A 94,782-nucleotide genomic window follows, 5' to 3' on the forward strand; every position below is an offset into this window, starting at 1 on the left:
TATCGTCATGCCCCGCGTAACGATCGGCCCGGATTCGGTGGTAGCCGCTGGCGCCGTGGTACTGCGGGATGTTCCGCCCGGTGTGGTGGTCGGGGGTAATCCAGCCAGGGTTATCTGTACGATGGAAACGCTGTTGAAGAACATCGAAGAGCGTTGCGCCACTTATCCGTGGATTGACCTCATCCGCCAGCGTGAAGGCGTGTATGACCCGGAACTCGAACCGAAACTGACAGCAATGCGAGCGGCGTACTTTTTTGGTGAACAATCCAATGGTTAGTGCTCCTCTTGATGTGTTGGTCGTTAATTACAATACCGCAGGCCTGTTGCAACCGATGTTCAATGCGTTACGCCAACCCGACAGTGCGGCTCAAGCGCGCTATCTGGTGGTGGACAATGCCTCGGTCGATAATTCGCTGGAGTGCCTGGCGGCTGTCTGTCCCGAGGCACTGCTGCTGGCCAATCACGACAATGTGGGGTTTGGTCGCGCCAACAATCAACTGGTCGAACACCTGCAGGGCAAGTACGCACTGCTCCTCAATACCGATGCCTTCGTGGCCGCTGATACCCTGAACAAGACACTCGATTACATGGAGGCTCATCCCGATTGCGGCGTCCTCGGCGTGCGCCTGGTGGGGCGAGAGGGCGATCTGCAGCCTTCGTGCCGCTATTTCCCGACGCCGTTGAATGTCTTTCTCTCACGCACGGGGCTTGAACGCTTTTTCCCGATGGTGAAGCGAGTCGATGACATGGAGTGGGATCATGCCTCGGTCCGCGAGTGCGACTGGGTGCCGGGCTGCTATTACCTGATCCGCCGCGAAGTCATCGACCAGGTCGGCTTGTTCGACCCGCGCTACTTCCTTTATTACGAGGAGGTGGATCACTGCAAACGCGTCAAGCAGGCCGGCTGGAAAGTCATTTACTACCCGGACACCACGGTGGTGCATATCGGCGGTGAAAGTGCCAAGTCGATTGTCGAGCTCAATGCCGTCAGCCGGCAGATACCCAAACTGCAAATCGAAAGCGAGCTGTTGTACTTCCGCAAGCATCACGGCGTGTTGGGGTTGGCCTGGCATATGTCACTGGTGTTCCTGGGTGATCTGATCCTGGCACTCAAGGCCCTGCTGAAAGGCCGCGGCCGCGCCGCCATGAGTGCGTGCTGGGAACATGCCCGGGTGACCTGGGCGCTGCTGCGTGAGACCCAATTCGCGACCCAACCGACACGGTAGAAACCTTTATGTTCGAAAACATACGCGCGGACTTGCGTGCCTACGCGGGTGATTGGGGCGCCCAGGGATTCTGGGTGATGCTGGTATACCGTTTCGGACGCTGGCGCTACAGCGTGCGGCCGGCACTGCTGCGCAAGTTGTTCTCCTTTATCTACAAAGTACTTTTCAAACTGGTGCAGATCGTCACCGGGATCGAGCTGCCGTGTGAAGTGGTGGTCGGGCGTAACTTCGTCATCGACCACTTCGGCGGCATCGTCATCAGTGGTTACGCGCAGTTTGGCGATGATTGCCGCATCCGCAATGGCGTCGTCGTGGGCCTGAAGAACGTCAGCGAGCCCATTGCCCCGGTGATCGGCAACAACGTCGACATCGGCTCCGGGGCCAAGGTGCTGGGCAATATCCGCATCGGCAATAACGTCGTGATTGGTGCCAATGCCGTGGTGTTGATCGACGTGCCGGACGACTGTGTGGCCGTGGGCGTACCGGCAATCATCAAGAAACGACAACCTGCACAGGCAAAGGAAGGCTGATGGACTTTTTCGGTTGCGAGGCGCGGTGAACGCCTTGGTCAGTGGCATGGGCGTCGTGGTGATCGGGCGCAATGAAGGGCAGCGGCTCGAGCGTTGCCTGGCCTCGCTGGTCGATGCGGCGGACCAGGTGGTGTACGTCGACTCTGGATCGACCGATGGCTCGGTGCAGAGGGCGCAGGCGCTCGGGGTGGCGGTGGTCGAGCTGGACATGACGATTCCGTTTACGGCGGCCCGCGCGCGAAATGAAGGGTTTGCCCGCGTGCAAAGCCTGCTGCCGGACCTGCGTCATGTGCAGTTCGTCGACGGTGATTGTGAAGTGGTCGCGGGCTGGTTGTCCCGGGCCCAGGCCTTCCTCGACGCGCGGCCCGAGGTGGCGGTGGTCTGTGGTCGGCGCCGGGAACGCTTTCCTCAACGCTCGGTGTACAACCTGATGTGCGACATCGAATGGGACACGCCGATCGGCGAGGCCAGGGCCTGTGGCGGCGACGCGTTGATGCGCGCGGACGCCTTCGCCGCAGTGTCCGGGTTTCGCGCGGAGCTGATCGCCGGGGAAGAGCCGGAATTGTGCGTGCGCCTGCGGGCGAAGGGCTGGAAGGTCTGGCGCCTCGACGAGGAAATGACCTTGCACGATGCCGCCATGACCCGCTTCGGCCAATGGTGGCGGCGCACGTTGCGCGGTGGCCACGCGTTTGCCGAGGGCGCTTTTTTGCATGGGGCCACGGCGGAGCAGCATTGGCGACGTGAATCGCGCCGGGCCTGGTTCTGGGGCCTGGGTGTGCCGCTGGCGACGCTGGTCGCCTGTTGGCTGGTGGGCGCGGCGGGGCTGCTGTTGCTGCTGATCTATCCTTTGCAGGTGATGCGTCTGGCCCGTCGGGGTGACAGGTCGACAAGGGAAAACTGGTTGCTGGCTTTTTTCCTGGTGCTGGGGAAATTTCCCGAGATGCTCGGGCAGGTCAAGTTTCTTTTGAACAGATTCGGCGCCGGCAAGACGGCGTTGATCGAATACAAGTGAGACGTTCATGGATTGGCTGACCATCAAAGGCGTGTTGAGCCTGCATCCCGGGTACTCGTTGAGGGCGTTGAAAAACAAACTCAAGATGCTGATCCTGGTGGCGAAAAATCGCGCAGCGCTGCAGGTGTTCCGGTCGCGCATGTCGACGGCGCTGGGCACCAACGGTATTCAGAAACTGGGGGCCGATTGCCTGGGTGTCGTGCAATGGCCCTACGTCAGTAAAAACTGGGACGCTCCGGAACGACTGAACGCCATCGCCTCGCATTACGAAGTGGTCAGCAAACGCTGTCCGCACCTTTTATTGTCTGGCCGCGATGACAGCCTGGTTCTCGGTGATCTGGCCGAGTGGGCCGAGGGCTGCACGCTGGTGCTGGACCGCCCCGTATGGTTCATGCGCGAAGGGGAGTTGGTGCTGAACCTGTTTCAAGGCGATCTGCGCATCGCCTCACTGGGCTTCACGTTATGTCGTACGGATGCCGGGCTGTGCCTGTTTATCGGCGCGGTTCAAGGCATTCACAAGGGCGTGGAGAGCGACAGGTCCTTGAGCATCTACCGGGATTTGACCAAGGCGTTTGAGGGGCTGCGTCCAAGAAGCTTGTTGATTGAGGTCATCAAGCATATGGCGGTCAATCTCGGGGTCGGGAAGATCTACGCGGTAGGGGATCTGTATCGTCATCATCGCCATCCCTATTTCGGCGTAGAAAAAGCCCAGGAACTGGCGGCCAATTACGATGTGATCTGGCTGGAGCATGGGGCGATCCCGTCCGATCGAGAAGACTTCTTCGAGATCCCGATGGAGCCTTCGATCAAGCCACTTGAGACGATTGCGGCAAAAAAACGCGCGATGTACCGCCGGCGTTATGAGCTGCTGGACAGCACGTTCAAGAAAGTCGACAGCGTGTTGCCCGGCGACCACGCTGCGAACGCCGGCCTGCTGGTTGAAGCAGTCGATCATCGTGCGGCTGTGGGCATGCCTGCCGCCGTCACTACCCCTAACGATATTTAAGTCCGGTCCTTATGCGCATCGCTTATTTCATCAATCAATACCCCAAGGTCAGCCACAGTTTCATTCGTCGCGAGATCCTGGCGCTGGAGCGTCAGGGTTTTGAGGTGCAGCGCATCGCCCTGCGCGGCTGGGACGCCGAGCTGGTGGATGCCGAGGACGAGTCCGAACGCAATAAGACCCGCTATGTGTTGCAGGGCGGCGTCAAAGAGCTGGTCATGCCCGTGCTGCGGGTACTGCGCGAGCGGCCTCGGCGCTTTTTTTCGGCGCTGTGGCTGGCGCTGCGCATGGGCCGGCGAGCCGACCGCTCCTGGCCGTACCATTTGATCTACCTGGCGGAAGCCTGCCGGCTGCTGCCTTGGCTGCAGGCATTCGGCGCCGAACATGTGCATGCGCATTTCGGCACCAACTCCACCGAGGTGGTGATGCTGGCCAACGCACTTGGCGGGCCCGCGTACAGCTTTACCGTGCATGGTCCGGAAGAATTCGATAAACCGCAGTTCATTCATCTGGGCGAGAAAGTCCGGCGCTCGGCATTCGTCGCGGCCATCAGTTCCTATGGGCGCAGCCAGATGTTTCGCTGGGTCGATCATGCGCACTGGCCCAAGGTGAAGGTGGTGCACTGTGGCCTCGAGCGGGCGTTTCACGACGTGCCGACGGTGCCGGTTCCGTCTGCGCCGCGGCTGGTGTGCGTGGGTCGTTTGTGTGAGCAAAAAGGTCAGCTGTTTCTGCTTGAAGCCGCTCGCATTCTGGCGGCGAAGGGCGTGGCGTTCGAAATCGTGCTGGCGGGCGATGGTGAGTTGCGTGCGCCAATCGAAGCCTTGATTGCCCAGCATGGCTTGCAGGCGCATGTGCGGATTACCGGCTGGATCAGCAGCGAGCAGGTGCGCGCGGAGATTCTTGCGGCACGCGCGCTGGTATTGCCAAGCTTCGCCGAAGGTTTGCCGGTGGTCATCATGGAAGCCATGGCGTTGCGTCGCCCCGTCCTGACGACCTATGTGGCGGGCATTCCCGAACTGGTACGCGAGGGCGAGAATGGTTGGCTATTTCCCGCCGGTGCCGTGGAGGAACTGGCGGCGGCGCTGGAGGACTGCCTTGCGCAACCTGTCGAGGTGTTGCAGCGAATGGGCGAGGCCGCGCATCGGCGCGTGCTGGAGCGACACGATATCGATACCGAAGCGGCCAAGCTGGCCGACTTATTCAAGGCGCACGCATGATTTCATTACTGGGTTGGCTGTTCAGCGCACTGCTGGTACTCCTCGTACTGCCGGTGTTGGTGCTGTTTGTGCAGGTGCTGCTGGCCTGCCTGCCCGCGCGGTCGCGTCCGTCCCGGGGCGGACCGCGGCCTCGACTGGCGGTGCTGGTGCCAGCGCACAACGAATCCTCGGTAATCGTCGCGACGATACAAAGTATTCGGCAGCAGCTGCTGGAAGGCGATCGCCTGGTGGTGGTGGCCGACAACTGTTCTGACGACACCGCCGCGGTAGCCCGCGCGGCGGGCGCGGAAGTGGTCGAGCGCAGCAATGACCAGCAGCGTGGCAAGGGGTACGCGCTGGAGTTCGGCGTGCGGCATCTGGCGATGGGCGCGCCGCAGGTCATGATCGTCATCGATGCCGATTGCCAGTTGGGTGAGGGCACCCTTGAGCGGCTGGCAAGGTGCTGCGTCGATTCGGGACGGCCCGCGCAGGCCCTGGATTTGATGCATGCACCGGAAGGTGCGGGGTTGAAGGTGCGGCTGGCCGAGTTCGCCTGGTGCGTGAAGAACCGGGTGCGGCCGCGAGGCTGGGCGCGCCTGGGCTTGCCTTGCCCTTTGATGGGCACGGGCATGGCGTTTGTCTGGAAGGACCTGGCGCTGATCGAATTGGCCAGTGGTCACATCGTCGAAGACTTGAAGATGGGCCTGGATTTCTGCCGTAGCGGCAAGCCGCCGCTGTTTTGCCCCGAGGCGCTGGTGACCAGTTATTTCCCGCGCAGTGACGAAGGCCTGGCCACCCAGCGGACACGTTGGGAGCACGGTCACCTGGGTGTCATTCTTGGCGACGCGCCCAAGCTGTTCGTGGAGTCCATCAGCAAGCGCAACGGGAGCCTGCTGGCGATGACCCTGGATTTATGGGTGCCGCCATTGGCCCTGCTGACGCTGGTGTTGGTGGCGGGTTTCGGCCTTGCGTGGCTGGTGTTCTTGTTTGGCGGACCTTCGGCACCTGCAGTGATAGCGACCGTCGGTTTGGCCCTGTTGGCCGTGGCGATCCTGCTGGCGTGGAGCCAGTTCGGGCGCGGGATCATCTCCTTTTCTACCTTGATGTATGCGCCGTTCTACGCGTTGAAGAAAATTCCGCTGTACATAGGCTTTTTGCTTAAGCGCCAGGTGGAATGGGTGCGTTCGAAGCGGGATGACAACTGATGGCCTGGCAGCGTAACTGGCAAACGATCGTGCAGAAACTGCGGGTGGTCGGGGATTCTGCCGATGAGCAGGCATTGATCGAGGCGTTGTCGAGGCCGTCGGCAGCGACGGTGCTTGGATTCGTCAACGCGCACGCCATGAACCTGGTGGCGGGCAATCACGATTATTACCACGCATTGTCGTCCGCCGATGTGCTGCTGCGCGATGGATCTGGCATGGCGATCCTGTTTCGTCGACTCGGCCGGGAGCCGGGGCTCAATATGAATGGCACCGATTTGATCCCCAAGTTACTGGACGCTTTCAAGGGGCGGCGCGTGGCATTCTGGGGCACGGAAGAACCCTGGCTGGCGAACGCTGTGCAGCAGAGCGAGACGAGGTTCAACGTTAACGTCGTCTCGGCTCACCATGGTTTTTCGCCGGTAGAGACCTACATCGAACTCGCCCGAACGTTGCAGCCGGAGCTGGTGGTGCTGGGGATGGGCATGCCCAAGCAGGAAGCCGTCGCCGCCAGGCTGGCTGCCAGTGGCGAGCCTTGTCTTATCGTGTGCGGAGGGGCGATCCTCGACTTTCTGGGCGGTAAGGTCAGTCGCGCTCCGCAGTGGGTGCGTGGTCTCGGCTGTGAGTGGGTATTCAGGCTGGTCAGCGAGCCCAAGCGACTCTTCACGCGCTACGTGGTGGGCAATCCGATGTTCCTGCTCCGAACGCTGATCAGCAGTAAATCCTCAAGTTGAATGCGACCTGAAAACTCCGCTGAAATATCTTGCAAAACTCTCCCGCAGCATCTTTACTCTGCCTTGTAATCGCCGGATTCAAGGCGTCTTGCAGATAGTTTCTTCATCGACTCAGGACAACTAAATGGCGCCAGAAAAGCCTCGGCCCCACGAGGGAGTTGGGAGTTTTTCGCAAGAAGGAACGCTGGGCATGAATTCCATAGAGGGGCGGACCCAGGTGATGCAGTAGTAGGGTTTCCACAACTTTTGAACATGTGCGTAGTTGTCGACTTCTCATGTCGAGTATCTAGTTTATTAATTGTCAACCCCCAATGAACTTTACTTGGCTTGTGCTGATAACCAAATGAAAGAATCCATAGCAGAATTAATCCGCAAGCTCATATCTCCTTCCCAGCGTTTTGAGCTGAGAAAGGTGAGTGCCTGGCTGCGCGACATACTGGGCCGAGCATGTTTTTGGCGCTGGGAAATTGCCAGGTTCAAACTGCGTGAGGACAGCACTTTCGACATTCTCTATGTGGGCAGGAAAGCCCAGCGGGAATTCGCCAAAGTGCTGTTGGGTGCTCAGCCCCAGGTCGCTGATAGCCAATTGAAAGTGCAAAAATCAGAGCGCACGGTGCTGGTCAGCGAGGTGCCGACTCCGGGCGCGTTGTACGTGCCGCACTACTTGAGCGCTGTCGTACCGCTCAGCCGATCTCTTGATGAAATTACCGCGCGATACAACACCGAGTTGCGACGAAACTTGCGCAAGAACCGCCTGCGCTATCGCCTGAAGCAGGCTTTGAATGATGATGAAATCGAGAGTGCTGACCGGGAAATGCTCCAGCCTTATGCCAAGGCGCGGCATGGTTCGGCGGCTTCTCAAATTGCCACCCAGGAAGTTCATCGGGTCGCCAAAGTGGCTGGACGGCTCGATCTTGTTCTGCTCGAAGATCAGGTCGTCGCCTGTCACCTTGGGTGCGTCATCACCCGGGCAGGCAAGCGCTACTGGAGCACGGTGCGTTTCGGCTATCCGGACAGCGTGTTTACCGACACCAAGAAGTTGCGTGAGGTCAACTCGATCACCACGTTCATGGCGCTGGAATGGGCCATTGAAAATGGCTTCGATTATTACGATATCGGCACTTGCCTGGCACGCCCGGACGATGGACTTCTTGAATGGAAGAGAAGACGCGGCGGTGACGTTGATACACTTAATAATCATGGCTATTTGTTCGTTCGACTGCCAAAAGTGGGCGCCGCGCAATTTCTATGGGAAACGCCTTTGTTTGCCGTCGAGGGCAAACATCTGACACTTCATCTCGGCTTGCCTGACGGCCCAAGTGATGAAGAAGTTGCTAACCGCTATCGCGAAATGGGTTTTGGCGGACTGTATAAAATATATATTCATTACGCTAAGTTGCCAGGCGAAGAATTACTTGAAACTTTGCGTGGTCGCTACAGTCATTTGAAATCGCCGCCTGTTCTGGAATGTATTCAATCCACCTGAAGGGGTGGTGATTAAATAGGTTGTTTATCATCACTGCAGTAAGAGGGCGGGCGCATGTTGGAATTCAATGCATTGAGCAGTGGTAGCCCGGCCAAGTGGAGCCTTGCTGCGTATAAACATCTGTTCAACACACGGGTGTCGCGCAAACCACCGATCGCGCTGGAAAGCCTGGCGATAAAAACCTGGGAAATTGCACCAGGCTCGAGCGCCATTGCGCCGCCCGCTTTCTTCCTGCCCAACCAGCTGGAGCGCGTTACAGGGTGGGAAGAGGCCAATTTTTTTCCTTACGAACATCCCCGCCGCACGATGGAAGGCTTAGGTCCGGTCCAGCATGGTCCGACCCGAGGTTTCCTGCTGAAAGATGTCTGGATGATCGACGGCGCGCTTTACAAAGGCAATGCCAAATCATGGCTGACGCCTGGGTCGAGCAGGTTACCGGGCATTCGTGTAGAAAACGAAATCCAGCGCGGCGCGCTGTATTGCACGACCGGCGGAAATAAATGGTTCGGCACGTGGCTGATGGATGATTGTTTAACCTATCGGTTGGCTTGCGACGAAGGCGTTCCGGTGACCACGGCACCTTTTGCGACCAATGTTTCCGTGGCCAGGAACGGCATACTTCACGCCCCCGGTTATGAGAGCTGGCTGGGCATGAAGCCGGTTCGTTTACGTAATGCGTTTTTCCACGAGCTGGTTATCTTTGACGATCTCAGCCAGAACCAGAATAAACACCTGCGTTTTCGCGCGATGGGTGAGCAGTTGCTCTCGCATGTCAACGCCAGCGCTCATCCTGGTGTGTTCATTCTGCGTGGCGGTACGGGCGATTTACGCAAGTTACGCAACGAGATGGAGCTGGCCGAGCGCTTGCGTGATCGTAGGGGGTTCCGCATTCTCGATCCGGCAAAATCCGATGTGCCAACCATCGTGGCCGCCTGCGCCGGGGCGAGGACCGTGGTAGGCATCGAGGGGAGTCATCTGATCCATGGGGTGAACGTACTGCCACCCGGTGGCTCGCTGCTGGTGTTGCAGCCGCCTAATCGCTTCCTGTGCTTTTTCAAATACCTGACGGATCGCGATCGGCAGAACTTCGGTTTTGTGGTGGGTATACCCGAGGGCGATGGTTTCAGGATCGACCCGGATGAAGTGGAGCGTACACTCGATTTGTTCCCGTCAAACGGTTGACCCCTGTAGGAGCAAGCTCGCTCCTACAGGTTTCGGCATCTGGCTAGTACGCATGCTTGCCAGAGAACGCGAACACCGTCCGCAACAGAATCACGAAGTCGAGCCACAGCGACCAGTTGTTGATGTACTCGATATCAGAGTCAACCCGCCGAATCATCTGCTCGATGTCCTTGGTTTCGCCGCGCAGGCCGCGCACCTGGGCCAGGCCGGTGATGCCCGGTTTGATGTTGTGACGGGCAAAGTAGCCCGAGACATCCGGCGAGTACTGCACATCGTGTTGAATAGCGTGCGGCCGCGGCCCCACCAATGACATTTCGCCCACCAGCACGTTGAACAGCTGTGGCAGCTCATCCAGGCTGGTCTTGCGAATGAAGGCGCCCACGCGGGTTACCCGGGGATCATTCTTCTGTGCCTGCTGGACGGTGCCGTCCGACGGCTGATGGACCACCATGCTGCGGAATTTCCAGATACGGAAAACCTCACCACTCCAGCCCATTCGTTGCTGGCGGAAAAAGATCGGGCCGGGGCTGTCGAGCTTGATCGCCAGGGCGACCAGCGCCAGCACTGGCGCGGCAAACAGCAGGATCAGGAACGCGCCGACCTTGTCCTCGAGGTTCTTCAGGAACAGGCGCATGCCCATCAGCGGCGTTTCGGACAAGGTCAGCACGGGAATGCCGGCGATCTCGCGAACGCTGTGGTTGATCAGGCGCAACGAGAAAATGTCCGGCACCCAGTTCACCGAGATGTGTTTGTCGAACAACCTCAAATAAACGTCCTGGATCACTTCCGAGCCGCCCAGTGGGGTCACGAAGTAAACCGTCCGGATGGCGTGTTTAACCACCAGCTCATCAAGGTCGGAGATATCGCCGAGGATCGACAGGCGATGCTTGCTCTCCGGACCATGCTTGTTCCGATCATCATCCGCGCCAATCAACACGCAACCGACGATGCGCTCACCGAGCCAAGGGTTATTACTGATTTTCTTGTGCAGGTAGCTGGCCAGCTCGCCCGACCCGATGATCAATGAATTTTCCAGTTGTGTCGGATGGGCCAGAAACTTCTTTTGCATTTCCCGCGTGGCAAGGTGCAACAGCAGTTGGGCGAAATAGCCAAGCACAAACAGCTCACCCATCAACAGCCGCGAATACACCTCGCTCTGTTTGGTCAGGAAGGCCATGGCCACCAGGAAACCGAACGTGGCCGTCCAGGCTTTCAACAGCTTGAAGGCTTTGACGGTGAACCCGACGTTGCTGCGGTAAATAGCGTAGTGGTCGTAGACCACGGCCAATGCCCCGAGCAGCAGCAGGAGCATGATCACGTAATCTTGTGAAATGAAGCCGATATGATAATTGATCAAAAACCAGGCAACGCCGGTTACCGCAACGCAATCGAGACCGGCCTGAATGACGATACTGGTGCTGCTTCTTCGCTGGAGAACGGAACGGGTACTGTTTGGCTCAAAAATCATTTCTAGACCTCATTTGCTTTCCCTTGCGCTCGATGATGACGGGATTCAGGTCCAAACGCCCTCGCGTGAGAGTCTTGGCGTCAACGGCAAGCTGCTCTGGCTCGTCACAAGGCCTCCACCCTCGGGTGTGTAAAGCTGGTGAGACGAAGACGGGTGCTGTCACTTTAGCACCACTGCGTAATGATTCACTGAATCGCTGCGGTTTCATACAACATTCAAGGCAAAAAATGAAGTTCGTCACGTGCGAACGAGTAAACCTCTAGAGGTGCCGGCGGGGGTGAATGCAGGGTGGATTTTGTCAATAGTCGGAAATGCCGATTCGCGTCAGAAAACAGCGAATGGCTTGGCGCAAGCGGCGGGGCGGGAACCGAGGTTCCCGTTTGAACGGCTGGTTCAGTCAATCGTTTGTCAGTTGCTCATCCCGTCTTCAATCGCGATGCCTTGTGCACGCATTTGCTTGATCAGCTCGGCGCGGGTGCCGGGGAGGTTGAGCATGGTCTTGGCGCGCAGTGCCGTCACTTCTTCGGCGGTGTAAGGCTGATAATCCGTTGGCGTGCTTTTGCCGGCCATGCCGTCTGGACGCATCAGCCAGTTGAGCAGGTCGGCCAGTTGTGCATTGTTCAGCGCTGATTGCGACATGCCGGGCACCCGCACGAGAAACTCGCGACCACCCGGTACTTTCAGGAAGTTGCCGACAAACCCGGCCATTCGCGGCGTGTCATTGGCGGGGGAACCCATGCCGTTGCCCAAGTGGCAACCGGCGCATTGCAGCTGATAGTTCACCCCCACGCTGTAGCCGGCTTGGGCAATGGGCGTCTGGGGCGCTTCATTGCCCGGAGCATGACGCTGCTTCGGGTCGGGAATGGCCCTGGCATGAACGAGCGGGGCGGCTACGAGGCAGGCAAGGCCGAGGAATAGCAACTTACGCATGACAAACACCTTTTGCTGATTGCCGGTAACCAAAAATAAAAAACAGCCGTAAACCGAAAAAAAAACCGTCGATTGGGTGAGCAATCGACGGCAAATGCGCGTTAGACCGCCACGCCACGGATGATCGAAACGGTGCAGTGATAGATGTGCGATTTGGCGGCGAGGCACCAGTTCACATCGTTGTTGTTGAACGGGCGATAGGCCGGTTCTTCACTGTCGTTCCGGGTGCAGGCGCACTGGGCGCAGCTTTGTTTACCGCAGCAATCGTTGTACGAAATGATGTAATCCTTGCCGTCAGCCGGGTTGCGGCAGGTGCCGATCCAGGTGACTTGCGACGCTTCGGTGCCCGGTGGGCAGGACGTCACCGACCCCCCGCAGCAGCTGCACAAAAAGCCGTCGATCGAGCAGTAGCGCCAGTAGTCGCAGCTGTTCGGATCACCCGGGTCGCCGGCCTTCGGGTTGTCCGCGGCCAACGCTTTGCTGGTGCGGTCCAGCGGCAGCAGCAGCGGCAGGGCGGCACCCGCGACCATCAGCGAGCCCATGCGCGACAGCAATTTACGGCGCGAGGTGGTGTCGGCAACACGGCGCGTGGAGCGCTCGAATAACAGATCCAGCAGTTTCATGTAGGTCTCCCTGCCTTAATCAGTGGCTATGGCCGTGGCTGTGGTCATGGGCGTGGTCTTGAGGCTGAGCATTGAGGTACTGCTGCAGCGTGGCGTGCTTCAAGTGTTCAACTTCGAACAGGCTGTCCAGGTGCTCGCGGGAGTTCACCAGGCCTTTGGCGCGCAAGGTGCCGGTCTTGTCGATCAGGGCGGCGTACGGCAGTTTGCCGATCTGGTAGGTCATGCCCACTTCCGGCCCGACCACGTAGGTGGCGTCGTCCAGCTTGTGTTCGCGGATCAGCGCTTGCTGGGCGTCCATGTCGCCGTCGCTGATGAACACCACGTCGAGGCGATCGGCCTGTTCCCTGGCGATCGACTTGATCGCCGGCAGCAGCGATTTACAGATCGGGCAGGTTGGCGAGAGGAAGAACAGCAGTTGCGATTTTTCACCGGCATAGCCGAAGTTCACCGGGCGGCCGTGACGATCAGAGGCCGTGACTTGCGGCGCGGCTTCGTTCACCGCCACGCCCTTGTCGACCATCAGCGCGCCGGCCGGAGCCAGACGACCGTGCAGCACACCAATCTGCCGGACCAGGCCCATGACGACAAACGCCACGGCCACCAGCAGCACCCAGAGCAGAACGTTGGAAACGATTAAGCCTTCCATTGATCACCTACCAATCAGTTTGAGCAGAAGAGGGGAGTTCGCCAGCAAGCCATCGGCTGCGGCGTAAATCAGCAGCGCCACGGCGCTGGCGGCGACGGTGACGAAGCCGTCGAAAAAGCCCAGGTCACGCGCGACCGGCAGGACGCTGGCCAGCAGCGCCAGGCTCACCAGTGCGCTGTTGCGCAGCAGCAGGACCGGGCGCAATGGCTGCGCTTGATCCGGACCGGCACAGCCGCAATCGATGTCGCGACGACCGCGCCACAGGTTGATGCCGATGGCGGCGGCGTACAGCGCGATCAGGCCGGCGGCACTCAGCGCGGCCCATGACCGGCACGCCGGCACCAGCAGCGCAAAGGCGATCGCCAGTTCCACCACCGGGATCACCCGCGCGACGGGCCGCACGACCGCGTCGGGCAGCAGTTGGTAGTCCGCCAGTTGCCTGGCAAAACGTGCCGGCGCGCGCAACTTGTGGGTCGCGGCGCTGGCCAGCAACACCGCGATGGCGAGCGCGCTGGCGATGATGAAGATCGGATCTAAATGCATGGCCGAACCTCGATTAGTAGCTCATGACCTGGGTCGCGGTCTTCGCGACTTTCGGCATGCTGCCGGTGAGTGTGTTGGTCTTCAGGTCGAAAATCTGCAGTCCGCCTTCAACGTCGGCACCCAGCAGTAACGGCTTGTCGTCGCCGGTGGCCTGCATGCTCCACACCGGCACCGGTGCTTCCAGGGTCGCGACTTTCTTGTGGGTTTTCAGATCAAACGCCCAGATCAGCGGGCTTGGGTCTTCCCATTTCATGGGCTCGTGCGCGTCGTGCATCAGCACGTACAAACGATTCAGCTTTGGCGCCACCGCGATCAGCTGCCAGCCACCCGGTGCCCAGCCGGCTTTCTTTTCCTCTTCGCTGGTCAACGTCCAGGACGGCAGGATTTTCGGCGCGTCGGCGGAGAAATCCACCGGGCGCACGGTGCCCGTGGTCGTGGTGAAGTAGTAGGTGTCACCGACGTTTACCGCGCGCTCGACGAGTTTCTCGGCGTTCGGGTCGAAGAATGGGGTGCGGTTGCGCGCGACTTCCTGGCCCTGATCGTTCAGGGTTATGACCTGCAGGCTGCCGTCGCCACACAGCGAGGCGAAGCGGCGATTGCCGATCGGGTAGTTGAGCACGCAACCGGGGATCGCCAGTTCAGCGGTGACGGACTTGGCCTGGGTGTCGACCACGGTGACCGAGGTCGACGGGGTGAAGTTGTAGACGTAGACAAAGCGGTCATCGCCGCTGGTTTTCAGGCCATAGCGCTGGGTCAGCGACTCGGCGCGTTTGTTCGGGATCAGCACTTCCCAGGCCGGCGACAGGGTCGAGCTGTCCCACGCGGTCAACACGTCGGTGCGGGTGCCACGGGTGCCACGCGAGTACCAGATGTCGGCGCTGTACAGCGTTTTCTGGTCGTGGCTGAGCGTCGAAGGCGCTGCGAAACCGGTCGGCACCATGCCGAGCACGCGTTTTTTGTCGGGGTCGACCACGGTGACGCGGCCCGCCACGAAACTTTCGAATTCAACGTCGACGACAAAGGCCCGATGGGCTTCCGGCGGAAATGCCAGAACGGTCTGGCCGATCGTGTCAGCGGGCAGATCCGCGCTGGCATTGTTCAAACCCAGTACCAGCAGGCTGAGACTCAGCGCTGACTGTACGGTGATCCTGGTGGCTCGCATTAGGGGGAACTCCCTGAATTATTGTTCACGCAAATCGCGGGTGCATTGGCAGATTTTTGCAGTTCGATTCTGCCTCGCCGGCCGAGCGGGTGAATTGCTGTGGCTGCCAAGTGTTTGTGTGTCTGTGCCAGTCTTTGAAAACCGGTTCCACACCGCGCGATTACGGCGATTTTCGCCCGTTAAATGACGGACCTGTGGGAGCGGGCTTGCTCGCGAAAGGGGCGTGTCAGGCGACAATGAGGCCACTGATACATCGCTTTCGCGAGCAAGCCCGCTCCCACAGGTGTCACAAGGTCAGGCTTCAGGCGGGACTGGCGAGGGGAAGGGAAAAGGTGAAGACGGCGCCGCAGGGCTCCAGGTTTTGCGCCCAGATGTCGCCGCGATGGCGGCCGATGATGTTTTTGCACAGCGCCAGGCCGATTCCGTTGCCGCTGACCTTGGAGGAGAAGAAGCCGTCGAACAGCTTCTCCTGCGCTTCGGCCTGAATGCCGCGACCCCGGTCTTCAATGCGCACCAGTGCCTCGTCGCCGTCGGTGCTGGCCTGAATGCGCAACACGCGCCGTTCGAACGGCAAATCACTCATCTCTTCAATCGCGTTGAACGCCAGATTAAGGATGACCTGGCCGATCAGCACCTTCTCGCAACTCACCCACAACGGCGCGGGCAGGGTGACGATCTCGACGCGGACCACACTCGGGTCGGCGCGCAGGCTGATGAAATAGCGGGTTTCGCGCAGCAATTCATTGAGGTCGATCCGCTCTTCGCTCTGCTCCAGCTTGACCACGTAATCGCGCACACTCTTGATGATCAGTGATGCGTGCTCGATCTGCCGCACGGCGTTTTGCAAACCCCAGGCAACGCCCTGATCGGCGGTGGGCTCCTTGCCCAGGCGAATCACCGCGCCTTCGATGAAATTGCGCGTGGCCGCCAGCGGTTGACTCAGTTCATGGGCAATCGCCACGGCCATTTCGCCCATGGCGTTGTAGCGGGCCAGGTATTCGAGTTTCTGCTCGCTGACCCGCCGGGCTTCTTCGGCGCGCACCTGTTCGGTGACGTCGCGGAACAGCAGCAGATGGCCGACCAGATCGTCCTCGATTTCAATGAAGCGACACGTCGCCTCATGCCAGCGCCACTCCCCATCGCGACGTTGCACGTGGTAGTGCACGCTGAACGGTGCATGTTCCGGCGTCTCGCGGGCCAGCTGTTGCAGCAGACGCTGACGCGAATCGTCGTCGCACCAGGCCAGGAAGTTTTTGCCGATCAGCACGTGCTCTTCGCTGTGAAGCAGGTGCGCGCCAGAGTCGCTGATAAAGCGGATGTCACCGTCGGGACCCAGCACCGCCACACCCTCGGCCAAATCCTGCATGAACGCCTTGAGCCGACTTTCGAAGCGCTTGAGGTCGCGCTTGACCTTGTCCTCCCGGGAGATGTCGCGGAACTGCACCATCAGCACATCGCGGCCCTCCAGGTGCACCAGGGTAGCGACCGCCTCGGAGAGAATTTCCACCCCCTGCTTGGAGCGATAGCACCATTCGATGGCGCGCTGGCCCGTGCGCGCCGCGCCTTCCAGCCAGCGCAGGCCAACCGAACGGCGGTACTTCGGCGCGTCACGGGTCATGTCCGTAGCCTTCAGCGGCGTCAGTTCCTCCAGAGTAAAACCGAGCGCGTTCAGAGCGGCGGTGTTGGCCCAGAGAATTTCCTTGCTGTGGGCATCGTGAAGAATGATGCACAGCGGCATGGCTTCGATCAGTGCAAAAAAGTCGTTCGGTTTTGGCAAGTACATCGCACGGCCCTTGGCGGCAGAGGGTTGCAGTATGGCGCTTTATACCTGCTCGCACAGGTGGATGCGCTCAGAGGTAACCGGTGGGGTACTAGGGGTTTTCTTTAGCCGGGGGGCGGCACGCACCAATAGTTGCCGCTGATTGCCGTTTCTACACTGGCCTCCAATGCAAGGGGCACGCATCTCCCCTGTAGGAGCGAGCCTGCTCGCGATGAACCCGAGAGCGTTACGGGGTGCCAGGTTCCCCGCGTCATCGTTGACGACCATCGCGAGCATGCTCGCTCCTACAGGTCATGGTGCAGCCCACTAACAATAAGCAAAACGGAGAAAGCCCATGCTGCGCTCAGCTGTCGCGGAGAAAGACCCTCTGCCAGGCGTCGACGAGAAGGTTGTCGACAGCCCGCTATTTCAGCAGGTGCTGGATGAAGTGCGCGCACGTCGCGATGAATTCGACGCCGGCTCCCATGTGCCACGGGACATGATCGAGCGCTTCAAACAGGTGGGCATCTACCGCGCCGCCACGCCGAAACGCTTCGGTGGAGACGCCCTGGCACCGGCGCTGTTTCTGCACATGATCGAACGCATCTCCGAGGCCGACGGCTCCGCAGGCTGGGTCGCCAGCTTCGGCAGCGCTGGCGTCTACCTCGCCGCATTGCCACCGGAAACCCTCGCCGAAATCTACGCCAAAAGTCCCGATCTCGTGTTCGCCGGCGGCCTGTTTCCGTTGCAACCCGCCGAAGCCGTCGAGGGTGGCTGGCAGGTCAACGGCACCTGGAAATTCGCCAGTGGCTGCAAAGGCGCCGACCTGCTCGGCGTTGGCATCGGCGCTGCCGGCGGCAAGCCGCGCACCGCGGTGTTCCGGGCCGATCAGGTCGACATCGTGGAAAACTGGGACGTGGTCGGCCTCAAAGGCACCGGCAGCCACGACCTGCGTGTGACCGATAAAAAAGTCGACGAGCGCTGGACCTTCATCCGTGGCGGCGCTTCGACCATCGACGAACCGCTGTTCCGCTACCCGTCGATCGCTTACGCCGCGCAGGTGCTGGCCGTGGTCAACCTCGGCCTGGCCCGCGCGGCGCTCGATGAAGTCAGCCGCATGGCCGCGGGCAGCGGCATCACCGGCGCGCCGAAAATGGCCGACCGCGCTTATGTGCGCATCGAGATCGCCAAGGCCGAAGCCCGACTCGCCGCCGCCCGTAGCTTTTTCTACGGCTCGACCGAACAGGTGTGGCATTCGATTCTGGCCGGCAACCCGGTCACGGCCGAACAGACCAGCCTGTTGCGCCTGTCCGCGATCCATGTGTCCCAGGCCGGCGCAGCCGTGGTGCAGAGCGCCTACAGCCTCGCCGGAACCACCGCGATCTATCTGCGCCATCCGTTGCAGCGTTACCTGCGCGACTCGATGGTGGTGACCCAACACGCCTTCCTCAGCGAAGGCCTGTACGACGGCGCCGGCTCGGTGTTCCTCGGCGTGCCGCCATTCCCTGGCTACATCTGAACCCTCTCTTCAAGGATCGACACCCATGTCCCAAACCACTCAAGAACCGTTGCGCGTCGTCTTCTGCATCGGCATCACCCAGAATTTTTTCGACCTGCCGACCGGCGAAGGCCTGAGCGTGTGGAAGGGCTTCAGCCAGATGATGGGCTCGCTCGGCGCCATGCCCGGCATCACCGTGCTCGGCGCGATGGACGATGACCGGCTGATGGTCGGCCCCTCGACCACCTCGCCGTGGACCGTCTACATCATGGCCGACGTCGATTGCCACCAGTCGGTGATCGACGCCTGCAACCTGTTCCGTACCACGCCGGTGAACGAATACAGCCTGTGGCGCTACGCCAAGGTCGAAGCGCGCATCGGTCGCCCGCTGACCATCCCCGATGCGGCCAAGGTGTAAACCATGAACGAGGCCTTGTTGCAGCGTCTTGCGACGCTCGAAGGGGAGAGCCAGGTGCGCCGCCTGATGGCGCGCTACATGGACCTGTGCGACGTACCGCGGGCAGTCACCCACGTCAGCGAACTGGCCGAATTGTTCTGCAGCGATGCGATCTGGGAAGGCATCGGCAGCCAGACCGCGCAGACCTTCGGCCAGCACCGCGGACGTGACGCGGTGGCGGCGTTCGTCGGCAGCTACTTGCCGCCGTCGGAACACTTTCGCCTGAACCTGCATTACCTCACCAGCGAGTCGATCGTGGTCGACGGCAGCACGGCCCGGGGCCAATGGATCATGCAGCAGATCTCCACCTACGCCGATGGGCGCAGCGAGTTGTTCGGCACGCGCCTGAACATCGATTTTCGCTGTGTCGACGGTGCCTGGCTGATCGCGCATTTCCGTACGCAACGCTTGTTCAATACGGAGCTGGTCGCATGAGTACGTTTATCAGCGAATTTTTGCTCGGTGGCAGCGGCAAGCGCGTGGCGATCAAGGATTCGATCGACATCGCCGGGCACCCGACACGCTCGGGCAGCCGCGCTTTTGCCGAAGCCGAGCCAGCGGCGCGCAATGCCGACGTAGTGGATGCCATCCTCAAGGCCGGCTGGCAAATCGTCGGCAAGACCAACATGCACGAGCTGGCCTTCGGCGTCACCGGGATCAACGACTGGACCGGCACGCCGATCAACCCGCAGGCGCCTAACCGGGTTCCGGGCGGCTCTTCCAGCGGTTCGGCCGCGGCGGTCGCTGCCGGTCTGGCCGACATCGCCATCGGCACTGACACCGGCGGTTCGGTTCGCGTACCGGCGGCGTGCTGCGGGATCGCCGGGCTGAAACCGACGTACGGGCGAGTCAGCCGGGTCGGCGCGCATCCGGCCGAATCCAGTCTCGATTGCGTCGGCCCGTTTGCCGCCGACATGGCCGACCTGATCGCCGCGATGCAGGTGATCTGCCCCGGCTTTCAAGCGCAAGGTTTGCCGTCGAGCAACGCATTGGTGGGCTTCCTTGACGTCGATTGCGACGCGCATTTGCACGCCAGCCTCGGCGCCGCTGCCGACCGCGCAGGCTGGCGTCGCAGCAACCTGCGCCTGAGCGAATTCGAAGCTGCATTCGCCGCCGGCCTGACCGTGATCAACTTTGAAAACTGGGCCGCCTTCGGCCACCTCACCGGCAAAGGCCTGATCGGCGCGGATGTCGAGCAACGCCTGCTGGCCGCCAGCCGCACCAGCGCCGCTGACCTGGCGCAAGCCGAGAAAATTCGCACGCGCTTCAGCCAACAGGTGGATGCCGCGCTGGAAGACTTCGCGGTGCTGCTGTTGCCGACGATGCCCAGCCTGCCACCGACACTGATCGAGGCCCGCAGCGCGAGCAAAGCCGTGGCCGGCATGACCCCGCTGGTGCGGCCGTTCAACCTCAGCGGCCATCCGGCGCTGACGGTGCCGGTGGAACTGGATTGCGGCGGGCTGAAAGTCGGCCTGCAGATTGTCGGCCGCAAAGGTCAGGACGAACAGGTCTGCGCTTTCGGTGCACAACTGCAACAGAGCATGGCCGGTGAACCGTCCGGCTCTAAAAAGAAATCATAAAAAGAAGCCATGAGGAGAACCGCATGAGCACTCATGAATACCGGCTGATCGCATCGTCGAAAAGCCCGGAAGAACTGGTCAGTCACGACCGCGTCGACGTGTCGCTGTACAACGATCCGGCGCTGTTCGAAGCCGAGCTGGAAAAGATTTTCTACCGCACCTGGGTCTGGGTTGCGCACGAAAGCGAAGTGCGCAACAGCGGCGACTTCAAGACCGCGACCATCGGCCGTCGTCCGGTGATTGTGGTGCGCGACAAGAAGAACACCATCAACGTCCTGGAAAACCGCTGCCGCCACCGTGGCGCCACCGTGTGCGAGAAGCACAAGGGCAACGCCACCGGTTTCACCTGCCCGTACCACAGCTGGTCGTATGGCCTGGACGGCAAACTGCGTGCGCTGCCGTACCCGGATGGCTACGAAGGCATTCTCGAAAAGTCCGAACTGCCGCTCACCAGCCTGCGCGTCGAAAGCTACGCCGGCATGGTGTTCGCCAGCTACAACGACGAGATCGAGCCGTTGGAGGACTTCCTCGGCGGTGCGAAACACTGGATGGACCTGTTCATGAAGCAGGGCGCCGGTTACCCGATCAAGACCCAGGGCGAACACAAGTTCAGCTTCAAGGGCAACTGGAAGATCCAGCTGGAAAACACCACCGACGGTTATCACTTTCCGATCGTGCACAAGTCGTTCATGTCGTCGGTGGATGAAGAAACCTCGGAAATGCTTTCGTTCATGACCGACGAACAAGCGGTCACCCATTCATTGGGCAACGGCCACAGCGTGATGGTGATGGTGCCGGAACACGTCGATCTGGATCACGACGACGGCACCGAACAGTTGCAGGAGCGCTTCGCTCACGTGACGCAAGAGCTGTCGAAAACCATGCCGCCGGAACAGGTTCGCCGCATCGTGCGTTCGCTGCACGGCGCCGGTTTCAACCTGAACCTGTTCCCCAACGTCGCAATGTCGATGTCGTTTTTCCGCGTGCTGCGGCCAGTCTCGGTGACGGAAACCGAGATCCGCCATGTCGCCCTCGGCATGGACGGCGGCCCGGAAATCGCCAACCGCGAGCGGATGCGCATTCACGAGCACTTCCAGGGGCCATTCGGTTTCGGCAGCCCGGACGATGCCGAGGCCTGGGACCGTGTGCAGCGCGGCTCCTACGCCGGCGTCGATGCGCCGATCCTGGTCAACCGCGGCCTCAATCGCGAAATCATTGCCGAAAACGGCGACAAGGTGTCCCACGCCACCGACGAAGGCGGCATGCGCGGTGCCTATGACATGTGGAAAAGGATGATGAGCCAATGAGCAATCACGACTCCCTGAACGGTTTTTCCGGTCCGCTGGCCCAGGCCATCGAATTCATCTGGCGCGAAGCCGAACTGCTCGATCACAAGCAATACGCGGAATGGGCGACGTTGTGGAGCGACAACGGCAAGTACATCGTGCCGATCGACCCGGACACCGAAGACTTCGAAGCCACGCTCAACTACGCCTACGACGATGCACGCATGCGTGACTTGCGCATCGAACGCCTGACCGCCGGCTACTCGCCGTCGGCAGTGGACGCGGCGAAAACCATCCGCACCGTCTCGCGGTTCCGTTTGGTGGAAGCGGCCGGCGACATCGTCGAAGTCAATTCCGCGCAGTTGCTGTACGCCTATAAGCGCGGCGTGCACACGCCATTCGTGGCCGACTTGAACCACCGCATTCGCTTCACCGACGGCGTGCCGACGCTGGAGCGCAAGGTCGTGCGCCTGATCAACTCTACCGACAGCCTGAGCGCGCTCGGCTTCCTGCTGTGAGGGCCTTGACCATGAACCGAGTAGCCTTGGTGACCGGCGCTTCGCGCGGTCTTGGCGAATGCATCGCCCGTCGCTTGCATGCGGCGGGGTATCGCGTGGCGCTGGCGGATGTGCACCTCGATGGCGTGCAGCGTCTGGCGCAAGAACTGGATGGCAGCGGCGTGAGTGCCGTCGCCATCGAACTGGATGTGCGCAACAAAACCGACTTTGTCCGCGCCCGTGATCTGCTCGCCGAGCGTTGGGGCGGGACTGACATTCTGGTGAACAACGCCGGCGTGTCGAAAGTCGCGGCGCTGATGGACATCACCCCGGAGGAGTTCGACGAATCGATGGCGATCAACCTGCGTGGCACATTTGTCGCGTGCCAGGTGTTCGGCGCGCACTTTGCCGAGCGCGGGTTTGGTCGCATCGTCAACATCGCTTCGCTGGCCGGGCAGAACGGCGGTACGGCCACGGGGGCGCATTACGCGGCAGCCAAGGGCGGTGTGGCGACGCTGACCAAGGTCTTCGCCCGTGAACTGACGCCGAAGGGCGTGACGGTCAATAGCGTCTCGCCGGGGCCGCTGGATTTGCCGGTGGTGCGCGAGAGCGTGGCGCCGGAGCGTCTGGAGCAGATTCTGCAGATGATCCCGGCGGGCACGCTGGGTGATCCCGCGTTCATCGCTGACAGCGTCTTGCTGTTGATCGCCGATAACGCCACGTCGGTCACCGGCGCGTGCCTGGACATCAACGGCGGCCTGTTCATGCGCTAAATGCCGAACAACCCCTGTAGGAGCGGGCTTGCTGGCGATGTCACGCTCATCGGCGATGCAAGGCTCAAGGCCGCTATCGCCAGCAAGCTGGCTCCTACAGAGATCTGTCGCATAAACACAGGGCACCCACGGGTGTCGTGACAACAAAAACAACCGTATTTCGGGTGATGCAATGATGAAGGTGAAGATCGAAAGGATCGTCGACGAAGCGCTGGATATCCGTTCCTTTCGCCTCGTGCGCAGTGACGGCCAGCCGCTCGACACCTATGAGCCCGGTGCCCACGTCGACCTGACCGGGCCGACCGGAGTGACTCGCCAGTATTCGCTGTGCAGTCCGCCGCAGGACCGTCGCGCGTACCTGGTGGCGGTGAAGAAAGAAGCGCAGTCCCGTGGTGGTTCGGCGGCGCTGCATGAGGTGGAAGAGGGCATGGAGTTGGAAATGGGTGCACCGCGCAACCTGTTCCGCCTCGACCCGGCGGCCTCCGAGCACGTGCTGTGCGCCGCGGGGATCGGCGTTACGCCGCTGCTGAGCATGGCCTATCGGCTGACGGAAACCGGCCAGCCGTGGCGCTTGCATTATTTCGCCCGTTCGCCGCAATACGCCGCGTTTGCCGAGTTGCTGGCGAGCACCTTCGCCGGGCACGTGCAGTTTCACTACGGTGTCGAGCCGGGTGACATGGACGCCGCGTTGAGTGACTGCCTCGGCCAGGCAAGCAGTGCCGCCCACGTGTACACCTGCGGCCCGGCGCCGTTCATGAACAAAGTGGTGGAAGTGGCGGCGCGCAGTCGTTCCGACGAGGCCATCCACCTCGAACACTTCCAGGCGGATCCGGCAGCGAATGCCGGCCCGAGCGGCAGTTTCGAAGTGGAGCTGGCCAGCTCCGGCGTGGTGCTCCAGGTGCCGGCCGACACCCGTCTGGTCGACGTCTTGCAGGCCCACGGTTGTGACATCGACACCGAATGCCGCGAAGGCATCTGTGGTACCTGCATCGTCGACGTGCTGGACGGCGTGCCGGAGCACCGCGACAACTGCCTGTCGAACAAGGAGAAGGCGTCCAACAAACAGATTTGCGCCTGCGTCTCCCGTGCGGTTTCCGCTCGTCTGGTATTGGACATCTAACGCAAAGGAAGGCTGGCCAGCCAGCGCCGGAGCCTGTTGAATAGCGCTCCGGCGGCCGTCAAGGGAGGAGACAGCCAGGGATGTCTTATTTGCCGAACCGCTCGACGAAGCGGTCGAAAAATAACAATAAAACATGCGTGAGGCTTTGCAGTGATGATGACTTCTTCGGCGGTTCGCAACGAGGCGTTCGAAAGCTGGCTGAGCCAGGTCAACCAGGCCTGTGGGCGTTTCGATGCCCGGGCCCTGGATACGGATTTCTACGGGGAGCTCGCGGAATACCGCAGCGGCGCGATCAACCTCAGTGTCGTCGACATGGCGCACGTGCACCTTTACCGCACCAGCAAAGACGTCAGCGTCAGCAGCGACGGCCATTACTACGCGGTGTTCCAGATGCGCGGCAGTTCGCAGCTGGAGCAGGGCGACAATCGCGCGCAACTCGGCGCCGGTGACATCGCCTTGATCGACGCCTGTCGTCCTAGTGACATGACCTACAACGACGATTCCCGGCAGTTGTCGCTGATTTTGCCTCGCCAGGTGGTGGAGCGTGGCTCGCACTTCAACGCGGTCAACTGCGCCACGCGGATCGGCGCGAACTCGCCGCTGGCGGCGATGGCCAACAAACTGGTGCTGGACACCCGGCAGCAGGAAGGCCTGGACATGCAGGAAAGCGAGGCGGTGCTCGATGCGCTGGTCAGCCTGCTGTTGCCGGGGATCAGTGCTCGCGACAATGGGGGCGATGCCCACGAGCGGCAGTTTCGCAAGATCATCGCCTACATCGACGACCACATCAGCGCCGAAGAACTGTGCCCCGAGCTGATTGCCCGGGAAGTGGGGATTTCAGTGCGCGGCTTGTACCGGATGTTCTCCAAGCGGGGCTTGGTCGTGGCGCAATACATCAAGCACCGGCGTCTGGACTTCTGCGCGGAAAACCTGCGGCGCTCGCACGTGGAACAGAAACTGTCGGCGCTGTGTTACGCCTGGGGGTTCTCGGATTCCAGCTACTTCTCGTCGGCATTCAAATCGCGCTTCGGCGTTTCCCCGGGCGCCTACCGCAAGCGCTATAGCCAGATCTGATACCGCGTGTCAGCCACGCCGCCAGCCCTGCAGGAGCCAGCATGCTGGCGATGGCGGCCTCGGGCTCACCGAATGACTCTTCCAGGCCACAACCACCTCAATGCCGCGCCGGCTCTTCCATCGGCAAATGCAGCACCTCTCTCACCAGCATCGCGATGCTCGTCACGCCCATCTTTTCCTTGATCTTGGTCCGGTGCACATCGACGGTTTTCACGCTGATGTTCAGCTCCCGCGCGATGACTTTGCTCGCTTTGCCATCGATCACCAGCATCAACACTTCCCGCTCGCGGCTGGTGAGCAGGGCCAGTTTGCCCTGCAACTGCTGGCGCTGTTCCTGATCGGCCTGGGCATGCACGGCGGTTTTCAGTGCGGCCTGGATACGGTCGATCATCTGCTGCGGGTTGTACGGCTTTTCGACGAAATCCAGCGCGCCGTTCTTCATCGCCGTCACCGACATCGGAATGTCGCCATGCGCCGACACGAAGATCGTCGGCAGGGTGCTGCCGCGCTGGTTGAGGATTTCCTGCAGCTGAAAGCCGCTGGTCTCCGGCATGCGCACGTCCAGCACCAGGCACGCCGGCTGCCTGGGGTCGTATTGGCTCAGGAACTCTTCGGCGCCGGCAAAACACTGCGCCTGCACACTGACCGACTCCAGCAACCAGGCCAGCGAGGTGCGCAAGTCTTTGTCGTCATCAACGATATAAACAATCGGTTTGCGGGTTTCCATCAGGGACTGCCACGAGAATTTCTATTTATTGTTTTCGCACGCGTGCACGCTGCGGCGGACATCGGCGCCCAGGTGAGCGCCAATGAGCAGGATACCCACTGCAGCCAGCCCTGACGATAAAGAAACCACCTAGTCGACTAGCGGAAAGCCCACCTCGCCATGGGGATCGTCAGAATGGTTGCGCGCCATGCCGGGCCTTAGTCTTGTTCCATCACAGGGCCGCGCAACGACGGTCCTCCAGAAGGAAGGGGCACCGACATGGCCGACCTGAGCCAGCAGCAAATCGACTTTCGCAACGCCATGGCGCAGCTGCCGGCGGCGGTGAACATCATCACCACCAACGGCCCTGGCGGACGCTGCGGGATCACCGCCAGCGCGGTGTGTTCGGTGACGGACTCGCCGCCCACCGTGCTGGTCTGCGTCAACCGCAACAGCGCCACCCACGACGTGTTCCGCACCAACGGCCGACTGTGCGTCAACGTGCTGTGCGGCGAGCAGGAAGAGCTGGCCCGACACTTCGCCGGCATGACGAAAGTGTCGATGGAAGAACGGTTCGCCTGGGACCTGTGGGACGGTGGCGACACCGGCGTGCCGGTGCTGCGTAACGCGCTCGTTCAGCTGGAAGGACGGATCAGCGAGTGCAAGGAAGTGGGGTCGCACTCGGTGATGTTTGTTGAGTTGTCGAAGGTCGGCGTGCGTGGGGAAGGGGACAGCCTGGTGTATTTCAACCGGTTGTTTCATCGTTTGGAGCATGCGGCGGCGGCTTGCTGAAATGCCGCGTTAAGGATCTCGCGAGCAAGCCCGCTCCCACAGGCGCTGCGTCGTTCTCGGATGCCGTGAACGCCACAAACACTGTGGGAGCGGGCTTGCCCGCGAAGGCGGCCTGCCAGGCAGCGCTATTGTTGAAGGTAATCCCGCGCCAACCGGCATGCCCGCTCAACCAGCATCGGCGCCATTTCGATGGCGGTCGGCGTGCCCTGGCGGGTATGAATCCAGCCCAGGTACGTGGTGCCGCGTAGCATCAGAAACAGCGCCAACGTGTTGCGATCCGCCGCGGTCAACGGCTTGACCGCGTCGTAACCATGCAGCAGCGCCGCCTCGATCTGCGCATAACGCGGATCGTCCAGGCAGAAATACAACGCAGTTGCCAGTTCGAACATGTGCCAGCCGAACCCTGCATCGTCGAAGTCGATCAACCGCAACTGCGGACCCTCGATCAGCAGGTTCTCTGGCACGAGATCGGCGTGGATCATGCCGAAGTTACTCAAGTGACGACCATACTGACGCAGGTCGCGACGCGCCACGCGTCGGGCCTCCTGCAACACTGACCGCTGCTCGCCACTCAGTTGCTCAAGCTCCCAGAACCGTCCCCAGAACGGATTGGCGCCGATCAAACCGTCCTCGTCCCAGGCGTGCCGGACGAACTCATCCGGCTGCTGCCAGTCTGCCGCATGCAAGTGAATCCGCGCCGCGATCGCCCCCGCTTCGGCAAACAGAAAATCAATTTCCGTGTCCGCCTGTACGCCGGCTTCCGAAGTGCCCGCCGTCGCCCCAGGCAGCCAGGCGAGCATGTCGACATGCCGCGCTTCACCGATGTCAGCGTGGATCACCTCGATCAGGTGGCGCTCGTCTCGCGCCCGGATAATCTGCGGCACGGTGATGCCGGCGCTGGCCAGCGCCTCCATCCATTGCAGTTCGGAACGCAACGCTGCCTCGCAGTGATAGCCATTGCGATGGATGCGCAGGGCGACACGCTGGCCGTCTTCGCGGCGTGCGGAGAACACCGCGTTCTCGCGGAATTTCACCAGTTCAATTTCGCCAAATGTGCCGTCCCAGTGCTGCAGGGCATGACGGGCGAGGTCGTGCAGTTTGGCGACTTGCTGGTCGTGGCTCAGGGTGTGGAAATCAGTCATGGCATGGCCTCAGAGGGCGCTCAGGGCGCTGTCCAGTGTGTCAACGAAGAGGTCGGCGTGTTCGCGGCTGAACACCAGCGGCGGCCGCAGTTTGAGAATGTTGTCGCCGGCGCCGATCTTGCTGATCAGCACGCCGCGTTCGCGCATGTCGTTCACCACCCGCCGCGCTTCCGTCCCGGCGGGCTCCTTGCTGGCGTGGTCGCGTACCAGCTCCATGGCGAAGAACAAACCCTTGCCGCGCACATCACCGATGATCGAATGCTTGCTCGCCAGCGCTTGCAGCCGCTGTTGCACATAGCCGCCAACCGTCAGTGCGTTGCGCAACAACTGCTGCTCTTCAATCACATCGAGGACCGCCATGCCGACGGCCGCCGCCACCGGCGAGCCGCCGAACGTGTTGAAGTACATCGCGCTGCGTCCGAATGATTCGACCAGCGCTTTGCGGGTGACCAGGCCGGCGAGGGGATAGCCGTTGCCCATGGGTTTGCCGAGGGTGACGATGTCCGGCACCACGCCGTGGGCCTGATGCCCCCACAGGTGCTCGCCGGTGCGACCGAATCCGGATTGCACTTCATCGGCAATGAACAACCCACCCGCTGCGCGAATCAGCCCGGCTGCCTGGTTGACGAAACCGGCGGGCACCCGTGGCAACCCTTCGTTGGCAAACAGCGTGTCGATCAGCAGCGCGGCTGGACGAATGCCCTGGGCTTGCATTGAGGCGATGGCGGCCTTGATGTTGGCGACATACTCCTCCAGCAGTTGCGCCTCGCTGGTGCCGGCCGGCGCCCGGTACAGGCACGGGATTGGCACTGCCCGGGCATGGGCGGCAAACGGCTCCGGCGACGGCAGTGCGGTGGTGACTTCGGCCAGGGACGCTGAGTTGCCGTGGTAGTTGTAGTCACTGACGATGATGCCGGTGCCGCCACTGGCGAAGCGCGCCAGGCGCAGGGCAAGTTCGTTGGCTTCGCTGCCGGTGCAGGTGAACATCACCGTGTCCAGCGGTTCGGCGAAGGTAGCGGTCAGGCGCTCGGCGTAACGCACCACGTGCTCATCGAGGTAGCGCGTGTGGATGTTCAGCGTCAGCGCCTGGCGGTGCATGGCGTCGACAACGTGCGCATTGCAGTGGCCGACGCAGGGCACGTTGTTGTAGACGTCGAGGTAGCGGCGGCCGTCGACGTCGTACAACCAGACGCCTTCACCGCGAACCAGGTGCAGCGGTTTGTCGTAGAACAGCGGCGAAGCGCTGCCGAGCACGCGATGGCGGCGTTGCAACAAAGTGTCTTCAGGCATGGTCTGGAACCTCGGTGTCGTCGCTGCGGCCTTGCAGACGGGCGCGCAGCAGGAAGTTGAAAATGCACAGGACGAAGGTCACCGCGAGGGCGATCAGCATCATCAGGTCGAGTTGGAAACAGGCGGCGATCACCACCAACGTCAGGGCCAGGCCCAGCCAGGCAATCACGCTGCCGCCGGCGAGACGGAATGGGCGCGGCAGGTCCGGCTGGCTGCTTTTGATCCGCAGGTAGGCGCCGAAAATGAACAGGTAGCAGACGTTGAGCAGCAGCACGACCGCGAGCATCACGGTGGCCGGGTCGACGGCGGACAGCGGCAGGCCGATAGCGCCGATCAGCAACAAGGCCGGGAACGGCGTGCCGCGTTTTCCGGTCTTGCCCAGCCACTGCGGGAACAAACCGTCGCGAGCCATGGCGAACAGCTGTCGCGACGCGGCGTACACCAGCGAGAAGAAGGTAGCGATCAGGCCGAACACACCACCGCAACCAATCACCTTGGCCAGCCACGAACCGTCGCCGAAGGCGCTGTTGCCGGACATCGCCGCGTAAAGCGGATCGCCCGCCGACCCCACCAGTTCTACACCGCCAGCACCCGGTGCGCAGACCAGCACCACCAACGCGGTAACCAGCAGGGTGCCGATGGCCGCAAGAATGCCGCGGGGCATGGTGCGACCGGGGTTTTCGGCTTCCTCCGCCGCCGAGCCGGTTTGCTCCACGGTGATGAACAGCCAGATCGCGAAGGGTACGCAGGCGAAAATCCCGGCGAGGCTGACGGGGCTGGTGACATTGGCCGGCAATCTCAGCAAGTTGGCCAGTTCGACATGGGGCGCCATGGCCACGCCGAAGGTGAGCAGGGCAACGACCGCGATCACTCCGGCAATGAACGTCAGGCCCATGGCCTCACCGACACCGCGCAGGTGAATGCCAATGATCACTGCAAACAGCGCGATCTTCACCGGCCAGCCGCCGAAGCCGAAAATCGATTCGGTGTAGGCACATATGAACGTCGCCGCTGCACCGGTGCCGACGGTCAGCGCCAGGGCACAGGCGACGCCCACCAGGTAACCCACGAACGGCCCGAATGCGCTTTGCGCATACACGAACACACCGCCGGCACTCGGCAGCGCCGTGGACAGCTCGGCCACGCACAACGCCAGGCCACCGCACAGCAGCGCCATCAACAGCGTGGCGATCAGCATGTTCAACCAGCCGCCGGCCATCAGCCCGAAATTCCAGCCGGAGAACTGCCCGGCCACCACCAACGCAATACCGAGGCCGGCAATCTTTGGCCAGCCCAACGCACTTTTCTTAAGCACAGAAGTCTCCCGCGACCCGAAGGCCGATTTGTTGTTTTTGGGGTTAGAAGGGATCGGTTTTGATACTACGCGCGGTGGGTGGAGGGGCTTGTTCGCGCGTGTGCCATCCGGTTGGTTGTGGGTGCCAGATTTGGTAGGGAGAGGTGGGCAGAACTACCGCGCAATCGTTCTTCGCGGGCAAGCCCGCTCCCACAGTTGAAAACGCATGCCCCTGTGGGAGCGGGCTTGCCCGCGAAAGCGATCGGTCAGGCACCACCCCTCTCAGATGCGAAAGCTACCCACCAACTGATTAAGCCGCGCAGCCTCGCGCTCCAGCTCGGTGCACGCGCGCAAGGTCGATTGCAGGTTTTCCACTCCTTGCTGGTTCAGCGTGTTGATCTCGGTGATGTCGACGTTCAACGCCTCGACCACCGATGTCTGCTCCTCAGTCGCGGCAGCGACCGACTGGTTGACGTTGTCGATCTCGCCGATGCGCAGGGTCACGCTGCCCAGGCGCTTGCCGGCGAGGTTGGCGATGTTGACGCTTTCCTCGCTGTGTTGCTGGCTCTCGGTCATGGTGGTCACCGATTCACGCGCGCCGACCTGCAGCTCTTCAATCATCTGCTGAATCTCCGCCGCCGAGGTCTGGGTGCGCCCGGCCAGGCTGCGCACTTCATCGGCGACCACCGCAAAGCCACGGCCCGCTTCACCGGCCCGGGCGGCTTCAATCGCGGCGTTGAGCGCCAGCAGGTTGGTCTGCTGGGAGATGCCCTTGATCACTTCGAGGATCTGCCCGATGTTCACGGTCTTGGTGTTCAGCACCTCGATGTTGACGCACGATGCACTGATCTTGCCGGACAGCTCGTTCATCACCTGAATCGTCCGCTCCACCACCTGCCGCCCATCTTCGGCCTGTTGCCGCGCGGCGGAGGCTTGCTGTGACGCATCGGAGGCATTACTGGCGATTTCCTGGGCGGCGGCCCCGAGTTCGTTGATCGCCGCGGCAACGCTATTGGTGCGGGTCGATTGTTCGTCGAAATTGCTCAGCGACGAATTCGACGCCAGCAGCACGCGCTTGGCTCCTTCATTGACCCCCAGCGCCGCCGAAGACACTTCACGGATCGAGTGATGAATGCGCTCGACAAAGCGGTTGAACGCCGTGGCCAGTTGACCGATTTCATCCCTTGATTGCACGGCCAGGCGACGGGTCAGATCGCCTTCGCCGAGGGAGATGTCTTCCATGACCCGCGTCAGCAATTGCAGCGGCCGGGTGATGCGATACGCCGCGTACCAGATCAGCGCCAGTCCCAGCAGGGCCGAGCCGCCGCCCAAGAACAATTCCAGCGCGGTGCTTTGCACGCCCTGGGCGTCGAGTTGCTGTTGCAGGGTGGTGACCGGCGCGAGCAGCACGTCCTGCGGTACGCCCACCAGCACACCCCACGGCGCGGAACCGGTGATAGGTGCCAGCGGTTCGAGGACCTTGATTTGCTGAAGGTCGACGAACACCTTCGGCTGGCCCTGGCGCAGCGAGTCCATGACGGCGGGGTTATCCAGCGGTTGACCGAGGCGACTGATGTCCTGGCTGTCGGCGGAAATCACCCCGCGCGGGCTGACGATGCTGATCTGGCCGTTGCCATCGAACAGTTCACGCGCGCTGGCTGCACTGTTTTGCTGCAGGGCGGCAAGGTTGATGTCGAGGCCGACCACGGCAATGACTTTGCCGTTGTCCATCAGCGGAAACGCGACGCTGGTCACCAGTTTGCGGCTGCCCGAGGCCTCATCGAAATACGGCTCCAGCACGCAGGCCTGACGGGTGTCCCTGGCGCAGGTATAGAAGGCGTTGTACGGTGCGCCGCTGGGACCGGGCGAGGTGTTGGCGAGCAGCGCTTCGTCGCCGATCACCGCTTGCAGTTCGCCGGGCTTGCTTTGCACCCAATACAAGGAAAATCGCCCGGTTTCGTTACTGCCCATGGCGGCCTGATCGACGAAAGCCGAGTCGGCGCCATCGAGGGCATCGGGTTCGAAAATGACATAAAGCCCGAGCAGGTCGGGCTTGTCGATCAGGGCCTGTTGCAGCTGGGTGCTCAGCTCCTGGCGCAGTTGCGGACGGGTCAGATGGCCCTGTTGTTGAAGCTGCCTGAGGTAGAGCAGGTAGCGCGCCAGCCCCTGGCCATATTCGTGCGTCTGCATAAAGGTGCGTTGCACCTGCATCGCTTGCACTTTGCCCAGCGCCTGCATGTGTTCACGAGCGGCGTTGGCCAGCATGTCGCTGCTGGCCCGGGCCACTTGCTGACTGCTCTGATGGGTCTGGTACAGCGACAACCCCATCAGCAAGCCCACCACCAACAGCAGGCAGAGGCCTGCGAGCAGGGCGATCTTGCTCTGGATCGTGAGGAATTTACTGTGCATTGGAAAAGCCTTTTTCCTGGAGGCGAACCCGATCCCTTGTAGGAGCGAGCTTGCTCGCGATGGCGGCCGGAACACCAGCAGGATTCAGGCAGTCCGGGTTTTCGTTCACGTCCATCGCGAGCAAGCTCGCTCCTACAGGGATCGCGTGGGGCTTAGAACGTCGTGGCGAAAATCACCTGGCTGTAGAGGTTCTTGTCGTTGTTGCCCAACTGCGTTCCGCCCTGATCGGCGCTCTTGTCCGGCTGGAACAGACCGATCAACGGCATGATGCTCAGGTGCTCGTTGACGTGCCATTCGGCGTAGAGGTCGGCCTCGTGGCCATCGGCGTTGCCCAGGTTGCGGTCGATGGTGTCGAAGTTGAAGTACATCGCGCCGACGGTCAGGTTCTCCAGCGGCGAGACCGTGAACTTGACTTGCTGGATGCGTGCGTTCGAGTTGAACGGGCCGGCGTAGTTGCCCGCCACTTCACCCTGGAACCAGGTGCCGAAGCCACGGCTGAAACCGTAGAACAGCGTGTCGTAACCTTCCGAGAAACGGCTGTAGCGGTAACTGACATACGGTGCCCAGGCCACGTCGGAAAAGGTCCAGCCGGCTTCCAGGTACCAGGCGTCTTCGGTCGAGGTGTGCGGTTTGTCCTGCTTGGCGTATTCGCCGGAAAGGAACAGGTCCTTGAACCCGGCGTTACCGGTGGCGCGCAGGCTGTAGGTCTTCATGCCGTCGCGTTCGGTTTGAATCGGCGAGGCGTATTGCTCGTCGACATCGGTGGTGTCGATGTAGGTCAAGCCAACGGTGCCGACGTCGGACACATGCTCCAGGGTGCCGACATACATCTCGGTCTTGGCCTGGGCACGGTTGTCGGATTTCAACCACATCAGGTCGCCACGCCAGCCTTCCTTGCCACCGATGCGCAACACGGCTGTCTCGTCGAACGCCTTGCGCGCGGCCAGCCAGTAGGCGCCGCCACGGTTGAACTCGCCATCGGCCAGGCCCTTGCCCATGTTCAGCGCGTCGCCATCGATCAGGAAGCCGTCGCCCACCACGATGTTCTGTCGGCCGAAGGACAGGTCGATACCGTCAGCCCCCAGCACCGGAAACAGATCTTTCGAACGCCAGCCGAGGTAGGCGTCTTCGAATTTGGTGGTGCGCTCCGAACCGTCGCTGAAACCCGCGGCATCGCCGTCGCCCCAGCTGCCGGAGCTGAGCAGATTCGCTGCGCCATACGCAGTGCCCGCGCCGCCCAGGCCCTTGTCGAAGGCCAGGCCATATTTGATGTAGCCCTCGCGCCACGACGAGGAGCCTTCGTTGAGACGACCCGAGAGCGCGTAGTTTTCCTGGCTGTGGAAAATGCCGAATACCGCTTCCAGCGTGGCGTTCAGGTGACTGTCGTCATCGGCATAGAGTTCGTAGGCGCTGGCCTGGCCAGCGCTGATCATCAGCGCGAGGGTAGAGAGGCGAAGCAAGGGGGACTTGAGCATGGTGTGGCATCCGTTCTTGTTCTTGATCGCAGGTTTGCGGTCTTTTTCGATACTAAGGCGCGGAACTTTCCCGGCCTTTTGTGTGGTTGCCAAAGAGTTGGCTGTGCTTGCCAAAAAGCCCGGTTTGGCAGCCTCGCCAATACGACTGGCACGCAGGGCAAAACCCACGCGCCACTGACCGTCGACAATCCGTCGCAACCCTGCCGATGCTCCGCTGCGTCGGCATTCCCGTGTTAGCGCTCAACTGACGAGCGCGGATTTTCAAGGTCGTTTCCCTATGGTCACCTCGCTGCGCTTGCCCCTCATCGGTCTGCTCTCACTCACCCTGGCGCACACCGCGCTGGCCGCCGACTGCGCGCCCGATCAGGGCCATGGCGCCCAGGTCTTTGCCAATGAATGCGCGGTCTGCCACTCGGTGACTAAAGGCACGACGGGAATGATGGGACCGAACCTGGCGGGTGTGGTCGGACGCAAATCCGGCTCGCTGGAAGGCTTCAACTATTCCCAGGCGATGCGCACCAAGGACATCACCTGGCAGGCCGAGACCATCGCGCAACTCATCACCCAGCCCCAGGCCTTCGTGCCGGGGACCTACATGCCTTACATGGGCCTGGCCTCGGCGGACGACCGTCAGGCGGTCGCGTGTTTCCTCAAAGAACAACAGTAATCAACCGGTATTCCGGCTGAACAACGCGTCTGAACCAAAGGTGATTTATGAGCAACGTTGAAATCCTGCCGCAGGTTGCTGCATTTCTGGACCGCCGCCATGGCTGCTTCATCGACGGCGAATGGGTGTTCGCCGAGGGGCAGACCATTGCCGTGGTCAACCCGGCGACCGGACAAACTCTGTGCGAAACCCTCGACGCGCCGCTGGCAGTGGTCGAGCAAGCCGTGCAGTCGTCCCATAAGGCTTTCAAGTCCGGGGTCTGGTCGGGTTTGCGCCCGGCGGACCGCGAACGCATCCTGCTGAACTTCACCCGTCTGGTTGAAGCGCACGCCGAAGAACTGGCGCAGCTGGAAACCCTGAGCCAGGGCAAGTCGATCAACATGGCCCGTGCGCTGGACTTGAATGCCACCGTGGAGTTCATGCGCTACATGTCCGGTTGGGCGACCAAGATCGAAGGGCAGACCTTCGACGTGTCGATCCCGCTGCCACCGGGCGCGAAGTTCACCGCGTTCACCAAGCGCGAGCCAGTCGGTGTCGTTGTCGGGATCGTGCCGTGGAATTTTCCGCTGCTGATCGCCGCCTGGAAGCTGATGCCGGCGCTGGCCACCGGCTGCACCGTCATCATCAAACCCGCGATGGAAACCCCGTTGACCGCCATGCGCCTGGCTGAACTGGCGCTGGAAGCGGGCATTCCGGCGGGCGTGTTCAACGTCGTGACCGGCGGCGGTGCTTCGGTGGGCGGCGTGCTGACGGCGCACCCGCTGGTGAGCAAGGTGTCCTTCACCGGCTCCACGGCGGTGGGCAAAAGCGTCGGCGTGGCGTGCATGGAAAACATGACGCGGTTCTCGCTGGAGCTGGGCGGCAAGAACCCGATGATCGTGCTCGCCGATGCCGACATCGAAAAAGCGGTGCAGGGCGCGATCCTCGGCGGCCTGCTGAACAACGGTCAGGTCTGCGCCGCGGCGTCGCGCTTCTACGTGCATCGCTCGATCCACGATCAGTTCGTCGAAGCACTCGCCGCTGCAGTTTCGGCGATGCCGATCGGCGCGGGCATGAACGGTGACGCGGCGATCAACCCGCTGGTGTCGCGCAAACAGCAGCAAAGCGTGCTGAAACACATCGAGCTGGCTCGCCGCGAAGGCGCGCGTGTGGTGTCCGGTGGCGAGTTGCTGGAAGGCGAGGGCTTCTATGTGCAGCCGACGATTCTGGCAGACATCGACCACAGCATGGCGGTGGCGCGTGAAGAGGTGTTCGGGCCGGTGCTGGGGGTGATGCCGTTCGATGACGAAGACGCGGTGATCGCCCTGGCCAACGACAACCGTTACGGCCTGGCCGCCAGCCTGTGGACCAACGACCTCGGCAAAGCCATGAACCTGGTGCCGCGCATCGAAGCCGGCACCGTTTGGGTCAACGCTCACGTGCTGCTCGACCCGGCGATGCCATTTGGTGGCGTCAAGCAGTCCGGTATGGGCCGCGAGTTCGGACGTGCGGTGATCGAGGCCTACACCGAGCTGAAATCAGTGTGCATCGCCCACTGATTCACACCGTGGGTGCCGGCTTCGCCAGTTCGATGCCGGCGGCCCCCAGGCGCTTGAGGATTTCAAACAGCAGGTCGCTTTTGGTGGCGCCGACAATCCTCGGGCTGCCGACGTAGCCGGTGACGGTCAGCGTGATGCCTTCGGGCGTAAGCTTGCTGAACCGCACCATCGGCGCCGGTTTCTCCAGAATGGTTTCGTGCTCGCAATAGGTGTTGTAGAGCAGGTTTTTCACCTGTTCGGGGTCGATGTCCAGGGGGAAGGTGAGTTCGAGTGTCGCCACTCCCTGGGCGCTTCCGCCCAAGGTCACGTTGCGCAGGTTCTGCGAGATCAGCTGCGAATTCGGGACGATGACGATCGAGCGGTCGCTGAGCTGGATTTCCGTGGCTCGCACGTTGATTCGTCGGATGTCACCCTCGACGCCACTGATGCTGATCAGGTCGCCGACCTTCACCGGGCGCTCGGTCAACAGGATCAGGCCGGAGACGAAATTCTTGACGATCTCCTGCAAACCAAAGCCAATCCCCACCGACAACGCACTGACGATCCAGGCCAGGTTGGTCCACTGCACGCCCAGGGACGACAGGGTCATCAGGATGACCAACGCGTAGCCGATATTGGCAAACAGCGTGGTAAGCGACATGCGCATGCCCGGGTCCATGGCGGTCTTCGGCAGGAACTCCTTGTCCAGCCAACGGCCAAGGGTACGAATCAGGTAGATGCCGATCAACAGGGCCAGCGCGGCATTGAGCAAGTGACCGGGGATGATGTTGAGCTTGCGCAGCCCGGCGCCGCCGAGAATGGAAAAAACGTTGGTGAGCAGTTGACCGAGGGTCGTGCCGATACCGCCAACGAACAGCGTGATGATCGCCAGGAGCAACAGCCCGGCCCGACCGGCTCCTGACAGAATGATCGAGATCTGCTCAAGGCGACGGTCTTCGATGCCCAGCATCTGCTTGAGCGCCTTGCCGCTCGCGCTTTTGGTGGAGAACAGGTACTCGCAGGCATCCCTGAAACACTGAATCAGCAGGTAGAAACCAGAAAGAATGATGAAGCCCCAGACCAGTTCATAGGTGATGAACCTGGCGAGGGACACGTAACCGGTCAGCAGCGCGACCAGGCACACAAACATCGCCAGGCTGGCAAAGCTGTAGATCAGCCCGGCGAAGGTGGTGCCCGCTTCGGCGGCGGTGCCGGTGGCTGCGACGGATCTTCGGACCTTGCCGGTGCGCACCAGCAACACAATGAAAATGCACGCGACGATCAGCGCGACGATCCCGCGGCCGGCGATCACGACCCCGCTGCTCATGCCGGTGGCATTGGTGATCTGGATCACCGTCACCAATACCAGCAGGGTGCCGGCCAGAATCCTGGGAAACGGTTTCAGTGTCAGCGCCACCGCATCGGCCATCATCGGCAGCCGCCAGGAAGGGTGATGCGTGGACAACAGGGCGCGGCTCAGCGCAGTGATCAGCACGCAGGTGTAGGCGACTTTTTCGAATTCCTGGGAGAACGTCGTCAGCATCGGCGTCAGGTCTGTTTGGCGCGTGATGGTATAGAACAGCAGTTGCAGGGCCAGGCCGACGGTCAGCACCGTAGCCAGCACCGACGCCAACGCAAGGGAGCTGCGGCGCAAGCGTCCTTCCGGCATGCGGTGGATGCACAGCCAGGTCAGGCCGCGTTCGGCGACCCGGCGGCCCAGCGTCCAGATGACCAGCGCGAGCAGCAGCAGGACGCTGGTGATGAGGCGCTGGCCGGGTTGCCATGCCGCTTTGACGACCTCAGCCGCCTGGTCGAAAAACGTCTTGAAGCGCAGCCGGTCATCCATTGACGGGTTGAACAGCGGTGACCAGAAACCGGGATTGAGGATGCTTCGGGTGCTCAGGGTCAGTTCGTTTTCCAGCAGGTTGCGTCGCAGGCCGGCGATCTGGGTGAGCAGGTCGGTCGCACTGGTTTTCAGCGCAGTCAGGGTTTTGAGGGTCGCGTCGACCTTGTTCTTTTGCTCGGTGAGCGTCGCTCGTTGCGTGGCGATCTCGGACTGTTCGGACGCAGCTTCAGTGTCGGGAACCGGCCCGAGCACGCCGAGTTGCGTGCGCAGCTGGGTCTGCAGGGGAAGCACCGAGGCGGTCAGACGATCGATGTCCAGCAGGAACATCTGGACTTGGTCCTGAGGGCCTTCCAGCTGATTGTAGTTGTCCACCACCGAGATTTGCTGTTTGAGGCTGTCCAGGCGGAGCTGCAATGCCTGGAGATCGCTCGGGGAAACGGTGAGGACCGCGGCGGCTGATCGAGGCGCGGAAGCGTCCGCGAGGTCTGCCGCCGAGAGCATCCCGGGGCCCGCTCCGAAAAGCGTGAGCGCGACGAGGATCATGGCTCTCAGTGCATGGCGCATAGGCGTGCCTGACTCTGTGGTTAGTCATCCAGCCTATGAGGTTAGGTCAATAGTTTGATTCGTGGGGGCCGCAGGACGAGCGTGCTCGCGATGGTGATAAACGATCACGCGCGTTTCCTGGTTGAACGCGGCGTTCTTGAGTCCATCGCGAGCACGCTCGCTCCTACAGAAGGCACGTGTGACCTGCCCCGTGGAGCGGGGCAGGGGGCGTCAGACGCGTTCGAACAACACGGCGATGCCCTGGCCGCCGCCGATGCACATGGTCGCCAGGGCATAACGGCCCTGGACGCGGATCAGCTCGTGGATGGCTTTGGTCGCAATGATCGCGCCGGTGGCGCCGACCGGGTGGCCCAGCGAGATTCCCGAACCGTTCGGGTTGACCTTCTCCGGATCGAAGCCCAGCTCCTGCGCCACGGCACAGGCTTGGGCGGCGAAGGCTTCGTTGGATTCGATGACGTCCAGGTCGGCTACGCTCAGGCCGGCGCGTTTCAGGACCAGGCGGGTGGCTGGAATCGGACCGAGGCCCATCAGTTCCGGCTCGACACCGGCGTGGGCGTAGCCGACCAGCCGGACCATCGGCTTGAGGCCCTGGGCACGCACCATTTCGCCGGTGGCCAGGATCAGCGCGCCCGCGCCGTCATTGAGGCCGGAGGCGTTGCCGGCGGTGACGCTGCCGTCTTTCTTGAAGGCCGGCTTCATCTTCGCCAGTTGTTCGGCATTGACCTCGCCACGCACGTGTTCGTCGGTGGCGAACGTCACGGTGCCTTTGCGCGACGCCACTTCGATCGGCACGATCTGGCTGTCGAACCGGCCTTCGGCAATCGCTCGCGCTGCGCGCTGCTGGCTGAGCATGGCCAATTCATCCTGGGCCTGGCGGCTGATGCCGTAGCGCTCGGCGATGTTTTCCGCGGTGATACCCATGTGGAAACCGGCAAACGGGTCTTGCAGCACGCCGAGCATGTAGTCGATCGCCTGCATGTCGCCCATGCGCGCGCCCCAGCGGGCTTGCGGCAACAGGTACGCGCCACGGCTCATGGACTCGACGCCACCGGCCAGCGCGGCGCCGGCATCACCCAGCATCAGGCTTTGTGCGGCACTGACAATCGCCTGCAAACCGGAGCCGCAGAGGCGGTTGACGTTGAAGGCCGGCGTCTCTTTCGGCAGCCCGGCATTCATCGCCACCGCGCGGGAAATGTAAGCGTCACGTGCTTCGGTCGGGATGACGTGGCCCATCACCGCATGGCCGATGTGCTCAGGCGCCAGCCCGGAGCGTTCGATGGCGGCGCGGCAGACGTCCGTCGCCAGTTGAATCGGCGGCACGTCCTTGAGCGAACCGCCAAAACTGCCGATGGCGGAACGGACGGCGCTGATGACGTAAATGTCGGATGGGTTCATGTGGGTTTCCCTGGTTCGGTCTGGTGCGCGGTTGGCGCTGTCATGGGGGAAAGAGTCTAGGGGCGAGGTCGATGTTGGCCTATGTCGAAAGTGCTCAAGGGGGGTGGAGTTTTTTGCCATTTCGGCTTCGGATTTTTAGATCCCGTAAGCGATTTCTGCCCTGCGCCCGGAGCCTCTGTAGGAGCGAGCATGCTCGCGAAAAACCTGAGAGCGCCGCGGGGCATCTGGTTTCCCGCGTTATCGTTGACGACCATCGCGAGCATGCTCGCTCTTACAGGGGATTGTGCTGGTTTGCCGTATGTCGGGCGCAGGGAACGGTCACCCGCGCGTGAATTTCCAAACAATGACTAACTTTGGGGATTTGACCATGACCGACGATCTGCGACGTCAATCTCTGGCGGCCTGGTACAAACTCCTCGCGACGCCCGAGATCCGCATGGATGTGGAGGAGCAATACGACGAGTTGCTCAAGGCCGCCGATGAGATGGAACGGGCCGGGCTGATCAGCAGCGCTGAATGGCGCAAGCTGGTGCGGGAGGCCGGCGTGGCGTTTTCCAATGCGGTGGAAGGTGTGGGCGGAGGCACCTAAGGCTTGGCCGTAGCCTGTTCGGCCTGCTGCGCAAACCAGTGCAGGACCAGCGCGCAGGCCGGATGCGCTGCCGCTGCAGGTTGCAGGTTCAGCGCGTAGACTCCCCGGGTTTCCAACGCCGGCCCGAATGGAATGACCAGCAGCCCCCGTTCAATCGATTCCCCCGCCAGTGTCCGGTCCGTCATCGCCACGCCCAATCCCCGCGCCGCAGCATCCAGCGCCAGTTCATCGAGGTTGAACGGAATGTGCCGGTAATCCTCCAGCGGCCCGCCATCATTGGCTGAAAGCCACTGAAACCAGTCATTCCGGTCTGCCGAGCGATGCAATAACGGAAAATTTACCAAGTCCTGCACCGACGCCAGTGGCCGCGTCGAATGACCCAGGCCGGGGGCGCACACCGGCACCAGCGCTTCCTTGAACAGCGTCAGGCAATCCGGATCACTCGACGGATCGGGCAGATAGAGAATGTAGGCATCACTGTCGGCGGCAGGCTCTACCACTTCCGTCGCCACGGTTTCGATCGACAGCGAAACCTCCGGATGACTTCGATAGAACTCGCTCAACTTCGGCAGCAACCAGCGCACGGCCAGCGACACATGCATGCGGATACGGAACGGCCGCTCCTGCGGGGCGAGCCGATCCTCCAGGGTTTTCAGTTGCGCGAGGATAGTGCGCGCAGTGCCCAGCACCTGCTCGCCTTCCGCTGTCAGCGCGACATTGCGGCTGTTGCGCACAAACATCGGCACTCCAAAATGACTCTCCAGCAGCTGAATCTTCCGGCTGACCGCACTTTGTGTCAGGCACAGCCGGAGCGCCGCCTGGGTGAAGCTGCCCGAGTCGGAGACTTCCACCAGCGCCTGCAAGGCCTGGAGCGAGGGAACGTGGCGAATTTTATCCATGCGATTTCTGAATGACTCGATGAGTTTATAACGTTGGTTGTATCACCACAGGCCTTATAGATTCTAGCTCTGGCGAGCATCTTTGGAAAACCAGCATGCGATTCTGGCATCGCTCGCCGAATGACAGTCGAATTGAGGTGTGGCATGACCAATGAATGTGGCTGGATTGCGCAGGCGGGTAGTTCACCCGCGCGCCGTCCTCTCAATGGCACGGAAAAAGCCGACTGGCTGATTATCGGTGCCGGTATCACCGGGCTGAGTGCCGCGCACTCGCTTGCAGAAATGCACCCTCAGGCGCGGATCGTGGTGGTTGACCGGCAGCGTGCGGCCCAGGGTGCTTCGGCGCGCAATTCCGGCTTCGTGGTTGGCCATGAACATCCGACCCGGGATGAGCTGATCGGGCACCGCGGCTTTGCCGGTTATGAGGTGGATACCGCGATTTCACGCGCCGCCAGTGACGAGGTTCGCCAGCGCATCGCCCGTCATGGCATTGAGTGCGACTTCCGCGATGCCGGCTATTTCTTCGCCGTCAGCGATCCGGGCAAGTTGACAGACGTCGAGGCCAAACTGGCGACGTTGCGCGCCGTCGGCGCCTCCGCGCAGTTTTTGCACGGCGAACCGCTGAATCAAATACTTGGCACCCGGCACTATCAGGCCGCGATCTGGTGTGGCCAGGGCAACGCGCTGTTGCAACCGGCGAAGTACGTGAAAGGCCTGCTGGAGGCGTTGCCGGAAACCGTCACCGTCTTCGAAAACACCGATATCACGGGGCTGGAACGTCTGGGGCAAGGACGAATTCGCGCCACTGGCAGCGTCGGCAACATCGAAGCCAAGCAGGTGCTGGTGTGCCTGAACGCCTTCATTCCCCGTGCCGGGATCGACGACAGCGCCACCTTCCCGATGGAACTCAGCGCCAGCCTCACGCGACCGTTGAGTGATGAAGAGTTCCAGTCCATCGGCGCTGTCGAGCCGTGGGGCGTGCTCTCTACCCGGCCACTCGGCGCCACGGTGCGGCTGACTCCGGATCGTCGGGTGATGATTCGCAACACCGCGGAATACCGTTCCCGCGACCTGAGCAACAGCGAGCTGCTGCATCGGCGTAAACACCACGTGCTGGGTTTGCAGCGGCGCTTTCCGTTCCTCGGCGAGCAGGACATCCAGTACACCTGGACCGGCCATTTGAGCGCTTCGCGCAGCGGCCAGCCTTATTTCGGCAAGGTCGAAGAGGGCGTGTTCGCCGTGGCCGGCTGCAATGGCTCGGGTGTCGCGCGCGGCACGCTGTGGGGCCGGTTGCTGGCGCAAATGTCCTCCGGCGCTGACTCGCCACTTCTCGAATCGGTGATGCGCCGAGCCCAGCCGGGCTGGCTGCCGCCGCGGCCGTTACTGGATATCGGTGCCATGCTTCGTATGCGTGTGGAGGCGGTCAGGGCCAGAACAGAAATCTAGACAACCCGACGATCAAAAAAACAACAAAAGCTCATCAACCAGGTGATTGAACATGCGCATGAACACACTTCCCCTGATGGTCGTACTGACCACTTTATCGGCCGCTGCCTGTGCAGATGAAGTCGTCAATATTTCCAACTGGAACAGTTACATTGCCGACGACACGTTGCCTAGTTTCACCAAGGAAACCGGGATCAAGGCGATTTACGACATCCATGACAGCAACGAAGTGCTGGAATCGAAACTGATGACCGGCAATACCGGCTACGACGTGGTCAGCCCGTCGAACCATTTTCTGTCGCGCCTGATCAAAGCCGGCGCCATTCAGAAGCTCGACAAGAGCCAGTTGCCCAACTGGAAAAACCTCGACCCGGCATTGATGAAAAAACTCGAAGTCAATGACCCCGGCAACCAGTACGGCTATCCGTACATGTGGGGCACGGCGGGGATTGGCTACAACGTCGAGAAGATCAAGGCCATTTTCGGCAACACCGACGTCACCCATTCCTGGAAGCTGTTTTTCGACGAGGAGAACATCAAGAAGCTCAGCCAGTGCGGCGTGGCGATCATCGACAACCCGACTCAGGTCCTGCCGATCACCCTCAACTACCTGGGGCTGCCACCCCACAGCCACGAACCGGCGGACTACAAGAAAGCCGAGCAGGCGCTGCTGAAAATCAGGCCATACGTGCAATATTTCCACGCGTCCAAGTACATCAGCGACCTGGCGAACGGCAACGTCTGCGCGGTGATCGGTTTCAACGGCGACGTCGTCCAGGCCGCCGCCAGCGCCAAGGACGCCAATAACGGCATCGATATCGCCTATTCGATCCCTGACGAAGGCTCGACCCTGTGGTTCGACATGGTGGTGATGCCGAAAAGCGCACCGCACGAGAAGAACGGCTACGCCTACATGAATTACCTGCTGGACCCACACGTCATTGCCAACATCAGCAACAGCATCCATTACGCCAACCCCAACCTGGCGGCGGATCCGTACGTGACCCCGGCAGTGAAGCAGGACCTGGCGATTTATCCGCCGAAAAGCGTGCTGGACAAGCTGTTCACCGTCGAAGAACTGCCAGCGGCGATTGCGCGATTGAGCACGCGCCTGTGGACCAAGCTGAAAACCAATACCTGACGCGGGGTGCCTGTTCCTCGGGTTGCAAGGGGGCGACTCGAGGAAGGGCTATCCGCTGAAGCTCAACAACCATCCCGCGACCCCGCAGCCGATCACCACCAGCCACGGCGGCAGCTTCCAGAACATCAAGGCCACCAGCGCGATCAAGGCCAGGCCGAAGTCTTGCGCGTTGAGAATGGCGCTGGTCCACACCGGCTGATAGAGCGCGGCCAGCAACAGCCCGACCACCGCGGCGTTGACCCCGATCAGTGCGGCCCGGGCGCGTTGGCTATGACGTAACCGTTCCCAAAACGGCAGGGCACCGAGGATCAGCAGAAAGGACGGGGCGAAGATCGCCAGCAGGCCGATCAACCCGCCAATCCAGCCCGAGGGCGCAAGGTTCATCGAGGCGCCGAGGAACGCGGCGAAGGTGAACAGCGGGCCGGGAACAGCCTGCGTGGCGCCATAACCGGCGAGGAAGGCATCATTGTTGACCCACCCCGAAGGCACCACTTCCGCCTGCAGCAGTGGCAGCACCACGTGGCCGCCGCCAAACACCAATGAACCGGTGCGGTAGAAGGCTTCCACCATGGCAAGGGTTTGATTCGGCACGAGCTGGTTCAAGAGTGGCAGGCCGATCAGCAGGGCAAAGAACAGCGATAGCCACACAGCGCCAGCTCGCCGCCCAACAGTAATGGGCAGAACGTCATGCCCGGCAGCCTGCGTGGGCTTGAAAAGGAGTAGACCCGCGACGCCAGCGACGGCAATCACGCTGACCTGCGCCCAGGCGGACCGCTCGAGCAGGACAACGCAGGCGGCGATCATCATGACGGTGACGCGTGTGCCGTCCGTGCACAGCTTGCGCGCCATGCCCCACACCGCCTGAGCGACCACCGCGACGGCCACCACTTTCAGTCCGTGTAACGCGCCGGGCGAGAGCGCGGATCCTTGGCGGGAAATACCCAGTGCGAACAGGATCAGCGCAACGGCTGACGGCAAGGTGAAGCCGGCCCATGCGGCCAGCGCTCCGCGGTATCCCGCCCGAGACAGGCCCAGGGCAATGCCGACCTGACTGCTGGCAGGCCCCGGCAGGAACTGACACAGCGCCACCAGGTCGGCGTAGCTGCGCTCGCTCAGCCAGCGTCGGCGTGTGACGAACTCCTCGCGAAAATAGCCCAGGTGCGCGATGGGGCCGCCAAAAGACGTCAGGCCCAGACGCAAGAAAATGATAAACACCGACCACGCGCTGCTGCGCTCATGAGCACGGGAATCGGCCATGCAGATGCCTTCCTGAAATGAAGTGATTCACTGTTGTGTGTCGCCATTCTAACCATGGCCTACGCTTATTCCGAGATGGAAGTTTGACGCTCAGGGTCGCGGCCCTGAGCGACGTGCAACCGGTGCCCCATAAAAACAAGAGTCCTGGGAGAAAACGCATGTTCGCTTTGTTACGTCGATCCGCCCTTTACCTGGCTGTGGTGGTCACTGCCACGGCTCTCGCGGCACCTGCATCCGCACTCGACACGGTCAAATTCATGGCCCCCGGTTCGGTCGGTGGCGGCTACGACCAGACGGCCCGGATCCTGGGCAAAGCCTTGATCGAAGCCAAGGTGGCAAAGTCCGCCACGTTCGAAAACAAGGGCGGGGCAGGGGGCACGCTGGGCCTGGCGCAGTTCGCCAACAGCACCAAGGGCGACCCGAACGCGTTGCTGGTGGTTGGCGCGATCATGGTCACCGGCATCGAGCAGAACAACCCGCAGATTACGTTGAAGGACGTCACGCCGATTGCTCGCCTGTTTACCGAATACAACGTGATTGCCGTACGCAAGGAGTCCGAATTCAAAACCCTGGACGACCTGCTGAAAGCCTTCAAGGAAAAACCGACGAGTATTTCCTGGGGCGGCGGCTCCAAGGGTTCTATCGATCACATCGGCATCGCCGAATTGGCCGCGAAAATGGGCGTCCCGGTGAACAAGGTCAATTACGTGGCCTTCGCCGGCGGTGGTGAAGTGGTGGCGCAGGCCCTGGGCGGGCAGATCAAGGTGATCACCGGCGGTTACGCCGAACTGGGTCAGTACATCAGGAACGATCAGTTCCGCGTGCTCGCCATCGGCGCACCGGAGCGCATTGCCGGCATCGATGCGCCGACGCTCAAGGAAAGCGGGTACGACGTGGTCATCGGCAACTGGCGCGGTGTCTACGGTGCCGCGGGCCTCACGCCCGAGCAGCGCAAGGAAGTGACCGACGCGGTAGTGGCCGCCGCCGATAGCAACGTCTGGAAAGACAATATCGAAACCAACAAATGGTCAGCCAACGTCCTGACCGGTGACGAATTCGGCAAGTTCGTCGACGCCGAGCATGTGCGGCTGCGCGCGATGCTGGTCGAGGTCGGGCTGGTTGCGAAATGACTCCGTCCCGCCCAATTGTGCCGGTGCAGTTGGCGATCGGCATCGGCGTGATCGTCATCAGCGTCGTACTGGCGTACGGCGCCTTTTTGTTCCCCGAAGAAATGGGCTTCGTCATTCTCGGTGCGGATGTGTATCCGTACGCTGTCGCGGCATTCCTCGCGGGGGTGGGCGCGGTGCTGAGCTATCAGGCGGTCACGGGTGGTTTTCGTGAGCTGGCCACTCACGACGACGAGTCCGCCAAGGTGTTGCCCGGTGGCAAAGCGGGGGTGGCCTGGGTGACGGGCGGCCTGATAGGCGTGGCCGCACTGATCAATCTCATCGGCTTCGTCCTTGCGGCGGCTCTGTTGTTCGCCTGCTCCGCGCGGGGCTTTGGCAGTCGCCATCCGTTGCGTGATCTCGCCATCGGTGTCGCCCTGACGCTGCCGATCTATTGGCTGTTCAATGCCGGGCTGGGGGTTTCCCTTCCACCGCTTGTCAACGTCTGGATCTGACCGGGCCGAAGGAGATCAACAGGGTGGATATTCTCGCAAGCCTGGCCATGGGTTTTTCCTCGGCGCTGACGCCGATCAATCTGATGTGGGGGTTCATCGGCTGCCTGCTCGGCACCGCCATCGGCGTATTGCCGGGGATCGGTCCGGCGCTGACGGTGGCGTTGTTGTTGCCGATTACGGCCAAGGTCGATCCCACCGGCGCGCTGATCATGTTCGCCGGCATTTACTACGGCGCGCAGTTCGGCGGCTCCACGACTTCCATTTTGCTCAATACGCCGGGGGAGTCGTCGTCCATGGTCACGGCCCTGGAAGGCAACCTCATGGCCCGTAACGGCCGGGCGGGACCGGCGTTGGCGACGGCGGCCATTGGTTCGTTTGTCGCCGGCACGATTGCCACGATCCTGCTGACCCTGTTCGCGCCGATTGTGGCGAAACTGGCGCTGAAATTTGGTCCTGCGGAGTACTTCGCGATTCTGGTGCTGTCGTTCACCACGGTGTCCGCCGTGCTCGGGGCCTCGATGTTGCGCGGCTTTGCATCATTGGGCATTGGCTTGACCGTGGGCCTGATCGGCCTGGATTCAACTTCGGGTATTGCTCGATACACTCTGGGCGTGCCGGAGTTGGTCGATGGGATTGAAGTGGTGCTGGTGGCGGTCGGGTTGTTTGCCGTGGGCGAGGCGTTGTACAGCCTGCTGTATCAGAAAGAAGAGGCGAGCGGCCGGCACCGCCTGACCTCGCTGTGGATGACCCGCGCCGACTGGAAACGCTCGGTGCCGGCCTGGTTGCGCGGCACGCTGATCGGTTTCCCCTTTGGCTCGATCCCGGCAGGTGGCGCGGAAATTCCGACATTCCTGTCCTATTCGACCGAGCGCAAACTCAGCAAATACCCGAAGGAATTTGCCGCCAGCAAGGGGGAGGGTGCCATTGAGGGTGTCGCCGGTCCGGAAGCGGCCAACAACGCCAGTGCGACTGGCTCGCTGGTGCCGCTGCTGACGCTTGGCATCCCGACGTCCGCCACCGCGGCGATCCTGTTGGCGGCGTTCCAGAACTACAACCTGCAACCGGGGCCGCTGCTGTTTGAAACCTCGGGCGAACTGGTCTGGACCCTGGTGGCGTCGCTTTATATCGGCAACGTCATCCTGCTGGTGCTGAACCTGCCGTTGGTGGGGCTGTGGGTCAAACTTCTACAGATCCCCCGGCCTTACCTGAATGCCGGGATTCTGGTGTTCGCGACCATTGGTGTGTATGGCATGCGCCATTCTTCATTCGATTTGTTGCTGATGCTGGCGATCGGTTGGGGCGGGGTGCTGATGCGCCGTTTCGATTTCCCCGTTGCGCCGGTGATCGTTGGCATGTTGCTGGGGCCGATGGCGGAGAAACAACTGCGCAATGCGTTGTCGATCAGCGAGGGCGACTGGACGGTATTCCTGACACAACCGATTTCTGCGGCGTTTCTGGCGTTGACGCTGCTGGTGCTGGTGGTGCCGCATCTGCTGCATGCCCGTGGGATCAAGTTGCAAGAGGATGATTGAGTGGTCCACAAGGCATGTATCGCGTGATCGGAATCACGCAAAAACCTGTAGGAGCGAGCAGGCTCGCGATGGAGTGTCAACCGACACGGGCATTCAGGCAGCCCGCGTTATCGTTATCCACCATCGCGAGCGTGCTCGCTCCTACAGGCAAAAAGGTTTATCCAACAGGCCTGGCAAACTCCAGTGTGTCCGTTAGCCGACATCTACTGGCTTACTAGCGTTAGTCGGAAACCACCAGGCACGATAGAGTCAGCATCACCGTTCCTCGCAACCGCCGGATGCTGCCCATGACCCGCCCCCGTTTCCTCCCCGACAACTTCACCCTGACCCTGATCGGCGTGGTCGTGCTCGCCAGTCTGCTGCCCGCCAGTGGCCAGGTCGCGGTCGGGTTTGGCTGGCTGACCAACAGCGCCATCGCCCTGCTGTTTTTCCTGCATGGCGCCAAACTGTCCCGTGAATCGATCATCGCCGGCGCGGGCCACTGGCGCTTGCATTTGCTGGTGTTCAGCCTGACGTTCATCCTGTTCCCGCTGATCGGCCTGGCCCTCAAACCGCTGCTGTCGCCGCTGATCGGCGACGATCTGTACATGGGCATGCTCTATCTCTGCGCGCTGCCTGCCACGGTCCAGTCGGCAATCGCATTCACCTCCCTGGCGCGGGGCAATATTCCGGCGGCGATTTGCAGTGCGGCGGCTTCCAGCCTGTTCGGGATTTTCCTGACGCCGTTGCTGGTAACGTTGCTCCTCAACGTGCACGGCGAAGGCGGTTCGACCCTCGATGCAATCCTGAAGATCAGCGTGCAGCTGTTGCTACCGTTCATTGCCGGCCAGATCGCCCGGCGCTGGATTGGTGCCTGGGTCGCGCGCAACAAGAGCTGGTTGAAGTTCGTCGACCAGGGCTCGATCCTGCTGGTGGTCTATGGCGCGTTCAGCGAAGCGGTGAACGAAGGCATCTGGCACCAGATTCCGCTCTGGGAGTTGGCCGGTCTGGTGGTCGCCTGCTGTGTCGTCCTGGGCCTGGTCCTGCTGGCGTCCACCGTGCTGGGCAAAGCCTTTGGCTTCAATCAGGAAGACCGCATCACCATCCTGTTCTGCGGTTCGAAGAAAAGCCTGGCGACCGGTGTGCCCATGGCCCAGGTGTTGTTCGCCGGCAGCACCATTGGCGTACTGATCCTGCCCCTGATGCTGTTTCACCAGATTCAGCTGATGGTCTGCGCGGTCCTTGCACAGCGCTATGCCAATCGCCCGGAGACCATCCCGGAACTGCTGGCTCAAGTCGATCCCTGAGACCTATCGGCCGTCCATGAGTCGAGGCAGTTGCAATGGATTGCCCTCTCGCAGTGCCTCAGGCAACAGCGCGTCCGGGAAGCCCTGATAAGCCACCGGACGCAAGAAGCGTTCGATCGACGTCATGCCCACCGAAGTAAAGCGACTGTCCGACGTGGCCGGAAACGGTCCGCCGTGGACGGTGGCGTCGGTCACTTCCTGCGGATGAGCAAAGGCGTTGACAACAATGCGCCCGGTGCGACGCTCCAGTACCGGCAGCAAGCGTTGGGCCAGCGGAAGATCGTGTGCCTCAAGGTGCAGGGTGGCGCTGAGCTGGCCCTGCAGCGAGCGCGCCACGGCGATCAGTTCCGCATCATTGTCGACCGTCACCAGCAGCGCGGAAGGACCGAACACCTCCTGCGACAGCACCGCTTCGCTGAGGAAGTGTTGGCCGGCGACCTCAAGCAACGCCGCCTGGCCGTCAAAATCGGCGTTGGCGACAGCGCCTTCAGCAATGCGACGTGCACCGGCGTTCTCCAAAGCAGCGAGGCCGTTGAGGTACGACGCATGAATCCCCGGCGTCAGCATTGTCCGCGCGGCGGCGTCGGATACGCGTTTGACCATGGCGTTGCGTAACGCGTCCAGGCCCGGGCCTTTGATCGCGATCAGCAAGGCGGGCTTGAGGCAGGCTTGCCCGACGTTGACCAGCATGCGCTCGATAAACCCATCGCCGATCGGCGCCCCGCGCTCGGCCAACGCAGCCGGCAGGATGAACGTCGGGTTGATGCTGGTCATTTCAGTAAACACAGGGATCGGATCGGGCCGCTGTTGCGCACGGCGATACAGGGCCATGCCGCCCTGTTCCGAACCGGTGAACGTCACCGCCTTGATCAGCGGATGATCGACCAGCGCCTCACCGATGGTGTTGCCGCTGCCGCGCACCATCGAGAAAACCCCCTCGTGCAGGCCGTGGTCCAGCACCGCTTTCTGGATCGCCCGCGCCTGGATTTCCGAGGCGCCGGGATGGGCGTTGTGCGCCTTGAGGATCACGGTCGCACCGGCGGCCAGCGCCGACGCGGTATCGCCGCCGGCCACCGAATAGGAAATCGGAAAGTTGCTCGCGCCGAAAATCGCCACCGGGCCAATGGCGATTTTCTGCAGGCGATGGTCCATGCGTGGACGCGGTTGACGATCCGGCTGGGCCGGATCGATGGCCAGTTGCAGGAAGCGGCCTCTGCGCACCACTTCGGCAAATTGACGAAACTGCGTGGCGGCGCGGGTGGCTTCGCCTTCGAGCTGCGCTTGCGGCAGACCCGTTTCGAGCGCCGCGCGGCCCGCAAGCTCTTTGCGCACGGCCTCAAGATTGTCCGCAATGCTCTCGAGGAACGCCGCGCGCTGGCTGAGCGAGGTGTGGCTGTAACTGTCGAATGCTTCGTCGGCGAGGATCGCGGCCTGGTGGACTTGCGCGGCGCCACCCAAGGCGAAGTCCGGTTCGATCAGTTGCTGGGACGCGGGGTTCAGCGCTTGCATCGTCCCTTCGGTCGCCGGCACATCATGCGCACCGATGATCAGGTGTCCTGTCAGTTTCATCGGCGGTCACTCCTGGCCTGTGAGGGTGGCGATGAGTTCGTTCGTCGTCACGATCGAGTGGGCGAACGTCGGGCCATTCAGCTCATGGGCGGCGTGCATCATTTCCGGGCGGAACGCGGCGGTCGCATCACGCACCAGGGTGACGTGGTAACCCAGTTCGGACGCGTAGCGAGCGGTTGCTTCGATACAGGTATTGGCCAGCAAACCGACGATGATCACGTGGGTGATGCCTTTCTGCTTGAGGCGAAAATCGAGGTCGGTATTGGCAAAACCGCTGGAGCCCCAATGTTCCTGGACGACGATGTCGCCGTCCTTCGGCGCGAAATCGGGGTGCCATTCACCGCCCCATTCACCACGGGCGAAGTGGTGCATGTGCATGATCTTGCACTGGGTCGGTGTCGGGTGATCCCAGCCGTCGTAGTCGCCGTGTTCCCAGCGATGGTGCGGTACGATGACGACCGGAATGTCCTGGGCCCGCACCGCGCGGTCGAGGGCGCGCAGGTTGTCGAGCAGGCCGACTTGCTCGGCGATCGGCTCGATCAGGGGGAAGACCTTGCCGTTTTCCGAGAGGAAATCGTTGTACGGATCGACCAGCAGGTAGGCGGTCCGGTTCAGCGGATAAAGGGCGTTCGACATGACGAAGTGCTCCACGAAAAGATGAATGACCGGTGCCGAGACTTGCCTCGGTATCGTGTTGATATGATAATCATAGTAACAGTGAAAGAGGCAAGTCCGTATGTCGACAAACACCACCATTCCCGAAACGCTGTGCCCGATTGCCCGGGCCGAGGCGATCGTGGGTGACCGCTGGACCGTGCTGGTCCTGCGTGAGCTGTTCATGGGCAGTCATCGCTACGACGAGATCCAGGCGCAGACCGGCGGCACCCCGCAAATGGTCGCCACCCGCCTGAAAAACCTGGAAGCCGACGGCCTGATCGAACGCCGCCTGTACAACGAGCGGCCGCCACGTTACGAGTACCACCTGAGCGCCAAGGGCCAGGCCTTCTACTCGGTGGTGCTGGCATTGCGCGCCTGGGGCGAAACCTGGTGCAAATCGCAGGAAGAGGGGTGGGCGGTGGTGTACACCCACAAGACCTGTGGCGAGCCCGCCGGGTTGGGCCCGTTGTGTGATCACTGCGGTGAAGTGCTGCGCCGTGACGAACTGATCAGTGAGCAGAGCGCAGCGTATCGGGCGGAGCGCCAGGCGCGCCGTGAAGCGTTCAAAAGCAGCCGCAGCGCTCAGTAGCGCTCTAGGGCTGACGATCAGCCAACGCTTCGAGCAAGTCTGCTGACGGGACGAAAAACAATCCTCCGGTCACGGCGCTGCTGAAGTCGAGCAAGCGGTCGTAGTTGCCTGAGGGCCTGCCAACAAACATGTTCTCGAGCATCTGCTCAATGGGCGCAGGCGAGCGCGCATAGGCGATGAAGTAGGTGCCGAACTCACCGGCGCCCGGCCGCCCAAAGGGCATGTTGTCGCGCAGGATCTTCACTTCCTGCCCGTCCTGGGTAATGGTCGTCAACGCGCTGTGCGACGAGCTTGGCTTGACCGATTCATCGAGTTCGAGATCGGACAGTTTCGTCCGCCCGATGACCCGTTCCTGCGCTTCGACGGATAACGCATTCCATGCGGTCATGTTGTGCAGGTACTTCTGCACCAGCACGTAGCTGCCACCGCTGAATGACGGATCTTCATTACCCACGATGGTGAAGTCGACCGCTTTGCGGCCGACCGGATTTTCGGTGCCATCGACGAAGCCGATGATGCTGCGCATGTCGAAATAACGAAACCCCTGGACTTCATCGATGACTGAAACCGAATCGCCAAGTGCTGAACACAACTGCGTCGCCAGTTCGAAACACAGGTCCATCTGGTCCGCACGGATGTGCAGCAGAATATCGCCAGGCGTTGCCATCGCCCGACGGCCCTCGGGGCCAAACTCGCGAAACCCGTGCAACGACGCAGGGCGCGGTTGGCCGAACAAGGTGTCCCACGCGGTAGAACCAAAGCCGCAGATGCACGACAGATTGCCCGTGGGCACACGTTTACCGACCGAGCGGGTGAGGGCGGCGATGTCTGCGCACCAGGCCCGCACTTTGCTGGCCGCGTCAGCGCCGGGTTTCAGCGTAGCCACCATAAACAGTGCGCTGCTGGTAATCGATTGACCGACGGCTTGCGGTTCAGCGGCGGCGTTATCCAGAGGCATTTGGGTGGTCATAGGGTGTTCCATGAGCGGTCGGACAAGGTTGGAAAACATTAGCAGATAATGGTTTTTACGCCGTGTGTCCCGGGTAATCGGTCTTGCAAAAAACCTTTTTAATGTATCGTTTGCCCTCAAGGATTTACCACCGAGCACGGAGCCTCGCCATGACCAACCCGGTCAATGCCGAGATCGCCCGCCGTTTGCCTGAGCTGGGTCTTAGCCAATGCATGCTGACAGCCGGCTGTTTGTTTCAGGCAGTGTGGAATCATCAATCCGGCCGGCCTGCCGCTTGGGGTATCAAGGATTACGATGTGTTCTATTTCGACGAAGATGAATCGTGGGAGGCCGAAAACACCGTCATCCTGGCGGCGCGAGCAGTTTTCCAGGACCTCGGCGCGGACATCGAATTCAAGAACCAGGCACGGGTGCATCGTTGGTACAAACAGCGCTTTGGCCAGGACTATCCCCACAGGGATCTGCGGTGGGCCCAGGATTCAGCCACCCCGCCAATCCCCTGTAGGAGCGAGCTTGCTCGATGGCGTTGTATCAACCAACATCAATGTTGAATGTGACGGCCCCTTCGCCGGCCAGCCTCGCTCCTGCAGGAAATGGAAATCAGAACTTGAACGCCTGACGCCCGACCAGCAGCCACTTGCCTTTCTGTTTCTGCCAGATCTGGAAGTTCTCGATTTCGGTCGGAACCACTTGATCGCCGTTCAGCGCCTGGGCGGAGAAATGGTTGCGCACCAACGCGACGTCACCGGACAGGGTGATGGTCTGTTTTTGCATCTCCAGGGTTTTGAAAGCGCTGCGGCCGGTTTCGATGTCGGCGATGTATTCCTGCTTGTTCTGGATTTTTCCGCTGGAGTGCCCGTAGGTCAGGTTGTCGGCGGTCAGCGCGTTCAGCGCCGGGATGTTCTTTTTCAGCATGGCCTGGGTCAGGTTGTCGACGGCCTTGGCCAAATCGTTCTCGCCCGCGGACGGGGAGGCGGCGACGTAGCCACTGAACAGGCACAGAAAACCAATCAGCACTTTCACGTTAGTCATGGGTGATTCCTTGTTGTTGTGGGTGACCGAATGATGGGTCGGGTTGTGATTCATCAGTCGTCGTACAACCTACCATGGGCGACTGAAAAAACGAACTTGTTGCGCTGGGCTTTTCTCGAAGTCACAGAGCGGATCACATTCCGGATTGGGACGCCTCATGAACAAAACGATCACCGCCAACGATCTCGGCATCCATTTCAAGAAGAATGACGAGAGCGCCTTGTTCAAATGGTTTATCGCCAGTTTCCTGATGGGCAAACGCATCCAGGCCGAAATCGCCGCGCAGGCCTACCGGGTCATCGTCGAAAAACACGGTCGCGACACGGCGAGGAAGTTAGGCAGTTGCACGCACCGGGAGCTGGTCGCGATGTTGGGCGAAGCGCATTACGTGCGATACGACGAGACCACTGCCACACGCCTGTTGGCGCTGGGTAAAAAACTCGCTGACGAGTACGCCGGCAAGATTGGCCACATCCGCGACGCCAGCGAGGATCGCCAGGCCTTTGAACAGCGCTTGCGCGAGTTCGACGGCGTAGGGCCGAAGACGGTTGAGATTTTCATGCGCGACGCCGTCGGGGTGCTCTATTGAACGAGGTGAAGCCGGTCTACGTCGGTTGCGCCGGGTGGAACCTGCCGCGGGACAACTGGCCACGGTTTGCGGCTGACGGCACTCACTTGCAACGGTACGCGTCGCGACTGACGGCGGTTGAAATCAACAGTTCGTTTTATCGCCCGCATCGACGGCAAACCTACGAGCGCTGGGCCAGGTCGGTGCCGGCCGCGTTTCGTTTTTCTGTCAAGATGCCCAAGCTCATCACCCATGTTCAGCGCTTGCAGGGCTGCGAGGTGTTGCTCGACGAGTTTCTGGACCAGTGCACGGGGCTTGGGGATTCGCTGGGATGCATTCTGGTGCAGTTGCCGCCGTCGCTGGCGTTCGAGGCATCGATTGCTGCGGCGTTCTTTACAGCGTTGCGCGAGCGTTTCAACGGGACGGTGGTGCTGGAACCCCGGCATGCCAGTTGGCTGGACGCCGAGGCGCTGTTGATCGAACAGAAGGTCGGCAGGGTGGCCGCAGATCCATCGCCGATTGCTGGTGGCGACAGGACCGGTGGTTGGCCGGGAATCCACTACTGGCGCTGGCACGGTTCTCCACGGATTTATTACAGTGACTATGATCAACAACGCCTGGAAGCACTGGCACGACAGGTGCGAAACGCGGAGCACACAAGCGCCGTCAGCTGGTGCATTTTTGACAACACCGCCGGCGGTTTTGCCGTGGCAAATGCGCTGACTCTTCAAGAAATCCTGGACGGCAAACACATGGCTGACGACCGTGTGTCGTAAACCCCAATGACACCATCAAGGCTGGCCTGAACAAGGTCAAACCCAGCCTCGATACCTACATCAGCGCCGCCGAACGCATCGTCGGCCTGGCCCTGGAAAACCCGGATAACGCGCAAAAAGAGCTGGGCAACTTCAATACTGCGTTCAGCCAGCTGGAGGAGCAGATGGCCGCCCTCAGCGAGCTGATCGAAACCGACACCCAACAAACCAGCGCCGGCACGCAACGCGCCATCAGCAATGCCAACCTCACGCTTGGCGTTGTGTTGGTCGCCAGCCTGTTGCTGCTCATTCAGGGCCGTTGGGTCATTCTGAGCATCATGGCGCCGCTGCAGACCGCGAGCCGCATCGCCGAGAGCATCGCTCACGGTAACTTGAGCGAGCCGATTGTCGAGCCCAGCCGCAAAGACGAAGCCAGTGCACTGATCCGTAGCCTGGTGACCATGCAGCGCGACTTGCGCGGCATGATCGAAGTGGTGCGCAGCAACGCCCACGGTGTCAGCGGCATGAGCGTGCAGTTGAGCAATGGCTGCCACGAAGTCGCCGACAGCAGCCAGCAACAAAGCGCTGCCGCCAGCACAAATCGCGCATCAGGTGGAAATGTTCGCAGGAATGTCCGAGGGAAACAGCAAGGTGATCGGGCAGACGGCTGTGACCACGGATGATTTGTCAGCGTTGGCGGGGAAACTGTCGCAGTCGGTGGATCGGTTTCGGCTTTGAGCCGGGTGTGGGGCGTCAGGTTTTCGTTGTTCTTTGAGGCCTCTTCGCGAAGGCGATAGATCAAGCACCACAAAACCGCCGGTCAAAGGTATTTATCGGTAACAGCGCCTTCAGAAGCACTGGACACCGTCTTCGCGTATTTCGCCAACACCCCGCGCTTGTACTTGGATTCCGGGCGCACCCAGCGGCTCTTGCGCTCGGTCAGTTCGGCGTCCGACACAGCGACCGTGATCTGCCGCGTTTCGGCATCGATGGTGATTGTGTCGCCATCTTCGATCAAGGCAATCGGTCCGCCCTCGAAGGCTTCCGGCGTGATGTGCCCCACCACGAACCCATGGGATCCCCCGGAAAAACGCCCATCGGTGATCAGTGCCACGTCCTTGCCCAGTCCTTTGCCCATCACCGCCGACGTCGGCGACAGCATCTCGCGCATGCCGGGGCCGCCCTTGGGGCCTTCGTAGCGAATCACGATCACGTCGCCTGCTTGCACTTCGCCATTGAGAATGCCGGCCAGCGCACCTTCTTCCCCGTGATAGACCCGCGCCGTGCCCTCGAAGCGCAGGCCTTCCTTGCCGGTGATCTTGGCCACCGCGCCGGTGGGCGCGAGGTTGCCGCGCAGTACCACCAGGTGCGAATCCTTTTTGACAGGCTGATCAAAAGGCAGGATCACGTCCTGACCTTCGGGGTAATCCGCCACGTTTTCCAGGTTCTCCGCGAGTGTCTTGCCGGTGACCGTCATGACATCGCCGTGCAACATGCCGGCCGCCAGCATGCGCTTCATCAACGGTTGAATGCCGCCGATGGCGACCAGTTCGCTCATCATGTACTGGCCGCTGGGGCGCAGGTCGGCCACCACCGGTGAGATTTTGCCCAGTTCGACAAAGTCGTCCAGCGTCAGCTCGACGTCCACCGCATGGGCCATCGCCAGCAGGTGCAGCACCGCGTTGGTCGAGCCGGCGAGGGCGATCACCACGCGGATCGCGTTTTCGAAGGCTTTGCGGGTCATGATGTCCCGCGGCTTGAGGTCCAGTTTCAGCAGCTCCATGACCTGCTGGCCGGCGCGGAAACTGTCCGAGGCCTTGTCGCCGCCAACGGCGTCCTGGGAACTGGAACCGGGCAGGCTCATGCCCAGCGCCTCAATGGCCGAGGCCATGGTGTTGGCGGTGTACATGCCGCCGCAGGAGCCAGGACCGGGAATCGCCACTTCCTCGATCTGCTTGACCTGGATTTCGTTGATGTCGCCGCGCGCGTTCTGGCCCACGGCTTCGAACACGGAAATGATGTCGGTATGGCCGGCGCCCGGGCGGATGGTGCCGCCGTAGACGAAGATGGAGGGGCGGTTCAGCCGCGCCATGCCGATCAGGCAACCCGGCATGTTCTTGTCGCAGCCGCCGACCGTCACCAAACCATCAAAACCTTCGCAACCAGCGACGACCTCGATCGAATCGGCGATCACCTCCCGCGACACCAGCGAATACTTCATGCCTTCGGTGCCGTTGGCGATGCCGTCGGAAATGGTGATGGTGTTGAAAATGACGCCCTTGGCCCCGGCGGCGTTCGCACCTTTCTCGGCCTCGATCGCCAGTTTGTCGATGTGCATGTTGCACGGGGTGACCATGGCCCAGGTCGAGGCGATGCCGATCTGCGGCTTCTTGAAGTCCTCGTCGGTGAAGCCCACGGCGCGCAGCATCGAGCGGCCGGGCGCGCGTTCCACGCCGTCGACCACTTGAGAGGAATACTTGCGCAAATCGTCTTTGTCGCTCATGTCGGTTCCTCTTCGGCTTTTCGAAAAATCACGATGAGTATAGTGGCCCCGGTGCACGCGTTCGGACTATCAGGTCTGGAACAGACGCGCGGGTTCGCCGCGTCATGATATTCTTCGCGCCAACTTGGTTTGACCTAATTCGGTTTGCGCGTTGTTGAGACGCGCCAGCAGAATCACTGTCGCTCAAGTAGCTGAAGCCAATAAAGATAAAAAGTCAGTTCAGTAGGGACATATAACTGAGGTCGATGGATCACGTCGACCTTGCGTGCCCTCCCTTCGATGCTTATGCACGGGACCCCCACGACATCGCCTGAATGTCGCGTGCAACAAGGGGTTCCTCATCAGGATTGAAGGGCGGATGGCGTTTTATCAAAGGTGCTACACATGTTTAAAAAAATGAACACGGCCCTGCTGGGGCTGGCTTTGTCGATGGGGATCACGTCCGTTCACGCGGCGGAGGCAAAGAAGGTCGATGTGCTGCTTATCGGTGGCGGCATCATGAGCGCTACCCTCGGTGTCTGGCTCAATGAGCTGGAGCCTGAGACTTCCATGGAAATGATCGAGCGCCTCGATGGCGTCGCCCTGGAAAGCTCCAACGGCTGGAACAACGCCGGCACCGGTCACTCCGCCCTGGCCGAATTGAACTACACCCCGGAAGACGAGAACGGCAAAGTCTCGATCCCGAAAGCCGTTGAGATCAACGAAGCGTTCCAGATTTCCCGTCAGTTCTGGGCCTGGCAGGTTCAGCAAGGCGTGCTGAAGAACCCGCGCTCGTTCATCAATTCCACACCGCACATGAGCTTCGTGTGGGGCGATGACAACATCAAGTTCCTGAAAAAACGCTACGAAGCCCTGCAAGCGAGCCCGCTGTTCGCCGGCATGCAGTACTCGGAAGACCCGGCGCAGATCGCCAAGTGGGTTCCGCTGATGATGGAAGGGCGTGACCCGAACCAGAAAATCGCGGCCACCTGGACCCCGATCGGCACCGACGTGAACTTCGGCGAAATCACCCGCCAGTTCGTTGCGCACCTGCAAACCACGCCTAAATTCGACTTGAAGCTGTCCAGCGAAGTGCAGGACATCACCCGGAACGATGACGGCACCTGGCGCGTCAGCTACAAGAACCTGAAAGACGGCACTAAAACCGAAACCGACGCCAAGTTCGTGTTCATCGGCGCAGGCGGTGGTGCATTGCACCTGCTGCAAAAATCCGGCATCCCTGAAGCCAAGGAATACGCAGGCTTCCCGGTCGGCGGCTCGTTCCTCGTCACCGAGAACCCGACGATCGCCGAGCAGCACCTGGCCAAGGCCTACGGCAAAGCTTCGGTTGGCGCACCGCCGATGTCGGTTCCGCACCTGGACACTCGTGTCCTGGACGGCAAGCGCGTTATTCTGTTTGGCCCATTCGCGACCTTCAGCACCAAGTTCCTCAAGGAAGGCTCGTACCTGGACCTGCTGACCACCACGACCACGCACAACGTGTGGCCAATGACCAAGGTTGGCATCAAGGAATACCCGCTGGTCGAATACCTCGCCGGCCAGCTGATGCTGTCGGATGAAGACCGCCTCAACGCCCTGAAAGAATACTTCCCGAATGCCAAGGCCGAAGACTGGCGTCTGTGGCAAGCCGGCCAGCGCGTGCAAATCATCAAGCGTGACGAAGCGGCCGGTGGCGTGTTGAAACTGGGCACCGAGATCGTCGCGTCGGCTGACGGTTCGATTGCCGGTCTGCTGGGCGCATCGCCGGGCGCTTCGACCGCTGCACCGATCATGCTGACCGTGCTGCAGAAAGTGTTCAAGGACAAGGTCGCGACCCCGGCCTGGCAGGAAAAGCTGCACCAGATCGTGCCGAGCTACGGCACTCAACTGAACGGCAGCCCTGAGAAAGTGGCTGAAGAATGGGCCTACACCGCCAAGGTCCTGCAACTGACTCCGCCACCGGCGATAGGTCAGGCAGCAGCCCCGGCGGCGGCTCCAGCAGAAGCGCCAAAGGCGCCGAAGGCTAATGCGGCGAGCGACATGGCGCTGTAAGCAAAGCCTCAACGAAAAAGCCCACTGAACCGGTGACGGTCAGTGGGCTTTTTTGTGGGCGCTGTTTTCGTGTGGGAGCCGGCTTGCCGGCGATGGTCGTTAACGATGACGCGGGCTGCCTGAATCACCGCGGCGAATTCGAAGACGTCGCCAACAAGCTGGCTCCTACAGGTTCCGCGCTCTGCATTTTCCGGAGTTCCGGGGGAGAACCATTTACCTGTAGGAAATTTCCATCGGAAACCCGCCTGATATTGCTTGCAAAGTATCCGCTTTGTATCTTAACTGTTACTCAATGTAAAAATACCGCTACAAAAAATAAGTCTTTTACATCAACGCCTAAGCACCATCGTTGAAATGCCGGCCGGGTCTTTGTATCTGATCTGACAAAATAATGCTCAAAGGATGACGCAGAAATGAGAGAGAACGTGGCAACAGTTGTTCGAAAATTCGTCTCGCCGTCCATGCGTTATGAGTTACGAAGTGTTTCAACGCGCTTGCGTGGCATGCTCGATCGGGCGTGCGTTTGGCGTTGGGAGATCTCCCGGTTCAAGCTGCAAGCGGAAAGTCCCCACGAATTCCTTTACGTGGGAAGAGCGAACCAGCGGGAGATGGCCAAGCTGCTCATCGGCGGCAAGCATGTCCCTGCGACCGACGGCGGGCTGGAACCTGCCGAGCGCAGCCATGTGGTCCTGGTCAGTGAAGTCCCGACCTCGGGCGCCTTGAATGTGCCCCTCTATCTGAGCGCCGTCGTACCGCTTGGGCGTCCCCTCGAAGACATCACCGCCCGATACGACAGCGAGCTGCGTCGCAGCATCCGCAAGAACCGCCCGCTCTACCAGATGCGCCAGACCGTGGTGGATGAGGAAATCGAATGGGCGGACCGGAAAATGCTTCGTCCTTATGCCGACGCCAGGCAAGGGATTCACGCGGCGCAATTTGCCACGGAGGAAGTGTTCAGGATCGCCAAGACGGTTGGCCGGCTGGACCTGATCACGCTGAATGACGAAGTGGTGGCCTGCCACCTTGGCTGCGAAATAACCCGCGGCGGTAAACGTTACTGGAGCACATTGCGTTTCGGTTATACCGAGGCGGTTTTTTCAGATGCGAAAAAGCTGCGTGAGGTCAATTCGATCACCACTTTCATGGCCCTCGAATGGGCGCTGGAAAATGGCTACGACTATTACGACATCGGCCTTTGCGTGGCACGGCCGGACGATGGGCTGCTGAAGTGGAAAAGACGGCGCGGCGGTGACATCGATTCCCTGGGCAATCACGCCTCCATGTTTATCCGCCTGCCCAAGGTCGGCACCGCACGATTCCTTTGGGACACGCCGCTCTTCGCCCTCGAAGGCAAGGAGTTGACCCTCCACCTGGGCTTGCCGGACGGACCGACAGAAGAGGAAGCGGCACGCCGTTACCATGAAATGGTCTTTGGCGGGCTGGACAAGATTTACCTCTATTGCGCCGAAAACTCGGGCGAACGGTTTCTTGAAACCTTGCGCGGCCGCTACGCTAATTTGCAGGTCATGCCCACTTTGCAACGGATTGCTTCCAGCTGAGCCATTTTCCAGGGATGAAATAACGCTAGTGCTTGGTGTCCCGCGGGAGGACGTTTCATGGAAAGCGATGTCTCGGAAATCATCACGGCGACCGCTGGCAATCGAAAGCAATGGACCCTGGCCGCCTATCGCTACATGGCACGAAAAAGGTTCGCGCGCAACGCAGAGCTCAACCTGAAAAGTCTCGCGGTGAAAAGCTGGGATGTGGCGCCGGGCGGGACGTCCTATTCGCCGCCGGCGTTCTTCCTGCCCGGTCAAATGGACCGCGTGACGGGGTGGGAGGCGAAGCGTTTTTTTCCGTTTGAGCATCCGCAACGCACCATGGAAGGACTGGGCGAAGTGGTGCAAGGCCCGACGCGGGGTTACCTGCTCAAGGATGTCTGGCTGATCGACGGGGCGCTCTACAAGGACAATGCCAGTCTTTGGTTGTCGCTCAAACCGGTGACATTCCCGCGCATCGTCGTGGACCACGAGATCGATCGCGCCGCCGTCTACTGCACGCAGAACGGCAATACCTGGTTCGGCACCTGGCTGATGGAAGACTGCCCGACCTATGCGTTGGCGTGCGACGAAGGCGTCCCGGTGACCACCGCACCCTCCGCCAGGTTTCCGATCTTTACCCAAGGCCCGGCCTATGAGGACTGGTTCGGCATGAAGCCAGCTCGCTTGAACGGCGCGTTTTTTCGCGAGCTGGTGCTGTTCGACGATTTCAGCAACAACGAGAGTCGGCATCGGCGTTACCGCGCCATGGGCGAAAAACTGCTGTCCCACGTGAACCACGACGCCCACCCTGGCGTGTTCATTCTGCGCGGCGGCGATGGTGACTTGCGTCTGCTGCGCAACGAACTCGAAGTCGCCGAACACCTGCGCAAAACCCGCGGCTTTCGCGTCATCGATCCGTTGAAAAACGATGTCCCGACCATCGTCGCGACCTGTGCCGGCGCGCAGGTGGTGATCGGGGTCGAGGGCAGCCAGCTCGTGCACGGTGTCAACGTACTGCGGGAGGGCGGGTCGTTGCTGGCCCTGCAACCCCCGAACCGCTTCGTCAGTTACTACAAATTCCTTACGGACCGTGACCACCAGAACTTCGGCTTCGTGGTGGGTACGCCCGAGGGCGATGGTTTTAAAATCGATATTCAAGAGGTGGAGCGCACGCTGGATCTGTTTCCGTCGTGACGGCGCGCTGATCTGTTTTTGCCCTTGATCTGCAGCGTCGCGGGCCGAGTCGAGCGTTAGGTGCGCGCTTGAAAAAACCACCTGAATGGGGCTAGATCGCGGTTCACCCCATGTCGCGCCAGGATCTGTTCATGCCCCTGAGTTTTCACAAGATGCACGCTAATGGCGACGACTTCGTCGTTGTGGATTCGCGAAACTCAGCCAGTCCCGTCACCAGTGCCATGGCCCGGCGAATGGGGGATCGCAACCGTGGAGTTGGCTTCAATCAACTTGCGGTGCTACTCGACTGTGATGACGCCGCCGCGCGCGTGACGTTCTGGAACGCCGATGGCTCGTCGCTGGATGCATGCGGCAGCGCAACGCGAGGCGCTGCGGACATGCTGATGCGCGAATCCAATACGACATCGATTGTGCTGCGGACCAACCGCGGCCTGCTCACTTGTGAACGAACCGTCACCGGCGACATTTCGGTCAGCATGGGAACGCCGCTTTTCGGCTGGATGGACATTCCCCTGGCCCGAGCGCTGGACACCGCCGTTTTACCTCTCGAGGGAGACCCCGCGGCGTGCAGCATGGGCAATCCACACTGCACCTATTTTGTGGACGATCTCACGGCGATCGATATTGCGACCATCGGCCCGATCATTGAAATCCATCCGCTGTTTCCCCGCAAAACCAACGTCCACTTCGTCCAGATCATCGACCGCAAGCACATCCGGTTGCGCATCTGGGAGCGTGGGGGCGGCATTCCGCTGGGGTCGGGTTCCTGCTCCTGCGGCGCGGCGGTTAATGGCATTCGTCGTGGCTTGCTGGATGAGTCCGTTGCGGTTGAATGCGACGGCGGGACTGTGACGGTTCAGTGGGATGGCGTGGGGCCGGTAGTTTTGACCGGGCCGGTGGAGATGACGTTTTCGGGACGGCTCTCGGACAAATTAGTGCAAGGTTGATCGCTGCGATTTCGTGATGAAGGGCGTTCGCAGTGGGTAATGGCGTCATCCATTAAGGCGATAACACCGCTTGCCCTTGGCCGTTCATCCGCCAGGAAGCGCTGTCCCGTTCAGGTGGGACAGGGCTTTTGTTTGTGGATTGGAGGTAGCTGGACGGCTAGAAAGCAGATTACGCGCGACGCTTGTCGGTCGGATTCAAGCGCTGCACCTCGGCAAAAATTTCGGTGATCGGCCGGCGTGGCTGACGTTTGTGCAAGGCGCGAACCTGCGCGCTCAATCGCACGAGTTCTTCACTCGGTTTCGCCCATTGTGCTTTTGGCAGCGGCTCGGACCACTGCTGCATCACTTCCGGCAGGCGTTTTGGGCCGACTTTCTGAAGGCGGCGGATTTCCCATTCGGTCAAGTGGTTGGGAATCGTCCACAGCGTCATCACGTGGTACAGGTACCAGAAGAAACCGGACAGCCGACTGCGCTGGCGGTCTCGGATTTGTTGATGAACGCGTGCCCGGGCGTTGCGGAAGGTGTGCAGGCCTTCGTGGGGCGGGTCGTCGGGGCCTTGCAGGTCTTGCGGGTCCTGGATGGCTTTGAGGTTGTTGACTTCGTATTCCATGTAACCGCGGATCGCTTCCCAGTGGCCGATGGCGAGGGACAGGCCGAAGCAGGGGAATTCGACGCTGGTCAGGGTCTCGCCGTGCTGGAAACCGATGCCCATGCCGTATTGGCGGTGGACGCCGTATTGGGTCACGCCCTGGGCTTCGATGACCCAGGCGGAGAGGGATTCCCACGGGACGAAGACGGGCTCCGTGGCACCCTCGGGCATGAAGCAGACTTCGCGGCGTTGGCGGTTGAAGCGGGTGGGGATGATGCTGAGGCGTTTATTGTGGTTGTGTTGCCAGGCGGCAAGGCCGATGAGGAGCATTAAAACGCCGCAGATTAATGCTGGCTTAAAGATTTCACGGAAAACGCCGTCAATAGCATGAGTAATATCGTCCCACCCCATCCCGAACAAAAAAAACAAGAAGCCGCCAATTAGCGGGAGAAGAAACGAAGCGGAAAAAGCAACGCTAAGTGGGCCGCCTAATATGACCTGCCATGAAAAAATCTCCGGCAATCCCAAGCCAAAGTCCATGAACACATCATTCATTTCTCCAATATGCGGCCCATGAGGCGGCAGCGCCGTGGGCAACGGCAACGGTGACAGATAGGTCACTCTCCCACTCGGAAACGGTTCGATATCTCCGGCTTTACGGGATCGCTCAAGCGGCGGAACGGGCATTGGGGTATCAGTCCTGGTGGGCATGGTCGGCCATCTCCAGCAAGTGGGTTTCAACCAGAAACATGGGGGGATGCTCGGTGCCAGATTGGCGGGGTAACACGGGGAAATGGCCTTCGCCACGGGGGTCGAGGTGAATGACCTCAGTTCGCGATACCCACGCTCCATTGCCGTTCAAGGTCTGTACGCAGACCACCAACTCCAGTGTTTCGGAGGCAGGGGTAAATTCGGCATCCAGGTCGAGTGGATACTGCAGGCACAACACCAGCCGATCGGGCGCGGCTTGCACGATGCGCAGGCTGTCCACCACCTCATAACTGATGACCTGCTTGCGTTCTTTCGGCAGACCTCGGCTCTGGACAGGAACGGTCAAACGGTGGGCACCGATCCCCAGGCGATGAGCCGGTTGACCGCTGAGCGGTGGCTGAAAATCACTGAGGCTGAGCCGAGGCAGGACCAGATGAATATCGCTCGGTCTGGCTTTCAGCATCAGGTTTTTCAGCCACGAGTCATGCTCGTTCGGACCGAGTTGGACGTACGGCGCGTCGAGTAAAAAGCTCAGATGATGTTGGTATGCATCCAAGCTGTGGTTGCCACGGCTGTCGGCATCCAGACTCCAGGGCGTGGTTTTCAGCCATTTGTCGTGGGCGCTGAGGTTGTAACGATTGAAGAGCCAGGTGCCACCGAGTTCCAGCACGGTGAACAAGGCGCCGGCCAGGTTAAATCGAAAAAACACCATGGATAGACGGGTTCCTGCGGCGGCCCAAGCACTGGTTCGTGCTGCCTCGCTCTCTGCCGCCAGTACTTTAAATGCAGAGCGGACAGTATGGTTTAAACCGTAAGCGTTAGCGGTAGCCATGCCAGCGGCGCCCAATGTGGTCAACGCTGCACTACCCTGTGCCCAATGATCCCCACTACGAATCGCCGTTTGCCAATTTTGCTGATGGGTATTAAGACTTATCACTGAAGAGATTAGGCCGAACCCATAGGTGAAAACACCCAGTCCAACATGCATCTTCCCCATCTGCACATGCACATGTTGCAACGCATGATGTTGAAGTCCTGCGACGAGTTCATCGCTACGCGCCTGTAGAGCGGTGTTGGCTAAACTCTGCGCCGCAGTGAACCCGGTAGCTCCAGTGGCAGCCAATGCGTTCGCCAAGGGAGCCCACGTTCGCTTGTTCTTGGATTGGTTGGTCAGTTCTTTGATGACCAAAACCAGATTCACCCCCTGCACCAAAAACACCAACAACCCCATCCCCTCACTCCGAATCAACTTCGCATTGGGCACCGCCTCAACCCCAAACCGAATCTGCTTCAACAAACTCAGCACCTCCATCTGCTGCGCAGGTGGAAACACCAACGTCAGCCCCGCCCGAGCCGGTGCGGCCCCGGACAGGCGCAATGATCGATCCGGCACCTCCGCGATCGGGCTCAGCGCCCCGGCCAATCGATCTTCCATCAGGGTCAATAGCCCGCGCACCCGATCAATCTCAGCCTGCAACTCCACCGCCCGCGCCGTCCTGTGCCCCTGGCGGTTCTTGTTGTGGGTGATCCGATTGCGTTCGCGGGTCAGGGTTTTCAGGTAGCTGCGTCCGCTGAGCACTTCCTTGAGGTTGGATTGCAGCGCGGCATGCTCTGCCGGGCTGGCGACGGTGAACGTCACGCCGGTAGTTTTCGCCGCGTCGAGTATCCGGGTCGGCAAGGCTTTGGGCAGATGACGAAACAGTTGGTCGAGATCGGGCACTTTCTCACCCATCAGATCGAACCCTTCCAGCGCCCGGCTCAAGCCCAAATTGAGCGCGGGGCTGAAGCTGTGTTGGGCCGCATCGGCCACGGAGCGGGTGATCTCGGGCAAGCTGTCGAGCGCGGGCAAGTGCGGCTGTTCGATTTTTTGCAGCTCGGCCAACCAGTGCGGCAGGTTGTTGAACAGGCCCATGCCCGCGTTGAACACTGCGGTGTACTGCGCGGCTTTTTCCAGCTGCAGGCGATGCGCCAAGGTGTAGAACAGCGGCCGGGTCAGCTGCGGGTGCTGTTCCAGGTAGCCGAGCAGGCGCTCGCTGGCGTGATCACTGCGGCAGATGTCCTTGAGGCAGGCGTATTCCGTGGTAAACGCCTGGCCGCGTTGCGCCGGATCCTGCGCGTCGTAGTACCAGGCCGAGCGATGGAAGCGGCCGGCACACACCAGCATCGTGCGGTCGGCGGTGATGCGATCGAGCAACCGGTTCCAGCGTCCGAGGTCGTCGCGATGGCGCGCGAGCACCTCGTCCATCGCCGGTCGGTCGATGAGATCGTTGACCCCGCGTTTGCCGCTGAAGCTGGAGCCTTCCAGCACCTCGCTGATCCGCCGGTTGTGGCCCTGGCCAAGGTCGATCAGCGAGTGCAAATGACGGTTGACGAATCCAGCGGGGGCGACCTGGAAATGTTCGCGGGTGTAGTAACGCCGGTCTGCGTCTTCGATGGCCCGGCTCTCGGCCGTGAAATCTGGGCTGAGGCTGTCGAAGCGGTTCAGCTCTCGCGCCCGGTCGACGGCGCTGGCGCGCGATGCCTCCAGTTCCGGCGGCACCGCTACGCCGGAGGGCTCGACCTTGCCGCCCTTGTTCAGATAATCCAGCAGAGCCTGGCGCGTGTGTTCGCGATCCGGTTCCGGCAATTGTTCCAGATCGGCGAACAGGGCCGCCACGGCCGGGTTATCGTCGGCCTTGGCCAACTGATCGATATCCTCGGCGTTGAGCTGGCTCAGGGACTCGATGTAACTGGCCAGCAAGTAATCGCGTTGATGGTTGCCGGCATTGCTCCAGTCATCGAGCCAGCCGACCACAATATCCTGGTAGTGGGCCAGATCGCGCAGCACGCCGAGATCATCCTGCACCACGAGGAATAGCGTGTCGTCCTGATACGGCCTGCGCACCTGCCCGAGGAGCTCGCCGATGTGCGCCTCGCGAAAGCGTCGCGGAGTTTCCCATAAATAGGCTTCGCGCTCGTGCTCCGGGGCGTCGCTGACGTGCACAGTGGGCAACGTTGCCGTGTGCGGATCGGCGAGACCCTGTTGCACTTGCCCCGTTGCCACCTCCGCCAACCACTGCTGGCCTTGCTCGACCGTCAGCAAATGCTCACCACCGGTTGCGCCATTTACCGGCCCGAGGTCGACGAGCTGCATGAAATGCTCGCGTTCTTCCTGGCTGTCGAGCACCTGCGCGCATTTGGCCACGGTCCATTGCACCTCGGCGAAGGTCACGTACAGGGTGCTGCGCCTGGAAAATACCAGTGCCGGGCGCTCTTCGATGGGCGTGCGGCGATCGCCGCCGACCTGTTTGCCTTTGTGCAGCAAGGCATTGAGCAGGCCGTTGAGCACGCGGTATTCATGCAGGTCGCCGCTTACGCTGTCGATGATGTACAGCCAGCCATCGCGCAGCAAACGAATGCCCAGGGGGCGAGTCGTCAGGGCATAGGGCAGTTTCAGCGCCGCACTCGGATCGAGTGGCGTTTCCACCAGGCCATAGCGCAACGGCAGCAGTTGCACATGGGTTTTGCGTAGCGGGCAGGCACCGAGTGAGCCGATGGCGGTTTTGGAAGCGGCGGCGGCCGCGAGGTTGGCAGGGTGGGTCATGGGCGACTCCGGTGCATGGCCGCTAGACAGGCCCGATCAGCGGCGAGCGCCACACGCTCGGCGGGTGTTTGCAGGAAGGGGGTATGAATCAATTGGGTAATAGATCGGCGTTGTTCGGGCGCCGTGCCGTCCAGCCACGCCTGGAGGTTGGCGTAATAGAGCAACTCGGACTGGCTGCTCAATCCCAGGCCCTTGGCCTCGGTTGCCAGTTTTTCGAGGATTGGCCACCGTTCTGCAACGGTTTCGCCGTCATGACGTTCGGGGAAGTAGGTGAGCAGATGGGCATCGAGTTCGAGCAATGCGCGGCGTCGATCAACGTTGTCCAGCGCGGCGTTCAGCTGAGGGCTCAAACGATAGGGCGTGAGCAGTTCCGGGCATTCCCGTAGTTGGGGTTGGTGAGGCTGCCATAGTGCGTTGACGTTGTCGGGTGTCACGACGCAGGAAACAGGGCCGAAAAGACGCTGATCGCCGCTGCCAAACAACGCCTGCGCCACCGCTGCATCGGCCAGACGCAGGACCACCGGCAAGCCTTCGGGCAACTCAACCGTCAGCAGCTTGCGCAGGTGTGCCGCGACGTCATGCACAGCCTTGTGACTGAACAGCAGCACCCCCCATTCTTCGTGCGCGTGTTGCAGGTAGAACTGAAAAATCGGTTCGTCAGGTATCTGAATCGGTACCAGCAGCGGCGAGATGTCACGCAGTGCATTGAATGGCGGACAGTCATACAGCGCGACGGTGCTTGTTCCAGGGCTGAGTGCTTTCAGGCGCTCAGGCAATTCGGTCACGGTGGTGCCGTCCAGCAACAGAAAGGCCTGCTGCTTGTTCCATGGCAGGTCATCGGGCAGGGAGGTCGAAAGATTCATGCCGTGGCCTCACAGATCAGACAGCGCGAAGTGCGCGTTGAAAGCAATGCACGGCGCTGCTGCGCCGCATCGAAATCGACTTTCAGCAACGGCCGGTCGCCCGGCATCACAGGCTCCGCTCGCAGGTTCACGGGCGGGGAACCGCCCTGCAGAATCGGCACGCTGCTGAAAATGCCCTCGGGCCCCATCACCAGCCATTGCCCGCCACCCGCTAATCCCAGGTACGTTCCACCCTCGAGGGTGATGGTTTGGAGGGCACTGAAGTGAAGCTGCTGAGAGGCACTGAGTCGTTGATTGGCAACGCTGATATGCCGATCGCCATGGACCCGCAGGTGATCATGCTGCTTGAGTTCGGTCAGGCGGTTGCCGTGGGTCACGTGGTGTTCTTCGCCGCGCAGGTCGTGGCTGGAGGTGTTGCCAACCACGACGTTGCGTTGGTTGCCCACTTGAAGGTGTTCATCGTTCAGCACGTGCTGCCGGAAATCGCGCTGGGCACGCAGGGCAATTTCCTCGGCGCCCTTTCTGTCCTCGATGCGCAGTTCGTTGTAACCGCCACCGCCGGGGATGCTTTGGCTGCGAAAGACGCTGCGGGTTTTCTCGGCAGGCAAATCCAGCGGCAGCGGGGTCGAGGCGTTGGGCAAGCAGGCTATGACAACGGGCTTGTCCGGATCTCCATCGGTGAACCCGACCCACACTTCCATCCCGACACGCGGAATTTTCACGCTGCCGTAACGGTCATGTGCCCAGTCGGTGGCGACACGCAGCCAGCAACTTGAATGTTCGTCGTGCTGTCCGTTTCGGTCCCAGAACAGCCGCACTTTGACTCGACCGAACTTGTCGCAATAAATCTCTTCGCCGGGAGGCCCCGTGACGACAGCAGGGTGGTTGCCCGTCATCCGCGGTTTTGGATGTTCGAGCGCCGGTCGAAACATCACATCCTGCGGTATCGCGACGAAGTGGTTGCGGTAGCCCTGGCTGAAACCCTCTTCAGCTGCGGCGGGGGGCATCTCCTCTTCGAGTACCTGGGGCTGCAAGCCGACATGTTCGACTGCCGTCAACAACCACAGGTCGTTGTGCTCGGCCCGCGGGTGCCCGGTCATTTCAAAAAAATGACCGCTGCGCATCGCGCATTGGTCGCTGCGGCCCTTGGCAACCTCGCAATCGGCACGGTGCCTTTCCAGCGCCCGATTGGTCAGTTGCCTGCCATGGTCGCGATGGTTGAATTGCCCCGGAAACGCATAATCCTCAAGGTGCGGCAGCAGCGGTTTTTTAGACTCGCAGTGGAGATGCACGCTCGGCTGTTCGAAATCGTAATCACGACGGCTGACGTGGGTCGGGCGGGTATGCAGTTGCAGCGTGAATTGGTCAACCACTGGTGCTTGCGCGACCATGCCGCTGGGTTGCCTGTACGCGGTTGACCGATCGGGTCTGGAGAAGCTGGCTTGATCGTCGCCGAACACCAGCAGGTGCCCGCTGGTGCTGTGCTCGAAATGGAAGTGCAAGCCTTCTTCCTCGCACAACCGTTGAACAAAGTGCAAATCGGTTTCGTACTGAACACAGTACAACCGAGGCGGGTACTTGCCACTGAGCTGAAAGCGCCAGGTATCGGCGGGCAGGCCTTGATCCTTTAGAACCCTGGCAATGATCTGCGGCACGCTCAGGTTCTGAAAAATACGCTGGTCGTGGCAATGGGCAAGGTAGGCGAGGTGCGGCACCAGCGTCATCTGATAGCGAATCAGGCGCTTGCCTGAATCACCTTCGGCGATGTCATGGATCTGCCCGTGAATGCCCGAGCCGTCAGGTCCAAAGCGCAGGAAAGCGCAACGATGATGTAGCGAATGAAGGTCGATGTCCCTGCGTTCGCTGACCAGTTCGAGCTTGACTTCATAGGGTTGATTGAGCGCTTCCTTGGCGCGGAATTCGACTACCTGGAAGTCGGGGGGACAACCTTCGATGTCGAGGGTAAAAACGACGGGTTTAGGGGCGCTGAACATCCACATTTCCTTGTGTCTATTTCAAGACCAAAGACTTTGCGTGGATTTGCATGGCTACTGATGTCAGACAAGTCGATATCTGGCGTAGGACCGTTCCGGTAAAATGCACACCGCGAACGCGAGTGGAATGCCTTCGTTACACGACGCATTTGTGTAAGAACGGTCCGTCAGCGGGATACGTGATTGCACAATTTTTGAGGCAAAAACTGCAGGAAATAACAGCTTCGATCAACTGCGTCTCAACACGCTTTCCCCGGCATCCTTCGGCAACCGAATGACATCGATCAATGCCAAAAAACCCAACACCGCCACCCCGACAAATGCAATCCGAAAATCACCCACCTGCGCCTGCAAATCATGCCCTTGCACCGACATCGACGCCCGCAACAACAACGCCGCAACCGTCACACCCATGCCCATGGCCAGTTGGAAAAACATGCTGAACAGCGCCGAGGCCTCGCTCATGCGCGCCTTCGGGACGTCGGCAAAGCCGATGGAGTTGTAGCAGGTGAATTGCATGGATCGCGACAGGCCGCCAACGAACAGCACGGTGGCGATCAAGGCGAAGGGCGTGTCGGCGGTGAACAGCGCGCAGGCGAGGATGGACATCACGCCGATGACACCATTGACCAGCAGGACGTTGCGAAAGCCGAAGCGTTGCATGATCGCTGTGGTGAACGGCTTCATCGCCAGGTTGCCGGCGAAGACCGCCAGCACCAACAGCCCGGCGTCGACGGGGGAAAGGCCGAAGCCGACCTGAAACAGCAGCGGCAGCAGGAACGGCAAGGCGCTGATGGCCAGGCGAAACAGCGAGCCGCCGAAAATGCTGACGCGGAAGGTGTTGATGGCGACAGTGCCGAGGGGCAAGAGCGGGTGCGCGTGATGGCGGCAGTGGTGCACCGCCCATGCGCCGAGGATCACACCGGCGAGCACCAGCGCCAACCCTGCCAGCATGGCGTTGCCGTGTTGGCTACCCAGCCATTCGAGCCCGCCCAGAAGGCAGGCGCAGGCACCGGCCAGCAACGCGAATCCTTTGCCGTCGAAGGGGCGAACGTTGTCCTCTCGTCCTTCGGGCACCAGCCACAGTGCAGCGATCAACGCCAGAACCCCGAGGGGAAGGTTGACGTAGAAGATCCAGGGCCATGATGCATGGGTGACGATCAGGCCGCCGACCACGGGCCCGAGAATCGGCGCGACCAGGCCGGGCCAGGTGATCACCGCGATCATCTTCACCAGGTCTTTTTTGTCGGTGTTGCGCAGCACGGCCAGGCGTCCCACCGGCACCATCAGCGCGCCGCCGATGCCTTGCAGCACACGGGCCAGGACAAACAGCTCGATGTTCTGGCTGAGTCCGCACAGGAGCGAGGCGAGGGTGAACACGATGATGGCGCCGGCGAACACGCGGCGGGTGCCGAAACGGTCGGCGATCCAGCTCGACAGCGGAATGAAGATCGCCACCGCCAGGATATAGGCGGTGATGCCCACGTTCATGTCGACCGCGGTAATCCCGAATGCGCTGGCCATGGTCGGCAGCGCAGTGGCGATGACCGTCGCGTCGAGGTTTTCCATGAAGAAGGTCACCGCCACCACCAGGGCGATCAGGCGGGTTTGCAGGCTCAGGCCCGCTTCGGCGGTGGTGCCTGGATCTGGCGGGGCGGATGACTTCACCGGTGCGTCCTTTTAGAGGTGGTAGGAACAGAAAATTCGTCATGAGTTTTACCATTCCCCGCCGCCTCAGTCTCGCTGTGTCGCACGACAGCGTCAGCGCCGATCTTGCATTGGCGCCGTGCATCGCGGATTTACCGAGAGACCACGCTGGCCCGTGGCGCGCGCCTGCCCAGCCGCATCAGCCAGTAATAACTCAGCGCAGGCACCAGCAGGCCGACGATCCAGGCCAGGTCCACGCCGTCCAGCGCGCTGGCCACCGGGCCCACGTAAAGCGTGGTGTTCATGAACGGGATTTCCAGGGCGATTGCCATCAGGAAGCTGCCGCAGGCGATCCAGTTGATCCGCCCGTAGATCCCGTTCAGGTCGAAGATGTCATCGATGCGGTACTGGCCTTTGCGCAGGCAGTAGTAGTCCACCAGATTGATCGCCGTCCAGGGGATCAGGAAGTAGCTCATGAAGAAGATGAAGTTGAGGAAGAAGTTGATGAAGTCGTCCTGACTGATGGTGCACAACGCCGTGGCCAGCAGGCTGATCAGCAGCATGAACACACCCCGCACGCGTGGCGTGACCTTGAGTCGGGCGAAGGGCTCGATCACGGTGATGGTCGACATGAACGCGCCATACAGGTTGAAGACGTTGATCGACACCTGCCCATAGAGGATGAACACGAACAGCAGCACCGCGCCGCTACCGAACAGCCGGGCCACATGGCCACCGACGTTGCTGGAAAAGTCGGCGATGCCGACGCTGAGGATCGCGCCGAGAATCATCATCCACGCGCCGCCGCTGACCGTGCCGGCGTAGCTGTACCAGAAAACTTTTGCGCTGGAGGTTGCGCTCGGCAGGTAGCGCGAGTAGTCAGCGACGTAAGGCGCATAGGACAGTTGCCAGGTGACCGCGATGCTCACCGCCACCAGAAACTTCGACAGCGAGAACCCCGTCGGCAACCATTGTTCGGCCGCGATCGGCAACTGCAATGCCAGCACTGTGGCGACGAAGAACACCCCCAACGACAGCAGCGACAGCCATTTCTGCACGCGGTGGATCAGCCGATAACCATACAACGCAACGACGAAGCACAACGCGCCGATCAGGTAGACATTGCCTGTCGCCGGCAACGGGCTGACGGACGCCAGGGCCTGGGCGGCGAGCAAGGTGTTGCTGACGAAGAAGCCGAGGTAGATCAGCATCACGAACAACAATGGCAGCACCGCTCCGAGCACGCCAAACTGCGCGCGGCTCTGGATCATTTGCGGGATGCCGAGCTTCGGTCCCTGGGCGGAATGCGAGGCCATGAATATCGCCCCCAACAGCGAGCCGACCAGGATCGCCAGTGCGCTCCAGAACAGGTTGAGCCCCATGACCACCGGTAACACGCCGGAGGCGATGGTGGTGATGTTCATGTTGGCGCCGAACCAGATGAAAAACAGCGAGCCGGGCTGGCCATGACGCTCGGCCTCAGGGATGAAATCGATGGTTCTTTTTTCGACGTGCATGGCGATCACTCCTGAGTCCGGGCGAGGTGGGTCTGCAAGCGGGCGATGGTGCTTTCGAACTCATGGGGCTGATGGGCGAAGCAGTCCGGGCGGTCCGGGATCAGGCTCACGTAGTCGCGACCGTCGAGAGCGTGCACGCATTGGCTGCTGGTGAGGATTTCCAGCGAGTACACCCAGTTGGCCATGATCAGCAGCGCCGAATGATGGCCCGCCAGGGTGGTCGTGGTGCAAGCATCGCTGACCAGGCGGATGTGATAGCCCAAGGCGAACGCATCGAACACGCTGCTGAGGACGCAGACGTCGGTCAATACGCCGCTGATGATCAGCGTGTCGACGTTCAGGGCTTTGAGGCGGGTATCCAGGTCGGTGCCGTGGAAAGCGCTGTAGCGGCCTTTGTCCACGACCTGTTCGCCGGGCTGCGGCGCCAGGCGTTGGAGGATCTCCACCTGGCGGGTGCCGGCGCGGTAACTGCTCGGGCCACCGTCTGCGGCACGGGGTTCGCCGCGGGGCAGGTCGCTGCCGTCGGCCTGGTTAATATGACGGGTGAAGAAGATCGGGACCCGCTGGTTGCGGGCGGTGTCGAGCAGCGCCGCCGTGTTGGCGATGACGGCGTCGAAGTTTTCGAGGACGAAACCGTCCTCCTGTTGCATGTCGATGATCAACAGCGCGTTGTTATTGTTCATTGGGCAAACCTGATCATGAGCCGAAGCACAATGCACCGCATACGCCGCGCGATGGCGCGACGTAGCGTGCGTGAATGTCTGTTCGGGGGCTCAGTGAACTATTTGCCAGAAGCCGTTCTGCTTGGCGGAAACACTGGCGCGCAGGCGCTTGAAATGGATATGCGAAGCGGTCCATTCGCCGCGCAGATAGGACTGCTCGGCGCCGGAGGGCAGGGCGAGTGATGGGAGGCGACCGATCTGCATGGGAATCGACCCTACACGTCAATCAGCCCCCCAGGCTTCGCGTCCGGGGGGCCGGTGGTGGACTCAGCGGAACGCCGGGACCACGTGTTTGATAAACAGCTCCAGGGATTTTTTCTTCTCCGCGTGGGGCAGGCTGTTATCGCACCAGAAGCTGAACTCGTCGACGCCCAGTTCCTGGTAATACTTGATGCGCGGAATGATTTCGTCCGGGGTGCCGATCATGGCGGTCTTGTGCAGGCTTTCCAGTTCGAATTCCGGGCGCGCGGCGAATTTCTCTTCCGGGCTCGGCGCGAGGAAGCCGTTGACCGGGGTTTCCTTGTTGCCGAACCAGGCATCGAACGTGCGGTAGAACTTCGAGATAGCCTTGGCCCCGACTTTCCAGCCTTCGGGATCGCTGGCCTCGTGGACGTGGGTGTGGCGCAGCACCATCAGTTGTGGACGCGGCACGTCCGGGTTGTTGTCCAGCGCGGTCTGGAACTTGTTCTTCAGGTCGAGGACTTCTTCGTCGCCCTTCATCAGTGGCGTGACCATCACGTTGCAGCCGTTGGCCACGGCGAAGTTGTGCGAGTCCGGATCGCGCGCGGCAATCCACATCGGCGGGTTCGGCTTCTGGATCGGTTTCGGCACGCTGGTGGACGTCGGGAATTTCCAGATCTCGCCGTTGTGGGCGTAATCGCCTTGCCACAACGCGCGGACCACCGGAACCATTTCGCGCAAGGCCTGACCGCCGGAAGAGGCGGGCATACCGCCAGCCATGCGGTCGAACTCGACCTGGTAAGCGCCACGGGCCAGACCGACTTCCATGCGGCCGTTGCTGATCACGTCCAGCAGCGCGCATTCACCGGCGACCCGCAGCGGGTGCCAGAACGGCGCGATGATGGTGCCAGCGCCAAGGTGAATGGTGGTGGTCTTCGCCGCCAGGTAGGCCAGCAGCGGCATCGGGCTCGGCGATATGGTGTATTCCATGGCGTGGTGTTCGCCAATCCAGACCGTGCTGAACCCCCCGGCCTCGGCCATCAGGGTCAGTTCGGTCAGGTCTTCGAACAACTGACGGTGGCTGACGCTTTCGTCCCAGCGCTCCATGTGCACGAACAGGGAAAATTTCATGACGCTTACCTCGAATCTTTTGTGATTGGCCTGTCGACTGCGGGCCTGTTGCCTGGAATGAGCGCTGGCGCTCCCGGGGGTTCTCGCCGTTGTAGAGCGCGTCGCGGAGTACGGCTGGTCGGCTGATTGATTATTGGTATACCATAATATGGAATATCCGCAAAATATTTCTCTCCGACGGTCGTATCACTCACCTCACAAGGAAGGCGAGCTTGAACATAAAACAAAAATTGATCCTGGCTTTTGCGGCGATCGCCAGCCTGCCAGTCATTCTGGTCGCTGTGCTGATCATCCTCAACGTGCGCCAGGAGGCGCGGGACACTTTTATCGACAGCAGCGGGCGCGAGATCCGCCAGGTCGAAAACGCCATGCAGCTGTTCTTCGAAGGCATCAGCCAGAACGTCGCCTACCTGGCCGAACATCCGCAGTTGCAGAGCCTCAATGGCGACTTGAAACGCTACCTGGCCAGCGATGCCGCGCAAGTGGCGATGGGCGAGCACGATCAGCAACTGTTCCAGCTGTTCGCCGGGCTGGCCAAGAGTCATTCGGCCTACGCTTATCTGTCATTGGGCACTGAGGACGGCGGCTACGTGTTCTGGCCGGGCGATCCGAAACTGGCCAGCTACGACCCGCGCACGCGGCCCTGGTACAAAACGGCGATGGCGCAACCGGGCAAGACCCTGCGCACCGATGCCTATTACTGGGCGGCCGATGATGTGGTGCTGGTCAGCACGGTGCAGAGTTTCGCCAATCGCCTGGGGGTGAACGGCGGTGTAGTGAACATCGACGTCTCGCTCAAGCAACTGACCGACCTGGTCAAGCAGATAAAACTGGGTGACAACGGCTACCTGATGTTGATGGAAGCCAATGGCACCGTGCTGGTCGATCCCCATGATCCGGCGCACAACTTCAAGCAGCTCAGCGAACTGGGCGACGGTTACCGCCAGTTGAGCGAAGCCGGCAAAGGCCTGGTCGAGGTCGAGTTGGCGGGCGAGCGCTACATGGCCTACGTCTGGCCATCCGAGGCGCTGGGCTGGCGGTTTGTCGGGGTGGTCCGGGAAAGTGAAGTGATGGCCGGGGCGACGCGCCTCACTTGGATCATTGCCATTATTGCGCTGGTCTGCGGCGCACTGTTTGCCATGGCCGGGGCCTGGTTCGCCGGGTTGATCGTCAAGCCGATTCGCGGTGTGGCCAGCGGTCTGGAAGGCATCGCCCAGGGTGAGGGCGACCTGACTGCGCGCCTGACGGTACGCGGGCAGGATGAAACGGCGCAGCTGGCGGGCTGGTTCAACCAGTTTCTCGAAGCGATCCGCACGCTGATCCAGCGCATCGGTCAGGCCGCGGGGCAGATCCACAGCAGTTCCGGCAGTGCCACGGAAGTCTCGGTGGAAATGGCCGAAGTTGCCTCGCGCCAGCGTGAAGCGGTGGATATGGTGTCCACGGCGTTTCATGAGATGGTCGCTACCTCCAACGAAGTCGCGCGCTCCTGCAGCCAGGCCGCTGACTCGGCCGATAATGGCCAGCGTCAGGCGCATACCGGGCAGCAGCAGATCGATGCGGCGGTGAATAACGTCGGGCGCTTGAGCCAGGAGATCGGTCACTCGGCTCAGGCCATGGAGCAACTGGAAAAGGACAGTAACGACATCCAGTCGATCCTCGGCACCATCCGCTCGATCGCCGAGCAGACCAACCTGCTGGCGCTGAACGCTGCGATCGAGGCCGCCCGCGCCGGTGAGCAGGGTCGCGGGTTCGCCGTGGTGGCCGATGAAGTGCGGGCGCTGGCCAAACGCACGGCGGACTCCACCGGCGAGATCGATGGCCTGCTCGGTAACCTGGCGCGACGTACTCATCAGATGGGCAAGCAGATGCATGCCAGCCTGGAGGTGTCCCAGGAGACGGTGGTGTCGATCAACGAGGCGCGGGAGAGTTTTGGGCTGATCCGTGAATCGGTGGACGTGATCCGCGACATGAACACGCAGATCGCCACGGCGGCGGAGGAGCAGCATCAGGTGGCCGAAGACATCAACCGGCATATCAGCCAGATTCATGGGGATGCACAGTTGGTGGCGAGCCTGGCGGATTCGACCCGTCAGGATGCGAAGAATTTGACGGTGTTGTCGGAGACGTTGAACCAGTTGGTCAGTCGTTTTCGTACATAAGGCGTAAGGCTTGCCGGCGATGGCGATCTCACGGACGCCATCGCCAGCAGGCTAGCTCCCACAAGATCATGTTCGCAACGCAGGAGTATTTGTGCTGCACGCTTTCCTGTGGGAGCCGGCCTGCCGGCGATGGCGATCTCACTGACACCATCGCCCACAAGCCGGACGTGAGAGGTATCAGGCCAGGACGGGCAGGGCGCCCATCTTGCCGTGGCAATACACCAGTGGCCCGGCATTCTGCTGGGGCACGATCAGGTTCTTCACCGCACCGACCATGATCGCGTGGTCACCACCTTCATATTCGCGCCACAATTCGCATTCGATCACCGCCGTGGCGTTGGCCAGGATCGGATTGCCCAACTCGCTCAACGTCCAGTCGATGCCTTGCGCCTTGTCCTTGCCTTTGCGCGCGAACGCGTAGGCTTCGCTTTGCTGGCCGCCCGACAAAACGTGAATGGCGAAGCGTTTGTTCTTGATCAGGACCGGATAGGAATCGGAGCTGTAGTTGGGGCAGAACAGCACCAGCGCCGGGTCCATCGACAGCGAGCTGAAGGCGCTGGCGGTCAGGCCGACGATCTGCCCGTCGTCATCCAGCGTGGTGATCACGGTGACCCCGGACGGAAACGAACCCATCACTTGTTTGTAGATGGCGGCATCGATCATGGGACGGTCCTCTGGCGGTGAAGCGGATTATTATGGGTTTGTAGGTCTGATGGTATACCGTAATACATCGTTTGCAAGGGCTTTTTCAATGACCCGATAAACGTTGTTTTTTGGTGTTTAACCCAGCAATTTCGGGGTTTATAGAGGCGCGCTGTGACCGGTCATCCGTCAGAACGCCGCATCAGATGGACGTTAAAATACCGGTTCAGTCTTGTGAAAAGTTTGGAATACCATAATATGGCTGGCATCTGAGGGAGGGCCAGAGAGTCCCCCCGGTTTGGCTTCATACAACTATAAGATCAGACAAACTCGAGTTCATGCACATGTCCCAGATGTCCCGGCAAGACCCCCTGATCGAAAATCACACGGTCGATTACGTCCCACTCGCGGAACGCCACGGGAAGGCCCGCGATCTGTTCACCTTATGGTTCAGCACCAACATTGCACCACTGCCCATCGTCACCGGTGCCATGGTGGTTCAAGTGTTCCACCTCGACCTGTTCTGGGGGCTGCTGGCGATTGCGCTCGGGCACATGATCGGCGGTCTGGTGATAGCACTGGCCTCGGCGCAAGGCCCACGCATGGGCATTCCGCAGATGGTCCAGAGCCGTGGTCAATTCGGCCGGTATGGCGCGCTGCTGATCGTGTTCTTCGCGGCGATCATCTACATCGGTTTTTTCATCTCCAACATCGTCCTCGCGGGCAAGTCGATCGTCGGCATCGCGCCGTCAGTGCCAGTGCCCGCCAGCATCCTCATCGGCGCCCTCAGTGCCACCGCGATCGGGGTGATCGGCTACCGCTTCATCCACACCCTGAACCGCATCGGCACCTGGGTCATGGGCAGCGCCTTGCTCGCCGGGTTCCTGTTCATTTTTGCCAATGACCTGCCGGCAGATTTCTTCACCCGCGGTGGGTTCAACCTGTCCGGCTGGCTGGCAACGGTGTCGCTGGGGATCATCTGGCAGATCAGCTTCTCGCCCTATGTCTCGGACTATTCGCGCTACCTGCCGGCGGATATCGGCATTGCACGTCCGTTCATCGCCACGTACCTGGGGGCAACGCTGGGTACGATCCTGTCGTTTACGTTCGGCGCGGTAGCGGTGCTGGCGACCCCGGAAGGTACCGAAGCGATGGCCGCCGTGAAGCAATCGACCGGGTGGCTGGGGCCGATTCTGATGGTGCTGTTTCTGCTCAACATCATCAGTCACAACGCGTTGAATCTGTATGGCGCGGTGCTGTCGATCATCACCTCGATCCAGACCTTCGCCAGCCAGTGGACACCGAGCATCAAGGTTCGGGTGGTGTTGTCGAGCATGGTGCTGGCCGGCTGCTGCGTCGTGGCGCTGGGTGCTTCGGCGGATTTCATTTCACAGTTCATCGGGCTGATTCTGGCGCTGCTGCTGGTGCTGGTGCCATGGGCTTCGATCAACCTGATCGATTTCTATCTGATCAAGCGGGGGAGCTACGACATTGCGTCGATCTTCCGTGCAGATGGCGGGGTTTACGGGCGCTTCAATCTGCATGCGATCGTGGCGTATTTCATCGGGATTATCGTGCAGCTACCGTTTGCCAACACGTCGTTGTACGTCGGGCCGTATGCCAATGTGGTGGATGGCGCGGATTTGTCCTGGTTGGTGGGGTTGGTGGTGACGTGTCCGTTGTACTACTGCCTGGCGACGCGGGGCCAGGCGCGGGAAAGTCGTGCTGCGCGATTGCGGTACGCCGACTGACCGAGTGTTTGCTGTTCTTAAATGCCCGACTTTGGTCGGGCTTTTTTTTGCGTTGCTGTCTCCGCCCTGACGCGGGTTGCCCCTTGCAGACGCTGGCTTGCTGGCGATGGCGTCCTAACGATCAACGCAAAAACTCAAGACCGCATGGTCGTCTCCCGTCGATAATTCGCCAATAATAATATGAACAGATATTTCAAATATGTTTATATTGTCCTCGATGTATTTTTCCCACAAATCGATCCGGACGTCCTGCCTGTCGGGCGTTGGGTCTGCTGGCTGATTACAACAAGGAGAATGCCATGCTGATTGATGTCCACGCCCACTTGCTGACTGAGGGCATGTTGAACCGTCACGAATTCTGGGGCCCTTTCATGAAGGTGCAAGGGTTGACCGTCGGGCATTTTTCCCTCGGTACCAAGCAACCGGCCAAAGCCGCGACGGACGCCGAAGCGCAGGCCAACATCCTCGCGCGCATGAGCCACGCCAGTCGGCGCAAGCTGATGGCCGAGCGGGGTGTCGACAAGCTGGTGATGTCCACGCCGTCCCACTGTTTCATGTATTGGGCGGGTGACTTCGCCAACGAGTACGCGCGCATCTGCAACGACGAGTTGTCGGCATTCTGTCGCGCCGATCCCGATCACTTCGATTTCTGGTGCCACGCCAACCTCGCGGACCCGCAGAACGCGGCGAAGGAAATTGAACGCGCGGTGACTCAGTTGGGGGCCAAGGGTGTGTGCGTGGGCGGGGCCAACTTCAATGGTCTGGAAGCGCTCGATGAACGCTTGTTCCCGGTGTGGGAAAAGCTCACGCAACTGGATGTGCCGATCATGGTGCATGGCTTCAACCAGTCGATTTACTGGGGCGAAAAACACACGGACGACAAGTTCGAAACCACCTCCATCGTCGGTGACTGCGTCGATGAAACGTTGTTTTTCTGGTACTTGATTTGCGGCGGCGCGCTGGATGTGTTCCCGACCCTGAAAACCTACATCACCCACGCCGGCGGTATGGCGGTGTTCCAGTTGGGGCGCCTCAGCGAACTGAACCGGGCCATGGCACCGGATTCGCGCAACCAGCGGCCGTTGATGGATTACCTGCAGAACTTCTACTTCGACCTCGACGTTCACGCGCCTGGCTTGCGCCGTGGTGTCGCCGAAGTGGTGGGGGCTGACCGGCTGTTGTATGGCACCAACTTTGGCGGCGCCTATGACCATGGTGATCTGACCGAGGGCATCGGGCTGTCCACCGAAGACCGCGAGAAGATTCGCAGCGGCAACGCGATCGAACTGCGTATTGAGCATGCGTTATCTGCTGATCAGCGGCGCCGTCGCTTTTGCGCTGGCGACGCTTACCGCCGCGCTGTCGCACAATCGCTATGCGGTCTGCGCCATGATGCTGCTCGCCGGTTTTGGCTGGATGGCGGTCAACGCGACCATCTCCACGGTGGTGCAAACTTATGCGGCCAATTGGGTGCGGGCGCGGGTCGCTTCGGTCTATGTCTTGATCCTGATGGGCTCGATGGCGGCTGGCGGTGCGATTTGGGGGGCACTGGCGCAGTATCTGGGGTTGAGCCAGAGCCTCTTGCTGTCGGCGTTTTTGTTGCTGGCCGGCATCGCGCTGACACGCAATGGCCGTGTGGAACTGGGTCAGGAGGCCGATTTCGCCGAAGTCCAGCTGACCGACAAACTGCAGCTGGCCAGTCCGGTGTCTCACTCCGATGGACCGGTGTCGGTGGAAATCGTCTATCAGGTGGCGGCGCCGGAACGGGATGAATTTCTGACCGCCGTCTACGCGGCAGGCAAGACACGCCGGCGCAATGGTGCGCAGAACTGGCGCCTGTACCGCGACATGGCGGACCCGCAGCTCTACAGCGAGCGTTTTATCGTCGAGTCCTGGCTCGATTATTCACGCCAGCAGATGCGCGTGACCCAGGCAGACCATGCCCAGGAGCGTCTGATCGAGCGTTTTCGCCGCGAGGACCTGCAAACCCGTCGCCTGATCTACCAGCCACTGGTCAAACAACCCGACTGAAATGTTCGATTAATTCCCAGATAAAACTTTTACGTCGCCAATCATTCTCAGGCTAGAATGACCGCACTTTAAAGTTACTGGATCGGGCATGGACCTCACTGACGTCAACGACAGCACCAAAGCGGCCGGCGCAACCATCGTCAAGCCTGTTTCCAACGCCATACGCATCCTGCGTTACCTCAGTCAGGTCGGCACACCGGAGCGTTCGGTGGACATCGCCCGGCAATTGAAAATCAACCCCAGCACCTGCTTCAACATCCTGCGCACGCTGGTGCAAGAGGAAGTGGTCGACTTCAGCGCCATGTCCAAGCGTTACTCCGTGGGCCTGGGCCTGGCGCGTCTGGTTGAACAGCTGGTGACCCAGGGTCACCGCGTACAGATGGCCAAACCGCTGTTGCAGAACCTGGCGGCGCGGCAGCGAGTGACCATCACCCTGTGGCGCAAAATGAGCCCTGACCGCATTGTCATCGTCAGCTCGGCGGCCAGCCCGACCGACGTGCGGATCGACATGGCCGAAGGTCAGCGTCTGCCCATTCTGATGGGCGCCAGCGGCCGGTTGTTCGCCACCCAGATCGACCTCGACGACCCGGAAATACAGAGCAGCTTCGCGACCATTCGCTGGGCCCAGCCCCTCTCGCTGGAGGTCTATCGTGAAGAGGTCAGGCAAGCCGCCAAGCGTGGCTGGGCGATGGACGACGGGCATTTCTCGGGGGGGATTCTGGCCATTGCGGCACCGGTCTACTCGCCCACCAACAGCATCGATTTCACCGTCTCGGCCGTGATGTTCCGCGGTCAGCGCGATGAAGAAGGCCTTGCCGAGCTGGGCAAGGCGCTGATCGAGTTCTGCAACGAAGTGGCCGGCGTACTTTACTGAGGCACGCCGTTACTCGCGCACCAGCAGCAGGTTGCCCCCCAGCGGGCCGCCACCGGCTGCCACCGTACTGACCCGGTGCTCGCGGGTCTGCCGACCTTCGGCGCGCCCCCACAGTTGCAGGCAGGCTTCATGTACATAGCCTAGGCCGTGGGTTCGCCCGCCGGACAGTTGCCCGCCGTTGGTGTTGATGGGCAAACTGCCGTCCAGCGCGATGCGCGTGCCGCCCTCGACAAAGGCGCCACTTCCACCGACGGGGCACAAGCCCAGGGCTTCCAGCCAGATCATCGTCCATATCGAAAAACTGTCATACAACTGCGCGGACCCAACGTCCTGCGGCGTGTAGTCAGTGCGCGCCCACATCATTTCGCCAACGTCGAAAGCGGCCATTTTCGTCAGGGAGATTTGATCCCACGACCACGGCTGATTCAGCGCCGCGCCCATGGCCTCGATACGGATCGGTGCGTTTGGCTGGTCTTGAGCGATATCGCGGCGCGTGTTGATCGCACACTGACGGCGCAGAGCTTGTTGATGGCCAGCCAGGTGGTGACCGCGTCGATGTTGTTATCGAGCATCGTCAGCACGGTATCGCCGGCTTTTATGCCCAGGGTAGCTAGCGCGTTGGCCATCTTGGTCGAGAGTGAGTCAACCTGAGCGTATGTGTATAACTAACCGCTGAAATCCAGCAATATTTTGTCTGGATGCCTTGCTACCGCACGATCTAGCGCTTCGATGACAGTGTCTCGTTCCCCCACTGCCCAGGTTTCTGGATTTCCGCTACTGCCCATCAATTTTCTCCTTTTAGGCGCCCATCGCTGGAAGGCTGGCCTGATTTTATTTTTAATAGAGAATTGGATTCTATATACAAACTGATCAAATGTCTTTAGCAATAAGTTGAACATATAGTGTTATTTATGCACAGATCCTGTGCTAATGTCGCTGCATCTTTACTCCTTATGAGCCCTTCAATCCATGCCAAAAGCCGCATCCCAGAAAGCAGAAGCGCCTACGCCGGCCTCCAAAACCAAAAAAAAAGCTTCGCCTGAAGCGGGGATGGCCCCGGTAAAACCGCTGGAGCGACGTACCGCCGCCAATGCCGCGGCAGGGACCAAGGTCAAGCCGAACCGTCGTTCGGAAGAAACCATAGCCAATATCCTCAAGGCCACGGAAGAAGTGGTGCTGATGTCCGGCGCAGACCGTATTTCGATCCTCGACGTGTGCCAGGTTGCCGGTGTTTCGCGGGGCACCTTTTATCGCTATTTCGCGTCACAAGAAGACCTGCTGGACACCTTTTCCCGGCATAAACGCGAAAGTTTCCACAGCTCGCTGTCTCAGGAACTGGGGCATATCAGCGATCCGGAAGCGCGCCTCAATGCGCTGTTTGCCTATCTCGACAACTACCTTGAGCAGAGCCGGGCGCGGCGTTTGCTGGTGGTCGCCCCTGACTATGCGCTGGGTTTCTTTCGGCGGATTTTCCACGATTCGATCGTGCGCTTTCAGGACGGCCTGGGCATCGTCTTCGACGACTGGGATGAGCGCCTCGGTGTGCGTCTCGACCGCGAACTGATCTGCGAAATGATCATTCGTTACGTGTTGAGTGAAATCCTGGTGCCGGAAGCGGCCGGGCGTCGCCTGTTCCCGGTGCGCGTGAAAAAACTGCTGGGCGCGTTGATCATGGGGTCCACTTCCCGCACCCGTCGTTAATCTCCGAGCGTTACCCCCTTCGCAATAGCCAGAGCCCCCGTTTATCGGGGGCTTTGCGTTTCCGGGCGCCGGATTTCTCTCGGCTTTCGTGTGCAATTTCTTCGCTGAAAATCTCTTTTCCAGCACTTGATCAACATTTTTCGAACAACGGCGAAGGCTCTGCTGCGGGCTTCTTCAGCTCGCTTTAAAATAAATTGAACAGTATTTTGATTTCTGATCAATTTGAATTTAAGCTCTGGTCGTAGCAGTGAGCCCTAAGGCTTCTCCTTTTCGCGGCAACTCAGATTCTGGCCACGTGAAGGCACCGCGCAAAAAACCAACAAAAAAGTGCCAACTTCGAGGTACCTGGACATGCTGATCGATCTCCACGCCCACGCCCCCCATCCGGGCTATTACAACCAGCACCCTCACTGGGGGCCGTTTTTCGAGCAACACGCCGACGGCGATATCAAGCTGCGCGTAGGTGACTGGATTCTGGGCCTCGGGTCGCCAGAGCGTAAGGCTGCCGTGCGCTCCGGTAACGGTCCCAAACTTGAGGAGTATTTCGCTCGCTGGGCTGACCCGAAAGTGCGCCTGGCCGGTATGGATGCAGCAGGGCAGAACCTGCAGGTGGTGTCCGTTCCCTCCCACTGCTACATGTACTGGACTGAAGCCGAGTTCGCCGTTCCGTTCGCCCGCACCGTCAACAACACGCTGGCCGAGTACTGCTCCGCGGCTCCGGATCGCCTGATGTTCTGGGCTCATGTTCCTTTGAATGCGCCAGAAGCGGCGGCGGCTGAACTGCGTCATGCCTGCACCGAGCTGGGCGCCAAGGGCCTGGTGGCCGGTGGCGCCAACTTCGGCGGTCTGGAATTCGATTCGCCGGAACTCGACGTGGTGTGGAAAACCCTCTGCGACCTGGATCTGCCGATGTTCATTCACGGCTACAACCAGTCAGTGACCTGGGGCAAGAACGCCAACGACGATCGTTACGAAACCACGGCGATCGTGGGCATGCAGTACGACGAAAGCCGTTGCTTCTGGAACCTGATCTGCGGCGGTGTGCTTGACCGTTTCCCTGACCTGAAGGTGTACATCACCCACGGTGGCGGCTATGTGCCGTATCAGCTGGGTCGTCTGGCCAAGACCAACGAAAACCTCGACGTCAAATACAACAAGAAGCCGTTGCTCGAGTACATGAAGAACTTCTACTTCGACGTCGAGCTGCATGAAGTGCCGATGCGCCAGGCCCTGGTCGACATCATCGGCGCCGACCACGTGCTCTACGGCAGCAACTTCGGTGGCAGCGACGCCGTACGCCACGACCTGACCCACGGCCTCAAGTTGTCCGATGCCGACTTGCGCAAGATTCGCTATGAAAACGCCTGCCGTTTGCTGCACATCGATCCGGCCAAGTTGGGCAAGGTAGGTGCCTGATGAAGCTGGCGCGTTGTGAGTATTTTGCTACGGGCATTTTCTGGGCTGTGGTCGATGAAGCTCAGGACCAGGTAACGCCCATTTTTGGTGATTTCAACGAATGGGCGCCCGCCGTGGCAGCCGGACGCGGTATCAGCTCGGTGCGTTTCGCCGGGCCATCGCTGCCACTGTCCAAAGTACGCCTGCTGCCGCCGATTGAACCGGTTAACCGGGTGGTCGTGGCGGGCGCCAATTACGCCAAGCATCTGGTGGAATTCGGCTTGAAAGCACCGGCCCAGCCGGTGGCTTTTCTCAAGGCATACGGCGCCCTGATCGGCGCCAATGACCCGATCCGCTTTCCGCCGTTGACTGAAGAGCTCGATCACGAAGTGGAACTGGTGGCCGTCATTGGCACTGCCGAGATCGACCTGGAAAACCCGTTGGCCTGCGTGCTCGGTTACACCGTCGGCAACGACGTCAGTGCGCGCGACCTGCAACGCAGTGGCCCGGCCGGGATTGGCATGGACTTGTTCGCGGCCAAAAGCCAGGACCGGACCACCGGCCTCGGCCCCTGGATCGGGGCAAAGTCAGCGAAGAAAAAGCCCGGCAATCCTTGGCCAATCTGCAGACCTGCAGTGATTTGAGTGAAGCGGCCAGTGGCGCCAACTGGCTGGTGGAAAGGAGCAGGAGCCGGGCAGTGATGCCGAGATCGTCGAGTTCTGCTCCACGAACTATGACGTGCACTTTGCGCTGTTCTCGAAAATCTCGGTGGTCGGTGCCGATCAGCATCCGCTCTACGCCGAGCTGACCGCCGCGCAGCCCGAAACCACCGGTGAAGGCCCGTTCCGCGAGCGTCTCAAGGGTTATGGCATTGCGTCGGACAACAGCACGGATGTGCTGTGGAATTTCGAGAAGTTCCTGATCGATCGCCACGGCAAGGTCGTCGCCCGTTTCGCGCCTGACGTGGCGGCGGATGATCCGCGGCTGATCGAGGCCATCGACGCGCTTTTGGCCAAAGAGGCGTGAAGCGGTGCTGACAGTCGATACGGTTGGCGCGCTGCGTGCGCTCGTGGCCCGTGCCCGGGGTGAAGGCAAGAAAATCGCGCTGGTGCCGACCATGGGCAACTTGCATGACGGCCACATCGCCTTGATTCATTGTGCACGGCAGCACGCTGACTTTGTCGTTGCGAGTCTCTTCGTCAATCCGCTGCAGTTCGGGGTGAATGAAGACCTGGCCAGCTATCCGCGAACGCCCGAGGCCGATCGCGAGAAGCTGGTCGACGCCGGCTGTGACGTGCTGTTCGCGCCGACGGTCGAGCAGGTCTACCCGAACGGTTTGCACAGCCAGACTCTGGTCAGCGTGCCAGGCGTATCCGAAGGGCTTTGCGGTGCGGTACGCCCTGGTCACTTCGATGGCATGGCCACGGTCGTCCTCAAGCTGCTGAACATGGTGCAGCCGGACATGGCCGTGTTCGGGGAGAAGGACTACCAGCAACTGGCTGTCATCCGCACGATGGTCAGGGATCTCAATATGACGATCGATATTGTCGCGGCCCCTACGGTCCGGGCCGCCGACGGGTTGGCGCTGTCGTCGCGCAATGGCTATCTGGGGGACCGGGAACGCACGGCTGCGCCGATCCTTTACGCCTGTCTGAAGAAGATGGCCGCGTCTATCCGGCTCGAGAAACGGGTGGCCGAGCGTCAGTTGATCGAATGTCATCACCATATAAGCGACGCCGGTTTTCAGCTGGAATACTTTGAAGTCCGCAATGCCGAGGATCTGCATCCTGTGACCAACGCCGATGCTCATTTTGTGATCCTGGTGGCGGCGCGCATCGGCAACACGCGGCTCATTGACAACCTGACGGTGGACTTGCGCCCGAGTGACTGCCGGGCTATGTCCTCAATGACCTGGGCCTGAGCTCGGTGTTCGCCGGTGTGCTGATCAGCTCGCAGTACCTGGCAACGCTCCTGGCCCGGCCGTTAGCCGGTGGCGTGGCCGATCGCCTGGGGGCCAAATACGCGGTGGTGTGTGGCTTCGGCGGCTTGCTGCTGAGCGGCACGCTGACGGCGCTCGCGCTGCTTCTGCACGCGCCACTCTGGTTGACCCTCACGCTGTTACTGCTGGGGAGGCTGGTGCTGGGGGCGTCCACGGCCATGATCTCCACGCCGTGCTGCACCTGGGCCATCGGCTTATGCGGCGCGCCGCGGGCCGCACAGGTCATGTCGTGGAACGGGATTGCAGCCTATGGCGGCACGGCCGTTGGCGCGCCGTTGGGTGTGCTGCTGCGCAATGCGTTGGGCATCGCCAGTGTCGGGCTGTGCACCGTGTTGCTTGGCCTGATGTTCCTGCTGGTGGCTCTGGGCAAGCGCCCGGTGCCATTGGTTGCAGGTGTGCGGCTGGCCTTTCATCGAGTCCTTTTCGCGGTCATGCCCAACGGCCTGGTGCTGGTTTGCAGCTCGGTGGGATTTGGCGGGTTGACGGCCTTCGTCGCCTTGTATTTCGACAGCCTCGGCTGGGACCACGCCGCTTACTGCCTGAGTGGCTTCGGCGCGGGTTTCATCGTTGCCCGATTGTCTTCACCGGGAATACTCCAGCGATACCGTGGCTACAAAGTGGTGGGCGGCTGCCTGCTGGTGCAGACAGTGGGCATGCTGCTGATATGGCTCGCGCCTTCGCCGGCGCTAGCCATTGCCGGCGGTGCGCTGACCGGGATAGGGGTGTCATGGGTCTATCCGGGGCTTGGCGTCGAAACCCTCGCAAGCACCCCGGCCGCCAACCGCAACTCGGCGCTCAGTGCCCTTTCTTTATTCTTCGATATCGCCGTGGGAATGGCCGGCCCGGTCATGGGCCTGGTCGCTTCCGGTTTTGGTTATGCGGCGATATTTCTCTGCGCTGCATTGATGTCGATGGGTGGGTTTCTGGTGGTGCTTTGCCTGTGTTGGCGAGGCAGTCGCTGAGCGGCGCGGCGCTTGCCTACCGCTGTAACTCGGCCACCAACAGCAACGACTGCGGCACAGGACGCTGTGGGTGCTGCGGTTCCTGCAGGCCGACCAGTCGAAAGCCGGCCAGGTCCAGCGCATTGAGCCAACTGCTCAGGGTGCGGAAGTACCACGGCATAGGCTGCCACGTGCCCTCGAACCCGCCGAACGTTTCTTCGCGCCAGCCATCCTGGTAATCGCCCGCCGCGGCCACCCACGGGTGCAGTGTCTGGATCACCAGCGCTCCACCGGGCGCGAGCAAGGCATTCATGGCCGCGAGCAGCGGGATGATGTCCTGGTGCAGCAGGGCGAAGTTGGCGCAGATCAGGTCGTAGTCGCGGCCGACGTCCACCGTTGCGTCGACCAACTCGTCATAAGTCGCCAGGTGCACCTGAGGAGCGCCCGCCGCCCGGGCCGCCTCGACCAGCGTTGCATCGCCATCCACGCCGACCGCCGTGATGCCGCGGTCAATCAGCGCCCGCAGCAACCAGCCTTCGCCACAGCCGAGGTCGAGCACGCGCCCGGGCTGGCGGCCCAGTACCGCCAGCAGGATGGCCTGATCGGTGACCTGGAGGCGGCTTTCGATGCTGCCGCTGCGGATCGCTTCAATCCAGGAGTGGGCATTGTGGTGCCAGCTTTGGAGCAGGGTGGATTCGGCGGTGGCCATGTCTGATCTCCGGAGTTGATGAGAGGAAAGGATAGGCGTTTTACCCGCCCGGACGCATCCTTACTGGCTATACGCACCCCCCCCCCTGTAGGTGCGAGCTTGCTCCGGGCGGCGCTCCGACGATGGTCGTAAACGATGACGCGGACAGCCTGATTCACGCGTCACCCATCGCCAGCTTTCGCGTTATCCCGCTTTCCCACGCCCCGTGACAGGAACCGATGCAAAACCGCGCCCCGGCCCTTCCGTCAGCTGCCTTCAACAGGCTGCGCAATTGGAGAGTTGCCTGCGTAATCGGGGAGGCTGCCAGGCACACCTCGTGCACCATCACCTGTCGCTTGTGAGCTGACTAAGGGAAACCTTTAGCCGGGCGGGAGATTTCCCCTCTGCGGATGCTGTTCATCTTGATATCGGCGCGGCGTCTACTGACTTACCTTGGATAAACAACAGGCGTGTCGCCGTGGCGGACCGTTCCATTTAGCCCGCCTGGCGTTTTACCCCATAACAACAAAAGACCCTGCTCGAACCCCCTATTGGCGGTTCTTTCGTTTGATTCTGCTCCTATAAAAACAGTGCCCAGGCACATACAGATGTGGAGATGTTAGATGTATCGAGTAAAACAACCTTGCCGTGGGCTCGGTATTGCCAGTGTGTTGGGGGTGATCTGTTCACCACTGGCCGCACAAGCTGATGTTATTGATGACAGTCACTTCAAAGTGGAGGCGCGTAACTTCTATCTGCACCGTAACTACACCAATACCCAGGCGCCGGATTCCGAAGTGCACAGTTGGTCCCAGGGTTTCGACGCGCAGTTCACCTCCGGCTACACCGACACCGCCCTGGCCATCGGCCTTGATGTGGATGCGCAATACGCCGTGCGCCTGGATTCGTCGGGCAATGACGGTTCGCTGCCGTATAGCGTCCGTGACCGGCAAACGGCCGATGACTACAGTCGCGCCGGCGCCACCTTCAAGATGCGCTACAGCAAGACCGAGCTGAAGGTCGGTGATCTGCGCCCGCAATTGCCGGTGGCGTTCGATGACCCCAGTCGTCAGTTGGATACCATCTATCAAGGTGCCGTGGTCGAGTCCAAGGAAGTCGACGGGTTGACGTTGACCGGCGGCCGCTTCTGGTCTGCTGCGACACGAGAATCTTCCAATCACGAGAAACTCTACAAATACGGCTCCACCGATAATCTCGACAGTGATGGCCTGGACTTCGGCGGCGCCACTTATGACATCAGCAAAAACCTGCAGGCCAGTTATTTCTATGGCGTGCTGCACGATATCTACCAGCAGCACTATGTCGGCCTGATGCATATGGCCGACCTGGGCAATGGCTACAAACTCAAAACCGACTTGCGTTACTTCAATAACAACGAAGATGGCAAGGCGTTGAACGGCGAGATCGACAACCGTTCCTACGGCGCCTTGTTCACCTTGCTCAAGAGTGCGCACATGTTCGGCGTCAGTTACCAGCGCATGCTTGGTGACAGCGTGTTCCCGACTATGAACGGCTACATCCCGCAACCTTACCTGGTGCACTGGTCGTCCCTGGGGTTTGTCCGCCCGGGGGAGAAGTCCTGGTCGGCGCGCTACGGCTATGACTTTGCCGGCATGGGCATGCCGGGGCTGAAGTTCTACACCCGCTACACCAAGGGCACGAACTGGAACCGCGGCGCCTACCTGAGCGACAACCAGGAAAGCGAACGCTACCTGGGGCTCAACTACGTGGTGCAAAGCGGGCCGCTGCAAGGCCTCGGGCTGGACCTGCGCAACATCGACGTGAAGCAGAAGTACGGTTACGACTACAACGAATTCCGTGTTGCCACCACCTACACCTGGAAGTTCTGGTAAGCGTGTTGAACCCATAAAAACAAGAGGCCCGACCATGTTCCAACCCATTGTCCTTTGCATCTGCCCCGCAATTTCCCAGACGGTGCCCTGTGCACCGTCACCCGGCGCGCTGCGCGCATGAGCGGATTCCAAGAGGAGCAAACACTCGTGAATATTCAGGTCGATAACGCGGTCCTGCAGAAAAAGAAAACCTACGTCTACGAATGGTATGTGGTGGGTCTGTGCATGATCGCCTACATCTTTTCCTTCGTGGACCGGCAGATTCTGGCGTTGATGATCGAACCGATCAAAGCCGACCTGCAGATCAGCGACACCCAGTTCAGCTTGCTGCACGGTCTGGCCTTTTCGTTGTTCTACGCCTTCATGGGCATGCCCATAGCCTACCTGGCCGACCGTTTCTCCCGTCCGAAGATCATCGCCGTGGGCGTGGTGGTCTGGAGTCTGATGACGGCCGCCTGCGGCCTGAGCAAGAACTTCCTGCACATGTTCCTCGCGCGCATCGGCGTCGGCGTCGGCGAAGCGGCCCTGTCGCCCTCGGCGTACTCGATGTTCAGCGACATGTTCCCCAAGGAGAAACTCGGTCGCGCAGTCGGCATCTACTCGATCGGCTCGTTCGTCGGTGGCGGTCTGGCGTTCCTGGTCGGCGGCTACGTGATCGCCATGCTCAAGGACATGAACACCATCGAGGTCGCGTTTCTCGGCGCGATGAAGGCCTGGCAGCTGGCGTTTTTCATTGTCGGCCTGCCTGGGATTCTGGTGGGCCTGTTGATCTGGCTGACCGTCCGCGACCCGGCGCGCAAGGGCCTGCAAGTCGATGCACAGGGCCGGGCCCGGAAGGTGGCGTTGGGCGATGGCATGCGCTTCCTCGGCCGGCACCGCGCCACGTTCTTCTGCCATTACCTGGGCTTTTCGTTCTACGCCATGGCGCTGTTCTGCATGATGAGCTGGAGCCCGGCGCTGTACATTCGCAAGTTCGGCCTGACACCGGTGGAGGCGGGCTACATGCTCGGCACTGTGCTGTTGCTGGCCAACACCGCGGGTGTGCTGTTCGGTGGATGGCTCACCGATTACCTGGCCAAAAAAGGCTATCAGGACGCCGCGATGCGCACCGGAGTGATCGGCGCCTTCGGCATGGCGGTGCCGGCCGTACTGTTCCCGCAAGTCGATCAGCTATGGCTGTCGGTGACGCTGCTGGTGCCGGCGATGTTCTTCGCCTCGTTCCCGATGCCGGCGTCCACGGCGGCGATGCAGATCCTCGCGCCGAATCAGGTGCGGGCGCAGGTCTCGGCGGTGTTCCTGCTGATCAGTAATCTGCTGGGGTTGGGCCTGGGCACCACGCTGGTGGCGCTGTTGACCGACCGCTACTTTGGCTCGCCGGCGGCAGTGGGCTCGTCCATGTCGCTGGTAATTGCTGGTGCTTCGGCGTTGACGGTGTTGTTGTTATGGCGGGGTTGCCGCCGTTTCCGTGAAAGCCTTGCCCGGGAATATCCAGGTCAGCCCTAACGAACCATGATCGGCCCCTCGGCCCCCCGGGGGTCAAACCCCCCCGGGGCGCTCCCGCTGAAAAAACGTGTGGCAT

General features: G+C 61.1%; 77 protein-coding genes and 11 pseudogenes (1 of these 88 running past the window's edge). 51 read left to right on the top strand and 37 right to left on the bottom strand.

The window, feature by feature from the left end:
- The 10 genes from NTD84_RS15590 to NTD84_RS15635 form a co-directional block, all read left to right on the top strand.
- Nucleotides 1-277, top strand: the final stretch of a protein-coding gene (locus tag NTD84_RS15590; protein WP_262167081.1) for an acyltransferase. The gene continues 341 nt to the left of window position 1, outside the view; 277 of the gene's 618 nt are visible here — the last part of the coding sequence; the start codon falls outside the window, past its left edge; its stop codon occupies nucleotides 275-277.
- Entirely contained in the window at nucleotides 270-1,226 is a 957-nt protein-coding gene (locus NTD84_RS15595) for a glycosyltransferase family 2 protein (protein WP_262167083.1), read from the top strand. The genes NTD84_RS15590 and NTD84_RS15595 overlap by 8 nt, the downstream gene beginning before the upstream one ends.
- An 8-nt stretch (nucleotides 1,227-1,234) precedes the next feature.
- On the top strand, nucleotides 1,235-1,756 hold the full coding sequence (locus NTD84_RS15600; protein ID WP_262167085.1) for a serine O-acetyltransferase: 522 nt from the start codon (nucleotides 1,235-1,237) through the stop codon (nucleotides 1,754-1,756).
- A 46-nt stretch (nucleotides 1,757-1,802) separates the two neighbouring features.
- Nucleotides 1,803-2,768, top strand: coding sequence for a glycosyltransferase family 2 protein (locus tag NTD84_RS15605; RefSeq protein WP_410017360.1), 966 nt, complete (start codon nucleotides 1,803-1,805; stop codon nucleotides 2,766-2,768).
- Nucleotides 2,769-2,775: 7 nt separating this feature from the next.
- Complete coding sequence (locus tag NTD84_RS15610) at nucleotides 2,776-3,774, top strand: VirK/YbjX family protein (protein ID WP_262167087.1); 999 nt, start codon at nucleotides 2,776-2,778, stop codon at nucleotides 3,772-3,774.
- Between the two features lie 11 nt (nucleotides 3,775-3,785).
- Complete coding sequence (locus NTD84_RS15615; protein ID WP_262167090.1) at nucleotides 3,786-4,988, top strand: glycosyltransferase; 1,203 nt, start codon at nucleotides 3,786-3,788, stop codon at nucleotides 4,986-4,988.
- Entirely contained in the window at nucleotides 4,985-6,172 is a 1,188-nt protein-coding gene (locus NTD84_RS15620) for a glycosyltransferase family 2 protein (protein ID WP_262167092.1), read from the top strand. Before NTD84_RS15615 ends, NTD84_RS15620 begins: the two co-directional genes overlap by 4 nt.
- Nucleotides 6,172-6,903: a WecB/TagA/CpsF family glycosyltransferase gene (locus NTD84_RS15625; protein WP_262167094.1), complete on the top strand. Its 732-nt coding sequence runs from the start codon at nucleotides 6,172-6,174 to the stop codon at nucleotides 6,901-6,903. Before NTD84_RS15620 ends, NTD84_RS15625 begins: the two co-directional genes overlap by 1 nt.
- 343 nt (nucleotides 6,904-7,246) lie before the next feature.
- The gene (locus tag NTD84_RS15630; protein ID WP_262167096.1) at nucleotides 7,247-8,389 is read left to right on the top strand and encodes a hypothetical protein; all 1,143 of its coding nucleotides are present in this window, start codon (nucleotides 7,247-7,249) and stop codon (nucleotides 8,387-8,389) included.
- Nucleotides 8,390-8,443: 54 nt separating this feature from the next.
- Nucleotides 8,444-9,571, top strand: a complete 1,128-nt coding sequence (locus tag NTD84_RS15635) for a glycosyltransferase 61 family protein (protein ID WP_262167097.1) — start codon at nucleotides 8,444-8,446, stop codon at nucleotides 9,569-9,571.
- A 43-nt stretch (nucleotides 9,572-9,614) separates the two neighbouring features.
- Here NTD84_RS15635 and NTD84_RS15640 read toward each other — a convergent pair whose 3' ends face one another.
- From NTD84_RS15640 to NTD84_RS15670, 7 genes are all read right to left on the bottom strand, one after another.
- Entirely contained in the window at nucleotides 9,615-11,039 is a 1,425-nt protein-coding gene (locus NTD84_RS15640; protein ID WP_262167099.1) for an undecaprenyl-phosphate glucose phosphotransferase, read from the bottom strand.
- A gap of 408 nt (nucleotides 11,040-11,447) precedes the next feature.
- Nucleotides 11,448-11,969: a cytochrome c gene (locus NTD84_RS15645; protein ID WP_262167101.1), complete on the bottom strand. Its 522-nt coding sequence runs from the start codon at nucleotides 11,967-11,969 to the stop codon at nucleotides 11,448-11,450.
- 101 nt (nucleotides 11,970-12,070) lie between these two features.
- On the bottom strand, nucleotides 12,071-12,592 hold the full coding sequence (locus NTD84_RS15650; RefSeq protein WP_218436500.1) for a methylamine dehydrogenase light chain: 522 nt from the start codon (nucleotides 12,590-12,592) through the stop codon (nucleotides 12,071-12,073).
- Between the two features lie 19 nt (nucleotides 12,593-12,611).
- Nucleotides 12,612-13,238 carry a methylamine dehydrogenase accessory protein MauD gene (gene mauD / locus NTD84_RS15655; RefSeq protein WP_262167106.1) on the bottom strand — a complete coding sequence of 209 codons (627 nt, stop codon included), beginning with the start codon at nucleotides 13,236-13,238 and terminating at the stop codon, nucleotides 12,612-12,614.
- A 3-nt stretch (nucleotides 13,239-13,241) separates the two neighbouring features.
- A complete protein-coding gene (locus tag NTD84_RS15660; RefSeq protein ID WP_262167109.1) occupies nucleotides 13,242-13,781 on the bottom strand; it encodes a MauE/DoxX family redox-associated membrane protein in 540 nt (179 codons plus the stop codon).
- Between the two features lie 13 nt (nucleotides 13,782-13,794).
- Nucleotides 13,795-14,943 carry an amine dehydrogenase large subunit gene (locus tag NTD84_RS15665; protein WP_262167111.1) on the bottom strand — a complete coding sequence of 383 codons (1,149 nt, stop codon included), beginning with the start codon at nucleotides 14,941-14,943 and terminating at the stop codon, nucleotides 13,795-13,797.
- Nucleotides 14,944-15,244: 301 nt separating this feature from the next.
- A complete protein-coding gene (locus NTD84_RS15670) occupies nucleotides 15,245-16,726 on the bottom strand; it encodes an ATP-binding protein (RefSeq protein ID WP_262167113.1) in 1,482 nt (493 codons plus the stop codon).
- A 331-nt stretch (nucleotides 16,727-17,057) separates the two neighbouring features.
- Here NTD84_RS15670 and NTD84_RS15675 point away from each other — a divergent pair, with 331 nt between their 5' ends.
- The 9 genes from NTD84_RS15675 to feaR all read left to right on the top strand — a co-directional run bounded on the left by NTD84_RS15675 (nucleotide 17,058) and on the right by feaR (nucleotide 24,987).
- Nucleotides 17,058-18,221 carry an acyl-CoA dehydrogenase family protein gene (locus NTD84_RS15675; RefSeq protein WP_262167115.1) on the top strand — a complete coding sequence of 388 codons (1,164 nt, stop codon included), beginning with the start codon at nucleotides 17,058-17,060 and terminating at the stop codon, nucleotides 18,219-18,221.
- 25 nt (nucleotides 18,222-18,246) lie between these two features.
- A complete protein-coding gene (locus NTD84_RS15680; RefSeq protein ID WP_262167117.1) occupies nucleotides 18,247-18,618 on the top strand; it encodes a hypothetical protein in 372 nt (123 codons plus the stop codon).
- A gap of 3 nt (nucleotides 18,619-18,621) precedes the next feature.
- Nucleotides 18,622-19,092 carry a nuclear transport factor 2 family protein gene (locus tag NTD84_RS15685; protein ID WP_262167120.1) on the top strand — a complete coding sequence of 157 codons (471 nt, stop codon included), beginning with the start codon at nucleotides 18,622-18,624 and terminating at the stop codon, nucleotides 19,090-19,092.
- Entirely contained in the window at nucleotides 19,089-20,237 is a 1,149-nt protein-coding gene (locus NTD84_RS15690; RefSeq protein ID WP_262167122.1) for an amidase, read from the top strand. Before NTD84_RS15685 ends, NTD84_RS15690 begins: the two co-directional genes overlap by 4 nt.
- A gap of 23 nt (nucleotides 20,238-20,260) precedes the next feature.
- On the top strand, nucleotides 20,261-21,544 hold the full coding sequence (locus NTD84_RS15695) for an aromatic ring-hydroxylating oxygenase subunit alpha (RefSeq protein WP_262167125.1): 1,284 nt from the start codon (nucleotides 20,261-20,263) through the stop codon (nucleotides 21,542-21,544).
- A complete protein-coding gene (locus tag NTD84_RS15700; RefSeq protein ID WP_262167127.1) occupies nucleotides 21,541-22,041 on the top strand; it encodes an aromatic-ring-hydroxylating dioxygenase subunit beta in 501 nt (166 codons plus the stop codon). The genes NTD84_RS15695 and NTD84_RS15700 overlap by 4 nt, the downstream gene beginning before the upstream one ends.
- Before the next feature lie 11 nt (nucleotides 22,042-22,052).
- Nucleotides 22,053-22,793 carry an SDR family NAD(P)-dependent oxidoreductase gene (locus NTD84_RS15705; RefSeq protein WP_262167129.1) on the top strand — a complete coding sequence of 247 codons (741 nt, stop codon included), beginning with the start codon at nucleotides 22,053-22,055 and terminating at the stop codon, nucleotides 22,791-22,793.
- A 172-nt stretch (nucleotides 22,794-22,965) separates the two neighbouring features.
- Nucleotides 22,966-23,913: a PDR/VanB family oxidoreductase gene (locus tag NTD84_RS15710; protein WP_262167131.1), complete on the top strand. Its 948-nt coding sequence runs from the start codon at nucleotides 22,966-22,968 to the stop codon at nucleotides 23,911-23,913.
- Between the two features lie 153 nt (nucleotides 23,914-24,066).
- Nucleotides 24,067-24,987 carry a transcriptional regulator FeaR gene (gene feaR, locus NTD84_RS15715; protein WP_262167133.1) on the top strand — a complete coding sequence of 307 codons (921 nt, stop codon included), beginning with the start codon at nucleotides 24,067-24,069 and terminating at the stop codon, nucleotides 24,985-24,987.
- Between the two features lie 97 nt (nucleotides 24,988-25,084).
- On the opposite strand, the gene NTD84_RS15720 is transcribed toward feaR, so the two are convergent.
- A complete protein-coding gene (locus NTD84_RS15720; RefSeq protein ID WP_262167135.1) occupies nucleotides 25,085-25,714 on the bottom strand; it encodes a response regulator transcription factor in 630 nt (209 codons plus the stop codon).
- 258 nt (nucleotides 25,715-25,972) lie between these two features.
- Here NTD84_RS15720 and hpaC point away from each other — a divergent pair, with 258 nt between their 5' ends.
- Complete coding sequence (gene hpaC / locus NTD84_RS15725) at nucleotides 25,973-26,485, top strand: 4-hydroxyphenylacetate 3-monooxygenase, reductase component (RefSeq protein WP_262167137.1); 513 nt, start codon at nucleotides 25,973-25,975, stop codon at nucleotides 26,483-26,485.
- A gap of 125 nt (nucleotides 26,486-26,610) precedes the next feature.
- On the opposite strand, the gene NTD84_RS15730 is transcribed toward hpaC, so the two are convergent.
- From NTD84_RS15730 to NTD84_RS15750, 6 genes and pseudogenes are all read right to left on the bottom strand, one after another.
- Entirely contained in the window at nucleotides 26,611-27,627 is a 1,017-nt protein-coding gene (locus tag NTD84_RS15730; RefSeq protein ID WP_262167139.1) for a phosphotransferase enzyme family protein, read from the bottom strand.
- Between the two features lie 9 nt (nucleotides 27,628-27,636).
- Complete coding sequence (locus NTD84_RS15735) at nucleotides 27,637-28,917, bottom strand: aspartate aminotransferase family protein (protein ID WP_262167141.1); 1,281 nt, start codon at nucleotides 28,915-28,917, stop codon at nucleotides 27,637-27,639.
- Nucleotides 28,910-30,232: an APC family permease gene (locus NTD84_RS15740; protein ID WP_262167143.1), complete on the bottom strand. Its 1,323-nt coding sequence runs from the start codon at nucleotides 30,230-30,232 to the stop codon at nucleotides 28,910-28,912. The genes NTD84_RS15735 and NTD84_RS15740 overlap by 8 nt, the downstream gene beginning before the upstream one ends.
- A 261-nt stretch (nucleotides 30,233-30,493) precedes the next feature.
- The gene (locus NTD84_RS30080) at nucleotides 30,494-31,747 is read right to left on the bottom strand and encodes a methyl-accepting chemotaxis protein (protein ID WP_410017361.1); all 1,254 of its coding nucleotides are present in this window, start codon (nucleotides 31,745-31,747) and stop codon (nucleotides 30,494-30,496) included.
- A 144-nt stretch (nucleotides 31,748-31,891) separates the two neighbouring features.
- Nucleotides 31,892-32,620: pseudogene (locus tag NTD84_RS30085) on the bottom strand (cache domain-containing protein); the annotation flags it as partial.
- Nucleotides 32,621-32,772: 152 nt separating this feature from the next.
- Entirely contained in the window at nucleotides 32,773-34,095 is a 1,323-nt protein-coding gene (locus tag NTD84_RS15750; protein ID WP_262167147.1) for an alginate export family protein, read from the bottom strand.
- Between the two features lie 277 nt (nucleotides 34,096-34,372).
- Here NTD84_RS15750 and NTD84_RS15755 point away from each other — a divergent pair, with 277 nt between their 5' ends.
- Both NTD84_RS15755 and NTD84_RS15760 read left to right on the top strand, forming a co-directional pair.
- Complete coding sequence (locus NTD84_RS15755; RefSeq protein ID WP_262167149.1) at nucleotides 34,373-34,762, top strand: c-type cytochrome; 390 nt, start codon at nucleotides 34,373-34,375, stop codon at nucleotides 34,760-34,762.
- 47 nt (nucleotides 34,763-34,809) lie between these two features.
- Nucleotides 34,810-36,300, top strand: a complete 1,491-nt coding sequence (locus tag NTD84_RS15760) for an aldehyde dehydrogenase family protein (protein ID WP_262167152.1) — start codon at nucleotides 34,810-34,812, stop codon at nucleotides 36,298-36,300.
- Between the two features lies 1 nt (nucleotide 36,301).
- On the opposite strand, the gene NTD84_RS15765 is transcribed toward NTD84_RS15760, so the two are convergent.
- From NTD84_RS15765 to NTD84_RS29905, 3 genes and pseudogenes are all read right to left on the bottom strand, one after another.
- The gene (locus NTD84_RS15765) at nucleotides 36,302-38,689 is read right to left on the bottom strand and encodes a DUF3772 domain-containing protein (protein ID WP_262167154.1); all 2,388 of its coding nucleotides are present in this window, start codon (nucleotides 38,687-38,689) and stop codon (nucleotides 36,302-36,304) included.
- Nucleotides 38,690-38,899: 210 nt separating this feature from the next.
- Complete coding sequence (locus NTD84_RS15770; RefSeq protein WP_262167156.1) at nucleotides 38,900-40,084, bottom strand: acetyl-CoA C-acyltransferase family protein; 1,185 nt, start codon at nucleotides 40,082-40,084, stop codon at nucleotides 38,900-38,902.
- A gap of 176 nt (nucleotides 40,085-40,260) precedes the next feature.
- Nucleotides 40,261-40,347, bottom strand: a pseudogene (locus NTD84_RS29905) (outer membrane lipoprotein carrier protein LolA); the annotation flags it as partial.
- Nucleotides 40,348-40,451: 104 nt separating this feature from the next.
- Here NTD84_RS29905 and NTD84_RS15775 point away from each other — a divergent pair.
- Nucleotides 40,452-40,673, top strand: coding sequence for a hypothetical protein (locus NTD84_RS15775; RefSeq protein ID WP_262167159.1), 222 nt, complete (start codon nucleotides 40,452-40,454; stop codon nucleotides 40,671-40,673).
- Here NTD84_RS15775 and NTD84_RS15780 read toward each other — a convergent pair.
- Nucleotides 40,670-41,572, bottom strand: a complete 903-nt coding sequence (locus tag NTD84_RS15780) for a LysR substrate-binding domain-containing protein (RefSeq protein WP_262167161.1) — start codon at nucleotides 41,570-41,572, stop codon at nucleotides 40,670-40,672. The two genes, NTD84_RS15775 and NTD84_RS15780, sit on opposite strands and share 4 nt — an antisense overlap.
- A 144-nt stretch (nucleotides 41,573-41,716) precedes the next feature.
- Here NTD84_RS15780 and NTD84_RS15785 point away from each other — a divergent pair, with 144 nt between their 5' ends.
- Nucleotides 41,717-43,018 carry an NAD(P)/FAD-dependent oxidoreductase gene (locus NTD84_RS15785; protein ID WP_262167163.1) on the top strand — a complete coding sequence of 434 codons (1,302 nt, stop codon included), beginning with the start codon at nucleotides 41,717-41,719 and terminating at the stop codon, nucleotides 43,016-43,018.
- 52 nt (nucleotides 43,019-43,070) lie between these two features.
- On the top strand, nucleotides 43,071-44,159 hold the full coding sequence (locus tag NTD84_RS15790; RefSeq protein WP_262167164.1) for a polyamine ABC transporter substrate-binding protein: 1,089 nt from the start codon (nucleotides 43,071-43,073) through the stop codon (nucleotides 44,157-44,159).
- Nucleotides 44,160-44,207: 48 nt separating this feature from the next.
- On the opposite strand, the gene chrA is transcribed toward NTD84_RS15790, so the two are convergent.
- The gene (chrA, locus tag NTD84_RS15795; protein WP_262167166.1) at nucleotides 44,208-45,416 is read right to left on the bottom strand and encodes a chromate efflux transporter; all 1,209 of its coding nucleotides are present in this window, start codon (nucleotides 45,414-45,416) and stop codon (nucleotides 44,208-44,210) included.
- A gap of 158 nt (nucleotides 45,417-45,574) precedes the next feature.
- On the opposite strand from chrA, the gene NTD84_RS15800 reads away from it, so the two are divergent.
- From NTD84_RS15800 to NTD84_RS15815, 4 genes are all read left to right on the top strand, one after another.
- Nucleotides 45,575-46,546: a tripartite tricarboxylate transporter substrate binding protein gene (locus tag NTD84_RS15800; RefSeq protein ID WP_262167168.1), complete on the top strand. Its 972-nt coding sequence runs from the start codon at nucleotides 45,575-45,577 to the stop codon at nucleotides 46,544-46,546.
- Nucleotides 46,543-47,037 (top strand): tripartite tricarboxylate transporter TctB family protein, encoded by a 495-nt coding sequence (locus NTD84_RS15805; RefSeq protein WP_262167169.1) that lies wholly within the window; start codon nucleotides 46,543-46,545, stop codon nucleotides 47,035-47,037. Before NTD84_RS15800 ends, NTD84_RS15805 begins: the two co-directional genes overlap by 4 nt.
- Nucleotides 47,038-47,060: 23 nt before the next feature.
- A complete protein-coding gene (locus tag NTD84_RS15810; protein WP_262167170.1) occupies nucleotides 47,061-48,569 on the top strand; it encodes a tripartite tricarboxylate transporter permease in 1,509 nt (502 codons plus the stop codon).
- Nucleotides 48,570-48,856: 287 nt separating this feature from the next.
- Complete coding sequence (locus NTD84_RS15815; protein ID WP_262167171.1) at nucleotides 48,857-49,855, top strand: bile acid:sodium symporter family protein; 999 nt, start codon at nucleotides 48,857-48,859, stop codon at nucleotides 49,853-49,855.
- Between the two features lie 3 nt (nucleotides 49,856-49,858).
- On the opposite strand, the gene NTD84_RS15820 is transcribed toward NTD84_RS15815, so the two are convergent.
- A complete protein-coding gene (locus tag NTD84_RS15820) occupies nucleotides 49,859-51,424 on the bottom strand; it encodes an aldehyde dehydrogenase (NADP(+)) (RefSeq protein WP_262167172.1) in 1,566 nt (521 codons plus the stop codon).
- A 6-nt stretch (nucleotides 51,425-51,430) separates the two neighbouring features.
- Nucleotides 51,431-52,060, bottom strand: a complete 630-nt coding sequence (locus NTD84_RS15825) for an isochorismatase family cysteine hydrolase (protein WP_262167173.1) — start codon at nucleotides 52,058-52,060, stop codon at nucleotides 51,431-51,433.
- A 100-nt stretch (nucleotides 52,061-52,160) separates the two neighbouring features.
- Here NTD84_RS15825 and NTD84_RS15830 point away from each other — a divergent pair, with 100 nt between their 5' ends.
- Nucleotides 52,161-52,670: a winged helix-turn-helix transcriptional regulator gene (locus NTD84_RS15830; protein ID WP_262167174.1), complete on the top strand. Its 510-nt coding sequence runs from the start codon at nucleotides 52,161-52,163 to the stop codon at nucleotides 52,668-52,670.
- Between the two features lie 4 nt (nucleotides 52,671-52,674).
- Here the strand turns inward: NTD84_RS15830 and NTD84_RS15835 are convergent, their stop codons facing one another.
- Nucleotides 52,675-53,640 carry a Dyp-type peroxidase gene (locus NTD84_RS15835; RefSeq protein WP_410017356.1) on the bottom strand — a complete coding sequence of 322 codons (966 nt, stop codon included), beginning with the start codon at nucleotides 53,638-53,640 and terminating at the stop codon, nucleotides 52,675-52,677.
- A 149-nt stretch (nucleotides 53,641-53,789) separates the two neighbouring features.
- Between NTD84_RS15835 and NTD84_RS15840 the strand changes: the two are divergent.
- Nucleotides 53,790-54,092, top strand: a pseudogene (locus NTD84_RS15840) (nucleotidyltransferase family protein); the annotation flags it as partial.
- A 148-nt stretch (nucleotides 54,093-54,240) separates the two neighbouring features.
- On the opposite strand, the gene NTD84_RS15845 reads toward NTD84_RS15840, so the two are convergent.
- On the bottom strand, nucleotides 54,241-54,672 hold the full coding sequence (locus NTD84_RS15845; protein ID WP_262167175.1) for a nuclear transport factor 2 family protein: 432 nt from the start codon (nucleotides 54,670-54,672) through the stop codon (nucleotides 54,241-54,243).
- Nucleotides 54,673-54,829: 157 nt separating this feature from the next.
- On the opposite strand from NTD84_RS15845, the gene NTD84_RS15850 reads away from it, so the two are divergent.
- From NTD84_RS15850 to NTD84_RS15860, 3 genes and pseudogenes are all read left to right on the top strand, one after another.
- The gene (locus NTD84_RS15850; protein WP_262167176.1) at nucleotides 54,830-55,261 is read left to right on the top strand and encodes a DNA methylase; all 432 of its coding nucleotides are present in this window, start codon (nucleotides 54,830-54,832) and stop codon (nucleotides 55,259-55,261) included.
- A complete protein-coding gene (locus NTD84_RS15855) occupies nucleotides 55,258-56,016 on the top strand; it encodes a DUF72 domain-containing protein (RefSeq protein ID WP_262167177.1) in 759 nt (252 codons plus the stop codon). The genes NTD84_RS15850 and NTD84_RS15855 overlap by 4 nt, the downstream gene beginning before the upstream one ends.
- A gap of 8 nt (nucleotides 56,017-56,024) precedes the next feature.
- A pseudogene (locus tag NTD84_RS15860) lies at nucleotides 56,025-56,630 on the top strand (HAMP domain-containing protein); the annotation flags it as partial.
- Between the two features lie 185 nt (nucleotides 56,631-56,815).
- Here the strand turns inward: NTD84_RS15860 and ilvD are convergent.
- The gene (gene ilvD / locus NTD84_RS15865; RefSeq protein WP_262167178.1) at nucleotides 56,816-58,498 is read right to left on the bottom strand and encodes a dihydroxy-acid dehydratase; all 1,683 of its coding nucleotides are present in this window, start codon (nucleotides 58,496-58,498) and stop codon (nucleotides 56,816-56,818) included.
- 384 nt (nucleotides 58,499-58,882) lie between these two features.
- Here ilvD and mqo point away from each other — a divergent pair, with 384 nt between their 5' ends.
- The 4 genes from mqo (at nucleotide 58,883) to dapF (ending at nucleotide 64,211) form a co-directional block, all read left to right on the top strand.
- Nucleotides 58,883-60,529: a malate dehydrogenase (quinone) gene (gene mqo / locus NTD84_RS15870; protein WP_262167180.1), complete on the top strand. Its 1,647-nt coding sequence runs from the start codon at nucleotides 58,883-58,885 to the stop codon at nucleotides 60,527-60,529.
- Between the two features lie 413 nt (nucleotides 60,530-60,942).
- Nucleotides 60,943-62,088, top strand: coding sequence for a GNAT family N-acetyltransferase (locus NTD84_RS15875; RefSeq protein ID WP_262167182.1), 1,146 nt, complete (start codon nucleotides 60,943-60,945; stop codon nucleotides 62,086-62,088).
- A gap of 57 nt (nucleotides 62,089-62,145) precedes the next feature.
- Nucleotides 62,146-63,264, top strand: coding sequence for a glycosyltransferase family 61 protein (locus NTD84_RS15880; RefSeq protein ID WP_262167184.1), 1,119 nt, complete (start codon nucleotides 62,146-62,148; stop codon nucleotides 63,262-63,264).
- Between the two features lie 131 nt (nucleotides 63,265-63,395).
- The gene (dapF, locus tag NTD84_RS15885) at nucleotides 63,396-64,211 is read left to right on the top strand and encodes a diaminopimelate epimerase (protein WP_262167245.1); all 816 of its coding nucleotides are present in this window, start codon (nucleotides 63,396-63,398) and stop codon (nucleotides 64,209-64,211) included.
- Between the two features lie 169 nt (nucleotides 64,212-64,380).
- Here the strand turns inward: dapF and NTD84_RS15890 are convergent, their stop codons facing one another.
- The 9 genes from NTD84_RS15890 to NTD84_RS15930 all read right to left on the bottom strand — a co-directional run bounded on the left by NTD84_RS15890 (nucleotide 64,381) and on the right by NTD84_RS15930 (nucleotide 77,148).
- Nucleotides 64,381-65,421 carry a SoxR reducing system RseC family protein gene (locus NTD84_RS15890; protein WP_262167185.1) on the bottom strand — a complete coding sequence of 347 codons (1,041 nt, stop codon included), beginning with the start codon at nucleotides 65,419-65,421 and terminating at the stop codon, nucleotides 64,381-64,383.
- A 73-nt stretch (nucleotides 65,422-65,494) separates the two neighbouring features.
- The gene (locus tag NTD84_RS15895; RefSeq protein WP_262167187.1) at nucleotides 65,495-69,094 is read right to left on the bottom strand and encodes a toxin VasX; all 3,600 of its coding nucleotides are present in this window, start codon (nucleotides 69,092-69,094) and stop codon (nucleotides 65,495-65,497) included.
- Complete coding sequence (locus tag NTD84_RS15900; RefSeq protein ID WP_262167189.1) at nucleotides 69,091-69,957, bottom strand: DUF4123 domain-containing protein; 867 nt, start codon at nucleotides 69,955-69,957, stop codon at nucleotides 69,091-69,093. Before NTD84_RS15900 ends, NTD84_RS15895 begins: the two co-directional genes overlap by 4 nt.
- The gene (locus tag NTD84_RS15905) at nucleotides 69,954-71,951 is read right to left on the bottom strand and encodes a type VI secretion system tip protein VgrG (protein WP_262167191.1); all 1,998 of its coding nucleotides are present in this window, start codon (nucleotides 71,949-71,951) and stop codon (nucleotides 69,954-69,956) included. Before NTD84_RS15905 ends, NTD84_RS15900 begins: the two co-directional genes overlap by 4 nt.
- 228 nt (nucleotides 71,952-72,179) lie before the next feature.
- Nucleotides 72,180-73,571, bottom strand: coding sequence for a DHA2 family efflux MFS transporter permease subunit (locus tag NTD84_RS15910; protein WP_262167247.1), 1,392 nt, complete (start codon nucleotides 73,569-73,571; stop codon nucleotides 72,180-72,182).
- A gap of 179 nt (nucleotides 73,572-73,750) precedes the next feature.
- On the bottom strand, nucleotides 73,751-75,115 hold the full coding sequence (locus NTD84_RS15915; protein WP_262167193.1) for a purine-cytosine permease family protein: 1,365 nt from the start codon (nucleotides 75,113-75,115) through the stop codon (nucleotides 73,751-73,753).
- 5 nt (nucleotides 75,116-75,120) lie between these two features.
- Entirely contained in the window at nucleotides 75,121-75,798 is a 678-nt protein-coding gene (locus tag NTD84_RS15920; protein ID WP_262167195.1) for an isochorismatase family cysteine hydrolase, read from the bottom strand.
- 90 nt (nucleotides 75,799-75,888) lie between these two features.
- Nucleotides 75,889-76,041 carry a hypothetical protein gene (locus tag NTD84_RS15925; RefSeq protein ID WP_262167197.1) on the bottom strand — a complete coding sequence of 51 codons (153 nt, stop codon included), beginning with the start codon at nucleotides 76,039-76,041 and terminating at the stop codon, nucleotides 75,889-75,891.
- 63 nt (nucleotides 76,042-76,104) lie between these two features.
- Nucleotides 76,105-77,148, bottom strand: coding sequence for an LLM class flavin-dependent oxidoreductase (locus NTD84_RS15930; protein ID WP_262167199.1), 1,044 nt, complete (start codon nucleotides 77,146-77,148; stop codon nucleotides 76,105-76,107).
- Between the two features lie 212 nt (nucleotides 77,149-77,360).
- Here NTD84_RS15930 and NTD84_RS15935 point away from each other — a divergent pair, with 212 nt between their 5' ends.
- A complete protein-coding gene (locus tag NTD84_RS15935; RefSeq protein WP_262167201.1) occupies nucleotides 77,361-79,307 on the top strand; it encodes a methyl-accepting chemotaxis protein in 1,947 nt (648 codons plus the stop codon).
- 177 nt (nucleotides 79,308-79,484) lie between these two features.
- Here NTD84_RS15935 and NTD84_RS15940 read toward each other — a convergent pair whose 3' ends face one another.
- Nucleotides 79,485-79,970: a flavin reductase family protein gene (locus NTD84_RS15940; protein ID WP_262167203.1), complete on the bottom strand. Its 486-nt coding sequence runs from the start codon at nucleotides 79,968-79,970 to the stop codon at nucleotides 79,485-79,487.
- A 323-nt stretch (nucleotides 79,971-80,293) separates the two neighbouring features.
- Here NTD84_RS15940 and NTD84_RS15945 point away from each other — a divergent pair, with 323 nt between their 5' ends.
- The 4 genes and pseudogenes from NTD84_RS15945 (at nucleotide 80,294) to NTD84_RS15960 (ending at nucleotide 84,605) form a co-directional block, all read left to right on the top strand.
- Nucleotides 80,294-81,700 (top strand): purine-cytosine permease family protein, encoded by a 1,407-nt coding sequence (locus NTD84_RS15945; protein WP_262167205.1) that lies wholly within the window; start codon nucleotides 80,294-80,296, stop codon nucleotides 81,698-81,700.
- Nucleotides 81,701-81,999: 299 nt separating this feature from the next.
- Nucleotides 82,000-82,989, top strand: a pseudogene (locus NTD84_RS15950) (amidohydrolase family protein); the annotation flags it as partial.
- 1 nt (nucleotide 82,990) lies between these two features.
- Nucleotides 82,991-83,731 (top strand): annotated as a pseudogene (locus NTD84_RS15955) (MFS transporter); the annotation flags it as partial.
- Nucleotides 83,732-83,819: 88 nt separating this feature from the next.
- Entirely contained in the window at nucleotides 83,820-84,605 is a 786-nt protein-coding gene (locus NTD84_RS15960; protein ID WP_262167207.1) for an IclR family transcriptional regulator, read from the top strand.
- Between the two features lie 9 nt (nucleotides 84,606-84,614).
- On the opposite strand, the pseudogene NTD84_RS15965 reads toward NTD84_RS15960, so the two are convergent.
- Nucleotides 84,615-85,106, bottom strand: a pseudogene (locus NTD84_RS15965) (thiolase C-terminal domain-containing protein); the annotation flags it as partial.
- Nucleotides 85,031-85,255, bottom strand: a pseudogene (locus NTD84_RS15970) (AMP-binding protein); the annotation flags it as partial. The pseudogenes NTD84_RS15965 and NTD84_RS15970, both read right to left, overlap by 76 nt.
- Nucleotides 85,256-85,574: 319 nt before the next feature.
- Here NTD84_RS15970 and NTD84_RS15975 point away from each other — a divergent pair.
- The 6 genes and pseudogenes from NTD84_RS15975 to NTD84_RS16000 form a co-directional block, all read left to right on the top strand.
- Nucleotides 85,575-86,306 (top strand): TetR/AcrR family transcriptional regulator, encoded by a 732-nt coding sequence (locus tag NTD84_RS15975; RefSeq protein ID WP_262167211.1) that lies wholly within the window; start codon nucleotides 85,575-85,577, stop codon nucleotides 86,304-86,306.
- Nucleotides 86,307-86,657: 351 nt separating this feature from the next.
- Nucleotides 86,658-87,722 carry an amidohydrolase family protein gene (locus tag NTD84_RS15980; RefSeq protein WP_262167213.1) on the top strand — a complete coding sequence of 355 codons (1,065 nt, stop codon included), beginning with the start codon at nucleotides 86,658-86,660 and terminating at the stop codon, nucleotides 87,720-87,722.
- Nucleotides 87,722-88,288, top strand: a pseudogene (locus NTD84_RS15985) (fumarylacetoacetate hydrolase family protein); the annotation flags it as partial. The gene NTD84_RS15980 and the pseudogene NTD84_RS15985, both read left to right, overlap by 1 nt.
- A 91-nt stretch (nucleotides 88,289-88,379) precedes the next feature.
- Nucleotides 88,380-88,727, top strand: a pseudogene (locus NTD84_RS15990) (glutathione peroxidase); the annotation flags it as partial.
- A gap of 4 nt (nucleotides 88,728-88,731) precedes the next feature.
- Complete coding sequence (gene panC / locus NTD84_RS15995; RefSeq protein ID WP_262167215.1) at nucleotides 88,732-89,622, top strand: pantoate--beta-alanine ligase; 891 nt, start codon at nucleotides 88,732-88,734, stop codon at nucleotides 89,620-89,622.
- Nucleotides 89,589-90,662 (top strand): annotated as a pseudogene (locus tag NTD84_RS16000) (MFS transporter); the annotation flags it as partial. The gene panC and the pseudogene NTD84_RS16000, both read left to right, overlap by 34 nt.
- A 16-nt stretch (nucleotides 90,663-90,678) precedes the next feature.
- On the opposite strand, the gene NTD84_RS16005 reads toward NTD84_RS16000, so the two are convergent.
- Nucleotides 90,679-91,350 (bottom strand): class I SAM-dependent methyltransferase, encoded by a 672-nt coding sequence (locus NTD84_RS16005; protein WP_262167217.1) that lies wholly within the window; start codon nucleotides 91,348-91,350, stop codon nucleotides 90,679-90,681.
- A gap of 602 nt (nucleotides 91,351-91,952) precedes the next feature.
- Between NTD84_RS16005 and NTD84_RS16010 the strand changes: the two genes are divergently transcribed.
- Both NTD84_RS16010 and NTD84_RS16015 read left to right on the top strand, forming a co-directional pair.
- The gene (locus NTD84_RS16010; protein ID WP_262167219.1) at nucleotides 91,953-93,203 is read left to right on the top strand and encodes an OprD family porin; all 1,251 of its coding nucleotides are present in this window, start codon (nucleotides 91,953-91,955) and stop codon (nucleotides 93,201-93,203) included.
- Nucleotides 93,204-93,350: 147 nt separating this feature from the next.
- Nucleotides 93,351-94,706, top strand: a complete 1,356-nt coding sequence (locus NTD84_RS16015) for a spinster family MFS transporter (RefSeq protein ID WP_262167221.1) — start codon at nucleotides 93,351-93,353, stop codon at nucleotides 94,704-94,706.
- The last annotated feature ends 76 nt before the right edge of the window (nucleotides 94,707-94,782 follow it).

The organism is Pseudomonas sp. 14P_8.1_Bac3 (assembly GCF_025466085.1).
Classification (GTDB): Bacteria; Pseudomonadota; Gammaproteobacteria; order Pseudomonadales; family Pseudomonadaceae; genus Aquipseudomonas.

What these genes read in the sequence shown, in the direction of transcription:
- NTD84_RS15780 (WP_262167161.1), bottom strand. Translation starts at nt 41,572, where the DNA reads ATGGATAAAATTCGCCACGTTCCCTCGCTCCAGGCCTTGCAGGCGCTG.
- NTD84_RS15815 (WP_262167171.1), top strand. Translation starts at nt 48,857, where the DNA reads ATGACCCGCCCCCGTTTCCTCCCCGACAACTTCACCCTGACCCTGATC.
- NTD84_RS15960 (WP_262167207.1), top strand. Translation starts at nt 83,820, where the DNA reads ATGGACCTCACTGACGTCAACGACAGCACCAAAGCGGCCGGCGCAACC.
- ilvD (WP_262167178.1), bottom strand. Translation starts at nt 58,498, where the DNA reads ATGAGCGACAAAGACGATTTGCGCAAGTATTCCTCTCAAGTGGTCGAC.
- NTD84_RS15800 (WP_262167168.1), top strand. Translation starts at nt 45,575, where the DNA reads ATGTTCGCTTTGTTACGTCGATCCGCCCTTTACCTGGCTGTGGTGGTC.
- NTD84_RS15635 (WP_262167097.1), top strand. Translation starts at nt 8,444, where the DNA reads ATGTTGGAATTCAATGCATTGAGCAGTGGTAGCCCGGCCAAGTGGAGC.
- NTD84_RS15920 (WP_262167195.1), bottom strand. Translation starts at nt 75,798, where the DNA reads ATGAACAATAACAACGCGCTGTTGATCATCGACATGCAACAGGAGGAC.
- NTD84_RS15925 (WP_262167197.1), bottom strand. Translation starts at nt 76,041, where the DNA reads ATGCAGATCGGTCGCCTCCCATCACTCGCCCTGCCCTCCGGCGCCGAG.
- NTD84_RS16005 (WP_262167217.1), bottom strand. Translation starts at nt 91,350, where the DNA reads ATGGCCACCGCCGAATCCACCCTGCTCCAAAGCTGGCACCACAATGCC.
- NTD84_RS15915 (WP_262167193.1), bottom strand. Translation starts at nt 75,115, where the DNA reads ATGCACGTCGAAAAAAGAACCATCGATTTCATCCCTGAGGCCGAGCGT.
- NTD84_RS15940 (WP_262167203.1), bottom strand. Translation starts at nt 79,970, where the DNA reads ATGATCGATGCCGCCATCTACAAACAAGTGATGGGTTCGTTTCCGTCC.
- NTD84_RS15930 (WP_262167199.1), bottom strand. Translation starts at nt 77,148, where the DNA reads ATGAAATTTTCCCTGTTCGTGCACATGGAGCGCTGGGACGAAAGCGTC.
- NTD84_RS15650 (WP_218436500.1), bottom strand. Translation starts at nt 12,592, where the DNA reads ATGAAACTGCTGGATCTGTTATTCGAGCGCTCCACGCGCCGTGTTGCC.
- NTD84_RS15660 (WP_262167109.1), bottom strand. Translation starts at nt 13,781, where the DNA reads ATGCATTTAGATCCGATCTTCATCATCGCCAGCGCGCTCGCCATCGCG.
- NTD84_RS15760 (WP_262167152.1), top strand. Translation starts at nt 34,810, where the DNA reads ATGAGCAACGTTGAAATCCTGCCGCAGGTTGCTGCATTTCTGGACCGC.
- NTD84_RS15640 (WP_262167099.1), bottom strand. Translation starts at nt 11,039, where the DNA reads ATGATTTTTGAGCCAAACAGTACCCGTTCCGTTCTCCAGCGAAGAAGC.
- NTD84_RS15595 (WP_262167083.1), top strand. Translation starts at nt 270, where the DNA reads ATGGTTAGTGCTCCTCTTGATGTGTTGGTCGTTAATTACAATACCGCA.
- NTD84_RS15755 (WP_262167149.1), top strand. Translation starts at nt 34,373, where the DNA reads ATGGTCACCTCGCTGCGCTTGCCCCTCATCGGTCTGCTCTCACTCACC.
- NTD84_RS30080 (WP_410017361.1), bottom strand. Translation starts at nt 31,747, where the DNA reads ATGGACTCGCTGCGCCAGGGCCAGCCGAAGGTGTTCGTCGACCTTCAG.
- mqo (WP_262167180.1), top strand. Translation starts at nt 58,883, where the DNA reads ATGTTTAAAAAAATGAACACGGCCCTGCTGGGGCTGGCTTTGTCGATG.
- NTD84_RS15975 (WP_262167211.1), top strand. Translation starts at nt 85,575, where the DNA reads ATGCCAAAAGCCGCATCCCAGAAAGCAGAAGCGCCTACGCCGGCCTCC.
- NTD84_RS15690 (WP_262167122.1), top strand. Translation starts at nt 19,089, where the DNA reads ATGAGTACGTTTATCAGCGAATTTTTGCTCGGTGGCAGCGGCAAGCGC.
- NTD84_RS15900 (WP_262167189.1), bottom strand. Translation starts at nt 69,957, where the DNA reads ATGAATCTTTCGACCTCCCTGCCCGATGACCTGCCATGGAACAAGCAG.
- NTD84_RS15945 (WP_262167205.1), top strand. Translation starts at nt 80,294, where the DNA reads ATGTCCCAGATGTCCCGGCAAGACCCCCTGATCGAAAATCACACGGTC.
- NTD84_RS15680 (WP_262167117.1), top strand. Translation starts at nt 18,247, where the DNA reads ATGTCCCAAACCACTCAAGAACCGTTGCGCGTCGTCTTCTGCATCGGC.
- chrA (WP_262167166.1), bottom strand. Translation starts at nt 45,416, where the DNA reads ATGGCCGATTCCCGTGCTCATGAGCGCAGCAGCGCGTGGTCGGTGTTT.
- NTD84_RS15670 (WP_262167113.1), bottom strand. Translation starts at nt 16,726, where the DNA reads ATGTACTTGCCAAAACCGAACGACTTTTTTGCACTGATCGAAGCCATG.
- NTD84_RS15905 (WP_262167191.1), bottom strand. Translation starts at nt 71,951, where the DNA reads ATGTTCAGCGCCCCTAAACCCGTCGTTTTTACCCTCGACATCGAAGGT.
- NTD84_RS15605 (WP_410017360.1), top strand. Translation starts at nt 1,803, where the DNA reads ATGGGCGTCGTGGTGATCGGGCGCAATGAAGGGCAGCGGCTCGAGCGT.
- NTD84_RS15765 (WP_262167154.1), bottom strand. Translation starts at nt 38,689, where the DNA reads ATGCGCCATGCACTGAGAGCCATGATCCTCGTCGCGCTCACGCTTTTC.
- NTD84_RS15705 (WP_262167129.1), top strand. Translation starts at nt 22,053, where the DNA reads ATGAACCGAGTAGCCTTGGTGACCGGCGCTTCGCGCGGTCTTGGCGAA.
- NTD84_RS15830 (WP_262167174.1), top strand. Translation starts at nt 52,161, where the DNA reads ATGTCGACAAACACCACCATTCCCGAAACGCTGTGCCCGATTGCCCGG.
- NTD84_RS15700 (WP_262167127.1), top strand. Translation starts at nt 21,541, where the DNA reads ATGAGCAATCACGACTCCCTGAACGGTTTTTCCGGTCCGCTGGCCCAG.
- NTD84_RS15775 (WP_262167159.1), top strand. Translation starts at nt 40,452, where the DNA reads ATGACCGACGATCTGCGACGTCAATCTCTGGCGGCCTGGTACAAACTC.
- hpaC (WP_262167137.1), top strand. Translation starts at nt 25,973, where the DNA reads ATGGCCGACCTGAGCCAGCAGCAAATCGACTTTCGCAACGCCATGGCG.
- NTD84_RS15720 (WP_262167135.1), bottom strand. Translation starts at nt 25,714, where the DNA reads ATGGAAACCCGCAAACCGATTGTTTATATCGTTGATGACGACAAAGAC.
- NTD84_RS15880 (WP_262167184.1), top strand. Translation starts at nt 62,146, where the DNA reads ATGGAAAGCGATGTCTCGGAAATCATCACGGCGACCGCTGGCAATCGA.
- NTD84_RS15645 (WP_262167101.1), bottom strand. Translation starts at nt 11,969, where the DNA reads ATGCGTAAGTTGCTATTCCTCGGCCTTGCCTGCCTCGTAGCCGCCCCG.
- NTD84_RS15630 (WP_262167096.1), top strand. Translation starts at nt 7,247, where the DNA reads ATGAAAGAATCCATAGCAGAATTAATCCGCAAGCTCATATCTCCTTCC.
- NTD84_RS15835 (WP_410017356.1), bottom strand. Translation starts at nt 53,640, where the DNA reads ATGACCACCCAAATGCCTCTGGATAACGCCGCCGCTGAACCGCAAGCC.
- NTD84_RS15845 (WP_262167175.1), bottom strand. Translation starts at nt 54,672, where the DNA reads ATGACTAACGTGAAAGTGCTGATTGGTTTTCTGTGCCTGTTCAGTGGC.
- NTD84_RS15730 (WP_262167139.1), bottom strand. Translation starts at nt 27,627, where the DNA reads ATGACTGATTTCCACACCCTGAGCCACGACCAGCAAGTCGCCAAACTG.
- feaR (WP_262167133.1), top strand. Translation starts at nt 24,067, where the DNA reads ATGATGACTTCTTCGGCGGTTCGCAACGAGGCGTTCGAAAGCTGGCTG.
- NTD84_RS15735 (WP_262167141.1), bottom strand. Translation starts at nt 28,917, where the DNA reads ATGCCTGAAGACACTTTGTTGCAACGCCGCCATCGCGTGCTCGGCAGC.
- NTD84_RS15675 (WP_262167115.1), top strand. Translation starts at nt 17,058, where the DNA reads ATGCTGCGCTCAGCTGTCGCGGAGAAAGACCCTCTGCCAGGCGTCGAC.
- NTD84_RS15625 (WP_262167094.1), top strand. Translation starts at nt 6,172, where the DNA reads ATGGCCTGGCAGCGTAACTGGCAAACGATCGTGCAGAAACTGCGGGTG.
- NTD84_RS15875 (WP_262167182.1), top strand. Translation starts at nt 60,943, where the DNA reads ATGAGAGAGAACGTGGCAACAGTTGTTCGAAAATTCGTCTCGCCGTCC.
- NTD84_RS15825 (WP_262167173.1), bottom strand. Translation starts at nt 52,060, where the DNA reads ATGTCGAACGCCCTTTATCCGCTGAACCGGACCGCCTACCTGCTGGTC.
- NTD84_RS15895 (WP_262167187.1), bottom strand. Translation starts at nt 69,094, where the DNA reads ATGACCCACCCTGCCAACCTCGCGGCCGCCGCCGCTTCCAAAACCGCC.
- NTD84_RS15820 (WP_262167172.1), bottom strand. Translation starts at nt 51,424, where the DNA reads ATGAAACTGACAGGACACCTGATCATCGGTGCGCATGATGTGCCGGCG.
- NTD84_RS15850 (WP_262167176.1), top strand. Translation starts at nt 54,830, where the DNA reads ATGAACAAAACGATCACCGCCAACGATCTCGGCATCCATTTCAAGAAG.
- NTD84_RS15805 (WP_262167169.1), top strand. Translation starts at nt 46,543, where the DNA reads ATGACTCCGTCCCGCCCAATTGTGCCGGTGCAGTTGGCGATCGGCATC.
- mauD (WP_262167106.1), bottom strand. Translation starts at nt 13,238, where the DNA reads ATGGAAGGCTTAATCGTTTCCAACGTTCTGCTCTGGGTGCTGCTGGTG.
- dapF (WP_262167245.1), top strand. Translation starts at nt 63,396, where the DNA reads ATGCCCCTGAGTTTTCACAAGATGCACGCTAATGGCGACGACTTCGTC.
- NTD84_RS15750 (WP_262167147.1), bottom strand. Translation starts at nt 34,095, where the DNA reads ATGCTCAAGTCCCCCTTGCTTCGCCTCTCTACCCTCGCGCTGATGATC.
- NTD84_RS16010 (WP_262167219.1), top strand. Translation starts at nt 91,953, where the DNA reads ATGTATCGAGTAAAACAACCTTGCCGTGGGCTCGGTATTGCCAGTGTG.
- NTD84_RS15665 (WP_262167111.1), bottom strand. Translation starts at nt 14,943, where the DNA reads ATGCGAGCCACCAGGATCACCGTACAGTCAGCGCTGAGTCTCAGCCTG.
- NTD84_RS15620 (WP_262167092.1), top strand. Translation starts at nt 4,985, where the DNA reads ATGATTTCATTACTGGGTTGGCTGTTCAGCGCACTGCTGGTACTCCTC.
- NTD84_RS15980 (WP_262167213.1), top strand. Translation starts at nt 86,658, where the DNA reads ATGCTGATCGATCTCCACGCCCACGCCCCCCATCCGGGCTATTACAAC.
- NTD84_RS15610 (WP_262167087.1), top strand. Translation starts at nt 2,776, where the DNA reads ATGGATTGGCTGACCATCAAAGGCGTGTTGAGCCTGCATCCCGGGTAC.
- NTD84_RS15685 (WP_262167120.1), top strand. Translation starts at nt 18,622, where the DNA reads ATGAACGAGGCCTTGTTGCAGCGTCTTGCGACGCTCGAAGGGGAGAGC.
- NTD84_RS15770 (WP_262167156.1), bottom strand. Translation starts at nt 40,084, where the DNA reads ATGAACCCATCCGACATTTACGTCATCAGCGCCGTCCGTTCCGCCATC.
- NTD84_RS15790 (WP_262167164.1), top strand. Translation starts at nt 43,071, where the DNA reads ATGCGCATGAACACACTTCCCCTGATGGTCGTACTGACCACTTTATCG.
- NTD84_RS15710 (WP_262167131.1), top strand. Translation starts at nt 22,966, where the DNA reads ATGATGAAGGTGAAGATCGAAAGGATCGTCGACGAAGCGCTGGATATC.
- NTD84_RS15785 (WP_262167163.1), top strand. Translation starts at nt 41,717, where the DNA reads ATGACCAATGAATGTGGCTGGATTGCGCAGGCGGGTAGTTCACCCGCG.
- NTD84_RS15695 (WP_262167125.1), top strand. Translation starts at nt 20,261, where the DNA reads ATGAGCACTCATGAATACCGGCTGATCGCATCGTCGAAAAGCCCGGAA.
- NTD84_RS15600 (WP_262167085.1), top strand. Translation starts at nt 1,235, where the DNA reads ATGTTCGAAAACATACGCGCGGACTTGCGTGCCTACGCGGGTGATTGG.
- NTD84_RS15615 (WP_262167090.1), top strand. Translation starts at nt 3,786, where the DNA reads ATGCGCATCGCTTATTTCATCAATCAATACCCCAAGGTCAGCCACAGT.